The organism is Xanthobacter dioxanivorans, assembly GCF_016807805.1.
Classification (GTDB): Bacteria; Pseudomonadota; Alphaproteobacteria; order Rhizobiales; family Xanthobacteraceae; genus Xanthobacter; species Xanthobacter dioxanivorans.
This window is the reverse complement of record NZ_CP063362.1, coordinates 449,375-562,098: the sequence shown is the minus strand read 5'-3', so window position 1 is coordinate 562,098 and position 112,724 is coordinate 449,375. Positions and strand designations below refer to the sequence as shown.

Genomic DNA, 112,724 nt, shown 5'->3' with positions numbered 1-112,724 from the left:
GGCAGAACGAAGAGCTGTTCGCCTACCTGCCCACGGCATGGGTGGGCGACTTCGTCTTCACGCTCGGCGCGGGCGTCCTGCTGCAGGCCACCATCAACGTCCCCGAGCGGCAGGAAACCGCGCTCCACGATCTGCGCGAAGTCGCTCCCACCTTCTATCTCGCCGCGCCGCGAGCGTGGGACAACATGCTCACCCGCGTGCAGGTGGGCATGGCGGATTCCACCCCGCTGAAGCGCCGGCTGTTCGACTTCTTCATGCCCCGCGCCATCGCCACCGAGCGCAAGCGCATGGCGGGCAAGGCCCTTACCGTGTCTGAGCGCATCGTGGCCGGCGTGGGCGACGTCGTGATCTACGGCCCCATCAAGGACTATCTCGGTCTGTCGCGGGCCGAGCGCGCCTTCACCGGCGGCGAGGCCATGGGCGACGAGACCTTCCTGTTCTTCCGCGCGCTCGGCATCAAGCTGAAGCAGTTCTACGGCCAGACCGAAACCTGCGCGCTCTCGGCGGCGCAGGGCGAGGGCAGCGTGCGCGGCCACACGGTGGGCCGCGCCATGCCGGGCGTCGAGGTCCGGATCGACGACACCGGCGAGATCCTCATCCGCTCCGGCTCCGTCTTCGACGGCTATTTCGACGACCCCGCCGCCACCGAGAAGGCCCTCGCCGACGGCTGGCTGCGCACCGGCGACGCCGGCTATCTGGAGGAGGACGACAGCCTCGTGGTGCTCGGCCGCGTGAGCGAGGTGGTGCGCACCAGCACGGGCGAGCGCTTCATTCCCAACTTCATCGAGAACCGGCTGAAATTCTCCCCCTTCCTGCGCAACGTCGCGATCTTCGGCGCGGGGCGGCCCGAGCTCACCGCCATCGCCTGCATCGACTACGACGCCGTCGGCCATTGGGCGGAGCAGCGCTCCATCTCCTACGCCTCCTATGCGGAGCTGTCGCAGAAGCCGGAGGTCTACGCCCTCGTCGCCGATATCGTCGCCAAGGTGAACGAGAGCCAGCCGGAGCCCCTGTGCATCCGCCGCTTCGTCAACCTGCACAAGGATTTCGACGCCGACGACGGGGAGGTGACGCGCACCCGCAAGCTCCGTCGCAACGTGATCGAGACCAGCTATGCGGCGGTCGCCGACGCGCTCTACGACGGCTCCGAAAGCGTCTCCTTCGACGCGGCCATCACCTATGACGGCGGCGGCCGCGGCAGGCTGCGCCGCGAGCTGCGGATCTGGAAGGTTTAGCCCATGGACCTGTCGCTGATCCTCGAACTTTCGGTCAACGGCGTCTTCGTCGGCCTCATGTATGCGCTGGTCGCCGCCGGCCTCGTGCTCATCTACAAGACCTCCGGCATCGCCAACCTCGCCCAGGGCGCCCTCGCCATGATGGGCGCGTACGTCACCTGGGCCATCTCCGCCCGGCTCGGCACGCCGGTGTGGCTCGCTATCCCGCTCGGCCTCGCGGTGATGTTCGGCGCCGGGGTGCTCACGGAGCGCCTCGCCCTGAGGCGCATGATCGGCCAGCCGGTGATCATGGTCATCATGCTCACCATCGGCATGGAGATCATGCTGCGCGGCGTGCTGCCGGGCGTGTTCGGCGCGGCGGTGAAAAAGCTGGACGTGGGCATTCCCAACGATCCGCTCTTCCTCGGCGACATCCTAGTCAACCGCGCCACCATGATCGGCGGCCTCATCTCGCTGGCGCTGGTCATGCTCGCCATCGTCTTCTTCAACTCGCGCTTCGGCGTGCTCATGCGCGCGGTCTCGGACGACCAGACCGCCTCCTGGTCGGTCGGCATCCGTGTGGAACGCGCAATCGCCGTCGCCTGGGGGCTGTCGGCGGTCATGGCGACCACCGCCGGCATCCTGTGGGGCGCCACCCAAGGCGTGGACTGGTCGCTGTCGCTGCTGCTCATCAAGGCCCTCGCCATCGCCATCCTCGGCGGGCTTGATTCCATCCCCGGCGTGCTGGTGGCCGGCGTGCTCGTGGGCCTCGCCGAAAGCCTCGCCACCGGCTTCCTCGACCCGCTGGTGGGCGGGGGTACCCGCGATGTGGTGGCCTCCGTGATCATCCTGATGACGCTCATGCTGCGCCCCCACGGCCTGTTCGGCCGCGAGCATATCGAGAGGGTGTGATGTTCTATCGCCGAGCCGGTACCCTGCACACCCGCTACCAGGACGAGCGCCAGCTGTGGCCGTTCGCCTTCGACCGTGGCCTCGTGGCCGTGGCATTCGCGGTGCTGCTCGCTGCCCCGTTCGTGTTTGAGCGGCTCTATCTCGTCACCTACATCCTGCCCTGGATCATCTGGTCCACAGCGGCCCTCGGCCTCAATTTGCTGATGGGCGGCGCCGGACAGATCCATCTCGGCTACGGCGCGGTGATCGGGATCGGCGCCTACGCCTCCGTCCACCTCCTGCGCGTCGGCGTCCCGCTGGAAATCGCCATGCTCGCCGGCGGGCTCATGAGCGCTGCCGTCGGCAGCCTGTTCGGCGCGGCGGCCCTGCGCGTGAAGGGGCTCTACCTCGCCATGGCGACGCTCGCCATGCAGTACATCGTCGACTTTCTCATCAGCCATTTCGAGTTCATCAGCGGCGGCACGCAGGCGACGCTGCAGGTGCCGCCGGTGCGGTTCCTCGGGGTGCCTCTGTCGAGCGATGGCGCGGCCTATTACTTCGCGCTCGGCGTGTGCGTCGTCGTCACCCTGTTCATGCTGAACGTGAAGCGTACCAGCTTTGGCCGTGCGCTCGCCGCCGTGCGCGAGAAGGATTACGCCGCGGCGGTGATCGGCGTGGATTCCTTCCGCTTCAAGCTGCTGGCCTTCTGGGTCTCGTCCTTCATCGGCGGGGTGGTCGGGTCGGTGCTGGCGGTGAGCTATTATCGCGCCATCTCGCCCGACCAGTTCCACCTCGATTTGTCCATTCAGCTGGTGGCGATAGTGATCGTGGGCGGGCTCGGCAGCGTCCTCGGCTCCTTCTTCGGCGCGGCGCTCATCCTGTTCGCCCCCATCGTGCTGAACCATCTCGTGGGCGCGGGCGCGGCGCTGCTCGGCCTCTCCATCTCGGCGGAGCTGCGCGCGCACCTGCCGCTGATGCTCTACGGCGCGATGATCATGGGCTTTCTGCTGTGGGAGCCCCTCGGCCTCGCCAAGATCTACAACAATGCCCGCAACTACCTCCTGGTCTGGCCCTTCCGCCACGCCAGATAACGCCGGCCGCACTGCGTGAGGGAGGGCGGCGGGAAAGCCGCCCCGCAAATACAAGGGGAGGAAATCATGTCCGTGACACGCCGCACCCTGCTGACGAGCGCCGCCGCGGCCGCGCTCGCCGCGCAGTTTCGCATCGCGCCCGCTTCGGCGCAGGAGAAGGTCATCCGCTTCTCCATGCCGCAGGACTTCACCAAGATCTATACGTTCGTGACAGCCGAATACAATCAGGGCCAGCGGGACTACATAAGCCTCGTCAATGCCCGCGGCGGCGTCAACGGATACACCATCCTTCCCGACGTCTCCGACCACGGCAACGACCTGCCCCGGGCCATAGAGGCCTACGAGCGCGCCAGGAGCCAGGGCGCGGTGCTGGTGGATCCGCTCTCGACGCCCGTCGCCCGCGCGCTCACCCCCCGCGCGCTGGAAGACAAGATCAACCTCATCACCGCCTTTTCCGGCCGCAGTGACGCGGCGGATGGCACGGTATTCCCCTACGTCTTCCCGCTCTCGCCCAATTACTGGACGCAGATAGCGCTGCTCGTGGACTATTTCCGCCAGCAGTCCGGCGACCTGAAGGGCAAGAAGATCTGCTTCGTGCATATCGACACGCCCTTCGGCAAGGAGCCACTACCGGTACTGAAGCGCCTGCAGGAGAAGCTCGGCTTCGAGCTCTCCACCTTCCCCTACACACCGCCCGGCAACGACCAGTCCGCCATCTGGCCGCAGGTCCGCCGCACGCGGCCGGACTGGATCGTGTTCTGGGGCGCCGGCGTCGGACAGACGGTCGCCCTCACCGAGGCCATCCGCAACGGGCTGCCGCTCTCCAAGGTGTCGTCGAGCGTGTGGCTCTCGGAATCGGACATGGACGTGGTGGGCCGCGAGCAGGCGTCCGGCGTGCTGAAGATCGAGCCGTGCGCCTCCGGCCGCACGCCCAAGCTGATCCAGCAGATCCTCAAGGACGTAGTCGAGCCCGGCAAGGGCGCTGGTCCCGCCGACAAGGTGGGCACCGCCTACTACAATTACGGCGTCATGCTTGCCTCCCTCATGGTGGAAGGCGTGCGCCAGGCCTTCGCCAAGGCACCGCAGGGGCCGATCTCCGGCAGCTGGCTGAACGCCGGCCTCACCTCCATCACCAATTTCGATGCCGAAGGGCTGATCCCGCCCACCACCGTCACGCGGGAGGATCACCAGGGCGGCGGCAAGGCCCGCATCGCCCGCTGGGACGGCGCCAAGTTCGTGCCTGTCACCGACTGGTTCTCGGCCTATTCGGACGTGGTCTGGGCGGTGATCCGCGAGAGCGCCGCCGAGTTCCAGAAGTCCGGCAAGTAGCCGGGCCACACGCCCATCTGATCGACCATGCGACGCGGGGCATCGGAGGCCCCGCGTGGAGGCGCACCCCATGTCCCTGCTCGCGCTGAACAACATCGAGGTGGTCTATGACGGCGTGTTCCTCGCCGTGAAGGGTATCTCCCTCGGGGTGCCGAAGGCCGGCCTCGTGGCGCTCCTCGGCGCGAACGGCGCCGGCAAGAGCACCGTATTGAAGTCCATCAGCGGCCTGCTGAAGGCCGAGCGGGGACAGGTGACACGCGGCCAAGTGACGTTCGACGGCGAAGACATGCTCGCCCTCGACCCGCCCGAACGGGTGCGCCGCGGCCTCGTGCACGTGCTGGAAGGCCGCCGCGTCTTCGAGCACCTGACGCCCGAGGAGAACCTGCTCGCCGCAACCTCCATGCATGCCGACCGGGCCAAGGTGAAGCGGCTGGTGGACGAGATGTTCGCGCGCTTCCCGCGCCTTGCCGAGCGCGCGAAGGCGAAGGCCGGCTACCTTTCCGGCGGCGAGCAGCAGATGCTCGCCATCGCCCGCGCCCTGATGACCGAGCCGAAGCTGATCCTGCTCGACGAGCCGAGCCTCGGGCTCGCGCCGTTCCTCGTCGACGAGATCTTCGACATCGTCCGCCGCATCAATGCCGAGGCCGGCGTCGCCGTGCTGCTCGTGGAGCAGAACGCGGTGGCGGCGCTGGAGCTCGTAAACTCCGCCTATCTCATCGACCAGGGGCGCATCGTGATGAGCGGCACGGCTGAGGTGCTCGCCTCCAATCCCGACATCCAGGACGCCTATCTCGGCGGCGGGGCGAAGCACGTGGACTATCACGCCGTGAAGCACTACCGGCGCCGCAAGCGCTGGCTCGCCTGAACGTAAAAAAGGCCGCGCCAGCCAATGGCGCGGCCGAGGCTTCCCGAGAGAGGGTCACGGGAAGGCGTGTGGAGCGGTCAGACCTTGAAGTAGTCCGGCTTCTCGATGGTCCAGGTCTCACCCCAGAGCTGGCTGCCGCCGGCAACGTTCAACACCTCGCCCGTGACGAAGGCGCCCGCAGGCCCGCCGAGATAGGCGCAGGCCTCCGCCACCTCCCAGGTGGTGCCGTTGCGCATCATCGGGTTGGATTTCGGATAGGCGGCCACCGCCTTCGTATCGTAGACGCGCCACCCCGGCGTCTCGATCACGCCCGGCGCGATGCAGTTGATGCGGATGCCGAGCGGCGCCCATTCCACCGCCAGCGCCTGGCTGAGGCCGATGACGCCCGAGCGGGCGGCGATGGTGTGCGCGACCCCGTGGAGGCCGTGGCTGGTCACCACCACGATGTTGACGATGCTCCCCGGCCGGCCCGCATCGCGCCACGCGCGTGCCGCCTGCTGCATCATGTGCCAGGTGCCGTTGAGGTTGGTGTTGATGACCGTGTTCCAGCCCTTCGCCGAGAAGTCGATGGCGGCTTGGGGAAACTGGCCGCCCGCGCTGTTGATGAGAATGTCGGTGGCGCCCACCTGCGCGCCGATGGCGGAGAAGAGCGCGGCGATGCTCTCGGGATCGCGGATGTCGACCTGCTGGCCGCTCACATCGAGCCCGTGCCGGCGCATCACCGCCACCGCCTTATCGAGTTTTTCCGCACTGCGCCCGGCCAGGACGACGCGCGCGCCGAGCCGGCCCAGCAGCCAGGCGGCCGCGCGGCCGATGCCTCCTGCCCCGCCGGAGATCAGTACCGTCTTCCCGGCGAAGGCGCCGGGCGCATAGACCGTCGGGTGGGTCGCGAGGGCTTCGTCGTCGAGCCCGTATGCCATGTCTGCCGGCTCACCCTGCACTCGCTCATCCATGGCGCTTCAGGTCCTTCAGCAGCTCGCCGGCGATGATGAGCTTGCGCACCTCGGTGGTGCCGGCGCCGATCTCCAGCAGCTTGGTGGAGCGGAACAGGCGGTTGATCTCCGATTCCCAGATGTAGCCGGATCCGCCGTGGATCTGCACCGCCTTGTCGAGCACCTGGTGGCAGGCCTCCGCCGCATACATCACGGACGCCGCGGTGAGCATGTGGATGTCGCCCCGCCCGCCGCCGCCGACCTCCAGGGGTGCCGCAGCCGCGAGGGTGCGGTACGTGAAGCTGCGCATGGTCTCCACCGCCACATACATCTCGGCGAGCATGGACTGCACCATCTGGAACGCGCCGATGGGCTTGCCGAACTGCTGGCGGGTCTTGGCGTAGTCGATGGACAGTTCCAGCGCGCGCTCGGCGACGCCAAGGCAGATGGGGGAGATCATGGCACGCTCCAGGTCGAGCCCGCTCATCACCACCGCGACGCCGGCATTCTCGGCGCCGACAAGGTTCTCCGCGGGGACGCGGCATTCCTCGAACACCAGCTCGGCCGTCTGGCTGCCGCGATAGCCCATCTTGGCGAGCTTCTGCGCCACCTTGAAGCCGGGATAGTCCTTCTCGACGATGAACGCCGAGATGCCGTGGGCCCCGAGCGCCCGGTCGGTCTTGGCGTAGACCAGCAGGATGTCCGCCACCGGGCCATTGGTGATGTAGATCTTCGAGCCATTGAGCACGTAGCTGTCGCCCTCGCGCCGCGCCGTGGTCCGCATGGAGCCGAGCGCGTCGGAACCGGCCCCTGGCTCGGTGAGGCCGAGGCAGCCTATCTTCCGGCCGGAGCACAGGTCCGGTAGGTACTTGCGGCGCTGCGCGTCGTTGCCGTTCCGATAGATGTTGTTGGCACACAGATTGTCGTGCGCCACCCAGCTCAGGGCGAGGGCGTGGTTCCAGCGCGAGAAGCCCTGCAGGACCAGCCCCGCCGCCGTCAGATCGAGGCCGGCGCCGCCAAACTCCTCGGGAATGGTGATGCCGAACAGGCCGGCGTCGCCGATCTTGCGGAAGGCATCCTCGGGCCACCACTCCTCGGCATCCATGCGCTCGCTGAAGCCATAGAGCTCGTTGCGGCCGAAGCGGTCCGCCTGGTCGAGGATGGCGCGCTGCTCCTCGTTCAGGTCGAACATGGGATCGGGTGCGAAATTATCGAGAGCACTGCTGTCCAGCGCGACCATTGATGTCCTCCCTGCGCTTCGGATCGATGCCGTCGCGCCCGTTTCCCGGCTTCCCCGCCGATTACTGAGTGATTTTCATAAAATTGGCAGAGGCGCCCTCCAGCGTCAAGCGCGGCGATGAGCCTCGCTCATATCAACCATTATATGCCAATTTTTCCTTTGTTTACCAATCCTGAACCAGCTTCATCCGCCCGTGCTGCAGAACGGAGTTGACAGGGTTGGTGAATTGAAATCATTTATTCACAACGACGGCAATGACCAACAAGAACCACACAGGGGGAGACGCGTGACGGAACCGGTGCGAAGCGAGCGCTCGGGCGCGGTGGTGACGCTCGTCATCGACCGCGAGACCCGACGCAACGCGCTCAATGCGGACGTGGCCGCCGGCATCTGCGCCGGGCTCGACGCGGCGGAGGCGGACCGCAGCGTGCGCGCGGTGGTGCTCACCGGCGCTGGCGACAAGGCCTTCTGCGCAGGCGGCGACCTCCAGCCCAACGCCGAGGGCACGCCGTTCACCATCGACGCTGCGGACCCGCGCCACTACGTGGCGGGGCTCATCCGCCGCATGGACGCCTGCCGGCTCCCCCTGATCGCGCGGGTGAACGGCCACGCGCTGGCCGGCGGCTTCGGCCTCGCCTGCGGCTGCGATCTCGTGGTGGCGCGGGAGGATGCGCTGCTCGGGGTCACCGAGGTGAAGGTCGGCCTCTTCCCCATGATGATCCTGCCCATGTTGCTCAGGGTCGTGCCCTATCGCGTGCTGATGGACATGTGCCTCACCGGCGAGCCCATCACGGCGATGGATGCCGTTGCCGATCGCATCGTGAACCACGCGGTGCCCGCCGACGCGCTCGACGCCAAGACCGACTGGCTCGTCTCCCGCATCGTGGACAAGTCGCCGACAGGCATCCGCCTCGGCAAGCAGGGGCTCGGCAAGATCCGTGGCATGAGCATGGACAACGCGCTCGAATACGCGCAGTTCATGCTCGCCAACATGGCCCGGACGCAGGATGCGCGCGAGGGCTTCGCCGCCTTCTCCGAGAAGCGCGCGCCCCGCTGGACCGGGGAGTGAGCGCCATGGAAAAAATCGTCAGAATCGGCTGCGGCGCCGGCTTCTGGGGCGATACGCCGGAAGGGCCCGTGCAGCTCGTGCGCTCCGGCGACATCGACTATCTGGTGCTCGACTATCTGGCCGAGATCACCATGTCGATCCTCGCCCGGATGAAGTCGAAAAAGCCGGAGCTCGGCTACGCCACGGACTTCGTGACCTCGGTGATGCGTCCGCTCGCGCGGGAGATCAAGGACAGGTCGATCCGCGTCGTCACCAATGCAGGCGGCGTCAATCTCCCCGCCTGCCGGGCCGCCCTGGAGCAGGCCTTCGCGGCCGAGGGCGTGGACCTGAAGGTGGCCGTGGTGGATGGCGACGACCTCACGCCGCAGATCGCGGGCCTGCATGCGAAAGGCATCACCGAGATGTTCTCCGGCGCCCCCCTGCCGGAGCGGCTGGAGAGCGTGAACGCCTATCTCGGGGCGCTGCCCATCGCGGCCGCGCTCAGGGCCGGCGCGGACGTGGTGCTCACCGGCCGCTGCGTGGATTCTGCCTTGGTGCTCGGCCCGCTGATGCACGAATTCGGCTGGGGGGCGGACGATCTCGACCTGCTCTCCGCCGGCAGCCTCGCCGGGCATGTGCTCGAATGCGGGGCCCAGGTCACCGGAGGCGTCTTCACCGACTGGCGCGACGTGGTTGGCTGGGACCGGATGGGCTTCCCGATCGCCGAATGCCACGCGGACGGCACCTTCACCATCACCAAGCCGGCCGGGACGGGTGGACTGGTGGATGTGCGCACCGTGGCCGAGCAGGTGGTCTACGAGGTGGGCGATCCCACGGCCTACATCCTGCCCGACGTCACGTGCGACTGGTCCGCCATCCGGCTGGAGCAGGCAGGTCCCGACCGGGTGCGGGTGAGCGGCGCGCGTGGCCGGCCCGCCACGCCGAGCTACAAGGTGAGCGCTACCTACCAGGACGGCTTCCGGGCCACCGCGACCATGATGATCGCGGGGCGCGAGGCCGTGGCCAAGGCGGAGGCGGTGGGCGGCGCGATCCTCGCCCGTGCCAGCCGCCTGATGCGCGAGGCCGGCCACGACGCCTTCACCGAGACCTCCCTCGAAGTCCTGGGCGGCGAGTGGAACTATGGCGCCCACAGTCGCGCCCGCGCGGCGCGGGAAGTGATGCTCAAGATCGCGGTACGCCATCCCCGGCGCGAGGCGCTGGCGATCTTCACCCGCGAGATCTACCCGGCCGCGACCGCCATGGCGCAGGGCATCACCGGCTTCGCCGGCGGGCGCCCGGAGCCGCAGCCGGTGGTACGGCTGTTCTCCTTCCTGGTGGACAAGGCCGCCGTTCCCGTCAGCGTCGAAGCGGACGGGGCACGGCACGCAGTGGGGATTCCCATCCCGCCGTCACCGGTGCCTGCCGTCCCCGCCGCGCCTCCGGTCGAGGCCTTCGCCCTGGCCGGGCCTCTCGTCGAGGTTCCGCTGATTGCCCTTGCCCATGGGCGCTCCGGCGACAAGGGGGACATCGCGAACATCGCCGTGCTGGCGCGCCAGACAGCGTTCATCCCGATCCTGCGGCGCTGCCTTTCGCTGGAAGCGGTCGGGGCTTACCTGTCCCATGTCGCGGTGGGCGCCATTGAGATCTTCGAGTGGCCCGGCCTGGACGGCTTCAACATCCTGCTCCACCAGGGCCTCGGGGGCGGCGGCATCGCATCGCTCCGTTACGACCCGCAAGGCAAGGCTCTTGCCCAGATCCTTCTCGACATGCCCGTGGCCGTCCCCACTGCCTGGATCGCGCCGGGCGGTCCCTTGGCCGAATGGGGCGTCGACACAGCCTCCGGAGCCGCCGCATGAGCCATTCTGCCCCGCCACGCGACGCATTTCGCCTCGACGCCGCCCTGGACGTCCCGTCCGAACCACGCACCCGTGCGCCGGTGCCGTTCCGGCGCGTGCTCATCGCCAATCGCGGCGAGATCGCCGTGCGCATCCAGCGCACCCTGCGCCAGATGGGCATCGGCACCGTCGCCGTGTTCCACCGCGTAGACGCCGACGCTCCCCACGTGGCGGGCGCGGACGAGTCCGTCGAGCTCGTGGGGGACAGCGCGGTCGCCGCCCATCTCGACGGGGCGCAGATCGTCGCCTCGGCCGTCGCCTGCGGCGCGGACGCGATCCACCCCGGCTATGGCTTCCTCTCGGAAAACGCCGGCTTCGCGCGGCAGGTGGCGGAGGCCGGCCTCACCTTCATCGGCCCAGACGCGGACACCATCGCCCTCATGGGTGACAAGATTTCCGCGCGGCAGTTCGCGGAGGCCCACGGCGTGCCGGTGGCCCCGTCCGTCATGCCGACGGGAGACCTCGACGCCTTTGCGGCCGAGGCCGAGCGCATCGGCTTTCCCCTCCTCATCAAGGCGGCGGCCGGCGGCGGCGGCAAGGGCATGAGCATCGTGCCCGATGCGGGCGCCCTGCGCGAGGCCGCCCGCATCGCTTCCAGCGAGGCCCAGCGCTATTTCGGCGACGGTCGCGTCTATGCCGAAGTCTATGTGGAGCGCCCCCGCCATATCGAGGTGCAGGTGCTCGGCGACGGGACGGGCGGCGCCATCCATCTCTTTGAGCGGGAATGCTCGGTGCAGCGCCGCTTTCAGAAGATCATCGAGGAGGCCCCGGCCGCGCGCCTTCCGGTCGCCCTGCGCGACGAGATCTGCGCCGCCGCGGTGCGGCTCGCCTCCGCCGCGCGCTACAAGAATGCGGGAACGGTCGAGTTCATCCTCGGTGCCGATGGCCGCTTCTTCTTCCTGGAGATGAACACGCGCCTCCAGGTCGAGCATCCGGTGACCGAGATGATCACGGGCATCGACCTCGTGCGGGCGCAACTGGAGATCGCGGCGGGGCAGGGCCTGCCGGCGCCGCAACAGGAGATCGTCGCGCACGGCCATGCTGTCGAATGCCGCATCTGCGCCGAGGCGCCTGATCGCGGCTTCCTGCCGGCGACCGGCGCCGTGCGCCATCTCGGTGTCCCGCAGGGGGCTGCCATCCGCTTCGAGAACGCGTTAAGGCAAGGCCAGAAGATCACAGCCGACTTCGATCCCATGCTGGCCAAGCTGGTGGTCGCGGGCGCCGATCGCGGCGACGCTATCGACCGCACCCTCTCGGCGCTGGGCGAGCTGGCGATCCTCGGCGTCGAGACCAATGTGGACTATCTCGCGCGGGTGCTGGATCACCCGGCGTTCCGGGCCGGCGACCTGCACACCGCCTTCGTCTCCGAGCACGCCGACAGTCTCGCCCCCCGCCCGCTCGATGCCGCCGCCCGGGATCGCGCCCTGATCGTCGCGGCCCTCGGCCAGCGGATTTTCCAGACCCTTGTGACCGACGTGCCTGAACCGCACGCGAGCATCGGCGCCTGGAGGAATTGAGGTCATGACATTGAAGCTGAAGCTGGAGGACGGTGTCCACGAGGTGGAGATCGTCGCCCGCCGGCCGCACCTCACGGTGCGCATCGACGGCCGCCTCCACACCATCGCCGATCTCGGCCCGGCCGGCGACGGATCCGGCGCCATCACCTTCGACGGCGCGCGCCTCCCGTTCGAGCGCATCGCGAGCACCGGTACCACGCTGGTGCGCATCGACGGGCGCACTGTCGCGGTGGACGTGGTCGATCCCTTCGACGAGGGCGCGGGCCCGGGCAGCGGCCGGGACGAGATCCTCGCGCCCATGCCCGGCGCTGTCGTCCACGTCCACAAGGCGGCGGGCGACCCGGTGATCCGGGGAGAGGCCGTCCTCACCATCGAGAGCATGAAGCTGCAAACGACGCTGGTGGCGCCCCGCGACGGCGAACTCGTCGCCGTGCTGAAGGGCGATGGCGACACCTTCGAGAAGGACGAAGTGGTCGCGCGCCTGGCGCCGGCAGAAGGAGATCAATAGGTCATGCGTGTCATCCGCTCGATGATCGACACCGCGGGCGCCGACTTCCGGCGCAACGCCGCCCATAACCGGGACCTGGTCGCCCGCTTTCGCGAGCGGCAGGACGCCGCGCGTCACGCCCGGCCGCAGCGGGATCTGGAGCGCCTCGCCCGCCAAGGCAAGATGCGCCCACGCGAGCGCATCGAGAAGCTGCTCGATCCGGGGACGCCGTTTCTCGAATTGTCCTCGCTTGCCGCCAACATGGCCTATGAGGGGGATTCTCCTTCCGCCAGCTCCGTCACCGGCATCGGCGTCGTCTCCGGCCGCGAGGTGATGATCCGCTCTGACGATTCCACCGTGAAGGGCGGCGCCTGGTATCCGCTCACGGCCAAGAAGATCGTCCGGGCCCTGGAGATCGCCATGGAGAACCGCCTGCCGGTGGTTCACCTGTGCGATTCCGCGGGCGGCTTCCTCCAGCTCCAGTCGCAGGTGTTCCCCGACAAGCACATGGCGGGACGCATCTTCCGGAACCAGTCCCACCTCTCGCGGCTCGGCGTGAAGCAGCTCGCCCTCGTGTTCGGCCATTGCACGGCCGGAGGCGCCTATATTCCCGCGCTGTCGGACTACAGCGTCATCGTGCGCAGCACCGGCGCCGTCTTCCTGGGTGGTCCGCCGCTGGTGCGTGCCGCCACCGGCGAGGAGGTGAGCGTCGAGGAGCTTGGTGGCGCCGACATGCATACCAGTGTCAGCGGCACCTGCGACTACCCCGCGACGAGCGAGGACGAAGCGATCCATATCGGCCGGGAGATCGTCGCCCAGTGGGACCGTCCGACGAGGTGGAACTGCCAGCAGGAGACGCCGGAGCCGCCGCTCTACGATCCCCAGGAGATCTACGGGATCGTTCCCGACGACATCAAGAAGCAGTTCGACATGCGCGAGATCATCGCCCGCATCGTCGACGGCAGCCGCTTCCACGAGTACCAGCCCGCCTACGGCACGACCCTCATTTGCGGCTTCGCCAACATCTGGGGCTTCAAGGTGGGCATCCTTGCCAACAACGGCGTGCTGTTCAACGATTCCTCGCTGAAGGGTGCCCATTTCATCGAATTGTGCAACCAGAACAATACGCCGCTCGTCTTCCTCCAGAACATCACGGGCTACATGATCGGCCGCGAATACGAGCGGCGCGGCATCACCAAGGACGGCGCCAAGATGATCATGGCGCAGAGCTGCTCGCGGGTGCCAAAATTCACCGTGATGTGCAACGGCTCGTTCGGCGCCGGGAACTACGGCATGTGCGGGCGGGCGTTCGACAGCCGCCTGCTTCTCACCTGGCCGAACCACCAGATCGGCGTCATGGGCGGCGACCAGGCCGCCAATACCCTCGCCGAGGTGAAGGCCAACCAGATGCGCCGCAACGGCGGCGAGGTGGATGCCGAGGTGCTGGAGCGGGTGTGGGAGGATACCCGAGCCGCCTATCAGGACCAGCTCTCGGCCTACTACTCCACCTCCGAGCTCTGGGACGACGGCATGATCGATCCTGCGGACACGCGCAACGCGCTGGGCATCGCCATCTCCGCCTCGCTCAACGCACCGCTCGGCGAGCCCGGCTACGGCGTGTTCCGCTTCTGACCATGGCGGCGCCGATCCGCTTCTATTTCGATTTCGCCTCGCCCTATGCGTGGTTCGCGCTGAACGGCATCGAAGGGCTGGCGCGGGAGCATCGGCGCAGCATCGCGTGGCGACCGGTCCTGCTGTGGGCCGTGCTCAAGGCCCAGGGGATCCCGGCTCCCCTGGATGCACCGGCCCGGCGCGGCTATCTGGTCGCCGACATGGTGCGATCGGCCGCATTCCACGGGGTCCCCTTCGCCTTGCCGGAACGATTGGGCGTTTCGACTCATCTTGCAGGACGTCTGTTCTATGCCCTGACGGAGACACGCCCGGAAATCGCGCCGCACATCGCGCACGCGCTCCTGCATGCGCATCTCGTCGAAGGCCGGTCGCTGGCGGAGGCGGCGGTGGTGCTCGAAACCGCCGCGGCCTTTGGGATGACCGAGGCATCCGCGCGCGCGACATTGGCCGATCCAGGGACCAAGCGGCGCCTCGCGGCCGCAGTGGATGAAGCCGTGGCCGCCGGCGTGTGCGGATCGCCCTATTTCGTGGTGGACGGCGAGGGATTTTTCGGCGCGGACCGTCTGCCGCAGATCGCATGGCGGCTCGCGGGAGGCAATCGGAGGGAGCCCGCATGAGCGACTACGAGGACGTGACCTACGAGAAGACCGGCGCGGTGGCGCGCCTGACGGTCGCCCGGCCAGGGCGCCTCAACGCCTATCGCGACCAGACGGCGGACGAGCTGAAAGCGGCGTTCGCCCGCGCCGAAGCGGATCCGGACGTGCGCTGCGCGGTGCTGACGGGCGAAGGCCGCGCCTTCGGCGCCGGCTACGACCTCTCCTCCATCGCGCCTGACACCCTCCCTGCGCTCGACGCCGTGCTCGAGGATCACTTCAACCCGCTCGTCCGCCAGATGCGCGATTCACGCCTGCCCATCGTGGCGATGGTGAACGGCCCGTGCGCGGGAGCGGCTGTCGGCATCGCATTGGCCACCGACATCGTGGTTGCCGGGCGGTCGGCCTATTTTTACCAGCCTTTCGCCGGCCTTGCGCTGGTGCCGGACGCGGGCAACTCGGCCTTCCTGACCCACCTGTCCGGGCGGGTTCGCGCCGCAGGCATGATGCTGCTCGGCGAGAAGATATCAGCGGAGGAGGCGTTGAGCTTTGGGCTCGTGTGGCAGGTGCATGACGACGCAGCGCTGGCCCAGGAAGCGGAGATGATCGCCACCCGCCTCGCCACCCTCGATCCGGGCGCGGTCGCCGCCACCAAGCGCCTCATTCGCCATGCCTCCGACAGCGTTCTTTCCGCCCAGCTCGATCTCGAGCGGGATCTCCAGGGCGAGCTCGGTCGCCAGCCTCCGGTACACGCCGCCATTGCCGCGTTCTTTGCAACAAAGGGCGGGCGGAGCGGTTCGGCCAGCGCAGCGGCATCCTCCTGACACTTAAGACCGTCCCCTCTCCTCAGCCGAGATATCCCATGAGCCAGATCGTGTTTCTCTCCGGGGCCCGCACACCCATCGGAAGCTTCGGGGGAACGCTGAAGGACGTTCCGCCCACGACGCTCGGCGCCCATGCCGCCAAGGCGGCCATTTCCCGCGCCGGCATCGCTCCCGAGGAGGTGGGCCATGCGGTGTTCGGCAACGTCATTCATACCGAGCCGCGGGACATGTATCTGTCCCGCGTGATCGCCATGGAAGCTGGCGTGCCGAAGGACGCGCCGGCCCTGACGGTCAATCGCCTGTGCGGCTCCGGCCTGCAGGCCATCGTCAGCGCGGCCCAGATCATCCGCCTCGGGGATGCCTCAATCGCCCTTGCAGGCGGCGCCGAGAGCATGAGCCGCGGCGGCTATCTCCTGCCGGCGGCGCGCTGGGGGCAGCGGATGGGTGGCGCCGAGGCGGTGGACATGATGCTCGGCGTGCTCAACGATCCATTCGGCCACGGCCACATGGGGGTGACCGCCGAGAACGTCTCGGAGCGTTACGGCATCAGCCGCGCCCAGCAGGACGAAGCCGCGGTCGAGAGCCACCGGCGGGCCGCGGCGGCGGTGGCGGCCGGCCACTTCGCTAAGCAGATCGCGCCGTTCGGGGTCGTAACCCGCAAGGGAACGGTCTTGTTCGACACCGACGAGCACTTCCGGGCCGACGCAAGCCTCGACGACATGGCGAAGCTGAGGCCAGCGTTCAGGAAGGGCGGGACCGTCACCGCGGGCAACGCCTCCGGCATCAATGACGGAGCAGCCGCCGTGGTGCTGGCGGATGCGGATGTGGCCCGCGCGCGGGGTCTTGAGCCGCTGGCGCGTCTCGTCTCCTATGGCTTCTCGGGCGTCGACCCGTCGGAGATGGGGATGGGCCCGGTGCCTGCGGTCCGGATCGCGCTGGAGAAAGCGGGGCTGAAGGTCGAGGAGCTGGACGTGGTCGAGTCCAACGAGGCCTTTGCGGCGCAGGCCTGCGCGGTGTCCAAGGCGCTTGGCCTCGACCCGGCCAAGGTGAACCCCAATGGCGGGGCGATCGCGCTCGGCCATCCGGTGGGCGCGACCGGCGCGGTTCTCGCCATCAAGGCCATCTACGAGCTGCATCGCACGGCCGGGCGTTATGGGCTCGTCACCTTGTGCATCGGTGGGGGGCAAGGCATTGCCGTCATTGTCGAGCGTTGCTGACGGGTCACTTGCGGCGTGCGGTGAACAAACTGGCAGGCGGCATCATACTGAATTGGAAAGCGCCAACGATACCGGTTGTCCTCGAGGTCGCCCCACAGCGTCTTCTGGATGCCGGTGCGAAGTTGCAGCCGTCTCGCCGGATCGGGCCGGGGAGCGGCAGCGCCATGTCGCGCGCCGAGACCTCCACGGCGGTATGCTCCTGATCAAACAGGGTGGTGGTCTTCAGGGCGCTGCGATAGGGCGCAATATTGATAGGCTGGCCCACGCTCGCCGGCGTGGACAGCGGGTCCGCGCGGCCGCCGGTGAGCGAGCGGACCATGTTGCATCCGATGGCCAAGACCAGATCATTGATCTGGCGGCCAGCTCCGGGGAAGGCGTACAGCCCGTAGCCGAGAAGAGTGTCGTCGCCGATATTCTGCAGATAGACCATTGCACCGCGCGAATAGCTGATCTGAAGACCGACATAGTCGCGAAACGCGTCGCCAAGCGTCGGCGCACTGGCCATCATCTCGCCGATCGGGCCGAGAGCGCGGTGATCGTTGCGCGCGCCGACGAGGAGCCCGAGATGCGGGCAGCGCGCCAGATGGCCGACCGCTCGACGAGGGCGGAGAGGGCGGGATAGGGAAATCTCGGATCCGGCACGAGCTGCGAGGGTTCGATGCCCGAGCCCGCAAAGGCCTCATCAAGGCTGACACCCTGTTTGTTGAGCAGGTCCGGCAAGGCCGCGAGCGGCCCGACGCGCTGGGACGGAACATTGTTCAAATTCGGTCGCCCCTGTCCTCTTAAAGCAAGCGGCAGCAATTTACCTAAGCTATGGCTTACCCCCTCGACAAGGCGGTCGCGACCCGAATCCCCTGAATAAAGGGAAACATTGCTTCACGACTGCATGTCATCAAACGGAAATATGCAGCTGATCTTGACACAAGCTCTTGATGGCCTCCGCGCGCGGCCTGGCGGCGCCACGAGGAGTAGACGTTTCCTTACGCCCGCCCTACCGTCGTGCGGCTCCCGATTCACGTGACCGAATGCCCGGTGGATAATGATGACCGTCTCTGTCGCTGAATGAGCCTCGCGACGTTCCCGCCATGACATTGAGGAAGCATGTGATGATACTCTCGCGCCGCACCCTGCTGCTGGGCGGAACCGCCTTCGCGCTCGCCGCCACCCATCAGGGCGCTCTGGCCTGGGACGGACCGCTGTTCGACCTCGTCGAGGGCACCGAGGATTTCAAGGCCGCCTCGGACGCCTATGTCTACGGCTATCCGCTGGTGACGATGGAATATACCCGCCGCGTCATGACCAATGTCGCAGCGCCGGAGGGCATGCGCGCCCCGATGGGTACCATCATCAAGGCGCGTTCCTATCCCGACGCGGCGTTCCGCGATGTGACGGCGCCGAATGCCGACACGCTCTACACCACCGCTTTCTTCGATGTCGGGGCCGAGCCCTGGGTGATCAGCATCCCGGACATGAAGGGCCGCTATTTCCTGCTGCCGTTCCTCGACGGCTGGACCAATGTGTTCCAGGTGCCCGGCTCCCGCACCACCGGCACCGGTGCGCAGACCTTCCTCGTCACCGGCCCCGGCTGGTCCGGCAAGGTGCCGGACGGCATGGTGCGGCTGAAGTCGCCGACCAGCATGGTGTGGATGCTCGGGCGCATATATTGCTCCGGCACGCCGGAGGATTATGCTGCCGTCCATGCGCTGCAGGACCAGTTCAAGCTGTTCCCGCTGAGTGCGCTCGGCAAAGACTACACCCCGCCGGCCGGCAAGGTCGATCCCGCCATCGACATGAAGACCTCGGTGCGTGATCAGGTGAATGCGCTTACCGCGACCGAGTATTTCACGCTGCTCGCCGAGCTGATGAAGACCAATCCGGCGGCGGCCAAGGATGAGCCGGCGCTGGAGCGCTTCAAGGACATCGGCCTCGTGCCGGGTCAGAGATTTAATGCCAAGGCGATCAACGCCCGCTGGGAGAAGCGCCTGCCGCAGCTCTCCTTCGATCGCATCATGCTGCACTTCAAGTTCAGCGACGGCGATGTGAAGGACGTGAATGGCTGGGGCTACACCATCAAGACCGGCCTCTACGGCACCGATTATCTCCAGCGCGCGCTCATCACCGCCATCGGCCTCGGCGCCAATCGCCCGCAGGACGCGGTCTACCCGACCTCGCTCAAGAACAAGGCCGGCGACGAATATAGCGGCGCGAACAAGTACCAGCTGCGCTTTGCGGCCGGCCAGCTGCCGCCGGTGAAGGGCTTCTGGTCGCTGACCATGTATGACGCGAACATGTTCTTCGTCGCCAACCCCATCAACCGTTACTCGATGAGCGTGCGCACCAATCCGGTGTACGAGCCGGATGGCTCGCTGATCATCTACATACAGAACGAGAGCCCCGGCGCGGGGAAGGAAGCCAATTGGCTTCCCGCGCCGAAGGACCGCTTCAACCTGATGATGCGCCTGTATTGGCCGGACGAGAATAACCCGTCGATCCTCGACGGCTCGTGGGTCATCCCGGCTGTCAGCAAGGTGAGCTGAAGCGAAATGATGCGATCCAGCGCGCTTGCCGGCGTGGCGACGTGTTCGCTGCGCTTGTGACGACGGGCCGCCCCCTTTGTGATGCGCGCCATTCTCAGTCGCGAAGCGCGCCTCGCATCGTTCGCCGCCTTCTCCAAACGGATAAAACCATCCGCGAGTTCGAAGGTCTTGCGCAATACGCCCGGCCTGGGCCGCCGCCCGCCCCATTGGCGCGGGCGGAAACGCACAGGCCGGCTAACGCATGCTCCGAGGCAGCCACAAGGCCAGATCAGGCCATGCGTAGAGCAGGAAGACGAAGCCGATCATCACCAGAACGAACGGCGCCGTGCCCAAGATCACGTCGGCCATAGGCCCGCGTTTCCGCAAGCTCTGAACCACAAAGAGATTGAGCCCGACGGGGGGCGTGATGAGGGCGATCTCCATCAACAGCACGATGATGATACCTGTCCAGACCGGATCGAACCCGGCAGCGGCGAGGATCGGCGCCACGATGGGAACCGTCGCGACCATCATGGACAGCGTCTCCATGAACATGCCGAGCACGAAATAGAAGGCGACCACGAGGCAGAACAACTCGAACGGCGTGAGCGCCATTCCCGTGATCCAGGTGCTGACCGCCGCCGGCAGGCCAGTGGCGCCGAACACGAGGTTCAGGAAATAGGCTCCGATCATCACCGCCATGATCATGGCGGACGTGCGCATGGTGCCCTCGAACGCCGACAGGATGACGCGGAGGGAGAGGCAACCGTAAAGAGCGGCGATTAAGGCCGTGGTGACTACGCCGAGGGCCGCTGCTTCGGTCGCGGTTGCCCAACCCATATAGATCGAGCCGATGACCGCCAGAAAGATAACCAAGGGCGGGAGAAGGTCGGGCAGCGCGTGCAGGCGATCGCTCCAACTGGCGCGGGTCTGCGTTCCGCCCCATTCGGGACGCCACAGGCAGAGAACGACGACCAGGAGGGAGAAGAAGCCCGCCAGCAGGAAACCAGGCAGGATTCCGGCAAGGTAAAGCCGAGGGATCGATGTCTCCGTCAGCACACCGAAGAGGATCAGGTTGACCGAAGGCGGGATGAGGATGCCAAGCGTGCCGCCTGCGGCAATGGTTCCGAGGAAGAGACGCTCGTTATAGGAATTCCTCTTCACTTCCTGGAGCGCCACGGTCCCGATGGTCGCGGCGGTGGCAACGCTGGAGCCCGAGGTGGCCGCGAACATGGCGCAGGCTGCGATATTCGAGTGCATCAGGCCGCCTGGCAGCCAGGGCATCCACAAGACCAGCGCTGAATACATGCGCGAGGCGAGGCCCGAGCGCAGCAGCAGTTCTCCCAGCATCACGAACAAAGGGATGGCGATAAGCAGGAAGTTATTGGTGACGGTCCAGGAGATTTCGGCGATAGCAAAATGCAGCGGAAGCGGCGAATAAAGACCGGACAGGATCAGTCCCGTGATCGCCAGGGTCGCCGCGACGGGGATGCCCATGAAGAGCAGGCTGAGAAGGCTCAAGAGAGAAGCGAAGATCATGCGCCGGTCCTCAGCTGGGGCGTTGCGCCCTCCAGTTCCTCATGGACTTCCTCGTCCGCGCTCTTCATGCTGATGAGGGGGGCCGCCTCGGCGCTTCGGCCGCTGGCGATTAGGCTGAGGGCCGCAATCATCAGCACGATGTCCGTGGCGAGGAACATGGCGAGGCCCACCAGCCAGATGGTCTGGGGAATGACCATGGGAACCTGAAGAGCGGATGTCGAACGCGCCTCGCTGAACCACGACTGCGCAACCATTTCGAGGCCGTAATAGAAGATCAGGGCGAAGACGAGGAAGAAGGCCGATAGCGCCGTCAGATCGAGCAGAAGGCGCACGGCGCCCGGAAAATAGCCATAGGCGGTGTCGACCCTGATATGGGCCCGATCGAGCAGCGCACCGGCCAGCGCCCATGTCGTAGAGACCGCGAGGGCGAAGCGGGCCAACTCGTCCGTCCCGTCGATGGCATGGTTGAAGAGCGCACGCAGCAGGATATCGCAGGAAACAAGCAGCGCGGTCGCGGCGATGACACAGCCGCCGAGCCACAGGCCGCTCCTTGCGACGGCGCGGGTTAAGTCAAGCAGGCGCAACATTGCAAGCCCTCCTTCGCCGTGCAAGACGGCAGGAATTCCGCAGAAGGAAACATAAGAACCGCATACGATCTGCCCCATGCCCGCCGAAGCCGAGCATGGGGCAGAAGGTTAGTTCGCGGACATCTTCACGCCGGCTATAGTCCCGATCCGGTCGTTCCATTCCGCGACACAGGCCGCGCCGCACCGCTTGGCCCAACCGGGCAGCACGGTCTTCGCCACGATCTCGCTGGCCCGCTTCATGTCCGCCTCGGAGGGTTCAACCAGCGTGACCTTGGTCGGCTTGCCGAGCTTGCATCCCGGCTTTCCGGTGCTGCAGATGGCGGCCTGATCAATGCTCTGGGCGAGCGTCTCCCACATCTTGTCTTCGTATGCCGCGAATTCCTTGGTCAGGAACGCCTTGGTCTCGGGCGGCAGCGCGTCCCAGCGCTTCTTGTTGACCGTCACCACGTTGAAGCTCCAGCCCAACGGCAGCATGAAGACGGACTTGGTCACTTCCGGCCAGCCGGCGGTGTTGCCGGACAGCGAGCCCGTTACCGCGCAATCGACCACGCCATTGCTCAGCGCGGGCACCACTTCCGAGAAGGCAATGGATACCGACGTCGCGCCAAGGCCGGTCACGAAATCGCGCAGCGTATTGTTGAAAACGCGGATCTTCTTGCCCTTCAGGTCTTCGATCGACTTAACCTCGTCGCGGCACCAGAGGACCTGGGGCGTGCTGGCGCCGATGGCCAGGAGTTTGGTGTTCCAGCTGGCCTCCATCCGGCGGTCGAGCACGTCGCGATAGGCGGAGCAGGCCGCACGTGCCTTCTTCATATCGGGGAGTGCGCCGGCCAGGTCACACGCCTCGAAACGCGGATCGTCGCCGGCCATCTTGGTGATGTCCATGCCGGCGAAATCCATCACGCCCAGTTTCATCAGTCGCAACAAGGACTGGTCGTCGAGCCCCATCTGCTCGATGGGCGTGAGGTCTGCGGTCAGCTTGCCTTTGGAGTCCGCAGGCAGCGTCGTGGTCCAGAAAGGCTTTTCATCATAGATCGCCACCGGAATGGTCGAGGCTATGCCGACAACTTTGAAGTGATCGGGTTTCAACTCCTGCGCCACGACGGGCGTAGAAAGCAGCGAGGCGAGCAGAACCGAGTGTGCGAGCACGCCGGAAAGCAAACGTTTCATCAAAGGACTCCTCTGTCAGGTTTCAGTTTCTTTTTTAGGCCCGGGTCGGGTCAGAGCCGCCCCGGGCTGGGCGCTGGCGAGAGCCGGGCCAGTCACGCGATCTCAGCGATTGCCTCGATCTCCACCGCCATCCCCGAGGGCAGGGAGTGGGTGCCGGAAGCGATCCGCGCATGGGGGCCAGCGGCCCCCAGCACCTCGCAAAGGAGGTCCGATGCCGCGTTCAGCACCTTGGCCTGATCGCCAAAATCCGCCACGCAGCGGACCAGTCCCGCGACCCGGATCATGCGGACGACACGATCAAGGTCTCCGCCGCAGGCATGCCGAAGCTGTGCGAGAATGTTGAGAGCACAAAGCTGTGCTGCCTTGCGTCCTTCATCGAGCCCGAGATCTCCGCCGAGGACCCCCTGATAGACCAACTGCCCCATGAGGCGTGGACCTTGTCCCGCCACGAAGACCAGATTGCCGCTGCGTTGATAGGGCAGATAGTTGCCCTGGGGTGGATTCACGGGGGGCAATGTGTAGCCGAGTTCCGCCATCCTTCGGCCCACGTTTCCCACGAGCGTCTCCGTCATTTCAGTTGCCTCCAGTCCCCGCCGTCGCCCTTCCAGCCGACGACCCGGCCGGCGAGGCGTTCCAGCGTGTTGCGCAGGGTGGTGACGAGTCCTTCCCATTCGGCGGCGGAGATGCCGTCTACCGCAGGCTCCGGTCCCATGAACATGCCGTCCACGCCGCCGAAGGACACGCACTGCTCGATACAGCGCCGTTCCAGGGCACCGTCATGAAAGACGGAGGGTTTGCCGAGATAGGCCGAGAGGGCCGCGATCAGGCCGGTGGCGCCCCAATTGGAGACGTTGGAGACGATGAGGAGATCGGCCGCCGTTGCCGCGGCGACGCCACCCCGGCCGGGCGTGCCACAATCCTTCGCCTTGGGGGAGAAAGTCTTGAGCTTCTCGGCGACCACGCCCATGCCCAGTTCGTTGCCGCCGTCGCCAATGGCAACGAAGGGCACGCCCTCGGCCTTGGCACGCCGGAAGAACTGGTCGTAATCCGCCACCATGCCATCGAGGGGGCGCCCGCCGAGCCCGTGATACAGCCCGTTGTCATTGGCGCCCGGCCGCTCGATCGCGATGACCAGAGAGGGCTTTGTCACGTCGAGCAGGGCGTCCGTGACGGCCTTGCAGCCGGCCTCGTCCTTGGGCGTGCCGCGGATGTAGACGGGACGGATGAAGGCCAGCGGATGGATGACCCCATCGTCAGGAAAGGGCAGTGGGGCGAGGCCGGCACCGCGGCAGGTTCCCTCCATCATGCCGACCCAATTCTCATCGGTCAGAATGACAGTCTCGATGCCGAGACCCAGGAACAGAGCGCGTGCCAGAAGGGCGGCGCCGACCGGCCCATCGGTTTCGGGCACGCCGGCTCCTTCGGGAAATCCGGTGGCGATGACGACGGGTCCGCCCTGGGCGCGCACCCGCGCGCAGATCAGCTCCGCCGCCCGCATGCAGGCCGGCCCTGGCTGACGCTCCTGAAGGGCCTGGTACAGTCCGGCTATCAGCCCGACGCCGGTGAGGTCCACGGTCATGAAATCCTCGATGACCTGAGCAACCAGTCGGCCTTTGCCACTTTCGTAATCAAGCATTGCCATATGCCTCAAGCCACGTCGGTGATGTACGTGGCGAACTTGTCGGGGTCCGTGTTGGCGCCGCTCAGGACAATGCCGACCGTCTTGCCCTTCATATCGAGCTTGCCTGCGAGTAGCGCTGCCAGAGGAGCGGCGCCGCCAGGCTCCACCACCAGCTTCAGGTCGGTGAAAGCGAAGCGCAGTGCTGCTTTCACCTCCTTATCGGAAACAGACAGACCGCCGGCCAGATGGCGCTGGCACACGGGGAAAGTCAGTTCGCCCGGCACGGGAACCAGAAGAGCATCGCAAATGGAGGCTCCGTCAGCGGGTGCACGGACCCGCTCAGCCGCCGCGAGGGAGCGGGCCATACCGTCGAAACCCTCGGGTTCGACGCTGAAGATCCGCGTGTCCGGCGAGACGCTGTGAACACCGCAGGCGGCGCCTGAGACGAGCCCCCACCCGAGCAGGCGAACAGGGCCACGTCGAGAGGCATGTCCGCGCGTGCGGCCTGTTCGGCGAATTCGGCGCCCAGCGTCGCCTGCCCGGTCATAACATAGGGGTCGTCATAGGGAGGAACGATCACCGCTCCGGTCTCGGCAGCGATCCTGGCGCCGATCTCTTCGCGGATCTCCTTTGTCTTGTCGTAGAGACGAACCGTGGCGCCATTGGCGCGCACGCCCTCGATCTTAGCCTTGGGCGCTTCCTGCGGCATCAGGATGGTCGCCTTGATGCCCAATTCCTTGGCCACGTAGGACAGGGCCAAGCCGTGGTTACCCGACGACCACGCCACTACGCCGCCCGCGCGCTGCTCTTTGCTGAGCTGGAGCACACGGTTGAGGGCGCCGCGAAACTTGAAGGAGCCGGCTCTCTGCAGCGTTTCCGGCTTAATGAGGATCCTCGCTCCGAGAAGACGGTTCAGGGCCGGCGACTCCACCAGAGGCGTGTGCACCGCGTAGGGGGCAATCCGCTCGCGCGCCGCAGCGATCAGGCTCGCATCTGGCTCGAAATAGGCACTCATCGTCATCTCCACATCGCGGGATGCGGACATGTGACGACGGTGTGAAGTTCGAGTAAAATTATATAAATGTATGCTTGCGCATTCAAAAAATGGATACTGCCGCGTTTCCGGCAACCTTTACGGCGATGGCAGAGAGATCCTCCAGCACCTCTGCGCCAACCCCCAGCAGGTAAAAGGCGAAGAAGCGCAGCGGAGGCAGCTCGATGTCGCTGTCCTGCGCTACCAGCGCCTTGCGCTCCAGCGATGGCGAGAAAGCCCCTTGAGCCACAAGGGCGATTCCGATGCGGTCGATGGCCATGCGCTCGATGGTCGAGAGCGAGGCATTGGTGAAGATACGGGGGCGCTGTTCCGTGATCTTGAATAACAGATCCCGCAGATGTGTGTAGGGATAGGCATTGCGGGGGTAGGTGAGGACCGGGAAGCGGCGTAGCTGATCGACCGTCAGCGTATTGTTCGGTATAAGGCCGGGCGCCGCGTAGAAACGGAGCGGATAGTTGATCAGGTGATGGCAGGCCATTCCGTCGATCGTGGCCGGGCCCAGCATGAAGGCCATGTCCAGCTCGCCATCCTGCAGCGCCGCCATCATGGACGAGGTGATGTCCACCGAAATCTCGAAGTCAATATTGGGATAGCGCTGATGGGAGGCCTCCAGAAAGCGCGAGAGCCACGTCTGGACAATGGTTTCCGATACCCCAAGTCGGATCGTCTGCCGGGTTCGATGGGAAGCATCGAAATCCCGGTCGAGGTTGGCGACCTGCCGGAGGATCAGTTCCGCGTGCTGGAGAAGCGCCTGACCGTCGAGGGTCAGCGAGATCGGCTTGGTGGCGCGATTGATGAATTGCCGTCCGTACTGCGCCTCAAGCGCAGAAATACGCTGCGACACGGTCGGTTGCGTGGTGTTCAGCTTATCCGCTGCACGCGAAAAGCTACTAAGCTTCGCCGCCCAGTAGAAAATTTCTATACTTCTGATATTAACCATGAATCTTCATATGCATTTGATCCACTCCAACGCAAATGGAATCGATTTTTGGAAGGGGTGAACGAGAGGCGTCACCTACAATGGTGGTTCGCCATACTGCCCGCCGAAAGGCGGCACTGGCAAGTGAGATGCTCGCGATTTGCGCCAGCCTCTTCTAAGGGCAGGCGCCAGCATGTGCAGTGACCGCCGCGAAAGAGGTCGCTCATCTTTTTGACGCGCGCCGGACTCGGCTGGTGCCACGTCGCTGGCCGATCGGTTCACGCTCGTGCCGACGTGCTGCAGCAAATCATCAGCGCCCGAACGACGACAGCGCTAGCCATTATAGCTCCTCGCACTCCTCGCACTCTAGGAGACCGCTCGGCTCACCCATTTAATATTACTACAGCGAAAAATATAATGATAAGCTCTATCGGGTATGATCCGTCGTCAAATTATCGCGTAGCATAGTGCATGACGTGGATCGCCTTGGCTTCGAGTTCATCGCTATCGATCGCGATGCCGAACCCATTGTTATTCTTTCCATTGAGCATAAATGGCTTGGCCCAGCCTTCGCTCGCACGCAGATAGGTGTGCCCAAGTGCATTGCGGAACACGTGCAGTTCACGAGCATCAGCCGCCGTAACCTGCTTAAGTTGGTCGTCAAACAGTTGCTTCGATAACCAAAACACACCGCGCAGTGGCAGCAGGCGCGCCTTGTTTTCGACCATCCACACGTTTTTGGCGCTAATCCTGTCCGGCACCTTGCCCAAGGCTCAGTCGCGATCGACGAGAAAGGCGACCTTGTCGAGCAGGGAATAGGCAACGTCAATCCGGCGCGGCCATTTCGTAAGCAACGCGGTAGCTTGCTCCTCTTCGTTCGACTTGAGCGAAACCGAGTTCACCAAGATGCATCCCTGCGATCAGAAGTCGTTCCGAACTGGCAAGATCCAGGAGCCTTTTTCGTGTCTCGGCGGCGAGATATGCATCCTGATCGAACGCGATCGACACCTCCGGGCGTGGAACCTGAATCTGGGGGAAATGAACGATGTCGCCCCAGACCAGCAGATTCTGGCCGCCGGATTCGAGCCGGTAGCCGGTGTGTCCGGCGGTATGTCCCGGCAGCGGCATCGCTGTGATGCCGGGCAGCACCTTGCCGCCCTCAAAAGTGCGCAGCCTGTCGCGATAGCCGTCGAACGCCTGCCGCGCCACAAGGAAGTTGCCACGGGCGCGCTCGGGCGCGCGGCTCAGATTGCCGTCATCCTGCCAGAACGCGACTTCCCGATGGTGAGCGACAAGCTCGGCGTTCGGGAAGACGGCCGCTCCTGAAGCGTCCATCAGCCCCCCGACATGATCTGGATGGGCATGGGTCAACAGGATCGCGTCGATCTCGAAAGGCTGGATGCCAGCAAGCAGCAGATTGGTTTTCAATCGACCGCCCCACTGCTTGAAACCACCTGCTCCTGTGTCGATCAGGACCCTGCGACCGCCTCCGCGCACAAGGTAGCAGTTGATATGGATTGAGGTGTGATCCTTTATCCCCGCATTTTCCTGCATGCGAGAGGCGTCGGCCGGGTCGATATTCGCGAGGAAATCGAAACTGGCGTGGAGATAGCCATCGCTGACGGCGGTGATTGTTAAATCGCCGATCTTTTGGGTGGGAAATGTAAGGATAGACATCGTTTTTCTCCTGGCATCAGCTCAATTCCGCGCGTGAATGCTCGACGCTGCATGGCCAAAGCAGCGGATGCGCGCGGTGAGGCCGATATTGCTCTTTATGGTGTCGTCCAGCCCTTCCATGAACCGTTCCATGACCGGCGGCGTCCGAAATGGTTCAAGGCGATATTGAATTTCCGCGAAGGCCGGGTGCCCCCGGCCGTGCCGGACAGCAACATAGACGATATGCACATTCTCCAATGCGGCTCGAAGAATGCCCGTGCAGAGTTCGGTGCATTGCTCCGTGAGGTCTGCGAGGGCTTCATCCGGCGGCATCCTGTCTGCGGGAATGAAGATCGTGACATTCGGCATCGGGATCTACCGTGCCTTCCCAGCAGCAGCGTCACCGTCACTCGTCAATTGCGCCGTCATCGGTGCATAGACATGGACACCTTCCGGTAGATGCTCGATGTCAGGCGTCTTGCTGCGCTCTACCGTGGCGAGCCAGCGATATTCCGGAAATTTCTCCATAGCGACCGCATGCAGCGCATATGGGGTGAGGCCCAGCCGGATCAGAGGCTCGGGGCCTTCCGCACTCAACACCAGATATTCGCCCTCACCAATGGCCGGCGCTCGGTCGACACCGTCATAGAGGTTCCGGTGCCAGTCGGTGATGTGCTGCTGCCAGCGTGCGAAATTGCCGCCGCCCTTCAGGCGGTATTCCTCGCCCGTCAGAATATCGAGGCCGTCTATCGAATGAAGGGCGAGATAGACCGGGCAGCCACCGCTCAGCGCCTTGAAACGCTGCGAAGTGTGGAAGCCGCTCACCGAAATGAGCGCTGGCAGCTTGTCCAGGCTGTAAAAGTCGTTCCATTCCGCTTCGCTGCCCGGATCGGCAAAGCTGCATTCCACCGTATAGATCATCGCATCACCTTCGACCGCAAGCGGGGGGCTTGCGGCCTTGTCTATCGTTGATATTTTATCATGATAGGCCTCCAGTTATCGCCTATATAACGACAGCGGATCATGCTTCAGTGACCAAATATCAAGGTGACGGCGGATCGAATGCCGACCCATCCTGTCAGGAGCCGTCATGCGCCGCAAAATTCCCAGCAATTCCGCACTCATGGCGTTCGAAGCGTCGGCGCGTCATGGAAGCTTTGCTCGCGCTGCCGACGAACTGGCCCTGACCGAAGGGGCGATCAGCCGCCAGATCGGCCGGCTGGAAGCGTTCCTTGGCGTTACGCTGTTCGAGCGGGTCGGCAATCGTGTTCGGCTTTTGCCGAATGGAGAGCGTTATGCCGTTCAGGTTCGCGAGTCCCTGGACCGGCTGGAGCGCGACAGCCAATATCTGATGGGGCAACCCAGCGATGGCGCAAGTATCGACGTCGCCACGATCCCGACCTTCGCGGTGCGCTGGCTCATTCCTCGCCTGGCACGGTTCCGGGAGAAACACCCGAACATCATCGTGCATCTTACTGAGCGGATGGAGCCGTTTGTGCTTGCCGGAAGCGGTTTCGATGCTGCGATCCATTTCGAGCATCCCGCATGGACGGGAATGAGAACGCACCGGCTGTTGCACGAGACGCTGGTCCCGGTTTGCCATCCGGCGCTTCTCGGTAAAGGTGAAGGAACGGTATCCTTGGATGTACTGCCGCTCCTTCATCGACGTCAGAACCCGGACGCCTGGCAACGCTATGCGCAGGAAACCGGGATCATGCTGACCAATCCTGCGGTTGGTGCCCGTTACGATCTCCATGCCATGCAGATCGAAGCCGCGTTGGCTGGCCTCGGCGTTGCGTTGGTGCCGCGCCTGTATATCGAAACCGAGTTAGCAGAAGGTCGCTTGGCCGCGCCTTGGCCTGACGGTGAGTCGATCTCCAAGACCTTCTGCCTCGTCCTGCCGGAGCCGATCCGATTGAGTGACGCTCCAATACAGGTGTTCGCGAACTGGCTTATCAATGAAGCCCGGTCGTCAAACCCAATGTTATGATGCCGGCCGTTACCTCCATTGCAATCCGAGCCCACTCTGCCGCCCTGACTGCCAAGAAACCGATCCAGTCTGCCAACGCCGCTGACCTTACGTCCAAGCTGACGATTAATAACCGGCCGCCACGGGACGAGCGTGAACTCGCGGGACTTTTCGACGACGGCGAACTTGCCGCTCGATAGCTGCACTGTCCCGGTGAGGGTGCCCGCGACGCTTTCGCCATCGGCGGCAGCTTGGAAAGGCTTCGCTCTCTCCTGAGCGAGCGCCGCGCCGGTAGGTGTGGCTTCTGCATGGTGCGGACAATGTCGCCGCGTTCACCCATCCCGCGCATCACCCGATGGGCGGCGTGACCGTTCTCGCCGAGACCGCCTTCGAGACCGCTGCTTCCGGCGGCTGGGCACGTCATTCCCTCGATTGGCGGCGCCATCTTCCGGGAGACAAGCCGATGAGCCGCCCAAACAGCGTGGTGAAATGCGCCTGGCTGCTGAAACCGGCGAGCAGGGCGATTTCCGCCAGGGATCGGTCGCTGTCGCGAAGCATCGTCTGCGCATAGGCGATCCGCCTGTGCAGCACATAAGCGTAGGGCGTCACCCCCGTGGCCTCGCGAAACTGGGCGCCGAAGCGGATGCGGCTGAGCTCGGCGGCGCGGGCCATCTCGTCGAGCGTCAGAACCCGGTCGAGATGCGCCTCGATATAGTCCTTTACCCGCTCCAGCCGCCAGGCGGCGAGCGCCCTGCGAGGGGCCTCCGGTCCGCCGAGCGTGCCGCAGAGCGAGACCAATCGCGTCACCAGGGCGATGCCGACGCTTTCGGCGATGACGGGAGCCAGCTGGTCGTCCCGCCTGTCGATATCCACCAACGAAAGCATCAAGCGTAACAATGAGACGTCATTGATGATGGACGCCGTGCAAAGCGGCGCATCGTCCTCCCTATGTCTCGGGAACAGGCTGTCCCAACATTCGCTAATCAATGCCGGCGGCAGATACACCCGGAGAACATCGGATGCTTCGCGGTAGGAAGCTCGGCATCCATGCTCGCGCGGCCCCGTCACAAGCAGGGTGGAGGCCGGGAGCAGGCCATCGACCACACGGCGTAGGCCCCAATGGAACGTCGCTGCTGTCGACCGCAACGCTATCGAGACGACGTGACAGGCTTCGACCTCCCCGGCAGCAACTTCCAGCGGCGCTTTCCCCACCCAGCGCGACAGCGTGATGTCGCGGGCGGACGTGGTGCCATCGGGATGGGTCGGTCGCCGACGCCAGCGGTGCTCTTGCAATACCAGCGGAGAACGGGAAGGGCGATCGATGATGTCGATTGCGACGGGCGGTGCTGTGGCAGTCGCCAGTGAGCCTTCAACGTGCTTCATGCGCCGATCAAGCCATGCCGGCAGCCCCGCGGTCTTTTCCCGGCTTGCCGCGTTCTTGACCGATCTTGCGCCGGCTCGTCCTCCGCGCTGACAAGTCCCGATGCGGTCCAGCAAGCCCGATAACCATCGTGGAATAGGGACGGACGGCACGGCGCAATACTCCGGCATCGATCTCAAGTAGGCGGCGCGCCTGCGCCACCTACTCCTTTAGCGAGCCTCCCCATGTCGCATCATCTCGATTCACCCCTCGCCCGCCAGGACATCCGCCTCGACATCACCGACCTGTATGTCTTCCGTGGCGAGACCGGCACCGTCCTCGCCATTAATGTCTGCCATTCCATCTTCGGGTCCATCCCGAGCCGGGCTATCACCCCGAGGGCCGGTACGAGTTCAAGGTCGATCTCAACGGCGATGCCGTCGAGGACTTGACTTTCCGTCTCGCGTTCGGCGCGCGCGACGCAACCGGCGGGCAGAGCTGCGTACTCCGCCGGCTTGCGGCCGCCGAGGCGAGCGATCCCCGGGCTGATGGCGAAGTGATCGCGCAGGGCCGCACGGGAAAGACCGTCCCCGGCCCCGACGGCCTACGCTTGTGGGCCGGAAAGGCGGGCGATCCATTCTGGATCGAGCCCGACGTGCTGCACGCCGTCGGCCATGCCTTCCAAGACGGTACGACCGTGAACCTGATGGGTTGGAATCCCAGAAAAGCTCGGAACCTGTTCGCCGGCCACACGGTCTACTCCATCGTATTGGAGGTGCCGGACGCCGAGTTCGCTGCCGCACCCGGAAGCCGGATCGGCGTCTGGGCGGTCGCCAGCCTCGCCACCGATGCCGGTGGCTGGCACGCGGTCAATCGCGTCGGCCTGCCGATGATCCATCCCCTGTTCACCCAATATGACGAGGATCTCGGCAACCGGCTGAACGCTGGCGTCCCCACCGAGGATTTTGCCGCCCATGGTGCTCGGGTTGCCAAGGCTGTTGCCGATGTCGTCGCCGCCTACGGCACCTCGGTGGATCCTGTGGGCTATGGCGTGGCACTCGCCCATCGCTTCTTCCCCAAACTCCTGCCCTATGTGGTTGGCACCCCAGCGACCTTCGGCTTCGATGGCTGGAACGGTCGTTCGCTGATCGATAACGCGCCGGACGTCATGTTCAGCCTGGCGGCAAACACGCCGATCGCACTCGGCATCGGCCGTGAATCGGTCTCGCCGAAACCGATTGACCGTTTCCCCTACATGCCGCCTGTGGCCTGAGGCCCCCCACGATGAAGATGCTGAGGCCGCGCATGTATCGCCTCCCAACCACTAGAGCCACCGCGCCGATCGGCGCGGTGGCCACCATCGTTCTGCTGCACGTCGCTGGCTGGGGGCTGCTATTTGCCATCATCGGCACCACTCCCATCCACACAGCGACTTCAGGTCCGGGCGGACTCGCATTCAGTGTCGGGCTCGGTCTGACAGCCTATCTGCTTGGCGTTCGTCACGCCTTCGACGCCGACCACATCGCCGCTATCGACAACACCACGCGCAAGCTGCTGCAGGAGGGGCGGCAGCCAGAGACGGTCGGCTTCTGGTTCGCCAGCGGCCATTCTACCGTGGTTCTCCTGCTGACTTTGCTGCTCGCCTTCGGCGTCAGGGCACTTGCCGCACCGGTCCTCGATGACGGCTCGACGTTGCACCGCGTGACCAGCCTCATCGGCACGCTGGTGTCCGGTGGCTTCCTCTATGCCATTGCCATACTTAATCTTGTTGTATTGGTCGAGCTGTGGCGCGCCGGACAGGGCCTGAGCAGCGGCGCACCGGACGAGGCGGAGATTGAGCGCCGGCTCACCCGCCGTGGCCTTTTTTCCCGGCTGATCGGCCGTGTCGCCGGCGTGGTGCACCGTCCCCGGCATATGTATGCCGTCGGTCTACTCTTCGGCCTCGGATTCGACACCGCGACGGAGGTTGCCCTGCTGGTGCTGGCGACCTCCGGGGCCGCCGGCGGCTTGCCCTGGTACGCAATCCTGTGCCTGCCGATCCTGTTTGCTGCCGGTATGTCGCTGTTCGACACCGCGCAGGGTGTGTTCATGACTGCAGCCTATGGCTGGGCGTCAGCGCATCCGCTACGTCGCCTGCACTACAATCTCGCCATTACCGGTCTGTCGGTCATTGTTGCCCTGCTCATCGGCTCCGTCGAGATTACCGGCCTTGTCGGCGAGCGGTTCGCGCTGCATGGCGGTGCCTGGGACGTCGTTGAGGCGCTCGACATGAACGCCGTAGGCTTTGGCATCGCCGGCTTGTTCGTTACCTTCTGGCTCGTCGCAGCCTTGATGTGGGCCTCCGGGACGAGCAGAACACATCGGTGGCGGAATGCTTCCCGCCCAAGCAATGTCGAGGCAGAATAAGTTCTCCGCAGCCGCTCTGGGCGACGGCCTTTTCGCATTCGCCCGGTGACGTGAGCTCCGCACCTAAGGCCATGACTCCCACGCCGCTCGGCACAGGAGTAAGATGCTCGCTGTTTCAGCTGAGTGTCGCAGGGATGTACTCACACGGACAGGCAAAATATCCGACGTCGCGGTTGATTAGATCGTCCGAGGGGCGTGGCTGGTCGGAGGCGAGTGCGGAATTGCGCGCGCACGCCGGCACCGAGGGGCCGGGCTACAATGGCGAGCAGATTGAGATCGTCTTCCTATTGGAAGGGGTTCGCGACGGGCGCGCCACCTGCAAGTTCGGAAGTCGCGAACACCCGGTCCCAACTCACACCGGCACGGCCTGGGTCTGCCCCGCCGAGGTGCGTGCCGACGAAATTCGCACCACGCGCTCGCCGCTCATGGCCGGCCACATCTACATTCCGCAATCCAGCCTCGACGCGGTCGCCTCCGACGAAGCGGTTGCCTGCCGCAAGCCGGTGCTGCGCAGCGCCGCCACGCCCCGCGACACGATGATCGACTATTTCGGCCGTACCGTTCTTGCCGAAATGGAGCGTGAGACTTCTGCCGGACGCCTGCTGGCGGATGCGGCCGTTACGATGCTGTCGGCCCATCTCCTGCAAAACTACGCCGAGTTCACCCCAGCCTCCATCGCGCGCGACCAAAGAAGACCTCTCGATCCGTCAAGACTCTCACGTGTCGTTGCCCATATCGAGCATCATCTGGACGACGACATATCGCTGGCGTCGCTGGCCAGAGTCGCCTGCATGAGCGCATTCCATTTCAGCCGCTCCTTCGCGGCGGCGATTGGCGTGCCCCCACACCGATATGTGAGCCAACTGCGCCTGGAGCGCGCCAAGAGCGAGATTGTCGCCGGAAAAGTGCCGCTGGCGGAGATCGCACTGCGGTCGGGGTTCTCGTCACAAAGCGCCTTCACGCGGGCCTTCCGACGGAGAGTCGGGCTGTCGCCCGGAGAGTATCGCCGCTCCCTACGTGGATGATGGGCCCATGGCCAGGCCCGCGCTGGCCCCGCGCCATCCGTGCGGAACCCGAAAGGCGCATCTGAATCTGGAATACGTCTAGCCTCGAAACGGCAAATCTGACCGCGACGTTACGTCTCCGTACGGCGCCCTGTGCGGGACACCTTCAACGGAACGGAGCAGAAGATGGTCCGTGGGAACGAAAACGCCGAAGCGGCAAACATAAAATCTCGTCAATGTATCGTCCGCACAGCCATAAACGGCCAGCTGCATGATCTGGCCGTCGACCCGCGGACGTCGCTGCTCGACCTTCTGCGCGAGCGTCTCGGGTTTACCGGTGCCAAGAAGGGTTGCGACCACGGCCAGTGCGGCGCCTGCACGGTGCATGTGGACGGTCGACGCGTGGCATCCTGCCTGACCCCGGCCGTCCAAGTGCATGGGCGGCAGGTGCTCACCATCGAGGGGCTGTCGCCGGCCGGCACGCCCCTGCATCCGATGCAGCAGGCCTTCATCGACCACGACGCGCTGCAATGCGGCTATTGCACGCCAGGCCAGATCATGGCGGCGGTGGCCTGCGTCGCCGAGGGCCATGCCTCCTCACCCGAGCAGATCCGCGAATATATGAGCGGCAATCTGTGCCGCTGCGGCGCCTATGTCGGCATTGCCGCCGCCATCGAGGACGCCGCCGCCCGCATGGCCGCCGAGTCGCAGGAGGTCGGCGATGCAACCCTTTGACTATGTGCGGGCGACCAGCGTCGCTGACGCGATGCGGGCGGTCGAGGCGGCCGGGCCCGGCACCCGCCTGCTCGCCGGTGGCACCACGCTCTATGACCTGATGAAGCTCGGCGTCGAGACCCCCGACCATGTCGTCGACATAAACGGCCTGCGCGTGTTGGAGACCATCGACACGTCGCAGCCGGGCGAGCTGGCGTTTGGCGCCCTCGCCCGCATGAGCGACGTTGCCGCCGATCCGGTGATCATGCGCGATTATCCCGCCCTGTCGGAATCGCTGTGGCGCGCCGCCTCACAGCAATTGCGCAACATGGCGAGCGTCGGCGGCAACCTGCTCCAACGCACCCGCTGCGCCTACTTCCGAAACGGTCCGCCCTTCGCCTGTAACAAGCGCGCATCCGGCAGCGGCTGCGCGGCGAAGGAGGGCATTGACCGCGGCCACGCGCTGTTCGGCGGCAGTGAAGCCTGCATCGCCGTCTATCCCGGCGACTGGGCGGTCGCGCTCGTCGCCTTCGACGCGCAGCTGGACGTCGAGGGCCCCCGCGGCCCGCGCAGCCTCCCTGTCGAGGCGCTGCATATCCCGCCCGGCGCCACGCCGGATGTCGAGACCACGCTCGCCCCCGGCGAGATCATCGTGCGCATCCGCGTGCCGAAGACCGCGCTTGGGCGCGCCTCGACCTATCACAAGATCCGCGACCGCGAATCCTATGCCTTCGCGCTGGTCTCGGTGGCTGCAGCGCTGCGGATGGAGGGTGACACGGTGGCCGAGGCGCGCCTTGCCCTCGGCGGCGTCGCCACTCGGCCCTGGCGGGCGCGCGAGGCCGAGGCGACGCTCGTCGGTCGCCCGTTCACGCCGGACACCGCCCGCGAAGCCGGCGAGGCGGCATTCGCCGGCGCCCGGCCCGGCCGGATGAACGGCTTCAAGGTCGAGCTCGGCATCCGGGCCGTCGCCGACGCCCTGTCCATCGCCCGGGAGAGGAACTGATCCCATGAGCTTGCCCTTCGCCGACCTCGCCCGCGTCGACGCCCATGACAAGGTGCGCGGCGCCATCGCCTTCGCCGCCGACGACGCCCGGCCGGACCTCGCCTATGGCGTCTTCGCCATCGCCACCATCGGCAAGGGACGGCTGACCTCGCTTGACACCGCCGCCGCCGAGGAGGCCGAGGGAGTGCGCCTAGTGCTGACCCACGCCAGCCTCGGCGCGATCAGGTCCGCCGGCTTCATCATGGGCGGCGGCTATGGCTTCCAGAGCTACCAGCCGCTGCTCTCGCCGGAGATCGCCTATCGCGGCGAACCGATCGCCCTCGTCGTGGCGGACAGCCCGGAGGCCGCCACCCATGCCGCCACGCTCGTCCGCGCCACCTACGAGACCGTCCCCTTTGCGGTGGAGCTCGATGCGCCCGGCATCGAGGTGATCGATCAGGCGCAAACCCCGATCGCGCATTTCATCCCGCCCATAGCGGCGGGTGACGCCGACGCCGCCTATGCGCGGGCGCCGGTGCAGATCGACGCGCATTTCGCCAGCGCGCCGCAGCACCAGAACCCGATCGAGCTGATCGCCTGCGTCGCCGAATGGCGGGACGGGCGCCTCGTCGTCCATGAAGGCACCCAGAACGCCGAGGCAGTACGCCACGGACTCGCGAGCGCGCTCGGCCTCGACGCCGGACGGATCGACGTAATCTCCCCATTCGTCGGCGGCGGCTTCGGGCAAAAGAACTCGATGCAGGGCCACACCGTGCTCGCCGCCGAGGCAGCGCGCCGGCTCGGCTGCCCGGTGAAGATCGTGGTGCCGCGCGCCCAGCTCTACCATCTCGCCAGCTTCCGGCCGGCCAATCGCCATCATGTCCGGCTCGGTGCCGACCGCTCGGGGCGCATGCTGGCGGCGATCCACGAGGCACAGGCGCAGACCTCGCGGCACGACCTGTTCCCTGGGGAATACGCCACCACCTCGTCGCGCCTCTACGGCATCGCCGACTTCCGCGGCAAGGACGAGTTGGTGCGCACTGACGCGCAGACCCCTGGCTACATGCGCGCCCCCTTCGAGCACATCGCCTGCTTCGCCTTCGAATCCTGTGTCGACGAGCTCGCCTATAAGCTGGACATGGATCCCGTGGCCCTGCGGCTTGCCAACGACACCACGGTCGACGCCGTCACCGGCCGCCCGCTGTCCTCGCGCCATGTCGGGCGCTGCCTGGAGCGCGGGGCGCAGATGTTCGGCTGGGGACGCCGCTCGATGGCGCCGCAATCGATGCGGGCGGAGGACGGCGGCCTTATCGGCTGGGGCGTCGCCATCGGAACCTATGCCGGGCTGAGGGCGCCGGCGGTAGCCAGGCTGACGCTCGCCGCCGACGGCCGCGTCACCGTCGCCGTCGGCGTACACGAGATGGGCCAGGGCGTTCGCACCGCGCTCGCCGCGGCGCTTGCCCGCAAGCTCGCCGTCGCGCCGGAGAACATCGTGGCGGTCATCGGCGACACCCGCGCGGCGCCGCAGCACCTTACTGCTGGCTCCTGGGGTACCGCCACTGCCATTCCTGTGGTCGAGGCGGCGGCGGAAGCGCTGCTGGCGCAGTTGATGGCGCTGTCCTCCGGCGGCGGGTCGAACCGCGAGCCGGCGCGGATCCTGCGAGAGGCCGGGCTGCCGGAACTGACGGTGGAGGTCGCGGGCAAGGCCCCCGGCCAGCCGGACGCCATTTATGACCGGCTCAAGGCCGGCCTGCCCTCCATGGCCGGCCCGGTCTACCCGGATTTCGTCACCTACAGCTACATCGCGCATTTCGTCGAGGTGCGGGTCGAGGCGACGACGCGGCGGATACGGGTCCCGCGCGTGGTCAGCGTCGCCGATTGTGGCCGGGTGATTTCCCCGCGCACCGCCGCCAGCCAGGTGCGCGGCGGCGTGGTGTGGGGCATCGGCGCAGCGCTGCGCGAGGCCAGCGAGGTCGATCCGCGCTATGGTGGCTTCCTCAATGCCGACCTCGCCGAATACGCCCTGCCGGTGAACGCCGATATCGGCGCCATCGACGTCGCCTTCATCGACGTGCCCGACACCTGCTTCAACAGCGCAGGAGTGAAGGGGCTCGGCGAGGTGTCGATGGTCGGGGTGGCGCCAGCAATCGCCAACGCCATCCATCACGCCACCGGCAAGCGGCTGCGCGACTTGCCGATCCGCATTGAGGATCTGTTGTAGAGGCACCCGTGACAACGCACCTCTTGCTCGCCACGATCAGGCGACCTCCCTGCGACGCTGAGGATGTGTCCGCCAAGGAAGCCATACCCCCTTAACGTGTTTTGCATGGGGCGTGGGGTTGATGGCTCTCGTCGTGATCATTGTCGCAGGCGAGCGGTTGAGGCCATCTCGCGGCAACGCGAATTTCATCGACGGCAATTCGCGGCTCTATCCGGAGCTGGAAAATTCCGGGGTTAAAGCTCATGCCGGCGGGGGTGTCTGAGAGCCATTCGTGAGCGCGATCGGCGGCTTGTTGCCAATCGCGCTGTTCAGCTCATAAACCAATGCGTGTTCTGGCCTTCTGCCCGGTTCTTGCCGTTGAAGGGCTCGATAAAGCCGTTGTCCGTCATTGCGCACCGCAGTCGTGCGCGATGTTGCGCCGCATTTGGCGGAAAATGGCGCAGGGGATATATTACGGGTTTGAAACCACGCTCGTGACCTGAGATGAATACCGACGACGAACTGCAAAAGGTTCTTCTGCCGCTTGTGCTCGTGGCGGCGCTGTTCGCGGCTATGGCGTCTCACGTAGGCGCGCAACCGCTCTCCTTGTCCGTCGCCTCGACGACACTCGCCCATTGGCGGGAGGCCTATGCGGCTTCCGCTCCGATGCTCCAGCTGGGCAATTGACCCTTTCTCCTTAGCCTGCGCGCGGCTCGCCGAGGCTGCGGGCCGATCGTGAGTTCTGCCAGACGCTGTTGTCCTTTCCAGGCATGGGTTCAGGGATCGTCCGGGCAGCTTGGGCGCATGTGAGCGCGATCATGTGGAAGACGTCGTCCTGCGAACAGCCGCGCGACAGATCGTTGGCGGGCTTGGCGAGGCCCTGCAGCACGGGGCCGATGGCCTTCGCCCCGCCGATCCGCTGGGCGATCTTGTAGCCGATGTTGGCGGCATCCAGGTTGGGGAAGACGAAGACGTTGGCATCGCCCCGGATCATGGATCCGGGCGCCGTCTTGGCAGCGCCCACCGCCGCGACGAAGGCGGCGTCGAACTGCAATTCTCCCTCGATCACCAGATCCGGCTCCGCCTGCCGCACCCGCCTCACCGCCTCCACTACCTTGTCCACCCGCTGGTGCCGGGCGCTGCCGTTGGTCGAGAACGATAGCATCGCCACCTTCGGCATCAGCCCGGTCATGGCGGTGTAGGAATGCGCCGCCGCACGGGCGATGTCGGCGAGCTCGGCAGCGTCCGGATCAATCACCAGGCCGCAGTCGGAGAACACATAGGCCCCCTTCTGCACATGGTAATCCTCGCACAGGATCATGAGGAAGAAGCTGGAGACGATCTTCGCCCCCGGTGCGAGGCCGATGATCTGGAGGGCCGCGCGCACGGTTTCGGCCGTCGTTGCGACGGCGCCCCCGATGGTGCCGTCGGCATCCCCCTGCCGCACCATCATGGCAGCGAAGGCGAGCGGCTCGCGGATGCGCCGGTAGGCGGCGGCGAGGTCCATGCCCTTGGCGTGGCGCAGCAGGTGCAGCTCTTCCGCATAGGCCTGGACACGCGGCGAGGTCGCGGGATCCTCGATGGCAATGCCCCGCGCATCACCATCGAGGGCCGCCAGCACCTCCCCGGGGGAGCCGAGGAGGATGGGATGGGCGATGCCTTCGCGCACGGCGCGGCGGGCGCCTGCGGCGATGCGCGGGTCGGCGCCCTCGGGCAGGACGATGCTGCGGGGGGTGGCACGCGCGGCGTCGATGATCCGGTCGAGGGCGAGCATGGCCTGCATCTCGGGAATGGGGCAGGAACGGCCGGGCGGAGCGCGGAGGAGCGCCCCGCCCGGATCGAAGTCAGCGCGCGATCTGCTCACGCATATCGGAGCGCGCGATGCCGGCCACTTGCACGGGCTTCTTCATGGCGTCCCGGCGGAACGGCTCGCCGAGCTCCTGGTTCAGCACCACCTCGATGAAGGTGGTGATGCCCTGCTTCTGCTCCTCGGCCGCGGTGTGGATGGCCTCCTTGAGGCTTTCCGGCGTATCCACGCGCACCCCCTTGAATCCGCAGCCCTCGGCGATCTTCGCGTAGGAGAGCTTGGGGTCGAGCTCGGTGCCGACGAAATTGTTGTCGTACCAGAGCGTCGTGTTGCGCTTCTCGGCGCCCCACTGGAAATTGCGGAACACCACCATGGTCACCGGCGGCCATTCCTCGCGGCCGATGGAGGTCATCTCGTTGATGGAGATGCCGAAGGCGCCGTCGCCGGCAAATCCGAAGACCGGCACGTCGGGGCGGCCGATCTTGGCGCCGATGATGGCCGGGAAGGCATAGCCGCAGGGGCCGAACATGCCGGGGGCGAGATATTTGCGCCCCATCTCGAAGCTCGGATAGGCATTGCCGATGGCGCAGTTGTTGCCGATGTCCGTGGACATGATGACATCCTTCGGCAACGCCGACTGGATGGCTCGCCACGCCTGCCGGGGCGACATGCGGCCCTTGTCGCGGGCGCGGGCCTCCTCGTTCCAGCGGGTGCCGGGATCGTCGTCCTCATGGTCCATGGAGGCGAGCTGCTGGAGCCAGCGCGAGCGGGTCTGGTGGATCAGCGCGCGGCGCTCCGCCCGGCCGGCATCGCCGGCGCCGGGGGCGAGCCGGTCGAGCAGCTGGCCGGCCACTTCCTTGGCATCGCCGCAGATGCCCACCGTGATCTTCTTGGTGAGGCCGATGCGGTCCGGGTTGATGTCCACCTGGATGATCTTGGCCTGCTTCGGCCAGTAGTCGATGCCGTAGCCGGGCAAGGTGGAGAAGGGGTTGAGGCGGGTGCCGAGCGCCAGCACCACGTCGGCCTGCGCGATCAGCTCCATCGCGGCCTTGGAGCCGTTGTAGCCCAGCGGGCCGACGGCGAGCGGATGGCTGCCGGGCGCGGCATCGTTGTGCTGGTAGCCGGCGCACACCGGCGCATCGAGCCGCTCGGCGAGCGCCATGGCCTCGCCGATGGCGTTGCCGATGACGACGCCCGCGCCGTTCAGCACCACGGGGAACTTCGCCTCGGAGAGGATCTGCGCCGCCTCGGCGATGGCGTTGCGGCCGCCGGCGGGCCGCTCGAGGCGCACGATCTGCGGCAGCTCGATGTCGACCACCTGGGTCCAGAAATCGCGGGGCACGTTGATCTGCGCCGGGGCGCAGGCGCGCCAGGCCTTCTCGATCACGCGGTTGAGCACTTCGGCGACGCGGGAGGGGTCGCGCACCTCCTCCTGGTAGCAGACCATGTCCTGGAACATGGCCATCTGCGAGACTTCCTGGAACCCGCCCTGCCCGATGGTCTTGTTGGCCGCCTGGGGCGTCACCAGCAGCATGGGGGTGTGGTTCCAGTAGGCGGTCTTCATGGCGGTGACGAAGCCCGTCACGCCCGGCCCGTTCTGGGCGATGGCCATGGCCATGCGGCCGGTGGCGCGGGTGTAGCCGTCGCAGATCAGGCCCGCATTGGTCTCGTGGGCGCAATCCCAGAAGCGGATGCCGGCCTTGGGGAAGAGGTCGGAAACGGGCATCATGGCCGAGCCGATGATGCCGAAGGCCTCGTTGATCCCGTGCGCCTGCAAAACTTTGATGAACGCCTCTTCGGTGGTCATCTTCATGACGGAAAAATCCTCTTGGAACCTGGGAGAGAGGGAGGCGGCGGCCGCGCGCCGCCTCCGGGTCGGGGACAGGTCAGCGCGCAGGCTGCCGCGCCGCTTCGGCGGCGGAGCGCCGGGCGTTCGATAACTGGGTGCCGGGGGCCGGCACCTTGATCGCCAGCGCGGAGAGCATGGACACCAGCGCCGCGAACACCACGTAGGCGCACACCTGCCATGGCTGTCCGTCGCCGCGGGCGAGCAGATAGGTGGCGATGATCGGGGTGATGCCGCTCGCGAAGATTCCCGAGAACTGGTAGACGAACGAGATGCCGGTGTAGCGCACCCGGGCGTCGAACAGGTCCGAGAACAGGGCCGCCTCCGGCCCGTAGCACATGGCGTAGAGCACCCCGAACGGCACGACGATGCCGAGCGCGATCAGCGGCAGGGAGCCGGTGGAGAACAGCCAGAAGGCCGGGAACGCCACCAGCGCCAGCAGCGCGGAGCCGATCGCATAGGTCCGCGGGCGGCCCCACTTGTCGGACAGCTTGCCGAACATGGGGATGGTGAACACCATCACAAAGGCGGCGAGCGTCACCAGCCACAGGGCCGTCGTGCGGGGCACCTTCACGTAGTTCGACAGATAGACGATGGAGAACACCGCGAACACGTTGAAGAACACGCCGTCGATGTAGCGCACGCCCATGCCCAGGAGCACGTTGCGCGGATACTCCCGCAGCATGGTGACGAAGGGGATGGCCGCTGCCTTGTTGGCGGCCTTCACTTGCTCGAACTCCGGCGTCTCGTGCACCTTCAGCCGGATGTACATGCCCACGATGATGAGCACGATGGAGCCGATGAAGCCCAAGCGCCAGCCCCAGGCCATGAACTGCTCGTCCGGCAGCATGGAGACGATGGCGGTGACGCCCGAGGCGAGGCACAGGCCGAGCGCGAGGCCGATCTGCGGGATGGAGGCGAAGAAGCCGCGCTTGTCCTCCGGCGCGTATTCATACGCCATCAACACCGCGCCGCCCCATTCGCCGCCGATGCCGATGCCCTGGGCGATGCGCAGGATCAACAGCAGGATGGGCGCGGCGATGCCGATCTGCGCATAGGTGGGCAGGAGGCCGATGGCCACCGTCGCCACGCCCATGATCATCAGCGTGATGATGAGCATGCTCTTGCGACCCAGCTTGTCGCCGAAATGGCCGAAGATGAGCCCGCCCACCGGCCGCGCCACGAAGCCCACCGCGAAGGTGGTGTAGGCGAGCAGGATGGAGACGACCGGATCGTCGGCCGGGAAGTAAAGCTTGTTGAAGACGATGCCGGCGACGATGCCGTACAGGAAGAAGTCATACCATTCGATGGTCGCGCCGATGACGCTGGCGCCGACCACGCGCCTCAGCTCGCGACTTGAAGCTCCCGCTTGCCCAGCCATTGTTGTGTCCTCCCGTCATTGATTTGATTTGGGGCGTTGTCTCGCCCATTCCTGTTGTTCAGTGCGTCCTCGCGGATCATGTCGGCGGCTTTTTCTCCGATCATGATCGCGGGAATATTGGTGTTGCCGGACACGAGGGTCGGCATCACGGAGCAATCCACCACCCACAGGCCATCGACGCCACGGACCCGTAGGCGCGGGTCCACCACCGCATCGCAGTCGTCGTCGGGGCCGATCCGGCAAGTGCCGGCGGGGTGGAAGATGGTCGCCCCATATTCACGGGCGAAGGCGAGGAGGCCCTCGTCGTCGGTGACGCCCGGGCCGGGCAGCTTCTCCTCCGCCACATAGCTCTTCAGCGGATCGGTGGCGGCGAGCTTGCGGGCGAACTTCATGGCGCCGAGCGCGCAGCGCCGGTCGGTCTCGGTGGCGAGATAATTGGCGGTGATCTTTGGCGCCTCGAGTGGCTCGCCGGAGCCGAGCCGCACCCATCCCGTGCTTTCGGGCCGGAGCTGGCAGACCGAGAGGGTGAAGCCGGAATAGTCATGCACCTTGCCGCCGGCCATGTCGGCGGAGAGCGTGCCGATGTGGAACTGGATGTCCGGTGTCTTCGATTCCGGCAGCACCCGCGTGAACAGCCCGCCCTGGTTGATGCCGATGGCCAGCGGCCCGCCGCGGAACAGCAGGTATTCGAGGCCCATCTTGAGGCGGCCGAACACGGAGTTCAGCGCATCGTTGGTGGTGATGGGCTTGGTGCAGCGGTAGAGCAGGCGCAGCTGCAGATGGTCCTGCAGATTGCCGCCCACGCCGGGGCTGTCCACATGGACGCCGATGCCGTTGGCCTTGAGGTGCGCCGCCGGCCCGATGCCCGAGAGCATGAGCAGGTGGGGCGACTGCACCGCGCCGGCGGACAGGATCACCCCTCGGCGCGCCTTGATGACCTTGACGTGGCCCCCGGCGCTCACCTCCACGCCGACGGCGCGGCCGTTCGCGAACAGCACGCGGCGGGCCTGGGTGTCGGTGAGGATGGTGAGGTTCGGGCGGCCCTTGGCGGGGGCGAGGTAGGCCTTGGCCGCGCTCATGCGGAAGCCCTTGCGGGTGGTGAGCTGGTAATAGCCCACGCCCTCCTGCCGGGCGCCGTTGAAGTCCGCCGTCTCCGGCACGCCGAGGGTTCGGCCGGTTTCCTTGATGACTTCAATGAGCTCGTGCTTGCGCGGAATGGAACTGACCGTCACCGGCCCGTCGGTGCCGTGCAGCGGATCGCCGGCGAAGCTGGGATTGTCCTCCAGCTTGCGGAAATAGGGCAGCACGTCGGCAAATCCCCAGCCGGTGGCGCCGCGGGCCGCCCAGCCGTCGTAATCCTCCTGCTGGCCGCGGATGACGATGAGGCCGTTGATGGAGGAGCAGCCCCCCAGCACGCGGCCGCGTGGCCAGTAGATGCGCCGGTCGCCCATGGTGGGCTCAGGTTCTGTGTGGAAACGCCAGTTGAGCCGGTCGTTCCACATGGTCTTCCCATAGCCGATGGGTACGTGAATCCAGGGATTAGTGTCCTTTGGACCAGCCTCGACGAGAGCAACGCGGCTTTTACCGTCTTCGCTCAGGCGATTGGCCAGAACACACCCCGACGACCCGGCGCCGATGACGACGAAGTCGAAGTTTTCCTCGCCTTGCATGGCAGTTTCCTCTCTGCGGACCTGACGATGCGACGAAGGGATGAGATGAGTCAATCCATTTTTTGAACTAAAACGTCTCATTTAATGAGATTTAAGTTGTGCGGCGCGAAGGGTTTCGTGTGCACCTGCGTTCCGTTTGACACACCGTCGCCAGCCGCTAAGGGTGCTGCGGCGGAAGGGCGTGGCGATTCAGATGGCCAGGGCGAAGCAGCAGGCGGAAAAGCCGGAGAAACCGGAGGAGCGTGACAACGCCTCCGCCATGCTCCGGGCGCTTGATCTCCTGGGCGAGATCGCCAGGTCCGAGACGCCCCTGGGCGTGCCGGAACTCTGTGTGCGCCTGTCTTTGCCCAAGCCCACGGTCCACCGTTTGTGCCAGAAGCTGGAGGCCGAATCTTATCTCCTGCGCGAGCCGGACGGGCGGCGCTTCGCCGTGGGGCCGCGCTTCCTGCGCATGGGCTTCGACATGCTGCGCAATTCGGTGAGCACCGAGCGGCGCGGCATCCTGGAGGCGCTCGTGGAAGTGGCGGGCGAGACCTGCAATTTCGTCACCCGCGTGGGCAGCGAGGCGATCTATCTCGATCGTGTGGAGGCCGCCTGGCCCCTGCGCATGCATCTGGAGGTGGGTTCGCGCGTACCCATGCATTGCACGGCCTCCGGCAAGCTGTTCCTCTCCGCCATGCGCCCCGTCCAGCGCCGGCGCATCCTGGAAACGCTGCACCTGAAGGCCCAGACGCCGAACACCATCACCACCGTGCAGGAACTGGACGCGGAGCTGGAGCGCATCGCGAGGAGTGGCTACAGCACGGATGATCAGGAGTTCCTGGAAGGGCTGGTCGCCATCGCCGTCCCGGTGAAGGACCGGCGCGGCACGGTGGTGGCGGCGGTGGCCTGCCACGGCCCCCTGCCGCGGTTCTCGCTGGAGAAGGCGAAAGCCCTGGTGCCCAACCTGCTGGAAGCGGCGGAACGGCTAGCAGCCACCCTTCCCGATTCCGGCGACGACGACGCGGACAGCTGATGCGCAGCGGCCCGGCGGGAAGCGGCGGGGGCGAATTCCGCGCTGGCTGGAACCTTCGGCGCAACGCCATCGAGCGTACGTTCTGCCGCTCGAGGGCTTCCGGCGCATCGCATCCCGATACGACAGCTGGCCCCGAACGATCTGGCTTCCCTGTGCCTCGCAGCCCTCGTCGCATGCTGGTGGGGCGCGCCACCAAGGCCGGTCACCAGCATCAGCGACGGGCCGGAGCCGGCCACGTCATAAGAGGCGAGGGTTCCACCGGCACGATCGAGACGGGGCGTTCGAGAACCTCATGAACGGCATGCCTGACGGGACGCCGGATTTCAGTTTTCAACTGGCATCGAGGGCGGCGGCCACCGCATCCACCGTCGCGGTCCAGCCGAGGAAACTTTCCACGTTGAACACGCTGCCGTCATGGATGGCCCGCGGCCCGGCCTGAAGCGTTGCTTCCGGTACCATCACGGCGAAGAACTCGCGATGGTAGGCGTCGCGCAAGGTGGATTCCACGCACACATTGCTGTTCACCCCCACCAGCAGCAGGGTGGTGATGCCGCGCGCCCGCAGCAACTGCTCCAGATTGGTGCCGGCGAACCCGCTGTAGCGCGCCTTCGGCACAACGGCTTCCCCGGGCAGCGGGGTCAGTTCGTCGACAATGGCGTGGTCCCATGTGCCATGGGTGATCAGCGTGCCGCGCTGCTCCGGGTTCGCGCGCATGTATTTGAGCGCATTCGACTTGTACCAGACCGGCGAAGTCGGCCCGCCGGCCTCGGCCTGGTCCGCCGAGAAGCCGTTTTGCAGATGGGCGACGAACAGGCCCGCATCGCGCGCCGCCTTCAGCACCCGTGCCGCCGCCGCGATCACCGGCGGGCTGGTGGAGACATCGAACCCCACCCGGTCCAGATAGCCGCCCTTGGAGAGATAGGCGTTCTGCATGTCCACCACCACCAGAGCGGTGGTGGCGATGGAGAGCGCCACGGGCTCGGGCCGTGCGGCGATGACGATGTTGGCGCCGGGCGCGGTGGGGACGGCGAGGGCGCCGGAGGCATAGGCCTGTGAAACGGGGGCGGTGGACATGCTTAGGCTCCGTAGCGTTTGAGCGCGAACGCCTCCGCCACCACCACTAGGGCATAGAGGGCGAGGCCGATGACGCAGAGAAGGACGATGGAGGCGAAGATGAGCGCCATTTCCGCCTGCGAGGCGGCGAATAGGATCATGTAGCCGAGCCCCGCCTGGGCGGTGATGAACTCGCCCACGATCACCCCGATCATGGCGAAGGTAATGGCGATCTTCAGCCCGGAGAAAATGTGCGGCACCGCCGCCGGAAAGCGCACCTGGGTATAGACCTTCCACCCCCGTGCGCCCACCGCCCGGCACAGCCGCAGCAGGTCCCGATCCACCGAGGTCAGGCCGGTCAGCGTCGCCACCACCACGGGGAAGAAGGAGATGAACACCGAAAAGGTAACCCGCGAAGGCGAGCCGATGCCAAGCCACACGATGAAGAGCGGCGCCAGCGCGATCTTTGGGATGAGTTGGAAGAACACGATGTTCGGATAAAGCGCCTCGCGGGCGAAGCGCGAGGCGGTCACCAGCACGGCCAGCGAAATGCCGAGCACGGTGGAGATGGCGAACCCCGCCACGGTTTCCAGCGTCGTGGGCACCGCCTGCTGCAGTAGAAAGGGCAGCGTCTCCCACAACCGCGCAGCGACCGCCGAGGGAGCCGGCAGCAGCACCTCGGGAATGTGGCGCACCCGCACCACAACTTCCCAGGCGGCAATGATCAGTGCGGCGGTGAGAATGGGCAGCGCGAACGGGCGGATGCGGGCGCGCGCACCCGCCAAGCCGCGCGCCGCCAGGCCGGGCGGCGGCGGGGCGGCGGGGCTCGACGGGGTGGTGAGATCGGGCATGAGATGGGTCGCCGTCATCGGGAAGGAGCCAGGGTCGCAAAGATGATCGAAGGAGAAATCATGGACGGAGCCCTCGTTACCTTGCGCCGCTACTGGAGCGGCGGCGCGCGGTGGATGGAGGCTTTCAGGTGGAGATAGAGCTCGTTGAAGGCGGGATCGGCCTCGATCTCCGGGGCGCGCGGCCGCGCGAAGGGCACCCGGATGTCCTCCACGATGGTGGAGGGCCGGCGCCCCATCACCAGGATCCGGTCCGAGAGGAAGATGGCCTCGCGGATGGAATGGGTGATGAAGATGGCGGTCTTGCGTGTGGTGTCCCAGATGCGCGCCAGCGCCAGACCCATCTCGTCGCGGGTGATGGCGTCGAGCGCGGAGAAGGGCTCGTCCATCAACAGGATGCGCGGATCGTTGATGAGCGCGCGGGCGAGCGCCACCCTCTGGCGCATGCCGCCGGACAGTTCACGCGGGCGCCTCTCGCGGAAGTGCCACAGATCCACCATGCGCAGCAATTGTTCCGCCCGCGCCCGGTCGTCCGGCATCACCGGCCGGCACATGGAGACCGGGAACAGCACATTCTCCAGCACCGAGCGCCAGGGCAGCAGCGTCGGGTCCTGGAACATCATGCCGGCCGAGGTCCGCGGGCCGTTCACGGGCAGGCCGTCCAGGGTGATTGCGCCGGAAGTGGCGGGCTCCAGGCCCGCCACCATGAGCATGAGGGTGCTCTTGCCGCAGCCCGACGGGCCGAGGATGGAGACGAAATCGCCGCGCGCGATCGAAAAGCTCGCCTCCGCCACCGCCTCGACGGCGCCGGAGGGGGTGGCGTAGACCTTGCGCACGGCGCGCGCCGTGATGGCGTTGAACGGCTCCGCCGGGGAGGAAGCCGACGCCGTAGCCAGAGTCGTGCTCATCCCAGGATCGCCGCGTATTCGGCCACGTTCGCCTTCACCTTTGCCCACTGGTCGGGCGTGAGCTTGCCCACGTCGCCGACGAAGTCATTGGTGAAGAGTGTCGCCGGATCGGGCCGCTTGGCATCCTTGGGCGCGCCATACTCCATGACCAGGTCCACCATGCCTGCGACCTTGGTCATGTCGGTAAAGCCGATGGCACGCTGCTCGGCCTCGGGGGAGAGCACGGTGTAGTGCATCAGGCCCTGGGAGATGGTGGCGTTTTCCTTGCCGCCCTTGGTCACGCCCACTTCCGGCACTTCCTTCAGGAAGATATCGACGCCGGCCTCCGGGTCCTTCAGGGCGAACACGAGACCTTCCACCAGCGCGTCGGTCACCGCCTGGCACAGGGCCTTGTCCTTGGCCAGCGTCTCGGCCCGGGTCACCACCTGGCCGGCATAGAGGGAGACGCCGGCCTTGCTCCACAGCATGAAGCGGGAGGGCTGCTTCAGCGCCATCATTACCGGCACGGAGGAGGTGCCGATGGCGGTGATGGCATCCACCTGATTGTTGATCAGGCTCTGCTCCAGCACCCGATTGTCCATCTGCACCATGGAGATGCCCGAGGTGTCGATGCCCGCCTTGCGGGCGAATGCCGGCCAGTAGGGCGCCTCGGCGGAGGTGGGCACGATGCCGATCTTCTTGCCCTCGAGATCCTTGGCCGTCTTGATGGGGCTGTCGGCGCGCACCAGGATGCCCATCGTGGCGTCGTAGCCGAGCGTGCCCATGGCCACCAGCGGCAGGCCGCGTGCGGCGCCCAGGATAATGCCGCCGGCGAACACGAAGCCGAAATCGAACTCGCCCGCACCCACCGTCTGCGCCGCCGCCACCGAGCCGAAGCCACGGGAGATGGTGACCTCCAGCCCGCGCTTTTTGAAGAAGCCCTGGTTCTTGGCGACGTAGGTGAACAGCGTGGAGCCGTTCGCGAGCCAGGGCAGCGTCAGCTTGATCGCGCGGGTCTGCGCGATCGCCGGCGTGGGGAGGCGCAGGCCGGCGGTGGCGCAGAGGGCGAGCGCCCCGCCCGCCTTGAGGAGGCTGCGGCGGGAGGGAGTGAAGCTGTCTTGCGGCATCGGTCTGGAAGTCCTCGTTCGGGTTTTATGCAGAAGACACTTACTTGCGGTCGCGCTGCTCAAGCCAGAATCGTGCCAGAAATCCGGCGCGGGCAGGGCGGGAGCGGGCGGGGTCAGGACACCTCGAAGATGCCATCCACCTCAACGCTGGCGCCGGCCGGCAGTGTGGCGACGCCCACCGCCGTGCGGGCATGGCGGCCGGCCTCGCCGAACAGGGCGAACATGAGGTCGGAGGCCCCATTCACCACTTTCGGCACATCGGGATAGCCGGGCGTGGCGAAGACGAAGCCGCCGAGCCGATGGCAGGCCACCACCCGATCGAGATCGCCATCGAGGGCCAGCGAGAGCGAGGCCAACAGGTTGAGCGCGCACAATTGCGCGGCCTTCTGGCCGGCCGCCAGATCATGCAGGGCGCCGATGGGGCCGGCGAGGCGTACCTCGCCGTTCCACTCGCAGATCTGGCCGGCGAGATAGATGACATTGCCCATGCGCGAATAGGGCTTGAACGCCCCGCGCGGCGGCGGAACGGGCGGCAAGGAAAGCCCGAGGGTGGCAAGGCGCCCGGCGACAATGCCGCTCATCGTCCGCCTTCCACGCGCCGCCACACGCCCGCTTGCGTGGCCCACTTTTGCGCATTTGTACGCAGAACATGCTTACTTGATGCCCAGGAAATGGGCGGCATCCGAAGCCTCAACATGATCATCAATAGCTCGATTTTGTTGATTTTTGCGATGTACCCGCGGATCTGGCCGGCGTTTTTCCGTCGCGGTCTAATGGTATTTAAAAACCGTATTGCACGATCAGAATGCGCCGACCCGCCCGTTCCGGACACCCACTAGGCAAAGCGACCTTCCGGCAGCCGCCCCCGGCGGGGTCAGTGGCTGGCCAGCAGCACGCCCCGGCCGGGGATCTGATCCGCAATGCCGGCATGGCGGAGCGCGCGCCAATAGGTGGCGGCATTGATCGCGATCACCGGGAGGCCCAGCCAGCGCTCCGCCTCGTCCGCGATGTCGGTCACGGCAAGGTCCGTGCCCGCCTGCACGATGGCGTCGACGCCCGACGCGGCAAGGGTTTTCAGCCCCTCGCGGATATCGGTTTCCGTGGCGTGGGCGATCTGCACCTCGCTGGGCCGCATCAGGCTCACCACCTTGCTCACCTCATAGCCGTGGTCGGCGAAATAGCGGGCCACATGGGCATCGCCCACCGGCTGATACGGGGTGAGAATGCCGATGCGCCTGACATGCGCAAACCGTCGCAGCGCCTCGACGCAGGCGGCCGACCCCATGCTCACCGGCACGCCCGCGCGGGCCTCCAGCCGGGCCAACAGCTCGTCCCCGCCGGCCTTGCCGCCCCAGAAGGTGGGAATGGACATGGCCATCACCAGATGGTCTGGCTTGCAGGTCATCACCCGGTCCACGGCGCCGAACAGGTCCGGCCCGATGGCCTCCACCATGGCCTCGAACTCGGTGTCGTTGGTCAGCGGAAGATCAGGAATATGAATGCGCCCGATATGGTTGGTGACGCCGGCCGGACGCATGGCGTCGGTCTCCGGCTGCACCGTCGTATTGGTTGAAGGAATGATGATGCCGATCTTCAGGCGATAGCCGAGCCGGTCTGTCATGGCCGCATCCTCAAGTGGTTTCGCTGGGTGCCCGCCGCACGGCGGCCGAACATCCGACGGGGCGGAATGACCCCGCTGGTGCAAGTTGGATGCCGCGCACGCGAAAGGCCCCGAAGGGTGCCCCTCGCGAACCGCACGGAACGGATGCTATGCGGCGCTGAAATCCACGCGCAGCTGCGTCTCGCCCGGTGGCGGGACGGTGAGGGAAAGCTGCCAGCTCGGCCGGGCCTTGACCCGCTCCAGCCACGCGCCGGCGGCCGGATAGCGCACCGCGAAGTCGTCCACGCCGATCACGGGGAACTGGTCGAGCCGGGGGGCCACCGCGATATCGGCGAGCGTGAAATCGGCGCCGCACAACCAGGTCCGCCCGTCGGAAAGCGCACGCTCGAGCCCTGCCATCTTCTCGAAGATGAGCAGGAGCTTTTCCGCGATCACCGCTTCGTTCGTGGGCGTCTCCAGCAGGGAGAGCACGAGGCTGGAATAGAATGGATTGCTTGTTTTGGAGGTGATGATCTCCATGAGCTGCGCCTTGTCGAGGCCCGCATTCTTGACCCGCGCCTTGCCCATGGTCTCGTAGGAGGCATCCCGGAAAGGCCGGGCAAAATCGGCCTCGAACGCAAACCACATGCGCATCCGGGCACGGTCGAGCGGGTTCTCCGGCACCAGGGGCGGTTCCGGGAAGCAGTCGTTCAGATACTCGTTGATGACATTGGAATCATAGACGATCTGCCCCTTGTGGACGAGCGTCGGCACCATTCCCGTGGGGTTGATGTCCAGATATTCCTGCCGCTTCTGGTCCATCATGCCGATGTTCAGGAAGCGGCTGGTGAAAGCGAGGCGCTTCTCGGCCATGCACATCTTCACGCGGCGAGGGCTCGGCACCCCGACCGCATCATAGAGAACGATATCGCTGTCGGCTTCGGCCATGTTCAGTTCCCGCAATCGGATGACATGAGGAGGTCGTCCACGATCGTGTCATAGCCGTCCCAGTCGGCGATCGTGTAGTTGTAGGCACGCACCGCGAAGGGCCCGCCCGAATAGAATTTCTCGTAGGACTGGTGGCGGCCTGCGAATTCCGTCCCGATCACATCCCAGGCCAGCCTGAAGAGCTGCGCCCGGGCCTCCGCATCCACATGCGCGGTGCGGAAGTAGGTGCGGAAATCGGCGGCAAGCTCTGGATCATCGAGCACGGAGAGGTTCGCCGGCATCTGGAACATGCCGCCGCCGCACAGCTCCCGCAGCGTGTCGATGATCTGGGAATGGTTCTCCGTGCACCAGTTGAGGGCCGCATAGACCATACGCCGGTTAACCCCCACGTAGCCCTCGCCCCAGGCCTCCGGCGCGGCGATCTGGCCTTCGATGACCCCACCCAGCAGGGCCTCCAGCGACGCGAGCCGCCCAAGCGCTTCCTTCACTGCCGGGATCTGCCCCGCCTCCGTGCAGGCAACCACCTTGTGCGCGAGGCCGGCAATCATCTTCAGCTTTTCGTGGAACCGGATGTTCGACTGATGATTTCCCAGTGAATGCGCCGGCGTCTCGAAGAAGATGCGCCGCGTCTGGGCCGGCTCCCTGTAGGTGAACACGTTCTCCCACGGCACCTTGACGTCCTTGCACAGGACCATGGCGTCGGTTTCGTCATAGCGCGCGCTCAGCGGGGCGCGCGCGGGATCGGACGGGCCTCCGTCATAGGGCTTGCGCATCCACAGGCTGACCCCTTCTGCGGCCAGGGGCACCACGCAGGTCACCGCCTCCGCCGTTTGCCCGGGCGCGAGCGGCGTGATGTTGCCGATGAAGAGATAGTTCGAGAATACGCCCGCGGTGGCCAGCATCTTGAGCCCCGACAGGACGATGCCGTCATCCGTCTCGGCGACCACCCGCAGGCTCGGATTGTCGAACCCTGTGCCGTCGAAGCCGGCGGGGTTGCGCGTGCCCTGCGGCGGGTTGATGGCGTAGCTGACATAGGCATCTTCCTTCCGGGCCTTGTCGTAGAAGGCCTGGATGTTGGCGCCGAAGTCGTTGTCACCGACCTCGAAGAGCCCGGGCCGCATCGCCATTCCTGTCAGGAAGGAGGCGACATGGTCCATGGACCGCCCCCACATGCCAAAGGTCTTCCCGGCGATCAGCCGATGGGTCGCGGCCCGCTTCCTCAAGTCGTCTTGCGTCCTCGGCTTGAGGAAATAGGAGGAATAGGGATCTGCGTCCTCATCCGTGCTGACAGCGAACGCCGCATGGACAGGATCCTTTTTCAGGTCATAGAGCCCGGCCACCGTCTCGCACGCACCGATAAACGCGGGATGGCGGGTGACATCCCCGACTCGTTCCGACCCGATCAGTACTCTGCGCCCATCCCGGATGGACTCCAGCTGTTCGACCCCAGACCTCAACATCACCTTCTCCTCGTCCGGATTGCCTTGCGCGCCTCCGGCCGGTCGGGCCGCCGCCCGAACGGATGGGCCTGGACAGCCAAGGATCTCTCCGTTTATTACGCATAACATGCTTACTTATGGGGCCGTCAAGGCGGTTTCATCAGGGGCGCGTGGATTTGGCAAATCGAGATGGGAAAGCGCCGTGTCCGAAGTACCCCCTGGGGGCATTTCGGCCCGAGTGCCGGCGAGGTGCCGGATGATCTGGCGAGGCGCGCGGGGCCGCTGCCGGGAGAGGGGCGCCGGTCCGCGCCGCCGACGGCGTTTATGGACATCTTCAAGGCTGCAGCACTGAATGGCAGGATCGTGTATGGGAAAGCAAAGTCCGGTGGGGAGCGCGCGGAGCATCGGGTCCAGAGGCAGGCACCGAGGCCGCTGATCGCACCCGAATGACTGACGCAAGACATGGCCGGACCGAGGGGAATTCCATGCGAGCAGAACAACAGCGCGCGAAAGGCGCGCGGAAAGGACAATCGGTGACGCCTGCCTCCCTCCGCAAGAAGCCCAAGTCCGCGGCTGCACCGGCGACGACGCACGATGCAGCCCGGCGGCCGCCGCCGGACGCGGTCCCTGCCCTGGCGGAGGAAGCGGGCCTGGAGCCGGCCAGCCGCCGCCGTCCGCGCGATGCCGCCGCCACCCAGGAGCGCATTCTTCACGCCGCCATCGAGGAATTTGCCGAGCACGGCTACAACGGCGCGCGCATCGATGCCATCGCCCGCCGGGCCGATGCCAACATGCGCATGCTCTATCATTATTTCGGAGGCAAGAAGGCGCTCTACCTGAAGGTTCTCGAAACGGTGTTCGAGGACATACGTGTCCAGGAGCGGCGGCTCAACCTGCGCGACCTCGCCCCCGTGCCGGCCATGATGAAGCTGTTCGACTTCACCTATGCCCATTTCGCGGCGAATCCGCTGTTCATCCGCCTGCTGGCCAGCGAGAATTTGCTGGGCGGTCGGTACCTGAAGACATCGCCCCGCGTCTCCGCCATTTCCTCCCCGCTGATGGACGCCATCCACGACGTGCTGGCACGCGGGGAAGCGGAAGGGGTGTTCCGCACCGGTGTCGACCCGCTCCAGCTCTACGTGACCATGGTGGCGCTGAGCTATTTCCACATCTCCAATGCCCCGACCCTCTCGCACCTGTTCAGCGCGACCCTGACCAGCGCCCGCTGGCGCGCGGACCGGCGGCGGCATGCCAGCGAGATGCTGCTGGCCTATCTGCGCGAGGTGCCGGCGGGCTGATCCCGTCGGTGCCGATCACGGCGGCGGGATGCGGAAGGCGATGCTTCGGGGGCCAGGTGCCGTGCCCCACCACGGGCAGCGCCACCAGCAGGCCGATGAGCCGCGGCAATGGCGTCAGCACGGACACCTCCCGGCAACGGAGAGGGGAGCGCCATAGCCCGGGTTGATGGCCGAGAACCTACTCCGCAGCAAGTTGGCCGTTCGGCCTGCCGCTTTCCTAGAGAATTTCCCGTTTCAGGAGCTGCTCCAGCCAATCGGCAAAGGCCTGAAGCCTGCGAGACAGATGCTGACGGTGCGGATAGAGCAGCGTCATCGGCATGGCCGCAGCCCGGTGCCCGGGCATGACCTCGACGAGTTCGCCTGCGGCGAGGTGGCGTTTGACGTCATAAGCTGGGATCTGGATGAGGCCGAGATCGGCAAGACAACAGGCGATATAAGCTTCGGCGCTGTTGACGGTAACGCGGGCGCGCATCGGCAGCATCCGGACCTCGCTGTCCTCCACCCATTCCCAATCCTCGACGCGACCCGTGGAAGGCGAGGCATAATTGACGGCCAGATGCCCACCGAGATCGCCCGGCGTGCCCGGTGTGCCATGTCGGGCGAGATAGCCGGGGCTGGCGACATTGATCAGCGGGAGGTCGCCGATCTTGCGGGCGATGAGACCTGAATCGCTCAGCGGTCCGACCCGCAGCACGCAATCGACGCTCTCCTCCACGAGGTTCACCGCCCGATCGGTGACACGCAGCTCGATGTCGAGTTGGGGATGGCGGGCGAGGAATTCCGGCAGCGCCGGCGCGATGATCAGTCTCCCGATCCGGCCCGGCACGTCGATGCGCAGGCTACCGCTCGGTCCGACCGACGTCTGCCGGAACAACCCCTCGGTCTCCTCCACATCGGCGATCAGGCGCAAGCAGCGCTCATAGAAGGCGGCGCCGTCCTGGGTCGGGGAGACCTTCCGGGTGGTGCGGTGAAGCAGGCGGGCTCCGACCCGTGCTTCGAGATCGATCACAGCGGCCGATACGGACGAACGCGGCAGCCCGAGGGTGTCGGCGGCGCGGGTAAAGCTCGCGCATTCGACAACGCGGGTGAAGGTGCGGAAAAGGTCGATACGGTCCACGGGCGCCAGCTCGGTTGATTGTCCGTCATTTCTGACAGGTGATGTCAAAATGAGCGGATTTATGAGAAATCTATAGACGATATGGTGTGCCGCATGAAGCGGTCCCGTGGGTGGCCGCCGGGCAAGGAGGCCAACGCCGATGACCGATCACAGCATCAGGGGAAAAACCGTTCTCATCGCCGGCGGCGCGAAGAACCTCGGCGGGCTGATCGCGCGCGATCTCGCCGCGCAGGGCGCGAAGGCGATTGCCGTCCACTACAACACCGGCGTCACAAAGCCGGCCGCCGACGAGACCGTGGCGGCGATCAAGGCGGCGGGGGCGGACGCCTTCGCCTTCCAGGCCGACCTCACCACAGCCGGAGCGACCGAAAAACTGTTCACTGACGCCAAGGCGGCGTTGGGTGGCATCGATATCGCCATCAACACGGTCGGCAAAGTGCTGAAGAAGCCGATGGTCGAGATCTCGGAAGCTGAATATGACGAGATGACGGCGGTGAACTCGAAGAGTGCTTTCTTCTTCATCAAGGAATCCGGAAAGCACCTCAACGACAAGGGCAAGATCTGCAGCGTCGTGACGTCGCTGCTTGGCGCGTTCACGCCCTTCTACGCTGCCTATGCCGGCACCAAGGCCCCGGTCGAACATTTCACCCGCGCGGCGTCGAAGGAGTTCGGCGCGCGCGGCATCTCGGTGACGGCGATCGGCCCCGGCCCGATGGATACCCCCTTTTTCTACCCCGCCGAGGGCGCCGATGCAGTCGCCTATCACAAGACCGCGGCGGCGCTGTCGAACTTCTCCAAGACCGGCCTGACCGACATCGAGGACATCGTCCCCTTCATCCGCTTCCTCGTCTCGGAGGGCTGGTGGATGACCGGCCAGACCATTCTCGTCAACGGCGGCTACACGACGAAGTAACCCGGGAAGCGGCCGGGGCCGGGCCCCGGCCGCTTCTGTTTTTCAGACGTTGTTTCGATGGAGCCAACGTCGCGTCGCCGCACCGGGAGTTTCGTCATGACCAACCGATTCCAGGCTCTGTTCGACGTGCAGCGGGAGCATTTCCTGAGCGACGCGACCAAAAGCCATGACTGGCGGATCGACCAGCTCGACCGCATGGAGCGGATGCTCGCCGACAACAAGGATGCGTTCTGCGCCGCACTCTACCGGGACTTCGGGAAGCCGCCCTTCGAGCAGCTCTTCGAGATCACCGTGCCAACCGGCGTGATCAAATATTATCGCGAGAACCTGAAGGCGCTGATGGCGCCGCAGCCCGTCGACCTCCCCAGGGGGTTGGAGGAAACCGGCAATAGGGGCGTTATCTACAAGGAGCCCTATGGCGTGATGCTGGTGATCGGCCCGTTCAACGCGCCGATCCTGCTGCTGCTCGACCCTGCCATCGCGGCGCTGGCCGCCGGCAACCCGGTGATCCTCAAGCCCGCCAACACGACGCCCGCAACGGCAGCGCTGTTTGCCACGTTGATCCCGCAATATTTCGCGCCGGAGAACGTTGCCGTCGTCACCGGCGGGCGCGAGGAGATCGGCGAGCTCCTGGCATTGCCCTTCGACTTCATCTTCTTCACCGGCTCGTCGGCCGTCGGCAAGGTGGTGATGCGCGCCGCGGCCGAGAATTTGACGCCCGTCATCCTTGAACTCGGCGGGCAGAACCCGACCATTGTCGATGCGACCGCCAACCTCGACATCGCCGCCGACCGCATCGCTTGGGGCCATAATGCCATCTCGGGCCAATGGTGCATCGCGCCGGGCTATGTCTACGTCCATGAAAGTGTCGCGGATGGCTTCATCGCGAAGCTCAAGGCATCGCTCGTCAAGATGTATGGCGAGGACCCGAGCCAGAGCCCGGACTTTGCGCGGATGATCAGCGAGCACGACGCCGAGCGGGTCGCCTCCTATATCCTGCCGGAAAAAGTCGTCCATGGCGGGCGCTATGACGTCAAGGCACGTTACATCGAGCCGACGCTGCTCTATCCCTCGACCTGGGACGATCCGGCGCTGCAGCAGGAGGTGTTCGGCCCGGTGCTGCCGGTCATGCCGTATGGCGACCTCAAGGAGATGGTGACAGTCATCAAGCGCAAGCCGAAGCCGCTCGCCGCCTACATCTTCAGCAAGGATTCGGCGATGATCGACTTCGTGCTGGGATCGCTCTCCTTTGGCGGCGGCTGTATCAACCAGACCAACCTGCACTGCTGGATCGACAGCCTGCCTTTCGGCGGCGTCGGCAACAGCGGCATGGGCAAATATTACGGCAAGGCTGGATTCGACGCGCTCAGCAACACCAAGGCCATGCTGATCGGCAATCCCGATCTCGAGCTCGATGTTTTCCCGCCCTATGCCGGCAAGGACATCGCCAAGAACCTGAGCGTGTTTTCATAAGGGGGCGTCATGCACATGCTGATGGTCATCGCGGGGGGCATCGTCCTGCTCTGCGTCTTCGTGCTGTTCGGCCAGCTCTGGGGCGGCACGACGCCGGCTCTCGCCACGGCCGCCAAGGTCTTCATCCCTGTCTGGCTCATCGTGTCGGTCGCCAACCTCTGGGTCGGCGTCAACAGGGCCGGCTACACCGTGGCGCAAGAACTGCCCATCCTGCTGGTGGTCTTCGCCGTGCCGGCTGCGGTCGCGGCCATCGCCATCTGGCAATTCGCCCGCTCCTGACACGCTGGAACGCCCATGACCGACAGCTCCGCGGCCGACACGATCTCAGGCCATCACCCGCTGCTTCGTCGCCGCGACGGACATCATGCACGCGTCACCTTCGAGGAGCTGTTCTTCGACCTCGTCTATGTCTTCGCGGTGACGCAGCTCAGCCATGAACTGCTGACCAACCTCAATCTGACGGGCGTCATCGAGACGCTGATCCTCTGGTTCGCGGTTTGGCTCGGCTGGCAATATACCTGCTGGGTCACCAACTGGTTCGATCCCGAGACGCCGCGCATCCGCGGCATGATCTTCGCCGTAATGCTGGCGGGCCTCGTCATGGCCTCGGCGATCCCCGGCGCCTTCGGCGAGCGCGGGCTGGTTTTCGCCCTCGCCTATGCCGCGATCCAGGTGGGGCGCACCGCCTACATTGTCTGGGAGCTGGGTTCGGATCATCCGCTTGCTGCCAACTACCGGCGCATGCTCGGCTGGGTTTCCATCGCCGCCGCTTTCTGGATCGCTGGGGCCTTCGTCGAGCATGAAGTCCGCATGGCCCTGTGGGCGGTCGCGATCGCTTGCGAATATGTCTCGCCGATGTTTGGCTTTCCCCTGCCGGGGCTCGGCCGCTCGAAAACCAGCGACTGGACGATCGAGGGCGGGCATCTGGCCGAACGCTGCCAGCTCTTCGTGATCGTCGCCCTTGGCGAGACCCTGCTGGCGACCGGCGCCACCATGGCGCGGGCGGGGAGCTGGGATGTTCCGATCCTCTCGGCGCTGCTCGCGACGTTCCTGGGCACGCTCGCCATGTGGTGGCTCTATTTCGGCACATCGAGCAAGGATGCCACCGACGCCATTACCCATTCCGACGATCCCGGCCGGATGGGGGCGTATTTCCACTACATCCACGCCATTCTGGTCGCTGGGATCATCGCCACGGCCGTCGGCAACGATCTGGTGCTGGCGCATCCGCATGATCCGCTGAAGACGCCTTATGCCCTAGTCCTATCGATCGGGCCGGCGATCTATCTGCTCGGAAGCGCCGTCTACAAGAAGGCCGTCTACGGCGTGCTGCCGGCATCCCATATGGCGGGCGTGGCGGCGCTGCTGCTCCTGATCCCTGTCGCATCCGCCGTCGACCTGCTCGCCATGGGCTGGCTGACGACGCTCATCATGCTCGCCGTCGGCTTCTGGGAGGGCCGGATGCTGCGCAAGCGGCGGCTCTCGGCCGTCCGGCCGACGGCGCACTGAGAAGCCGACGGCATGAACCGGCAACGGGCCTGCATCCTTTCGCAGCCCGCGCGCGTCAAACCGGCGGGCAGCCGGTCGGGGGATGTTGTCGCCTTCTGGCGCGGCGCGTCGGCAAAATGGTTCGTCAAGGACGCGCGCTTCGACGTTGCCTTTCGCGACCGATTTATCGATCTTCACATGGAGGTCGCCGCACGTCGGCATGACGACTGGATGGCAACGCCGGACGGCGCGCTCGCGCTCCTGATCCTGGCCGATCAATTCCCCCGCAACGCTTTCCGCGGCACGGGCCACATGTATGCGACCGATCCGCTCGCCCGGCACTACGCGCGGCAGGCAGAAGAAGCCGGACACATGCCGCACGTCGAGGCCGATCTGCGTCTGTTCTTCTGCTTGCCCTTTGCCCATTCGGAGCATCTGGCCGACCAGGATTTCTCCGTGGCGCTGAACGCGCGGCTGGGCCAGCCGTGGCTGTCCCACGCCGAAGGCCATCGCGACATCATCCGCCGCTTCGGCCGCTTCCCGCACCGCAATCTGATGCTCGGTCGCTTCACAACTCCGGAGGAAGACGATTACCTCAAGGCCGGTGGCTTCCAGGGCTAGAACGGCGTCAGCGCCGCGGCCGGGCTGCTCCTGCGTCCACATCCGCAGCTTGAATCCCCTCGAAACCCCGCACGCAATGCCTCTACCCGTTCCAGAACGGCTCTCGGCGATGCGGTTGCGCCTGATCGCGGCGCGGGGAAATTCTCACGCGGCGGCGTCCAAACGGGATCAGCCCGGAGGGACATGCGAATCAATAGTCAGCGGCGGCGCCGTCGTCTATGGTGCCGCGCTTTTTCCAGCCTGATCGTCTCGAAGTGACCCCCGCCGCCCGTCTGCAAGCCACTCTCGATCTGATGCATGACGTCGATCGTGTCGCACGTCCCGCCGATGCAGTCGTCTCGGCGTGGTTTCGGTCCCGCCGCCATATCGGCGACAAGGATCGGGGCCAAATCTCCAATTTGCTCTATGCGCTGCTGCGACATCACGCCCGGCTGGGCTGGTGGTTGGCGAAGCACGGCCGGCCCGACGTGCCGCGCAACCGGCTCCTGGCATGGCTCGCGCTCGATGGGGGCAAGACGCCGGATCAGGTCCATGGCCTGTTCAACGGTGGAAAATTCGCGCCTGCGGTGTTGAGGGATCACGAGCGTGCGCTGCTGGTCAAATTGCAGGGCTGCCCCATGGACCATCCAGCCATGCCCGATGAGGTGCGCTTTGAATGTCCATCCTGGGCGGTCGAGCCATTGCGGCGCCGTTTCCATGACGCGTTCGGGCGCGAGATGGCTGCGCTTCTGACCGCGGCCCCGCTCGATCTGCGTGTCAATCCGCTCAAGTCCACGCGCGAGGTCATGCTGCGCGGGCTGCGCGATCTCGGCCTTCCGGCCGAGGCGGCGCCCATGGCGCCTTACGGCATTCGGGTGAAGGAGCGTCCCTCCTTGGCCAGCCTGCCCATGCTGAAAAGCGGCGAGGTCGAGATTCAGGACGAGGGCTCGCAGCTTGTCGCCATGCTGGTGGACGCGCGGCCGGGCGAACGCGTGGTCGATTTCTGCGCCGGAGCGGGCGGCAAGACGCTGGCCATTGCCGCGCAGATGGCCAACAAGGGCCACGTCATGGCCTGCGACGTCCTGGAGGGCCGCCTGAAGCGGGCCGCCGAGCGTTTCCGGCGTGCGGGCCTCCACAATATCGAGACCAGGCCCCTGGCCGGCGAAACGGATCGCTGGGTGAAACGTCACAAGGGCAGTTTCGATCGCGTGCTGGTCGATGCACCCTGCAGCGGCACCGGAACGTGGCGGCGCAATCCGGATGCGCGCTGGCGCCCGCTGGGCGCCGGGCTTGATCATCTCCTGCCGCTGCAGGCCCGTATTCTTGCGAGCGCGGCGCGGCTCGTGAAGCCCGGCGGACGGCTCGTCTACGCCACATGCTCCATGCTGCCCGAGGAAAACGAGGAGCAGGCGGCCGCCTTCCTCGCGGCGCATCCCGCCTTTCAGGTCGTGCCGCTGCGCGAGGCTGCGCCGCAGCTGACCTTTTCGGCCCATCCGGACTACCTGTCGCTGACGCCCGCGCGCCACGACACCGATGGATTTTTCGCCGCTGTCATGCAGCGCGAGGCCATGCCATCCGCCGAGTAAGTGTTGGTGCGGGGCAGGGCGGGGCACGCCGCCTGCCGGCGCCGACCGTTCACTTCCTTTGCAGGGGGACGCCCTTGGTGGTGAAGCGCTGCGTCCCACTGGAGCCGCGCACGGGTCGTCGCGTGCCGGCGGCCTTGCCTGTGCCGGGCGGCTGGTGCGCCGGCACGAGCTGGTCGGGGCGCGGGCCGATCAGGTCGGCGCGACCCATCTGCTTCAGCGCCTCGCGCAGCAGCGGCCAGTTGTCGGGATCATGGTAGCGCAGGAACGCCTTGTGCAGCCGGCGCTGCCGCAGCCCGGTGACCGTCACCACCTTGTCGCTCGCCCCGTGCCGCACGGCACGCAGCGGATTGACGCCGGTGTGGTACATGGCCGTGGCCGTGGCCATCGGCGACGGCAGGAACGTCTGCACCTGATCGGCGCGGTAGCGGTTCTTCTTGAGCCAGAGCGCGAGGTTCATCATGTCCTCGTCGGTCGTGCCCGGATGCGCCGCGATGAAATACGGGATGAGGTAATATTTCTTGCCGGCCTGCTTCACCGCGGCGTCGAACATCTCCTTGAAGCGATCGTAGGTGCCGATCCCCGGCTTCATCATCTTGTCGAGCGGGCCGCGCTCGGTGTGTTCGGGCGCGATCTTCAGATAGCCGCCGACGTGATGGGTCACCAGCTCCTTGATGTATTCGGGGCTCTTCACCGCGAGGTCATAGCGCACGCCGGACGCGACCATCACCCTCTTGAGGCCCTCCACCTCGCGCACCTTGCGATAGAGCCGGATCAGATCGTCGTGCGAGGTGTTGAGGTTCGGGCAGATGTCGGGGAAGACGCAGGAGGGCAGCCGGCACGCCGCCTCGATCTTGGGATCCTTGCAGGCCATCCGGTACATGTTGGCGGTCGGTCCGCCGATGTCCGAGATCACCCCCGTGAAGCCGGGCGTCCGGTCCCGGATCTGCTCGATCTCGCGCAGGATCGAGCCCTCAGAGCGGTTCTGGATGATGCGACCCTCGTGCTCGGTGATGGAGCAGAACGTGCAGCCGCCGAAGCAGCCGCGCATGATGGTCACCGAGAACTTGATCATGTCCCAGGCCGGGATCTTGGCATCGCCGTAGGACGGATGCGGCGCGCGGGCATAGGGCAGATCGTAGACCGCGTCCATCTCGGCGGAGGTCAGCGGGATGGGCGGCGGATTGAGCCACAGATCGCGGTCGCCGTGGCGCTGGACCAGCGGGCGCGCATTGCCGGGATTGCTCTCCCGGTGCAGCACGCGCGAGGCGCGGGCATAGGCTTCCTTGTCCTGCTCCACCTGCTCGTAGGCCGGAAGGCGGATCACCACGTCGCCGGGCCGGCGGGCGGCCCCCTCGTCGGCGGAATCGAGATCGTCGGCGTGGAGTTCCGCATAGTGCTCAGGCACACGGCGGAACAGCGCGACGCCGCGGATGGAATCAAGATCGCGCGGCGGCTCACCGGCGGCAAGGCGGTTCGCCACCTCGACGATGGCGCGCTCGGCGTTGCCGTAGACCAGCAGATCCGCCTTGGCGTCCGCCAGGATCGAGCGGCGCACCTTGTCCGACCAGTAGTCGAAATGCGCGATGCGGCGCAGCGACGCCTCGATGCCGCCGAGCACGATCGGCACGTCCTTGAACGCCTCGCGGCAGCGTTGCGTGTAGACGATGGTTGAGCGGTCCGGCCGCCGGCCGCCTTCCCCGCCGGGGGTGTAGGCGTCGTCGTGGCGCAGCCGGCGGTCCGCCGTGTAGCGGTTGACCATCGAGTCCATGTTGCCGCCGGTGACGCCGAAGAACAGTTTCGGCTTGCCCAGCGCCTTGAACGGCTCCGCCGACTGCCAGTCGGGCTGCGCGATGATGCCGACCCGGAAGCCCTGGGCTTCGAGCAGCCGGCCGATGATGGCCATGCCGAAGCTCGGATGATCCACATAGGCGTCGCCCGTCACCAGCACGATGTCGCAGGCGTCCCAACCGAGCGCCGTCATCTCGGCGCGGCTCATCGGCAGGAACGGCGCCGCCTTGGCGGACGTCGGCCGGTGGCAGGGCAGCGAATTCAAGGGTTTTTCGGCGTCGGCTCGGGTGTCCATGACGTCCACGCATAAGGCTCCACCGCAGCGAATTCAACTCACGGGGGGCGGGCCCTGGACCAATACCCGCGTCCAAGGCCAAACGGCGGCGACGCGCGGACCCTCGAGGGTCTTCAGCCTGCGGCCGAAATTGCAGGCGATGATGATGACCGGTAGCGCCGCGCACCCCCGAAGAGCCGCGGCTCGGGGGATGCTTCGGTCCGGAGGCCGTTGCAACCGGTCGCAACGCTCATTGCGCGGCGCCGGCTCTCGACGGCCGAGATGTCAATCATCAGCGGCACGACAGCGGGGTGGTCACCGTGGCGGGATCGACGCCCTTGCAATTGCGGTTGAACAGTGAGCGCGGCGCATGTGGCAGGCCGCCGCTCTCATCGTCCGCCGGCGACGTCGATGCAGGTGCCGTGGACATAGGAGGCGCCCTCCGACACGGCCCACAGGGCGACCTCCGCCACCTCCTGCGCCGTGCCCGACCGTCCGAGGGGCACGGACTGCCGCGCCAGCGCGCGCATCTGGTCGAGGCCGCCATGCACGGAATGGATCTCTGTCTCGATCAGGCCCGGCCGCAGCGCGTTCACGCGGATGCCTTCGCCGCCCACCTCCTTGGCCAGCGCCAGCGTTAAGGAATCGATCGCGCCCTTCGAGCCGGCATAGGCGGTGCCGCCGCCGAGCCCGCCCAGCCGCGATGCCACGGACGACATGTTGAGGATGGCGCCCCCCGGCCCGCCGTGCCGGGTGGACATGCGCCGGATCGCTTCCCGCGCGCAATAATAGGCGCTGAAGACGTTGGCCCTGAACACCTCTTCCAGCTGCCCCGGCGCCGCATCGGCAAGGCGGAAGCTCGCCAGCACGCCGGCGTTGTTGATGAGGGCGCCGACCCGGCCGAACGCCTGGTCGAGCTCGGCAAACATGCGCTCGACCTCCTCCGGGCGGCTCACATTGGCGGCCAGCGCCACCGCCCGCCCGCCGTCCGCGCCGATCTCGCGCACCAGTTCCAGCGCGGCGTCGGCACTGCGGTGGTAGTTCACGCCGACGCTCCAGCCCTGCCGCGCGGCGAGCAGCGCGATCTGCGCCCCGATGCCCCGGCTGGCGCCGGTCACCAGCATCACCTTGCTCATGGTTTTTCTCTTTCCGGGGCGCCCCTCACTGGGGCTCGATATTGGCTTCCTTGACAAGGCGCCGCCACGTGACGATCTCGTCGGCGATGAAGGCCTTGAGCTGCACCGGCCCCATGGCCTGCGGCACGAGGCCGATGGCGCCGAACTTCTCCGTCATTTCGGGGGCGGCCAGCACCCGGCTGATGTCGGCGTGGATCTTGTTCACCACGTCCGCCGGCACGCCGGCGGGGCCGACCACGGCGAACCAGGCGGTGATGTCGTAGCCCGGCAGGGTGGTGGCGACGGGCGGCCAGCTCGGCTCCAGCGCGTTCGGCGCCAGCGACGTCACCGCGAGCCCGCGGAGCGCGCCGCGCTTGGCCTGGGCTATGGCATTGCCGATGTCGACGAAGGTGAAGTCGATGGACCCGCCCAGAAGGTCGTTCACCGCCTGGGTGATGCCCTTGTAGGGCACGCTGACCACGTCGAGGCCGGCCATGCGCGCCAGCATGGAGATGGAGACCTGCGAGCTGGAGGAGCCGTAGCCGGCCGTCAGCTTGCCGGGATGGGCCTTGGCATGGGCGATGAAGCCGGCGAGGTCCTTGGCCGGGAAGTCCCCCTTCACCATCAGCACCAGCGCGTTCAAGCCCACCCCGGCGATGGGGGTGAAATCCCGGTTCGGGTCGTAGGGCAGGCTCTTGAACAGGGCGACGTTGGAAGAGATGGCCGAGTTCGAGGAGAACAGCAGCGTGTAGCCGTCGGGCGCGGCACGCACCACCTCCATCACCGCGATGGAGCCGCCGGCACCGGGCCGGTTGTCGATCACGAACGGCTGGCCGAGCTTCACCTGCAGCTCCTGTCCCACGGTGCGGGCGGCAAGGTCGGTGGCGGTGCCGGCCGGGAACGGCACCACGAACCGCACCGTTCGCATCGGCCAGGTCTCGGCGAGGGCCGCCGACGCGGCGCAGGCGAGGGCCGCGCAGACGGCGAGCCCCTTCAGCAGTCTCAGGGCCTTCATGGCATTTCCTCCGGTTGTTTTTTGACTTTGGGCGGCGTTACGCGATGGGCAGGGTGAGCAGGTGGAAGGACAGGGCCTTGCCGTGCATGTCCAGGTCGAGGGAATCGTTCACCCCGCCATCCAGCACGTCCTCCAGCACGAAGTTCATGGCGGCGAGGCGGGGCAGCAGGTAGCGGGTGACGCTGCTCGGCCGGCGGTAGGCGAAATGGGCGGCGACGCGCGCCTCGCTCGCCTGCGCTACCAGCAGGTCCCAGTCCTCGCGCCGGTAGGCGATGAGGCTGATGTTGGAATGGTTGCCCTTGTCGCCGGTGCGGGCGTGGGCGATGTCGTAGAGCGTGCGCCGGTCCATGGGCCTCTCCGGATCAGGCGGCGAAGGTGAAGGAGGCGGGCAGCGCCTCCCGTGGCACGAGGCACGAGCGCATGGTGAGCCGCCGTCGCTTGGCGGTGCGTACCCCACCCCCGCCCGCCGGCCCGCCGGTCCACAGGGCGGTGACCTCGCGATGCAGGCGATCGATGAGCGCCTCGTCGTCGGTGCGCGCCGCCACCCGCAGCCGCACGTCCGTGGCTCCGCCGGGGGCACCGCGGCCAGCATGGCGCCGGCATCGTCGCCGAGCACGCTGAGGACGCCGATCAGGTCGAAGCGCAGGGTCAGCACGTCGCCGAGGCGCCGGCGCATCACCTCCATGGCGAGGCGGGCGCGGGCCTCGGCGTTGGGGCCAGCATAGGAGATCTCGGCGTCGCCGAACCAGCCGCCGTCGAAGAAAGCATTGGCCTTCAGGGTCGGCGTGCGGGGGTGGCCGCGCACGCCCGACAGGCGCACCGCCCCAGGCCGCAGCTCCTCCACGTCCGCCGCGGTGATGTCGGCCACCACGTCGGGGGTGATGTAGGCGGCCGGGTCGTGCAGCTCATAGAGCAGTTGCTCCTTCACCGTCATGGCGCTGACGAGGCCGCCGGTACCGTCCGCCTTGGTGATGACGGTGCTGCCGTCCGGCGCGATCTCAGCGATGGGGAAGCCCACGTCTTCCAGGCCCGGCACTTCCTTGCGGCCGGGATCGGCGAAATAGCCGCCGGACACCTGCGCCCCGCATTCCAGCAGGTGGCCCGCCATGGTCGCCCCGGCGAGCTGGTCCCAGTCCGTGCGGCCCCACCCATAGTGGGCGATGGCCGGGCCGAGGGTGAGGGAGGGATCGGCGACGCGGCCGGTGACCACCACCTGGGCCCCGGCGCGGATAGCGTCGGCGATCTCGAATGCGCCCTGATAGGCGTTGGCGCAGACGAAGCGGTCGGCGTCGAAGGCGTTGCCGAGGCTCGCGGCGACGCGGGCGCGGCCCTCGCCCTCGGACAGGTCGTCGCCTCCCAGCACCGCGATGCGCGGGCGCCCGAGGCCGAGTTCCTGCGCCAGCTCCGCGACGGCGCGGGCGGCGCCCCCGGGATTGGCCGCGCCGAAATTGCCGACGATGGTGATGCCGTGCGCGAGGCAGTCCGCGAGCACCGGGCGCAGGGTCATCTCCAGCAGCGGCTCGTAGCCCTTGTCCGGGTTCGCGCGCCGGGCGAGCTGTGCCGCCGCGAGGGTGCGCTCGGCGAGGGTCTCGAAAATGAGCGCGGCCGGACCGCCGCGCGCGATGAGGGTGCGCACCACCGGCGCCGCCGCATCCACGCGGTCGCCCGAAAAGCCCGCGCCGCAGCCGATGGCCAATGTCTCCATGCCCAAATGTCCTCCGCGGCGGAGATTGCCGCGGCGCGCGCCACAAGTTAAATGGAATTATCCAAACAATTATGCGGCTTTGCTTCATGAACCTGTCCGGCCGGTTGATTGACGCGTTCCTGGCGCTGGAGGAGGCGCGGCGCTTCTCGGTGGCGGCGGAGCGCTGCCACATGTCGCCCTCCGCGTTCAGCCAGGCCATCGCCAGGCTGGAGCAGGTGGTGGGCGTGCGCCTGTTCGACCGCGACACCCGCACGGTGACCCTGACCGCGGAGGGCGAAGTGTTCGCCGCCGGCGCCCGGCGCATCGCCGGCGAGATGCAGACGGCGGTGGATGAGCTGAAGCGGCGGGCGAGCCTCAGGGTCGGACGCGTTGCCATCGCGGCGCCGCCGTCCATGGCCTCCGCGTGGCTGCCCGCACTGCTGGCCGTGTTCCGGCGCGAGCATCCCGCCATCGCGCTCAGCCTGCACGATGTGGTGGCCGATCGCTGCCTCGACCTGGTGCTGCAGGGACAGGTGGATTTCGGCCTCAACGCCCAGCAGGGCAACGACCTGGAGTTCGCGTCCCACCTCCTGTTCCATGAGCATTTCCTCGTGCTGTGCCGCGCCGGCGACCCGCTGGCGAAGCGCGCCAAGGTGAGCCTCAGGGACCTTAAGGGCCGGGACATGATCCACACGGTGCGCACCGGCAGCGTCTGGCAGCACCTGAAGCCTCTCCTCATCGACGCGCAGGTGCGCGACAGCGGCTTCGAGGTGGCGCAGTTCGGCACGGTGGCGGGGCTGGTGGCGGCGGGCTTCGGCATCAGCCTGGTGCCGGAATCGGCCCTGCCCCTGTGCCTGCGCGAGGATCTGGTTGCGGTGCCGCTCTCGAACCGCGGCGCGGTGCGCCCGCTGTTCATGATCCGTCGGCGCGACCGCGCGCTCTCCATCGCCGCGGAAAACCTGTGGGATCGGATCGTGCGCGATCGGGAGGAGGGCCAGCCGCCGCGCATCGCGCCGTGACCATGCACCGGGCTGGCACTCGGCTCCTGAGTTCTCGCCATCCCTCGTCGGCCTGATGATCTCGGCCGGAAATCACTGTTTCCATCGGATCCGAGGCAGCCGGGAGCGCGTGATCAACCTGCCGGCCACGGCGCTCACCGACACGGTGGGCGGCATCGGCGGGCAGCCGTGCGTCTCATGACGTGTGGATCTGAGCCCGCGCGGCGTTGCCCGCCGATGGGGCGTGCGCCGACCCGAGGCCATGCCAGCCGAGCCAGCCGGTATAAAGGCCGACCATCAGGATCAGGACGGCGGAGGCATAGGGGCGCGCGCCGGGCGAGCACGCCGGCCGACACCAGCGTGAGTGCAAGGCCGATGCTGAAGCACAGGACCAGGACGAAGCCGAGGCTGAAGGCCTTCAGCTGCATTCAGATCAGCAGCACGGTGATCGCCGCCGGGCAGGGGATCCGCCCGCCCGTCAATCCGAAGACGATGATCTGCCAGGTCGTCACCGGGCGGCCGGCAAAGCGATCGCCGATATCGGCAGCGTGGGCGCGCGCGTGGGCGTCGTCCTCGTCGCCCAGATTCATATGGGCATGGTCATGCTCCTCGAACGCGAGGGCGTGGATCTCCTCCGCTCCATCAGCGCGGCGCAGGCGCAGCTCCACTGAAAAGGCATGGGTCTCGGGAATAGCGTGGGCATTCTCGATGAACTCGCCCCACATGCGCCTGGGAAAGATCTTGGCGGCGGCATCAAGCCAGCGTGTTCGAGCTGTCCGTCGAAACCCTGGCTTCCGTGAGCGCGGCCACCCGTGCAGAACCTAGCCCGTCGCGCATCTTTCCATTCCTGCGCACCATTAAATTCTGCAGACCATCAAAATTCTGGATTAAATACCTATGCGCCATGCTGGGACACACCACGAGTGCATTGTATAAGCGATGACTACGGTGACGGGACGATGATCGCCCATTTTTGTCAATCGGCAGGGAAAACTCTTACCGCTGCGTGCAGCTGAGCTATGAATGCAGCTATCGACGGATTGCGCGTCTCGCCGCGTCGATATGCAATTGAAAGCTGCCGTACCATACGGGGTCTGGTCGCCTTCAGAACCAGACCGCCATCGCAATCGTGTGCCCGAAGCTTCGGCGTGATCGAGATTGAGCAACCCGAGCGCACGAGGGCGCGGACCACCTCGAAGCTGTTGCAGCGCGCATTCACGCGCGGTTCGAAGCCAGCCGTCCGGCAGGCGTCGATCATCACGTTGGCATAAGTGCTGGCGGCGGAGTCGAGGGCCCAGTTCTCCTTGCTCGGGTCGCCAAGCACGATGTGGGGTCGGAAGGCCACGTTGCGCGCGCTCATCGCGTGGCTGCTGCCGTCCGCGCGGGGACCTTCTGGATCAATGGCTACAAGACCATCAGCGTCATGTCGCCGTTCGGTGGCTTCGGCGGCAGTGGCTACGGTCGCTCGTCCGGCAGGGAGGCGCTGATGGCCTATGCCCAGACCAAGAGCGTTTGGGTCGAGACCTCCGCGAACTCTCCGGTGAGCTTCGGTTACGCACCTGAGTGATCGTCGAGCGATCGTTCGACGCACCAGGGGGCTGGCTGCGCATGGCGTCGCCGGCCCCCTCTTCATATGCGCCATCACCTGCACGCGCAGGGCGCCCCTCTCTCAAGTGGCGGTCCCGTATCATGTTCACGACCCGACCTGAGACCGCCGGCACGTTCGGCATGGCATGCAGCACCCATTGGCTCGCCAGCCAAGTGGCCATAGCGGTGCTCGAGCGGGGAGGCAATGCCTCGACGCCGCCGTCGCGGCGGGGTTCATGCTCCAGGTTGCCGAGCCCCATCTCAACGGACCAGGAGGCGAGATCCCGATTATCCTCCACCACGCCGCAACCGGTCGGCAGCACGTGATCTGCGGCCAGGGACCGGCCCCGCGCGGGCTCTCGATCGAAACCTTCGCTGCTCGACGCCATTACCAATGGCGATGCCGACATCGGAGCTGCTATAACCCGGTGATAGACACGCGCATCAGGTCGGCGGCGATAGCACGGCAGTCGCTTTACCTCGTCACGCCCAAAGGACACCCGCTTGGAGAGCGCGACGAGATTTCTCTGCGCGAGTGCGTCGATTTTCCATGCGGCCTGCTGGCAAAGGGACACGGTGTTCGGCAATTGGTTGGGCGGGTGGCGGCGGATAGCGGCGTCGCTCTGATTCCCCTTCTTGAAGCGAGCTCGATTGAAGTCCTGCGCCGTTTCGTGACATCCGGTCTCGGCGTGACCTTCCTGCCCAAGTTCTCCGTCGTGACGGAGCTGGAGCGAGGTGAAGTGCGTACCCCTGACCGATAGCCTCCTCGTTCAGGCCAGTGCACATCTGATCGTTCGCGCTCAACGAAGGCTGCCGACGTCGGTCGACCGGTTGGTGGGCTTCCTCTCCCAAGAGATGACCGCATTCAGGAAAGCGACATGACCCGCAGTGACGCCATCGCCCTGGCGGACGCCTCCTTCGCCTCAGGCCGCTTCGAAGACCGGCTTGCACAGCTCGTGGCGATTCCAAGTTGTTCCCAAGACCCGGCCCTCGAGCCGGAGCTCGAACGCTACCTCATCGGCGGCATCATCCCCTGGCTGTCAGGGATGGGATTCCGCTCCGAAGTTCACCCCAATGCGCGGGGCGGCGGCACAATCCTTCTGTTGGAGCGGATCGAGAGCCCGGAACTGCCGACGGTCATCACCTACGGCCATGGCGACGGGGTGCTCGGCATGGACGGGGAGTGGAGCCAGGGGCTGGTCCCGTGGGCGCTCCAGAGGCGTCACGACCGCTGGTACGGTCGTGGAACGGCTGACAACAAGGGCCAGCATGTCATCAACCTCTTCGCTCTGGAGGCCGTGCTTCAGGCCCGAGACGGACGTTTGGGCTTCAACGTGACGCTGGTGCTGGAGATGGCAGAAGAGCGCGGCTCCATCGGCCTGCGAGAGTTCGTTCAGGTCAATGCCCAGCGGCTTGCGGCCGATGTATTCATCGCCAGCGATGGGCCACGCGGTTCCCCGGGAATGCCCACGATCGCCGCGGGCTCGCGCGGCAACTATCATTTCGACCTGATCGTCGCGCCACGCAAGGGCGGCGTGCACTCCGGCCATTGGGGCGGCCTCACGGACGACCCGGCTATCGTGCTGTCACACGCGCTGGCAGCGATTTGCGATCGAAATGGACGCATCCTGGTGCGCGACTGGCTGCCCGAAGGCGGGGCGCCCTTGCCGGATCGTATTCGCTCCATGCTGGAGGGCTGCCCGCTCGACCCCGGAACGGACGCGGCCAGGATAGAACCGGACTGGGGCGAGCCCGCTCTGTCGCCGGCGGAGAAATTGTACGCCTGGAACAGCTTCATCGTCCTGTCGATGTTATCGGGAAAATCCGAGCAGCCCATGAACGCGGTGGCACCCGATGCCATTGCTCATTGCCAGATCCGTTACGTTCCCGGCACCGACCCTGAGATCATCGTTCCTGCGCTACGCCGGCATCTCGACGCTGCCGGCTTCCAAGACGTGCGCATTGAGAATGGTCGGATCGGGATGCCCGCGAGCGCCAAGCCACTTCCGAACGAGTGGGTTGAGTTCGTAGCGCGCAGCTTCACCGAATCGTTGGGCATTCCGAGCCAAGTCATTCCGCAGGTGTCCGGCGGCATGCCGGGGGATGTCTTCCAGGACGTCCTGTCGGTTCCCTTAGTTTGGATCCCGCATGGCCACAACGGCTGCAAACAGCACGGTGCCGACGAGCACCTGCTGATCGAAGTTGCTCGGCAGGGTGTTCGGGGCTTCGCAGGCTTGTGGTGGGACCTGGGTGAGCGATCTGGCCGTGTCGGGCTCTCCGCAGGCGCCCGCCGTTTTGCGCGGCCTGCGAGCGGCTAGCTGGCGGCGTCAGGCGAAACCACTCTGCGAATGCGATTGGAGAAGGCAGGTGCCGGAGCCGATTGGCCCGGCCCTGATCGAGTCCCTCGATCAACGCGGTCTTCGCCATCTCCTGGCTGTCGTACGGGAGGGATCGGTTCGGGGCAGATCTTCTCCATGTCACACCCCGGCCGTCAGCCGGCAGATCACCCGGCTGGAAGCTGCATGCGGTCGAGCCTCATTCAGAATCGGGTCGATAGCGAAGTGTAGACCTTCTGGTGTCGGTGGAGCTTTGCGACCTGAAGTGGGCGATAGAAGTCTCCCAATACAGTTGCGATTCTGGTGACGACTGGCGACGCAGCATCGAGATCCCGCGACGGACACCTTGCGTATCTCACTGTTCCCGGGCAGCAGCCATCCGGCTGCGGCGGCCTTCGGATGGCGGCGCCTTGCGGGTGGGGCGGCGCGCCACCTTCGGCGCGCTCGCGCCCTCGGCGTTGCCGCTCGCGGCCTCGAGCAGAATGCGTGTCGTTTCACGGAGATGGGCGACGATCAATTTGGCGGCGGTGTTGGGGTCGCGGGCCATGGCGGCTTCGAACAGGGCGCGGTGCTCCATGGCGACATTGCGGGTGAAGCGGTCGATCGGGCCGGAAAGCCGGCGATAGCGCTCCGCATGCTCCGACAACTGCCTTCTGATGCGCAGGAGCCATTGGGAATCGCAAGCCGATGCCACCGCCTCATGGAATTCTTGGTGGAGCCGTTCCCACTCATCGCTGACCCGCTGCCCATCAGGGGCCAGCAGGGGGGTGCGATCGAGCTGGTGGAAGGCGGCCGCGAGCTCGCCTTCCCATTGCAGCGAGCCAAGGGTGACGGAGCGGCGCACGCATTCCTCTTCCACATGCAGCCGCGCCTTGGTGAGGTCGATAAGATCGTCCGCCGACACGGGCGCCACCCGGAACCCCTTCTGCGGCTCGGACGTGACAAGCCCTTCGGCGCTCAGGCGCGACAGCGCCTCGCGCACGGCCGCAAGGCCGGTGGAGAAATGCTCGGCAAATTCGGAGATCTTCAGCTTCATGCCGGGCGATAGCCGGCAGGACAGGATGTCCGCACGCATCGTCGCATAGACCTCTTCGGCAAGGCTGGTTGAGCCCTGCTGCGCCGGTTGCGTCATCATCTTCCCCTTCACCACTCGCACGGTGCGCATCATAATCAATTTTATTAAAATAAATCAATAATATGTTTGTGGGCCGGCGATTGTTTGGTGGGCCGCGACAGCCTCTTGGACGGCGTGCAGGCGGCCCGCGCCCGCTTCCGCCCGCGTCGACGCGGCAAGGTTATAAAATTGATTTTTTATTGACTCATTTATTTTTGTCATCAATATCAATCCGCCGCCATGGCGAAGCGGATGGTCGGGGCGGGTGGGACGTTGGGCGCAACGCCATCGGCGTCGGCGCTCACCGCTTCATCGGGCGGCATAAAAAGACACAAATACGGGGAGGAAGACCATGGCCAAAGTGCAGCCAGGCCAGGGCTATGAGTGGAAGGCGGTCGCCCTGCTTTCCATGGGCTTTGGAATCGTCGGCATCGACCGTTTCATGATCATGCCGATGTTTCCGGCCATAATGAAAGATCTCAATCTCAACTATCAGGATCTTGGTCATATCGCCGGAAGCCTCGCCATCGCCTGGGGCATCGCCGCGCTGTTCATGGGCAACCTCGCCGATCGCATCGGCCGCCGGAAGGTCATCATCGGCTCGCTCATCGTGTTTTCGGCGCTGGCCGGCGCCAGTGGCCTTGCGAGCGGGGTTGGCGGGCTCATCGTGTTCCGGGCGCTCATGGGCTTCTCGGAGGGGGCCTTCACTCCGGCCAGCATCACCGCCACCCTGGAAGCATCCCATCCGACGCGCCATGGGCTCAATCTCGGCATCCAGCAGGCCACCTTGCCGCTGCTGGGCCTCGGCCTGACGCCCGTTCTCGTCACCCAGCTGCTGCAGATCGTCGACTGGCGCTGGATCTTCCTGCTCGTCGCCGCACCCGGCTTCCTGGTGGCGTTCCTCGCCTACCGGGTGCTGCGCGATGTGCCGCCGAAGGTCGCCGCCATCCACACCGCCACCCACGATGCCTCCGCCCACCGCTGGAGCGATGTGTTCAAGTATCGCAACGTGCCGCTGAACATGCTGGCCATGCCGTGCTGGCTCACCTGCCTCATTGTCACCAGCGCCCTGATGCCCAGTTACCTCACCGACCACATCGGGCTCGACGTCCCGTCCATGGGGTTCGTGGTATCGGGCATCGGCTTCGGCGCCGCGCTCGGCACCATCCTCATGCCGTGGCTGTCCGATCGTCTCGGCCGCAAGCCGATCATGATCGCCTCCGCCCTCGGAACCCTCGCTTTCCTGGTGCTGCTGATGAATGCCGGCGCCGAGCCGGGCTGGCTCTTCTTCGCACTGTTCGGCACCAGCTTTTTCAACTTCGCGCTCATCTGCCTCACCGTGGGGCCATTGAGCGTGGAGGCGGTGCCAGCGACCCTGATGACGACCGCATCGGGCATCGTGGTCGGCACCGGCGAGATCTTCGGCGGCGGCATCGCGCCCATCATCGCCGGCACGGTCGCGCACCACTTCGGCATCGCGTCCATTCTCTATCTGGCGGCCGGAGCGGTGTTTGCCGGCTTCCTGGTGTGCCTCGCCCTGAAGGAAACGGCGCCGCGGCTCGTCACCCGCGGGGCGCCGGAGGGCATGCCGAAACCGGCCGCCTGACTGCTCCTCAGAATCCAATCAAAACAACAAATTTCAGGGAGATCGCCATCCATGTCGAGGAGGCTTCTTGGCGCCTGCGCCACCGTCGCCGCACTGGTCGCAGCCGCGACGTCGCACGCCACAGAGAACGGGGCCATCGCCTATCCCATCGGGGTCAATACCATCATGGCGGGCGCCATGCCGGGACCGGGCGAGACCTGGTACCAGAATTACGCCGTCTATTACACCGCCGACGCCTTCACCAACAGCCAGGGGACCAGCTCGGTTCCCGGCTTCAGCGCCAATGTGGCCGTCAATGCCGGGCGCCTGTTCCACACGTGGGATGTGGACCTCGGGCCGTTCCGGCTGGCGTCGGGCATCGTCGTGCCGGTGATGAATGCGGATGTGGGCACGGTGTTCGGTTCCCAGGGCAACTTCGGATTCGGCGACATCACCCTGCAACCTGTCGATATCGGCTGGTCGAACGCCGATCGAACCTTCTTCGGCTACGCCGCGTTTGATGTTTTTGTACCCACCGGGGGACCCACCTCGAACAATTTCTACACCTTCAATCCCCACACGACCTTCACTTGGCTGCCGATGCCGACCCTCGACATTTCGGGCGCCATCGGTGTCGAGTTTCACAGTAAGAACCAAGACACCGGCTACAGCTCGGGCTCCCTGTTCTTTCTCGATTGGGGCGCCAACTGGCATGCCTTCGACAAGATCCCGGGGCTCGCCATCGGGCTGGGCGGCTATATCATCAAGCAGTTCAGCGACGATCAGCTGGACGGGGTCGTCTATCTCGACGGCTTCCGCCAGCAAGGCTTCGCGGTGGGCCCGCAGATTTCCTACGGCGGTCCCAGCGGCGCCATCGGCCTCAAATGGCAGCATGAGTTCGGCACCGGAAACCGGCCCGAAGGTGACCGCTTCTGGCTCCAATTCATGCTGCCCGTGAAGGTTCCTTAGCGCGCCGGGCATGCCGCGGCGACGGACGTCGCAAGCAAGAGCGAGCTGCACAGGAGAAATCGTGAACAAGGTCATCATTACCTGCGCCATCGCCGGCCCCATCCATGCGCCATCGATGTCGCCCCATCGGCTCGGGAGATCTGGGAGGTGCAGATGGTGAAAAACCGGCAGTGGCGGCTCATATCGTTTCCCAGCGGCCGTCCCGAAGCCTCGAACTGGGAGCTGGTGGAGACCGAGGCGCCGGAGGTGGCGCCCGGGCATCTGCTGGTCAAAGCCCTCTACCTCGATGTCGCGCCCTACATGCGCGGGCGCATTTCACCGCAACCCAACTATGCGGCCGGCGTCGGCCTCGGCGAGGTGATGGTGGGTGGGGCCGTCGGCCGGGTGCTGGAGTCGCGATCGCCGGGCTTTGCCGCCGGCGACCTGGTGGTGGCCGACTTCGCCTTCGGCTGGCAGGAATATGCCGTGCTCTCGCCGGGCGACGTCCGTCGGATCGATCCGGCGCTGGCGCCGCTGCCCTACTGGCTCGATCTGTTCGGCCTCAATGGTCTCACCGCCTATTTCGCCCTGTTCGACGCCGGCGCGATGAAGGCCGGCGACACCGTGCTCATCTCCGCCGCCGCCGGATCGGTGGGGCAGATCGCCGGGCAACTGGCGAAGCTCGCCGGATGCCGCGCCGTGGCGGTGACGAGTTCCGCCGAGAAGGCCGCGTGGTGCCGGGAGGCGGGCTATGATGCGGTGATCGACTATCGCGCCGCCGCCGATCTGCCCGCCGCCGTGGCCGAGGCCTGCCCGCAGGGCGTGGACCTCTTCCTCGACAACACCGCCGGTCCCATCCACGACGCCGCCATGCAGAATCTGGCGCTCGATGCGCGGGTGGTGGTGGTCGGGACCGCCAGCCTCGCCGATACCTTCGGCGCGCCGGACACGGGGCCACGCTTCCTGCGGCAGATCCTGGTGGCGCGCGCCACCGTGTGCGGCTTCCTGTTCTCCGATTACGCCGCCCGGCACGAAGCCGGTCGGGCGCGGCTGCGACGCTGGTACGAGGCCGGCCGCATCCACTCCAAATTCGATATCGCCGAAGGCATCGCAAGCATGCCGGATGCTTTCCTGCGGCTGCTGACCAGCCGGAACCTCGGCAAGCAGCTCGTGCGGCTGGAAGGCGACTGACGGGGCGCCTGCGCGCCACATGGTGAACGCCACACCCATCAAGGAACAGGAGAGGAAACGAACATGACGGAATTGGAAACGGCGGATGTCGCCATCGTCGGGTACGGGCCGACAGGGCAACTCCTGGCGCTGTTGCTGGCGCGCCAGGGGCATCGGGTGTTGGTGTGCGACCGCTGGCCCAATCTCTACCCTCTGCCACGCGCCGTGCATTTCGACGACGAGGTCGGCCGCATCCTCCAGAGCGCCGGCGTGATGGCCGACGTCAACCGCATCATCCACCGTCCCAACGACTATGAATGGCGGAACGCCGACCACCAGTTGCTGTTGAAATTCGACTGGAGCGGCCATGGCCTGAGCGGTTGGCCCGCCGCCAACTTCTTCGCCCAGCCGGAGCTCGAGCAGGTGCTGGACCGCCATGTGAAGGCCCAGCCCTCTGTGGTCGTGAGGCAGGGCTGGTCGGCCACCGGCCTGTCGCAGGACGGGGAAGGCGTGCTGGTCGACCTGGAGCAGGGCGTCGTGCGCGACGGGCAATGGGTGGCCAGCGGTGCGCGCAGCCGCGTGCGGGCGCGCTACCTCGTCGGGGCGGACGGCGCCAATTCGTTCGTGCGCCGCTGGCTGGGCATCGAGATGGAGGACCTCGGCTTCGCCTTCAACTGGCTGGTGGTGGATGCGCTTCCCCAGACGCAGCGGCTGTGGGAGCCGGAATGCTGGCAATTGTGCGATCCGCGCCGGCCCACCACCGTGGTCCCAGGCGGACCGGGCCGTCGGCGCTGGGAATTCATGCTGCTGCCCGGTGAGGAGCCGTGGGAGATGAATCGCGCCGAGGTCGCCTGGCGGCTCCTCGCGCCCTGGGACATCACCCCGGAGAACGCGGTGCTGGAGCGCCACGCAGTCTATACGTTCCGTGGCCAGTGGGCCAGGTCCTGGAACGCCGGCAACGTGATGCTCGCCGGAGACGCCGCCCATCTGATGCCGCCGTTCGCCGGCCAGGGCATGTGCAGCGGCATGCGCGATGCGCTGGGGCTGGCCTGGCGGCTCGACCTCATCCTGCGCGGCGCAGGCGGCGAAGGGCTCCTGGAGAGCTACGGGCCCGAACGTGGCGGCCACGTTCAGGAATTGATCCGTTTCTCCGTTCAACTCGGCAAGGTCATCTGCATCTCCGACCCCATGGAGGCGCAAGCGCGCGACCGGGAGATGACGGCTGGATGCGCCGATCCCGAATACCGCGCGCCGCCGCCGCCCAAGCCCCAGCTGGGCCTTGGCGTCTGGGATGCGGAGGCCCCGGGTGCCGGCCTGCTGGTCCCCCAGGGGGTGGTGAAGTTGGGCGGCCGCAGCGGTTTGTTCGACGATGTGGTGGGCTCGGGCTTCGTCCTGCTGGCGAAGGACGCCGGCGTGCTGGTCCAGCTCTCGGCGGAAAACCGCGCGGCCCTCGCAGCCAGGGGCGGCGTCATCGCCCATTTCGGAGCGGATTCCGACCTCCGGGATGTGGAAGGGGTCTATGGCCGCTATTTCGACGAGCTGGGCTGCGTGGCGGTGCTCATGCGGCCGGACTATTATTCCTATGGCGGGGCGGCGACACTCTCGGCCCTGAACCCGCTTCTTGACGGCTGGCGCGCGCGCCTCGACACCCCGGCGATGATCGGCACCGGGCCGCTTCATGACATGAGCCACGCCGGCATGCCCCCGCACTGACCCCGATCTTCGGCGATCCACCGTGCCGAGAGGGCTCCGCCAGCAATGCGGGGCCCTTTTCTATGGCGCCTCGGTATCGCCGGCGAGCGGCCCGGACGGAGTTGCGGACCGCCAACGAAAACGGGCGCCACCGGGGCGCCCGCTGCGGACCATCAAAGGACGAACATGCGATGCTGAGAGCGCGATCTGATCCGGTCGGATCAATCTGATCGGCGTTTGCTCTAGCCACGCGCCAGATCGAAGGCGAACTCCGTGTGCCAGGCCGAGAGATTGGACAGGGACCAGACCTTCGGCTTCTGAGGCTGATCCTCGTGGAAGGCGCGGGGTTCGAAAATGCCGAGCTCGGGAACATAGACGTCCATGTCCGAATAGAGCTCGATGAGGGAGCCTTCCGGCGCGCGATGGTAAGAGGCGATGTTGTGTCCCGCGGTATGGCGCGACGGGCCCCACAGCAGCGGAATCTTCTCCATGGTCAAGCGGTCGGCGGCATCGAAATGGTGGCGTGCGTCCACCAGTTGGAAGGCCACGTGATGCAGCCCGTTGAACGGCGCGTCGAGCACGTTGAACACGTGGTGGTCGCGATTGCAGGTAAGGAAGGTGGCGCGGTCGTCGAACCAGTCGGTCGTCCAGCAGCCGAGGCCCTCGTGGAGGAACTCCACCAGGCGCTTGGCCTCCGTGGACAGAAGGGCCACGTGGCCGAGCCGGCTCGGGGAGAAGCCCACATTGTCGGTGCGCGGACCCACTTCCGCCATGTGCTCGTAGAGCTCGAAGACCGGCGCGCCGGGGAAAGTGGCGGCGAGAAGGCGGGGCATGCCCGGCCGGCTGTCGCTGCGGGTGTCCACCGCAATCCCCATGTCGGAGAGGCGTTTGGCGACCTCATCGAGGGTGACCGGCGGGCGCAGCTGAAGGCCGACCGCACCGAGCCCGGGCTGCTGCGACGGCTTGATCACCAGGCAATGGTGATCGTTGCCGACGCTGAGGTGGGCGGTACCGTCCGACGAGGTCTCGGTCAGCTCGGCACCCATGACGCCGTTGTAGTAACCGAGGCTCTCCGGGACCGCTTTGACGCCGATCTCGAGATATCCGAGCTTCATGACGAGTGGCATGCTTTCCTCCTTGGTATCTGTTTTATCTTGACCCGCGTGGCGGCGGATGCGCCGCCCCGACCGACGGCGCGTCGGCGAACGACGGAAACGAAGGCGGGGTGCCTCAGGCGGCGTTGGACGCACGCCGCGCCGCCGGGGCGGCCTCCGGCACCATGCGGCATTCGATGGCACCCAGCTCGGCGATCTCGCACCGCACTCGATCGCCGCTCTTGAGCACCTGCTGCGGCTGCATGGCCCAGCCCACGCCGCCTGGCGTACCGGTGAAGAGCAGGTCGCCGGGCTCCAGGGTCATGGCCTCGCTCAAATGCGCGATCTGCTGCCACACATCGAACACCAGGTGCCGGGTGTTGGAGTCCTGCCGCAGCTCACCGTTCACGAGGCAGCGGATGTCGAGGCGATGAGGATCGCCGATCTCGTCGGCCGTGGTGATCCAGGGGCCGATGGGGCCATGGCCGTCGAACGACTTGCCCAGCACCCACTGGGGCGTCTGGATCTGCCAGTCGCGCACGGAAACGTCGTTGCCCACGCAATAGCCGAACACGTGCTGCGGCGCCGCCGCGGCGGCAATATGGCGACCCGGCCGGCCGATCACCGCGACCAGCTCCACCTCATAGTCCACCTTGTCGGAAGCAAGGGGAATCTGCACGTCGTCATAGGGACCGTTCACGGTGTTGGGCAGCTTGGCGAACCAGAGCTGGTGCTCCGGCGTCGGCAGTCCACTCTCGGCGACATGGTCGGCATAGTTGAGGCCGATGGCCAGGATCTTGCGCGGGTGCGGCACGGGCGCGAGGAGGCGCGCTTCGGACAGGTCGAGGTGGGTCTCGCCGGCAGCATCGAGCCGCCGCACCTCTGCCTCGAGGGCATCCCAGCCGGCGATCAGCGCCATCATGTCCGGCGCCAGCTGCGGCGCCGCGCGGGTGAGCGAGAGGAGCCTGTCGCCTCTTACGAGGCCGATTTCCGCCGTCTGGCCGGTGGTGAACGTTGCCAGTTTCATGCGTCTCTCCCTGCCCATATTGATCCGGGTAATCGCTCGGCCGCGCGCGCGGCGTGCGCCGCGGGGCATGCCTCACGATTGCTCCAGTAGGACATAAAATTGATTTTTTCAAGATAGATAAATTTTTTAGGTTGAGGATCTCCGTTGCCGCCAGGTCGCTCACAGCCTGTGAGCACAGCGGATGTCCCGATCCGGCAGGGCAACCCTCGACCAGCTGATGGCCTTCGCGATCATGGAGGACCATGCGCGGCAGGAGCCGCCGCCGCCGGAGGGTCTTCGTCCCCTGAGTATTCGTTTCAACCTGCTCGTAGTCACGGGGGCGGATCGAACGGGTGTTGGATGCCTCCGCCCGCCGCAACCCCAACCCTTTCACAACACATGGTCTGCCCGGATTCCCAGGGCGGGAGTCCGGCCCCCCATTCTGGCGAAATGGATGCGCTCCTGGCTGCGTCAGCCCACCACGGCCTGACCGTCGCGGCGCGGGTCGCTCGCGGCGGCGTAGCCTTCCAGCGACGGATCGCCCATGCGCCAGATGAACTGGCCGGCGCCGAAGTCCATGTAGCTGTCGGTCAGCGGCGCCACGTCGTGCCCGAGGGCGGACAGGCCATCGACGAGGGACGGGTCGGCGCCAGCCTCCACATTGATGGTCAGGCCCTGCTCGAAGCGCCAGCGCGGGGCATCGCATGCGGCCTGCGGATTCTGGCCGAAGTCCAGCATGCGCACGAGGGTCTGCACATGCCCCTGCGGCTGCATGTTGCCGCCCATCACGCCAAAGCTCATGACGGGCGCACCGTCGCGGGTGAGGAAGCCGGGAATGATGGTGTGGAATGGCCGCTTGCCGGGCGCCACGCCATTGGGCGCTTGCGCGTCGAGGCTGAAGCCGAAGCCCCGGTTCTGCAGGGAGATGCCATAATCCGGCAGCACCACGCCGGAGCCGAAGCCCATGTAATTGCTCTGGATGAAGCTCACCATCATGCCCGAGGCGTCCGCGGCCGTGAGGTAGATGGTGCCGCCCTTCACCGGATTTCCGGGCGCGAAGGGGGTGGCGCGGGCGGGGTCGATCAGTCTGGCACGGGTGGCAAGATAGCCATCGTCCAGCATGTCGGCGGGCGAAAGCTCCATGGCCGCAGGGTCCGCCACATAGCGATACACGTCGGCGAAGGCGAGTTTCATGGCCTCGATCTGGAGGTGCTGCGCCGCGACGCTGTCGGCGCCGAGGCCGGCAAGGTCGAAGTGCGAGAGTATGCCCAGCGCGATGAGCGCGGCGATGCCCTGCCCGTTGGGCGGGATCTCGTGGACGGTGGAGCCGCGATAGTCCTTCGCCACCGGCTCGACCCATTGCGCACTGTAGCCGGCGAGGTCCGAAACCGTCAGCGCGCCGCCATGGGCGCGGGCGTGCGCGTCCAGCGCCTGCGCGATCTCGCCCTCGTAGAAGGCGCGGCCCTTGGTCTCCGCGATAAGACGCAAGGCGCGCGCGGCGGCTGCGAGGCGGAAATGCTCGCCCACATGGGGCGCGCGCCCCTTTGGCAGGAACGTCTCGGCAAAGCCCGGCTGACGCGCGAGCTGGGGCAGGTTCGCAGCGGCGGTCCATTTGTGCTGCACGTTGGTGGAGACGAGATAGCCGCGCTCCGCCACTTCGATGGCGGGTTCCAGCAGGTCGGCGAACGGCAGGCGGCCGAACCGCTCCGAGAGCGCCACCCAGCTCGCCACCGCGCCGGGAATGGTCACGCTGTCCCAGCCGCGCATGGGGGGCGTGCGGGCATCGGCGCCGTACTTCGCGCGGAAATAATCGGCCGTCCAGGCCCGCGGGGCACAGCCGGAGGCATTGAGGCCATGCAGTTGCCCGCCGTCCCACAGGATGCAGAAGGCGTCCGATCCGAGGCCGTTGGAGCAGGGCTCCACAATGGTCATGGCAGCGGCGGCGGCGACGGCGGCATCCACCGCATTGCCGCCCTTCCAGAGCATCTTCAGGCCTGCCTGCGCCGCAAGGGGATGGGAGGTCGACACCACATTGTTGCCGAACACCGGCAGGCGGCGGGAGGGATAGCCGATGTCCCAGTCGAAGGCGGACGGCATGATCTGTGCCCCGATCCGGCGGCTCATGGGCGCGATCCAAAGACCGCGTCGAGCCGCGCACTGTGTTGAGAAAGGTCGAAGCCCTGCGTGGCGAGCCACGCGTCGTCATAGAGCGTGGAGCGGTAGCGTTCTCCGGAATCGCAGAGCAGCGTGACGATGGAGCCATCCTGCCCGCGCGCCGTCATCTCGCCGATGAGGGCGAGGCAGGCGATGATGTTTGTGCCGGTGGACCCGCCGCAGGACCGTCCGATGAGGGCGCTCACCTTGCGCGCGGCGGCGATGCTGGCGGCGTCGGGCACCACCACCGTCCGGTCCACCAGGTCGGGGATGAAGGACGGTTCCACCTGCGTGCGGCCGATGCCCTCGATCACGCTCGTGCAGGCCGCCACCTGCCGCACCGAGCGGTCGGCGTGATGGCGGTGGAACACCGACGCCACGGGGTCCGCGAGGCAGATGCGGGTGGCAAACTTGCGGTAGCGCACGAACCGGCCGAGGGTCGCCGCCGTGCCGCCGGTTCCGGCGCCGCAGACGATCCAGCGCGGCACCGGATGGGGCTCGCGCGCCATCTGGTCGAAGATGGATTCTGCGATGTTGTTGTTGCCGCGCCAGTCGGTTGCCCGCTCGGCGAAGGTGAACTGGTCCATGTAATGACCGCCCAGCGTGGCGGCGAGCCGGCGCGCCTCGCCGGACGTGTCCCAGCCATCGATGAGATGGGGCTCGCCGCCCTCGAAGGCGATGGCGGCCACCTTTTCGGGCGACGTGCTGCGGGGCATCACTGCAATGAAACGAAGGCCCAGCAGGCGCGCGAAATAGGCTTCCGAGATGGCCGTGGAGCCCGAGGATGACTCGATGATGGTGGTGCTCGGACCGATCCATCCGTTGCACAGCGCATAGAGGAAGAGCGAGCGGGCCAGACGGTGCTTCAAGCTGCCCGTGGGATGGCTCGATTCATCCTTCAGATAAAGCGTGATGCCGGGGGCGCCCGGCAGGGGCAGGCGGATGAGATGGGTGTCGGCCGAGCGGTTGATATCCGCCTCTATGCGCCGCACCGCCTCATCCACCCAGGCGCGGTCCTCAATGGCCTTCGGGCGGGCCTCCATGGTCGGCAGGGCGTTCATGATGCGGTCACCGGCTTGAATTCGGCCTCTGCACGCTGGCGCAGGGCGGCGCGATCGATCTTGTTGGTGGAGGCCAGCAGCATCTGGTCCAGGAACCACACCCGGCGCGGATGCTGGTAGGCCGGGGCGTTGGCCAGCACATAGCTCTTGAGCGCCGCCTCATCGAGGCTTGCTCCCGGCCGGCGCACCACGAAGGCCACCGGCTTCTGTCCCTTGATCTCGTCCGCCACCGGCACCACGCAGGCCTGAAGCACATCCGGATGGCTCTCCAGCACCGTCTCCACCTCGCCGGGGAAGATGTTCTCGCCGCCGCTCACGAACATGTCGTCGGCGCGGCCGACGAAGAAATGGAAGCCGTCCGCGTCCCGCCGGAAAACGTCGCCGGTGCTGTAATAGCCGTCGGGCGTGATGGGGGAGCTTACGTCGGGCCGGTTGTGATAGCCGAGCATGATGGCGGGGCTCTTCATTTCCAGCACGCCGGTGTCCGGCGTCTCGCCGTGCACCAGCCGCACCGCCACCTGCGGGTGCGGATAGCCGACCGAGCCCATGGGGGCCGGGCGCCCATCGGGATGGCCGCCGAACACGATGGGGCCGCCCTCCGTGGTGCCGTAGGCGTTGATGATGCGCGCGTTGGGCAGCAGCGTGCGGATCTGCCCGGCGAGGGACTCGTTCACCGGCGCCGAGCCCATGCGCACCATGCGCACCCCGGACAAGTCGGCCCGCGCCAGTGTCTCCTTCTCCCGCAGCATCATGGCGATCATTGGCGGAACGGCGGTCAGGAAGGTGCAGCCATGGGTGCTGATGGCCTCGATATAAGGCACTGCCCTGAACTGCGGCAGCATGACCGCCGTCGCCCCGCTGGCACAGACGAGGATGGCGAGGGCCAGCGCATTCATGTGGTAGAGCGGCGCGGCGATGAGAACGCGCTCGCCGGAGAGGTCGGTCTCCTCCATGCGGGTCTTCGCCACCCAGAGGTGCGAGTCATGGGAGAGGAGCACGCCTTTCGGCCGCCCCGTGGAGCCGGACGTGTAGAGGCTGAGGGCGGTCTCTCCTGGCTCCGGCGTCCGCGGCACGAACGGGCCGGGATCGAGCCAGGCAGCCAGGCTTGCCTCGCCCTCGCCGTCGAACGAAACCCGAGCCACGCCCGGCGCCCGGCCGGCCAGGGCCGCGAGGCGCTCCGCGTCATGCAGCACGAGCCGCGCGCCGCAATCCTCGATCACCTGCGCGATGGTGGTGGCGGGGAACTTGAAATTGACCGGTACGGGCACGATGCCCGCGCGCATGGCGCCCATGAACACGGCCACATACTCCGGCCGGTTGGCGGCGAGGATGGCGATGCGTTCGCCGCGCCGGATGCCGCGCTTCAGCAGGCCGCGCGCGAAGGCGTCAGCCAAGGCGTCGAACGCGCCACGGCTCATCACGCGGGCGGAACCGTCGAATTCGAGGCCGATGATGAGGGGGCGCTCGGCCGCCCCTGTCCGGCTGACGAAATCGCCGAGATTGCGGGGAATGCTCATCGTCTGCTCCGACAGATCAAGTTGACATTCAGGCGGGGGATGGAGAGGCGCCCCTCCGCAGGACCCTGCTGGTCCCAGGTGGCTTCGGCGTGAGCGCCGGCGCGCCGCGCAATCTCGTCGAGGTCCGAGAACAGGAGCCGCGCCGTGGCGAAGCGCGCCGCAGACCCCGGCGCAACGTGGATCTCCGCCGCGGTGAGCGGTACCCGCCAGTCCGCACCGTTGCGCTCCGCGGGCGCGCCGAAGGCGCGGGCGAACAGCGCGGCCTGCGCCTCGGGCTCCGGGCTCTCGATCCGGAACAGATCGATGCCGCAGAAGCCATTGGGATGGAGCAGCCATTCCGGCCGCCACACCAGGTCCGGTGTCAGGTGCTGGCAGAAATAGACCCGCCCGCCGGGGAAGGTGCCAGGGGGAAGCCGCACGGTGCGGAAGCGTGCTTCCTCCTGTCGCCCGTCGAGGGCGACGGGGCGGGAGAAGGCCACCGGCCCCTGCGGCGCGAAGCCTGCCGTGGCGAGGGCTGCGGCGGTTGCGTCCGCGTCCCCGGTCTTCAGCACGAGGCCGTTGAGGCCGGTCGGGCTGTCCAGAACTTCCTGCCGCTGGAGCCCGGTTTCGGGCACGCCCACCAGTTCCAGATAGGCGCCTTCGGTCATCATCAGATGGTTGATGGAGCCGAGCGAATGGTGGCCTCGCGGCGTGAGCAGGAAGCCCAGCGCCGCGAAGAGGTCCGCGGCCGCGTCCATCTCCGTGAGGGTGTTGATCACCACATGGTCAAGTTCGGCCACGGATTTTCCCCTCAGGCCTTGGGTGGGATCATGTAGACCCCGCGCCCACTGGCGAGCAGCCGGCCTTCCTCGTCCTGCACCTGGGCTTCGGAGACGCAGAGCTGGCCACCGAACTTGATGACCTTGCCCACGCAGATGAGGTCGTGCTGCATGGCGGCGCGGTGATAGTCCACCCGCAGGTCCACGGTGGGGACGCCCCGCCCGGTCTTCGACACGAGGGCCCAGTCGGCGGTGAGGTCCACGAGAGTCGCGAGGATGCCGCCATGGGCATAGCCGCGCTCCGCGTTCACCACCCATTCCGGCCGCCATTTGGCGCGGATGCGGATGGTGCCTTCGCCCACCTCCTCAACGCAGAGGCCGAGCCATTGGTGGAACGGGCCCTTCAGGAGCAGAGCTTCCACCTGTTCCTTGGTCATGGGAACTTCAGACATGGCGGCCTCTCAGGGGGTGACGACGATCTTGCCCATGACCTCGCGGTCACGGATCATGCGCAGGCCTTCGGCGGCCTCTTCCAGCGGCAGCACCTTGTCCACCACGGGCTTGAGGCGTCCCTCCTGGATCATGTCCATGAGGGCGGACAGGTTTTCGTGGTAGAAGCTGTTGGAGCCGATGACCTTCAGCTCGAAGCTCCAGATGTAGCGGAGATCTTCCTTGGGATCGTGGCCGGCGGTCGCGCCGCACACGAGGATGGAGCCGCCGCGCTTGACGCACTTGAGCGAGGGCGCCCAGGTGTCGCCGCCGGTGAAGTTGATGACCACGTCCACACCACCCTCATGGGTGCGGCGCTGGGGCTTGCCGTACTTCTCGACGGCCCATTTGGAGAAATCCGTGGTGCGGTAGTTCACCACGTGATCGGCGCCCAGTTCCTTCAGGCGCGCCATCTTGTCTTCGGAGCCGGCGCACGCGATCACTTCGCAGCCCATTTCCTTGGCAAGCATCACGCAGCCCGTGCCGACACCGCCCGAGGCGCCGAGGATGAGCACCGTGTCGCCAGGCTTCACCGTCTTGTGGGTCACCAGCATGCGGTGCGCCGTGCCGTACGCCACCGGGAGCGCCGCCGCATCCACGAAGCTCACGTCGCCGGGCATCTTGATGAGCTGGCCGGCGGAGACCGCGCAATATTCCGCCATGCCGCCGTCGAGCATCTCGCCCATCAGCCCCTTGGCGGGATTGAGCGGGTTCACGAGAACCCGGTCGCCGACGCTCCAGCCGGCGACGCCCTCGCCCAGTTCGACGATCTCGCCGGCCATGTCGAGGCCGATGATGACGGGCAGCGGCACCTTGATGCCGGGCATGCCCTTCACGGTGAATACGTCGTGATAGTTGAACGAGGAGGCACCGACGCGGATCAGCACTTCTCCGGGCTTGGGGGCGGGAACGGGATAATCGTTCACCACCTCGAGATCACTCACATCGCCGTGCTGCCGCAGCAGCAGGGCTTTCATGGTCTTGGGCATTCCAGATCTCTCTTGCTGGGTTGTGCGGGCCGCCTGGGGTGGCCCGAGGGTTTGGTGACCGTCGCGAGCGGTCACTTGATGGCCTTGGAGGCCTCGTAGGGAGCAGCGTTCAGGGCGGAGTCGGGCAGGGTCCCCTTCACGGCGCCCACGCTCTTGAACACCTCGAACTCGGCCTTGAGGGAGGCGATGTCGGCGGGCTCCATGGAAACGGTGTAGATGCCGTCCCACAGCGCCGCATAAGCCTTGGCGTCGGCCTCCGGGATGTTGCCGGCCGCCATGAGGGCCTTGGCGACCCCGTCCTTGTCGGCCTTGCCCGCCTCGAAGGCGCTGCGCATGCCGGCGATCACCTTGGCCGGGGCGCCGGGATTGTCCTTCATCCAGGCATCGCGCATGAGGCCAACCCCGAGCACCGGCGGGGCATCCTTGCCGGTGATCTTCTTCCACTCCTCGCGGAACGTGCCGATCTTCCTCATCTTCAGTTCGGGCAGGAGCGCGATGGTGACGGTGCGCAGCGCCGCTGCATCGATCTCCTTCTGGGCGAGGAACTGGGCGAGGCGGGAATCGTTGCCCGGCACCGCCTGGAAGTCGGAGGCGGCCATGCCGTAATTCTTGATGAGGATCGCGGAGGTGATCGCCGCCGTGGCGCTGCCGGCAGGCGACATCCCGATCTTCTTGCCCTTCAGGTCCTCCATCTTCGTCACCGGCGACTCCGCCAGCACCACGAAGTCCAGATCCGCCACCTGGGTCGCGAGCACGATGCTCATGGGCAGGCCGTCGGAGGCGACGGAAAGCGCGCTGCCGGCGCTGGCGCCGATGGCAAAGTCGATGGCCCCGGCAGCCATGGCCTTGGTGGGGGCGTTCACGTCCGGGAACTTGACGTATTCGACCTCAAGTCCCTGCTTTTCCATGAACTTTCCGGCCTCCAGGAAGGAGCCGAAACCGAGGCTCACGCCGGAGCTCCAGTAGCCGATGCGCACCTTCGCGGCTTCCGCCGACCCGATGGACAACGTAAAAGCGAGCGCGGTTGCGAGGATATTAAATTTCTTCATAGATCAGGCTCCAGTTGTAACGCCAGCGTTGCTTGAAGAATGTAGAACTCAGGCGGATTGGCGCTCCCTCCAGGAGAACAGGTGCCTTTCGATGGGCTTTAACACGATGGATTCAAGCGCGATCATCAGAGTTACGAGGGTCAAGGTCCAGGCAAAGACCTGATCGGTCTGGACCAGATCCGCCGCCTGCCGCAGCCGGTAACCGATGCCGCTGGACGCTCCCAGGGTCTCCGCCACGATCGACACGCGGGCTCCGAAGCCGAAGGCGAGCCGCGCACCGGCGAAGAACAGGGGCAGGATGGTGGGCAGGTAAATCTTGGTCAGCACCTTCGCCTTCGACATGCGAAAGGTCTGGGCCAGTTCCACGTATTCGCGGTTCACCGTGCGCGTACCCTGCCAGACATTGGTCAGGATCAGGGGCATGGCGGTCATGAACACCACGAAGATGGTGGTCCAGTTGGACAGGCCGAACCAGATCAGGGCGAAGATGGCCCAGATGGAGGACGAGACCGTGTTGATGATGACCAGAACGGGCTCGAACAACTCCCCGAGCAGCCGGCTCGCGCCAAGCACGATGCCGAGCACCGCCCCCACCACGGCTGCGATGGAGAAGCCGACGGTGATGCGCCAGAAGGTGATGCCGAAATCGTTCCAAAAGCTCGGCGTTTCCACCAGTGTGGTCCAGGCGTGCCACACCCGTGCCGGACTCGGCAGGATGAAGGCGGGCGTGCCAAGGGAGGCCAGCTGCCACAGCAGCAAGAACGCTGCGACGAGGATGAACCGCAGGAGGATCAGCCGCAGCCGGCGCTCCTGACGGGCCTGCTGGGCGGTGCGCCGGGCGGCGGAGAGGGCAAGGGTCATGAGGCGCGCTCCGTTCAAAGGCTGAGCCGCAGGAGCCGCACGTCTTCCGCCACTTCCGGAGACAGCGGATTGCGCGGATAGGGCAAGGCGACGGTGCGGGTCTCCCGGACGCGGCCGGGGCGGGGGTGCAGGACCACGATCTTGTCGGCGAGCACCACCGCTTCCTCCACATCATGGGTGACGAAGATCACGGTCATGCCCTTGAGGGCGGCGATCCGCAGGACTTCGTCGTGCATCTGGGAGCGGATGGAGGGGTCGAGCTTGGAGAAGGGCTCGTCCATGAGCAGGATGGCCGGCGCGGTGACAAGGCTGCGGCCCAGCGCGGCGCGCGAGCGCATGCCGCCGGACAGTTCGTGGGGAAAGGCATCCGCGAACTTTTCCAGCCCCACCAGTTCCAGCACCTTGCGCACCCGCTCGCGCCGCTCCGCACGGGGCACGCCGAAAGCTTCAAGGCCGAGCCCAACATTCTGCGCGGTGGTGCGCCAGGGGAAGAGGCGGTCTTCCTGGAACATGTAGGCCATGGTCCGCCAGTCGCGGAAGTCCCGCGAGGGCACGTCGTTGAGCAGCACCTTGCCCTGGTCCGGCTGGACCAGGCCGGCAATGATGTTGAGCAGGGTGCTCTTGCCGCAGCCGGAGGCGCCCACGAGGGCGACGATGGAGCGCTCGGGGACTTCCAGGTCGATGTTGCGCAGCACTTCAAGCTGCTCCCCATCGCGCCGCATGAAGCTCTTGCCGATGCTTTCGAGCCTGACGACGCTCACCGCTCCCCCCTGCGGCCGGCACGAGCAGGCCCGTTGCCTGCCCCACGGGCAGCAGCGCCGCGGAATCCCGCAGGCTCGCCACCACCTTCTCCATGGTCATGTCGCGGAAGGTTTCCACATGGCGCCGAGCCACTTCCGCCGCGGCGTCGGCATGGCCGGCAACCAGATGCTCGATCAGAAGGTTGTGGTCGCTGTCGATGTTGGGCCGGATGCCCTGCACCCCGAAGCCGAGCGCCACGAGGCGGGTCATCTCGTCCAGGAGGCCGGAGAGCGTGCGGCACAGGCGCTGGTTGCCCGCCGCCTCGGCGATGGCCATGTGGAAGGAGCGGTTGGCTTCCAGGAAGAAGTCGATCTGGTTTCCCACATCGGTGGTCAGCTTCACCCGGCAGGCCTGCTCCAGCCGCTCCAGATGGGCGCGGTTGACCCGGCCCGCCGCGCCGCGCGCCGCCACCGGCTCCAGCACGAGGCGAAGCGCGAACACCTCCTCCACGTCCTTCACGGTGATGGGCGTGACCCGGTAGCCGTGGCGCGGCATGGAGGCGACGACGCCGTCCTGGATGAGGCGCTGGAGGGCGATGCGGCAGCTCGCCTTGCCGATTTCGAGGCGCTCCATCAGCTCGGCCTCGGTGAAGCGCGTGCCGGGCAGAATGCGGCAGGAGACGATCTCCCGGCGAAGACTCTCGTAGGCTTGGTTCCCCTTCAGCGTGGAACTGGGAACTTCCAGCACCGAAGAGGTGCTGGAGGCCTGGGCGGGTGCACGTTCTTCGGTCACCTGACCTCTCCTCACGTCGACTGTGAGAAGCCTAGTGATCCATTGTAGGCCACTCAAGGCGAAAGAAGTAGCATGGCGATGAATATAAATACATTGAATATCAATATATTAGGCGATGGCGCGCTGGCGTCACAGGTGGATTGGTGAGCATCTCACCGCAATGTGCCAACGGAAGCGGCACGCTCTAGGCGACCATCTGATGCCGGTGCAGTCCATCCCGCTGCCCGCGAGGCGGCCCCGGCTCGGCTGCAGAGCGGAAGCCTTCGTCGGCAGCCGGCGGCCTTCGAATTCCGAACCGGCGCAGGCTTCCGGGAATCCGGTCGCAATCGGTCAGATTGCTGTCCGCCAGCTCGAGGGGAGCGCAATCGGTTCATGCCGCATGGAGGCGCAGCCGCCTCGGCGAGGGGATGGTGGCGAGGCGGAAATTCTCAAGGCACGGCCCTCCGGGGCGACGCCGGGGCCGACATCGCGCCGAGCGTGCGGTCGATCCTCGATCAGGTTGAGGGCGTCCGGCTCGGCGGGTGCGCGTTCGATCCCGGCGAGAGCACGCGGCAATTCGTGATCGGTCTCCCTCATCACCGGCAACTTCCCGCCGCCACGATATTCCTTCATTCCGAGTGGTGCAGACTTGGCATGCGCGACACGATGCAGATCCAGGGTATCAATGGCTACGACGGGTGCTCAGTGGAGTCGGCCAATGGGTCTGATCAATCCAAAGGCGGTTCGCGCTGCCGACCCCACGCGCATATGTACCGGTGCGTGCGGTCGACCCTGCCGATCAGCGGGCCACGTTCCATTCAATTGCTGCTTGATGGGTTTTTGACCTCGTCTTCAGCCCTCTTGATCGTACGCCTACGGTCTAAACCGCCTTTCGAACTGACCGGCGCGGTAAGAGACTGCGCGTATGGACGTCCATAAGCACAGTGCCTTCGAGCGTTTGGAGATCGTGGAGACGGGTCGTCGTCGCCGTTGGAGCGAAGACGAGAAGCTCCGGATCGTGATGGAGAGCCAGTCGGCACCGCGTCTGGTGTCGGCGACGGCGCGGCGTCACGGGATTTCGCGCTCCCAGTTGGGGACGTGGCTGCGCAGCTTTCGCACCGAGCAGCCTGCCACAAAGCCGGAGCCGGCCTTCGTTCCGGTTCTGATGGCCCCTGGGGCTATGTCCGACCCCTTTGCGGCCGCCGATGACACGGCGATCGTAGTGGACCTGCCGGGTGGCAGTCGGCTGCGGATTGCCGCCTCGACGCCGCCGGCGCTGGCGGCTGCGGTCCTGAGGGCGCTGCGATGATCCCGTCGCGGGCGCGGGTCTGGATCGCGATGGGTCACACCGACATGAGGCGGGGCATGCAGGGTCTGTCGCTCCTCGTCCAGGAGGGGTTGAAGCGCGATCCGAACGGTGGCGATCTCTTCGTCTTTCGGGGCCGCAGCGGATCGCTGGTGAAGATCCTCTGGCATGACGGGGTTGGGCTGTCGCTTTACGCCAAGAGGCTGGAGCGCGGACGCTTCGTCTGGCCCTCGGCCAAGGACGGCGTCGTGGCTCTGACCCACACGGATCTCGCCTGCCTGCTCGACGGGATCGACTGGAGGAACCCGCAGAGGACGTGGCGTCCGGAAGCGGTGGGATAGCGCACAAAAGTCTTTGCATTGCAGGGCTTGCGTGACAGAATCTGTCTGTCGCGAACGAGACTTTCGAGCGCTGTGCATGGCCGATCTGCCGGAAGACATCACCGCCCTGAAGGCCGCGCTGGCGGCATCGGAACGGCGTGCCGACTTGGCCGAGATCGAGCGGGACGAGGCTCTCGCGGATGCGGCCAATGCGAAGGCGAAGGCCTCCGGCATCGAAGCCCTCGTCGCCCATCTGACGCTGCGGATCGAGAAGCTGAAGCGCGAGCTCTACGGCACGCGCTCCGAGCGCACGGCCCGACTTCTCGATCAGTTGGAGATGCAGCTTGAGGACGCCGAGGCGGCTCTGAGCGAAGACGAACTCGCCGCAGAGCATGCCGCGGTGAAGACGACGACGGTGGCCTCCTTCGAGCGCCGTCGCCGCGGCGGCCGCAAGCCGTTCCCCGAGCATCTGCCGCGCGAGCGCGTCGTGGTACCCGGTCCCTCCGCATGCTCCTGCTGCGGCTCGGATCGCCTGCGCAAGCTTGGCGAGGACGTCACTGAGACGCTGGAGGCGATCCCCCGCCGGTGGAAGGTGATCCAGACGGTACGCGAGAAGTTCACCTGCCGGGACTGCGAACGGATCAGCCAGGCGCCGGCACCGTTCCACCCGACCCCGCGAGGGTTCCTCGGCCCCAACCTCCTGGCGATGATCCTGTTCGACAAGTTCGGACAACACCAGCCGCTGAACCGGCAGTCGGAGCGCTATGCCCGTGAGGGGATCGAGCTGTCGCTGTCGACGCTGGCCGACCAGGTAGGCGCCTGCGCTCATGTCCTTCAGCCGCTGCACGACCTCATTGCCGCCCACGTCCTCGCCGCCGAGCGCCTGCATGGCGACGATACGACGGTGCCGATCCTGGCCAAGGGGAAGACCGTGACGGGCCGGATCTGGACCTATGTGCGCGACGATCGTCCCTTCGACGGCCAGGGCCCGCCGGCGGCCCTATACTATGCCTCCCCGGACCGCACGGCCGAGCAACCCCAAGAGCATCTGGCGGGATGGACTGGCATTCTCCAGGCCGATGCCTACTCGGGCTATGGTCGCCTCTATGCTGAGGATCGAAGTCCCAGACCGCTCATCCAGGCGCTTTGCTGGAGCCATGCCAAACGGAAGTTCTTCGAGCTCGCCGACATCGCGAAGAATGCCCGGCGCGGAAAGAACGCGGCGTCGATCTCGCCGATGGCGCTGGAGGCGGTCAAGCGCATCGATGCACTGTTCGCAATCGAGCGCGAGGCGAACGGTCTGCATGCCGCCGAGCGTCTGGCGATCCGCCGCGAACGCTCCCTGCCGCTCCTCGCCGACTTCGAGAACTGGATGCGCACCGAACGGGCGCGCCTGTCGCGCCACGCCGACGTCGCCAAGGCGATGGACTACATGCTGACCAAGTGGGACGCCTTTGCCCGCTTCACGACCGACGGGCGCATCTGCCTGTCGAACAACGCTGCGGAGCGAGCCCTGCGCGGCATCGCCCTTGGCCGCCGCTCGTGGACCTTCGCCGGTTCGAAGCGCGGCGCCGATCGCTGTGCCTTCATGCTGACGATGATCGCCACCGCCAAGCTCAATGATGTCGATCCGCAGGCCTGGCTCGCCGACGTCCTCGCCCGCATTGCCGACATGCCCCAAAGCCGGCTGCCTGAACTCCTGCCATGGAATTGGGCCGCGGCACCCCATCAGGATCAAGCCGTAGCTGCCTGACTGCGGCCTACGCCGGATGCGTACTCTTGATCACGTAGGATCGAATTTTCTCCACTTCGTCTTGGCTTAATTGAGTTGCGAATGGCGCCATGCCGTTGAAGGCAAGAGCTCCGCCAAGGACAATCTGCCCCCAAAGGGCGGGGTCGCCTATGGCGGCGCTGCGCCGGAGATCCGGCAGCACCGGGCCGCCCACCGCACTCTCACCATGACAGCGGAAGCAATTCTCCTGAAAGAGAATCCTTCCCGTTTCGACAGCGGATGAATTGGCTATTGCCGGAGGTGGAGCCAGTGGGGAAGAGGCTTTTTCGGCGACCGGCAAGTGCGCCGAGCCCCCCAGCTTGAACGTCAGGACGCGATTGGTGCCGTTGGAGGGTGCATCGGCGACAATGCCCGGAAAGACAATCGGCACCGCCCCGCCCCATCCGGCGAGGACCGTGACATACTGCTCACCGTCCACCTCGTAGGTGACAGGGGCCGCGACGATGCCGGTTCCGGCCGCAAACTCCCACAATTTTTCGCCGGTGTCGGCCCTGTAGGCGACGAAGAGGCCCTGCGCGTTGCCCGCAAACACAAGGTTGCCGGCAGTGGATACCACACCGCCATTCCAGATCATGGGCATCTCGACGGCCCACCTTTCCACCTGCCGGACGGGGTCCCATGCGATGAGCCGTCCCTTGACACCCTTGGCGGCCTGGATGCGTTCCTTGGCGTCCTCGGGCAAGGTGAGCGCCGTCATGTCCAGACCGAAGCGCCAAGCACCAGGGCGAAGACTGTAGTTGTCAGGTGCCGCGGGAGCATAGACGGCACCGGCGTCTCGTGTGGGGATATAAACGAGGCCGGTCTGGGGATTGAAGCTCATGGGATGCCAATTGTGGCCTCCGAGCGGTCCGGGAACGACGAGCGTCGGCTTGCCGGTATCCTCATAGCGCTGTTGCGGGTCGACGATCGGGCGGCCCGCCGGGTCCAGCCCTTTCGCCCACGTCAGTGCGATGTAGGGCTTTCCGGAAATGAACGCTCCGGTCTCGCGGTCAAGCACGTAGAAAAAGCCGTTCTTCGGCGCCTGCATCAGAACCTTTCGAGGACGCCCCTCAATCACCAAATCCGCAAGTATCATGTGCTGGGTGGCGGTATAGTCCCAGGACTCTCCCGGCGTGGTCTGAAAGTGCCAAACGTATTCGCCTGTGTCCGGCCGCAATGCCACGATCGAAGACAGGAACAGGTTGTCACCCGTTCCTTGGCTGCGAATCTTCCGGTTCCAGGTCGAACCGTTGCCGACGCCGATATAGAGCAGGTCGAGATCGGGGTCGTAGGCCATGGAATCCCATACCGTGCCGCCGCCTCCGTATTTCCACCATTCCCCGGCCCAAGTTTTCGCGGCTATTTCGAGAATGGGACTTTCGAAGCCGTCCTCAGGATTGCCGGGAACGGTGTAGAAGCGCCACGCCATCGCGCCGGTCTCGGCGTCGTAGGCGGAAACATATCCGCGCACCCCGAATTCTGCGCCGCCATTGCCAATGATCACCTTTCCCTTCACCACTCGCGGGGCGCCGGTGATGGTGTAGTCCTTGCTGCGATCTACGGTCAGCGTCTCCCAGACTTTCTTGCCGGTTGTCGCATCGAGGGCGATCAGGCGCCCGTCGATTGCGCCAATGAACACCTTGCCCTTCCAGACCGCTACCCCCCGATTCACCACGTCGCAGCACGCCCGGGCCGCATAGGTCCCGTCGACCTCTGGATCGAACTCCCACAGCTTTGCGCCGGTGCGGGCATCGAGCGCCAGCACATGACTCCACGCGGTCGACGTGTAGAGCACGCCGTCCACGACGATAGGCGTCGCCTCCAGCCCTCGGGCGGTGCGGGTGTAGATGTCGTGATGCCAAGCGAGGCCCAGTTTCGCGACATTCGCCTCGGTGATCCGCTTGAGCGGACTGAAGCGCTGCTCCGAATAGGTTCGCCCGTGGGACATCCAGTTGCCGGGCTCGGAATCGGCGGCGATGATGCGCCGCCCATCCACATCGGCAACCGGCGCGGCGGTGGCCGGTGTGCCGCCTGCATGTACGACGGCGGCGATGCCCATAGCCAACAATGCGAAGGTAAGAGTTTTCGAACCCGCAGTGCAGCAGCTCATTGTCGTGTCCTGCAAATGGATCAGCCCTTCGGCTGGCGCGGTTGAACGGGATGGACCGGCAGGCGCAGGGCGCCGAACGGTGGATCGGCGGCGTGCGTTCGTGGCATACCTTCGCTAGAGGCCCCGCCGTGCGGATGCTCGCACCCGCCGGAGGCCTTCATTTCGCGATGCTTATGACGTGCGTCTGACCGAATTCCGCGAGGCCGACCTCGGAAAACTCCACGCCGTAGCCCGATTGCTTGGCACCGGCGAAGGGAATGTGGGGCCCGAAATGGAGGTGGTGGTTGATCCACACGGTGCCGCTCTCGATCCGCTGCGCCAGTTCATAGGCGCGATCGACGTCGCCGGACCAGACGGACCCTCCCAGACCATAGGGCGAGGCGTTGGCACGGCGCACGACGTCGTCGATGTCATCGAACCGCACGATGGGAAGGATCGGCGCGAACTGCTCTTCGTCGACCAACTCGCTGCCATCGGCAATGTCGCGCACGATGGTCGGTCGAACGAAGTAGCCGCCGTTGCGTGCCTCAATGCCGCCTACGACGATCGTTCCGTCGTTCGCCGCCACGTCGAGAAGATGTTGCGCCTTGGCATACTGCGCGGCGTTCTGCAACGGTCCCATCGAGGTGCCGGCGTCGAGGCCGTTCCCCAAGACCGCGGTTTCGGCCTGCGCCGCCAGTGCGCCGCAGAGAGCGTCATAGACGCGATCGTGGACGTAGAGCCGCTTGATGGCGATGCAGACCTGCCCGGCATTGAGGAAGGCGCCGGCGAATATCTTCGGCGCCACGGCAGCGACGTCCACGTCGTCGAGGACGATGGCGGCATCATTCCCGCCGAGCTCAAGCGTGATCCGCTTCAAGGTCGACGCGGCGCTCGCCATCACCTTGCGCCCGGTGGGCGTTGAGCCGGTGAAGGAGATCTTCGCCACGCCCGGATGGGTCGTGAGCAATGCGCCGAGGTCGTTGGCATCCGTGACGACGTTGACTACGCCCGGAGGGAAGATATCGCGCGCCAGCGCGCCGAGCATCAACGAGGTCACAGGTGTGGTCGGAGCTGGCTTGAGGATGAAGCTGTTCCCGAGCATCAACGAGGGGCCGAGCTTGTAGGCAGCGATGAGCACGGGAAAGTTCCAGGGCGTGATCCCGGCAACCACGCCCAGCGGACGATGATGAACTTCGACCCGAAGTGCCTCGTCGTCCTGCACGATTTCGACAGGCAGATCCGCCGTGGCGAAATGGCGGAGAAAGAACTCCGCATAGCTGATCTCGGCGTGGGCCTGGTCCAGGGGCTTGCCCTGCTCCATCACCAGGGTGCGGGCGAGTTCGTCGGCATTCTGCGCCACGGCGTCGGCGAAGCGTGCCAGACGCTCACGACGCGTGAACAAGGGGGTCGCACCCCAGGCGAGCTGGGCGGCCCTCGCTGCAGCGATCGCCGCTTCCATCTGTGCCTGCGACGCGCGCGGGACTTCGACGAACGGCTCGCCGGTCGAGGGGTCGACGACGCTCAGCAGCCCGCAGCCGTCAAGAAGTTGTCCATTGATGAGGAGTTTGGTTGGAAGTGCCATTGGGTAACTTTCTTTGAGTAAGCGTAACAAGCCGGAAAACGGCTGATCGCCGCGTCGCCGGCCCGTGCCGGCCCCTGCAAAGCCCCGCGCTTCCACGGAAGAAGTGTTCTCAAGTCTCGGCTGCCGCACGGCGCCTGTAGTGCCGGGGCCGGGGTGTGCGGGCGTACGGCATCCGAAGCCACAAAAGATGTGACCAGGAACATTGCGGTGCCTGAAGGATCGCGGCTGCGAGCAGCAGGTCGGCCAGCCCCTGCGTTGGGCTGGCCGACCTTGTTTTCAGGTGGGTCGCTTGGCGATCTCCTCGCCGGCGATGCGGATCGCCTGCTGCACCACCGGGTAGCCGAAATAGGGCACGAGGTTGAGGAGCGCCTCGTTGATCTCCTCGCGGCTCGCGCCGGCGGTGAGCGCGGCGTTCACATGGACGCGAAGCGGCGTTTCCATTGTCTTGCTGCCAACGGCCGCCAGCGCGGCACAGGCGGTCAGCTCGCGCGTCTTCGAGGAGATCTGGTTGCGGGCGAAGACGTCGCCATAGGCATTCTCGACGATCATCGTGCCGATGTCCGGAGCAATGTCGGCAAAGCTGCGCACCACCGCCTCGCCCGCCGCGGCCGATGTCCTGGACAGCACTTCCGATCCGCGCTTGCGGCGGGCCTCGCGGCTCTCCGATTGCGCCACGGCGGCAGGCGCCGGCCCGGCAGCGACTGCGCCGTTCCAGTCCTTGAACGTCGCGTTGGCCACCGCGAAGGCATTGAGCGCCGCGGGAAATCCCGCATAGATGCTCAGCTGGGTGATGGCCTCGATCAACTGTTCCTTGGTGAGGCCGTGGCGCAGTGCGGCTTCGATATGGAATCTGAGCGCATCGGCGCGGTTTCCCGCGGAGGTGAGCATCGACACAATCGCGAGGTCTCGCGTCTGGTGGCTGAGGCCCTCTCTCGACAACAGGTCGCCATAAGCGACCTCCACCACCCACTGGGCGAGTTCCGGGGACACCTTCTGAAGCGGTCCGGTCACCGCGTCAGGCCCCTTCTGCGACCAGGCCATGAGGGTTGCCATGCCGCGTTCGTACCGGCGTGTGCCGTCGTCGGCGACGGGGGGGATCGCCTCGAAGGCGATGTTGCGTTCTTTGAAAATCTCGCGGAGCAGGCCGACGCCGTTTATCGCCGAAGTATAGCCGCAGATGGCGATGGCCACGAACATCAGCTCGGCGAGTTCCCGCGGCTTTCCCCCGACGTTCAGGAAGCCGTTCATATGATACTTGAGCTGTGGCTGGGCGCTGCCATTGGCGATCAGGGCCGAAACCGTGCAGATCTGGCGGCTCGTCAGGTCGAGGCCGGGGCGGCACAGGACGTCGCCGTAAGGATACTCGACGGTAAAGCGCGCGAGATCCGGGGCCACCTCCGCGAGGCGTTTGACGGGAATGTCGTAGCCCTCGCCGCCGATGCGCTTGAGCATCTGCATCCCGCGTTCATAGCGCGCGTCCGCCGTTTCATTCGTGGTGGCGGCACGGGCAGTCCCCGCCCCCATCACACCGACGCTTCCGATCGCGCAGACGGCATTGGCAAGAAGGGCTCGGCGTGAAGGGATGGACGATATTGCCGCAATAGGCTCCTCCGAATCGAGAGGTTTGGCATCGAACTTTGCGGCTCGACAGGTCTTGCGCATGGGGTTTCCTCCGGTTGTCCGAAGCGCGGGTCACCCAGCCTGTTTCATCTAAATACCTACGATAAATATATAATCGTAGAAGCACTCGATGTGCCTGCTGACCGTTGGCGTCATCTCAGCGGGCAATGCGGCCAGGAGGACTCGATCTATTTATGGTCGGACTATCGGTCTATAGCGGGTCGCAAATCCGCTGTCCAGAAGGCGCTTTAGGAGACGATATGCCAGGAAAAATTCGGAATGATTCTCATAAGTTTTTGTAAAATAATGATAAAATTCTGGTATCGGTAGATTTGATCGATTTAGGTTGGCGCCTGAGGGCAGCGTCACTATGGTGCGGAGTGGTGTAAATAGACCGACTGTCGGCAATTTGAGTGTGGACATGAGCATCATGGGGCAGGCCCGGAACGACGCTTTCGCCTTGGAGCGGGTCGAGGCGCAGCCCACCTATCAGCTCGTCGCGTCGTCCATCGAGAAGCGCATCCTCGGCGGCGTCTTCAAGACAGGCCAGCAACTGCCGTCGGAGTTGCAGCTGGCAAAGCAGCTCGGAGTCAACCGCTCGACCGTGCGCGAGGCGATCCGCGTCCTCGAGCAGAGCGGTCTCGTCTTCCGCAAGAGCGCACGTCGCCTGGTCATCAGCGTCCCCCAGGAAAAGGACCTGGCGCACCAAATGACCCGTGCGATGATCCTGCACGAGATCACCTTCCTTGAACTGTGGGAAATCATGCTGCCGCTCGAGGTCCGCGCCGCAGAACTTGCCGCCGAGCGCGCCAGCGCTGAAGAAATAGCCCTGCTCGAGACGAATCTCACAGCGACCAGCCGCTGCCTCGAACATGAAGCCGAGCTCGTGGCGCTGGATATCGAGTTCCACTACATCATCGCCAAGGCATCACGAAACCGCGCGCTCTTGCTGGCGCGCGAGCCGATCGGGCAATTCTTCTATCCGGCCTTCTATCGCGTGATGTCCCGCCTCAATGCGAAGGATCGCATGCTCGCCGCCCACACCGAGATATTCGAGGGCATCCGCAGGCACGATCCACGGCACGCCACCTTGTGGATGGAAAAGCACATCATGGACTTCCGCCGCGGCTATGAGCTGGCCAATTTCGACATCAACCAGCCCGTCGACGGCGATTCCGCGCACCGGTCGAACTGACCATGCGCGGTAAACCTGCTTCCGCGCACCGCCCGTCACATCGGGCTATGTCCGGAACATCGGCTCCGGCTTCAATCTGCATATTGTTTCATAAGAGCAGATGTCACCGGGCTTGCATCCTCAATCCGGCATCGAGGCGGAATACCGAGCCGTTCGCCATGGGATTGGCGATGATGCTGAGGACCATCCGGGCGAACTCGTCGGGTCGGCCGGGGCGCTTCGGAAATGGAATGACGTCAAAGACGCGATCCTGCACCTCCTGTGTCATCGCCTCCACCATGGGAGTGGCGAACAGGCCGGGAGCGATGGCTGCGACGCGGATGCCGTGGCGCGCCAGTTCGCGTGCCGCCGGAAGCGTCAGCGACGCGACACCGCCCTTCGAGGCGGCGTAGGCCGCCTGACCGATCTGCCCTTCATAGGCGGCGATGGAGGCTGTGTTGATGATGACGCCACGCTGGCCTTCGGCGTCCGGCACGTTGCCTGTCATGGCGGCCGCAGCGAGGCGCAGCCAGTTGTAGGTGCCGATCAGGTTGATGCGCACGATGCGCTCAAATTCCACGAGAGAGCCAGGCCCGCCGCGATCAACGATGCGCGCGCCCGGCGCGATCCCAGCGCAATTGACCAACATCCGCGGAACGCCGCAAACCGCAAGGATGCGGGCGAATGCCGCTTCCGAAGCCGATGCGTCGGCGACATCGCAAGAAATGGAAAGCCCTCCGCTCTCCTGGGAGAGGTTTGCCATGCCTTCTTCCCGAAGGTCGATCAAGGCAAGCCGGGCGCCCCTTTCTGCCAGCAGGCGGGCGGTGGCGTTGCCGAGGCCGGAAGCGGCGCCGGTGACGATGGCGAGCGTGCCGGTGAGATCCATGTGGGACATGTCCTGTTTGGGGTTGCGACGTGCGCCATCCTTCGCGCAGCCGGGGCTGCGCGCGCGACGGAGGCGCGAGGTAGGGTCGGGCCGCGGGCCCGTCGGTCAGGCGAGCGCGTCGACGAAGCGCACGAAGCCCTCCAGCGGCTCGCGCTCGGTGTCGAAGCGGTTCTCCGGCGCGGCGGCGTCCGCATATCCGAGCGCCATGCCGCACACGATCATCCGTGTCTCGGGAATGGCAAGACGCTTGGCGATCACCGCCCCATAGGCATTGAAGGCGGCCTGCGGGCAGGTGTCGAGGCCGAAGCCGCGGGCGGCGATCATGATGTTCTGAAGGAACATGCCATAGTCGAGCCAGGAGCCGCGCTCCATGTCCCGGTCCATGGTGAAGATCAGGCCCACGGGCGCGTCGAAGAACAGGAAGTTGCGGGCATGCTGGCGGCGCATGCGCTCGGTGTCGCCCTTGGCGATGCCGAGCGATCCGTAGAGGTCCCAGCCCACCTTGCGGCGCCGGGATAGATAGGGCTCGCGCCACCGGCGCGGATAATAGGCGAACTCCTCCGTTCCCGGATCACCGGCGAGGGACAGGGCGTGGAGCTCCCGCGTCAAGACGGCGAGCGGCTCGCCCCGAAGCACCTGCACCCGCCAGGGCTGGATATTGGTGCCGGAGGGGGCGCGGGCCGCCAGCTCCAGGATGCGCGCGATGGTCGCGTCCTCGACCGGCGTCGGCAGGAAGGCGCGCACCGAGCGGCGGGAGCGGATGGCCTCCTCGGCGGTGGTCGCGGCGCGGTCCGCGGCGGCGGGTGGGGAAAGGGGGGCATTCATTTTTCGGGCATGTCCACGGGGGTTGCCATGTCGAGGTTGGCGAGCTCGTAGCCCCGCTTGAAATCGAGGATGTGCTTCTCCATCCACTCCCGCGCGCGTTTCTCGTCATGGTCGCGGATGGCGGAGTGGATGGCCTCGTGGGCCACCAGCAGGCGCTCGCCGGCATTGAGGCGGGACATCACCTTCAGGAAGGGCGGGTAGAACAGCTCGGAGATCGGCATGCGCGCCATCTGGATGGCGCGGTTGCGGGTGGCGCGGGCGACGAGATCGTGAAACTCGATGTCCAGCTCGGTCAGGCTGGTGGAATCTTTCAGCGCCTTGCGCGTGGCTTCGAGGTTCCGCTCCAGATCCTGGACATCCTCCGCATCGCTGCGGTGGGCGGCGGAGGCGGCCGCCGCCGGCTCAAGGGCATACATGGCCTCCCACAATTCCTCGAACGTCACCTGGTGCAGCACCATGGCGGCGGTGAGGCGCTTCGAGATGTCGCCGGAATGGGGGATGGAGGCGTAGAGCTTCTTGCGCCCCGCCTCACGCTTCACGAAGCCGTTCTGCTCCAGCACGCGGATCGCCTCGCGGATGGTGGAGCGGTTGACGCCCAGCTTCTCCGCGAGCCCCGCCTCGGAGGGCAGCAGGTCCCCCGGCGCGATCTCGCCCGACAGGATCTTGTCCTCGATGGTGCGGGCCACGAGGCGGAAGGCGGGCTCCACCAGCACCGGGTCAAGCGCGAGCGACATCTGGGACCGTCCTCTCGGCCGCGCGGGCCTTCTCCAGGTCGCGCAGCACCTTGCGTTGCACCTTCCCGGTCATGGTCTTCGGCAGCTCGCCGAGGAATTCTATGGCGCGGGGATATTTGTAGGGAGCGGTGACACGCTTCACGTGATCCTGCAAGGCGGCCACCAAAGCGGCGTCCCCGATGAAGCCGGCGCGCAGCACCACGAAGGCTTTCACGATCTCGCCCCGCTCGTCGTGGGGGGCCGCGACCGCCGCGCATTCCTGCACCGCCGGATGGTCGAGCAGCGCATTCTCCACCTCGGACGGGCCGATGCGGTAGCCTGCGGAATTGATCACATCGTCATTGCGGCCGCGATGGTAGAAATAGCCGTCCGCATCCACCATGCCGAGGTCGCCGGTGACGAACCAGCGCCCCTCCGGCCCCTCCACATACGCGGCGGCGGTCCGTTCGGGCTCGTCCAGATAGCCGAGCATCATCTGCGGGTTCGGGGTGAGGAGGGCGATGTCGCCCTCCGTCCCTGGCGGCAGGCGGCGGCCCGTGTCGTCGATGATGGCGAGGTCGAGCCCCGGCAGCGGCTTGCCCATGGAGCCCTCCCGCGTCGGCACACAGGGATAGTTGAGCAGCGTCATCAGCGTCTCGGTCTGGCCGTAGGCTTCGAGGATGGGGATGCCGGTGGCCTTCTGCCAGCGCGCCGCCACTGCCGGGTTGAGCGTCTCGCCGGAGGAGACGGTGTGGCGCAGGCGCGAGAGGTCGTGCTCGTGAACGCCGGCATCCACCACGCGGAACAGCTCGGTGCCCGGCGCGCAATAGACGGTCACACCATATTTTTCCAGCAGCCGCAGGCGCTGCTTCGGGTCGAATGGCCCGTCATAGAAGAAGCTCGCGGCGCCGCAGCTCCACGGCCCGAACAGGATGGAGGTGCCGGCCTTGCTCCAGCCGGTATCGGCGGTGCACCAGATGGTGTCGCCCTGCCTGAGGTCCAGCCAATGGATGGCCGAGCCGCGCCACGCATAGAGGCTTCTGGCGGCATGGAGCACGCCCTTCGGCTGCCCGGTGGAGCCGGAGGTGTAATAGAGGACGGCTGGGTCGTCCGTCGCCACGTCCACCGGCGCGAAGGCCTTGTCGCCCGCCGCCAGCGCCTCCGCCAGGGGCTCGAAGCCCGGCGCGTCGCCAAGGGCAAGGCGCACCGGCACGTCGCCCATCACGTCCGCGAACTTCTCCGCATGCTCGGCACGGGCGATGATAGCGCGCACCCCCGCATGGCGCACGCGATAGGCGATGTCCTTGGCGGTGAGCATCTCAATGGAGGGGATAGGCACCGCTCCGAGCTTCAGGCAGCCCACCATGGCCACCTGCCATTCGGGAATGCGCGGCAGCATCACCAGCACCCGGTCACCTTTGCGGACCCCGCGGGCCGCCAGCGCCGAGGCGAATCGATTGGTGAGGCGGGACATGTCGGAGAAGGAAAAGCGCCGCTCCTCCCCCGCCGCATTGGCCCAGATGAGGGCCGGGGCGTCCGCCGTGCGGGCGAAATGATCCACCACGTCGGCGCCGAAATTGAACGTCTCCGGCACGTTCCAGCGGAAGGTGCGGACCGTCTCGGCATAATCGGTCATGTTGGGGGCCATGGTTTCCTCCCGGAGCATTGCGCTCTCTTGCTTTCAGATCGCTTGCTTAGATCACCTTGCCAGCCTTCAGTGCGGTGATCTCGTCTTCCGAATAGCCGATGCCTGCCAGTACCTCGCCATTGTGCTCGCCGAGCAGTGGGGGGGGCGTGCGCAGGGTGCAGGGCGTGCCGGAATATTTCACCGGGAAGCCGAGCTGGGGAATGGTGCCCTCCACCGGATGTTCCATGGACAGCAGCATCTGGCGGTGGCGGGCATGGGGGTCATCGAACGCCTCCGCCATGGAGAAGACCGGGCCGAAGGGGATGTCGGCGGCTTCGAGCTGCGTCACCCATTCATCACGCGACTTCCGGGTGAAAAGCTCGGCGAGAGTCGCCTTCTGCGCCGTCTCCCGATCGCCCCGCGGCCATTGCTCGTCCTTCAGCTCGGGAAGGCCGACGGCGTCGCAGAAGCGATGCCAGAAGTGCTCCTCGATGAGGCCGAGGGCGACGTACTTCCCGTCGGCGCAGGCATAGACGTTGTAGCAGGGCGCCTGCCCGATGAAGGGACGTTCGCCGCCCTTCGGCTCGATCCCCGCGAAGAGGTGGTCGGCCCCGTGCAGGGACAGCCACGACATGGCGCCGTCGTGCATGGAGACGTCCACGAACTGGCCGCGCCCTGTGGTCGCCCGCGCCAGCAGCGCGGCGAGGATGCCTGTGGACGCCATCAGCGAGCCACCGCCCACGTCGGCGATGGACAGGCCCGGCACGATGGGGCCCTCGCCCGCCTTGCCGAACAATTGCAGCGCGCCCGCCTCGGCCAGATAGTTGAGATCGTGGCCGGGCTTGAGCCGGCTCGGCCCATCCTGCCCGTATCCGGAGATGGCGCAATAGACGAGGCGCGGGTTGACCTCAGCCAGCGTCTCGTAGCCGAGGCCGAGGCGGTCCATGACGCCGGGGCGGAAGCCCTCCAGCAACACGTCCGCTTCCGCCACCAGCTTGAGCAGGATCGCCCGGCCGTCTTCCGATTTGAGGTTCAGCGTCAGGCTCTTCTTGTTGCGGTTGAGCAGCAGGAAGGAGCCGGATTCCGCGCGGTTCAGCGGCGGAAAGGTGCGGTTGTAGTCACCGCCCTCGGGCTGCTCGATCTTGAGGACGTCGGCGCCGAGGTCGGCCAGCATCAGCGAGCAGAATGCGCCCGGCAGCAGGCGGGTGAGGTCCAGCACCTTGAGGCCGGCAAGGGCCAAGGGGGGGCGAGCGGGGCCCCGGTGGGGGTGAGCGCGTTCATATATCTGGTCTTTCGGATCAGGCGGCGGTCCAGCCGCCGTCCACCGCCAGCGAGGCGCCGGTGATGTAGGAGGCGGCGGGCGAGGCGAGGAACAGGCAGGCGCCGACCAGCTCCTGCGGATGACCGAAGCGGCCCATGGGCGTGCGGCCGGTGACGCGCTCGGCGAGCTTCGGGTTCTGGCGCATGCCTTCGGTCAGCTCGGTTTCGAAATAGCCGGGGCCGACCGCATTCACCCGCACGCCCTTCTTCGCCCATTCGAGGGCGAGCTGGCGGGTCATCAGCTCCACCCCGCCCTTGGCGGCGCAATAGGCGGTGGTCCGCGCCAGCCCCACCCGGCCGGCGACGGAAGTGATGTTGACGATGGCGCCTTCGCCCTGGGCCAGCATCACTCGGCCTGCCGCGCGGGCGGCGAGGAACACGCCGGTGAGGTTGGTCTCCACCACCTGCCGCCACTCGTCGAGGCTCGTATCCTCGGCGGTCTTGTACCAGGGATTGATGCCGGCATTGTTGACGAGCACGTCGATGCGGCCATGGCGCTCCACCACCGCGCGGGCCAGCGCCTCGACGTCCGCCTCGCTGGCCACGTCGGCGGCGATGCCCTCGGCCGATCCGCCGTGGGTGGCGATCGCGGCGGCGGCCTCGGCCAGCGTCCCGGCGCTGCGGCCGGTGAGCACCACATGGGCGCCGGCGGCGGCAAAGCCCTCCGCTACGGCGCGGCCGAGGCCCCGACCGCCCCCGGTGACGATGACGATCTTGCCGGCAAGACCGGGCATGGACGCGGGAAGGGGCAGGGGAAGGGCGAGGCCCATCACGCGGCTCTCCCTTCCGGCATGGCCTTCACGGCCGCGCCACGGGCGAGCCGGCGGGCGATGTTCCAGCGGTGGACCTCGGACGGGCCGTCGTAGATGCGGAATCCGCGCACGTCGCGGAAGATGCGCTCCACCTCCGTATCGCGCGTCATGCCGAGGCCGCCCAGCACCTGGAGCGAGCGGTCCACGATGCGGAAGATGGCTTCGGAGGCGAACACCTTGACCATGGAGCTTTCCACGTTCGCCTTCTGGCCCTGGTCCAGCAGCCATGCGGCGTGGCGGATGGCGAGGCGGGTGGTGTGCAGGTCGATCTCGTTGTCGGCCAGCATGAAGCCGAGGCCCTCGTGGGACAGCAGCGTGCCGCCGAACGCCTCGCGCCGCGACGCATAGTCGGTGGCGATGTCATGGGCACGCCGCGCCGCGCCCAGCCAGCGCATGCAGTGGGTGAGCCGCGCCGGCACCAGCCGCGCCTGGGCATAGCGGAAGCCCTCGCCCACGGCGCCGAGCACGTCGGACGCGGGAACGCGCAAATTCTCCAGCGCCACTTCCGCGTGGCCGCCGGTGAAGGAGCTGTCCAGCGTGTCGAGCGCGCGGGCGATGCGGAAGCCTGCCGCCGGCAGATCGGTGAGGAACATGGTGGCGCCCACGTCCCGCCCGTCCACGACGGTCCGTGCCATGACGATGGCGAAGGCAGCGCCCTCGGCGCCGGTGATGAGCCATTTCACGCCGTTGACGACGAAGTGGTCGCCCTCCCTCACCGCTGTGGTCTTCATGAGGGAGGGGTCGGCGCCGGCGCCCGGATGGGGCTCGGTCATCAGGAAGCAGGAGCGGGTCTCGCCCACCGCCATGGGCGCGAGGAAACGCGCGTTCTGCGCCGGGCTCGCCACCTCGGCGAGGAGGTGCATGTTGCCCTCGTCCGGCGCGGCGATGTTGAGCGCCACCGGGCCGAGCATGGAATAGCCCGCCGCCTCGAACACCACCGCTTTGCCGAGGTGGGAGAGGCCGAGCCCGCCCCATTCCCGCGCCACATGGGGGCTCAGCAGGCCGGCGGCGCGCGCCTTGGCCACCAGCTCGCGGCGCAGGTCGTCGGTGGGGCCATGGGCGGTGCGGCGGGGGTCGGTCTCGAAGGGCAGGATCTCCTCTCGCACGAAGGCCGATGTGCGGGCCTCCAGCGCAGCGAGCTCTTGGGGAAGCGCAAAGTCCATGGGGCGTCGCCTCAGAATGTCTTGTCGTTGACGATATCGAGGGTGAAGTCGAACAGCGCTTCGGCGAGCTGGCCGAAGCCGGCATAGCGCGGGTCCGCCGTCTCGCCGGCGAGGTGCCGGGCGTGGAGCTGGTGGAACACCACGCCGAGCTTCAGCATGGTGAGCACCCGGTAGGGCTTGAGCTGCCTGAGGTCCCGCTCGGTGGCGCGGGCGTAGGCCTGCGCCGCCTCCGCGCGGGTCAGGAAGCCGGGATGGGCCGTGGGCATCTGCGCCAGCTGGTGCATGCAGGCGGGATCACCCGGCTCGGTCCAGTAGCTGAGCAGGGTTGCGAGGTCGAACAGCGGGTCGCCGCGGGTGCCCATGTCCCAGTCCACCACGGCGACGGGCGCGAGGGTCGCGGGATCAAGCAGCACGTTGTCGAGCTTGAAGTCGTTGTGCAGCAATGTCGGCGCCGTTGCATCCGCCACCTCGGCAGCGGCGAGCCATGCGGCTACGGCGCTGGCGGCAGGTGAGAGCGCCCCCTTCGCCACCCGTTCGGCCCGGCCGATCCAACCCGCGGCGGTGCGGGCGAAAAAGCCGGCGGGCCGGCCGAGGGTGTCGAGGCCCACCCGTTTGGGGTCCACCGCATGGATGGCCGCAAGCGTCTCCACCAGCAGGCGCGAGACGGCGGCGCCCGTCTGCGCCGTGGCCGGGAGGGGGGCGAGGCTGTCGCCGCGCAGGGCGATGCCGTTGCGGAATTCGAGGAGCTGGAACGGCGCGCCGGCGACCCCGGCATCGACGCACAGATGCAGGCTGCGGGGCGCCAGCGGCAGTTCCCGCCAGAGGGTCGAGAGGATGCGATGCTCGCGCGCCATGTCGTGAGCGCCGGGGGGCAGAGGACCGTCCGGAGGACGGCGCAGCACTGCCCAGCCGCCGTCCACTCGGGCCAGGAAGTTGAGGTTGGCGAGCCCGCCCGCGAACTGGCGCGGCGCGAAGGCGCGATCCAGCGCGATGCCGTGGTCCGCAAGATGGATGGCCACCGCGTCCCAGTCGAGCACCCGGCCCTCCGCGCGGCTGCGCAGGGCAACGCCCGGCGGCGGCGCCAAGGGCTGCCGCCCCAGGACCACGGCCGACGCAGCGCCCCCGTCTGGAGACGGCGACGGCAGACCAGGGGGCGTGGGTTCGGCTTCGACCATGAGGCACCGGGGTTGGGACATTTTGTCGGACCAAAATTGTCCGACTGAAATTATTTGGTCAAGTGGAAATTCGTCGCCGCAGTGCAGCGAATACAGCGTTATATCGCATCTTAATATAGATATTATAACGCTTTTTCCCGCATTTCGTGGCCTGCCGCAAATCTATTGACGATCAATCGCTCTTCGATTTATGGTCCGATCATCATATCAAAAATGCCGGACCAAACCCCGGCCTCGGGAGGAAGCGCCAATGTCTCGAAGCCCTGGTACGCGTCGCGTGCCGACTCTTGCGTTCGCCTGTGCCCTCGGCGTCGCGGCCTTTGCCGCCGCTGCATCTCTGCCCGCCGCGGCCCAGTCGCCGGCCCCCGGCGCGGGCAAGGCGATGGAGCAGTTCGTGCCCATCGCCATCTACCGCACCGGCCCCTACGCGCCGGGCGGCTCGGGCATCTATGGCGCCTATGCGGACTATCTGGCGCTGGTGAACGCCCGCGACGGCGGCGTGAACGGGGTGAAGCTCGTCTATGAGGAGTGCGAGACCGGCTATCAGCCCGACCGCATGATCGAGTGCTACGAGCGGCAGAAGGCCAAGGGTCCCACCGGCGCCGCGGCTTTCACGCCTTCCGGGACGGGCGGCGTCTACGCCCTCATCGACCGCATGACGGCGGACAAGATCCCCTCGGTCACCATCGGCTACGGGCGCACGGATTCCTCCGACGGGCGGGTGTTCCCGTATTTCTTCCCGCTGATCTCCAATTACTGGAGCGAGAACACCGCCACCATCCGCTACATCGCCGAGCGCGAGGGCGGCCTTGAGAAGCTGAAGGGCAAGCGCATCGCCAACGTGGTGATGGATTTCGCTGCTGGCCGGGAGACCCAGGCCATCCTCGACGCCCAGGCCAAGCGCTACGGCTTCGAGGTGACCACCTTCCCCATCACGCCGCCCGGCCTCGACCAGCGCGCCGTGTGGCTGCAGGTGCGCCAGTATCGTCCGGACTGGGTGCTGTTCCGCGGCTGGGGTGCCGCCACCCCCACCGGCATCAAGGAAGCCGCCCGCGCCGGCATTGCCCGCGACCGCATCATCGGGTGGTGGTGGTCGGGCTCGGAGGAGGACGTGACGCCTGCGGGCGATGCGGCCAAGGGCTTCATCACCGCCCAGTTCCACGCCACCGGGCCGAACTATCCGGTGTTCGAGGACATCAAGAAATACGTCTATGCCAAGGGCGCCGGCAATGTGGAGGAGAACCGCATCGGCTCGGTCTACTATGTGCGCGGCGTGCTCCACGGCGTAGCGGTGACGGAAGCCATGCGCACCGCCATGAAGAAGTTCGGCAACCGTCCGCTCACCGGAGACGAGGTGCGCTGGGGCCTCGAGCATCTGGTGATGACCAGCGAGCGCATCAAGGAATTGGGCCTTGAAGGTCTGATGCCGGAGATCAAGGTCACCTGCGCCGACCACGAGGGCGACGGCGCCATCCGCTTCCAGCAGTGGGACGGCGCCAAATGGACGATGATCTCCGACTGGATCAAGTCGGACCAGTCCATGGTGCGCCCGCTGATCGAGGCGTCGGCGGCCCAGTTCGCCAAGGAAAAGGGCATCACGGCGCGGGACTGCGCCGGTGAGACCAACTGAGCCCGCCCGCTCGATCCGCGACACCGCCACACGAACCGCAGCGCGCCGGAGCGCGGGCTTCGCCCGCCCCGGTGCCGGAACCATCCCAGGGAGAGGCACGCCATGAGCGAGCAAGGCCCCTTGCTGTCCATCGCCGGCATCGAGGTGATGTATGCGCGTCTGGCGCTTGTCCTGCGCGGCCTCACGCTCAGAGTGCCGAGGGGCGGCATCGTCGCGCTGCTCGGCGCCAACGGGGCGGGCAAGACCACCACCATGAAGGCGGTGGCGAACCTCCTGCGGTCGGAGCGGGGCGAGGTGACGCGCGGCGCCATCCATTACGACGGCGCGCGCATCGACGGGCTCGA

103 protein-coding genes and 6 pseudogenes (2 of these 109 running past the window's edge) are annotated in these 112,724 nt (G+C 66.3%); 47 read left to right on the top strand and 62 right to left on the bottom strand.

Annotated features, from left to right (window positions below; genetic code table 11):
* From EZH22_RS02690 to EZH22_RS02670, 5 genes are all read left to right on the top strand, one after another.
* Positions 1-1,235, top strand: the 3' portion of a protein-coding gene (locus EZH22_RS02690; RefSeq protein WP_203194259.1) for an AMP-binding protein. Its footprint begins 706 nt before the window's first position; 1,235 of the gene's 1,941 nt are visible here — the last part of the coding sequence; the start codon falls outside the window, past its left edge; the stop codon is at positions 1,233-1,235.
* Between the two features lie 3 nt (positions 1,236-1,238).
* On the top strand, positions 1,239-2,126 hold the full coding sequence (locus EZH22_RS02685) for a branched-chain amino acid ABC transporter permease (protein WP_231711272.1): 888 nt from the start codon (positions 1,239-1,241) through the stop codon (positions 2,124-2,126).
* Positions 2,126-3,196: a branched-chain amino acid ABC transporter permease gene (locus EZH22_RS02680; RefSeq protein ID WP_203194258.1), complete on the top strand. Its 1,071-nt coding sequence runs from the start codon at positions 2,126-2,128 to the stop codon at positions 3,194-3,196. The genes EZH22_RS02685 and EZH22_RS02680 overlap by 1 nt, the downstream gene beginning before the upstream one ends.
* A gap of 66 nt (positions 3,197-3,262) precedes the next feature.
* The gene (locus EZH22_RS02675; protein WP_203194257.1) at positions 3,263-4,525 is read left to right on the top strand and encodes an ABC transporter substrate-binding protein; all 1,263 of its coding nucleotides are present in this window, start codon (positions 3,263-3,265) and stop codon (positions 4,523-4,525) included.
* A gap of 70 nt (positions 4,526-4,595) precedes the next feature.
* Positions 4,596-5,390, top strand: a complete 795-nt coding sequence (locus EZH22_RS02670; RefSeq protein WP_203194256.1) for an ABC transporter ATP-binding protein — start codon at positions 4,596-4,598, stop codon at positions 5,388-5,390.
* Between the two features lie 77 nt (positions 5,391-5,467).
* Here the strand turns inward: EZH22_RS02670 and EZH22_RS02665 are convergent, their stop codons facing one another.
* Positions 5,468-6,343, bottom strand: a complete 876-nt coding sequence (locus EZH22_RS02665; protein ID WP_203194255.1) for an SDR family oxidoreductase — start codon at positions 6,341-6,343, stop codon at positions 5,468-5,470.
* Positions 6,336-7,562: an acyl-CoA dehydrogenase family protein gene (locus EZH22_RS02660; RefSeq protein ID WP_203194254.1), complete on the bottom strand. Its 1,227-nt coding sequence runs from the start codon at positions 7,560-7,562 to the stop codon at positions 6,336-6,338. The genes EZH22_RS02665 and EZH22_RS02660 overlap by 8 nt, the downstream gene beginning before the upstream one ends.
* A gap of 286 nt (positions 7,563-7,848) precedes the next feature.
* On the opposite strand from EZH22_RS02660, the gene EZH22_RS02655 reads away from it, so the two are divergent.
* From EZH22_RS02655 to bktB, 8 genes are read left to right on the top strand one after another with little or no spacing between them, the layout of a single operon-like run.
* The gene (locus EZH22_RS02655) at positions 7,849-8,631 is read left to right on the top strand and encodes an enoyl-CoA hydratase-related protein (RefSeq protein WP_203194253.1); all 783 of its coding nucleotides are present in this window, start codon (positions 7,849-7,851) and stop codon (positions 8,629-8,631) included.
* A 5-nt stretch (positions 8,632-8,636) separates the two neighbouring features.
* Positions 8,637-10,466, top strand: a complete 1,830-nt coding sequence (locus EZH22_RS02650; protein ID WP_203194252.1) for an acyclic terpene utilization AtuA family protein — start codon at positions 8,637-8,639, stop codon at positions 10,464-10,466.
* Positions 10,463-12,022, top strand: coding sequence for an acetyl-CoA carboxylase biotin carboxylase subunit (locus tag EZH22_RS02645; protein WP_203194251.1), 1,560 nt, complete (start codon positions 10,463-10,465; stop codon positions 12,020-12,022). The genes EZH22_RS02650 and EZH22_RS02645 overlap by 4 nt, the downstream gene beginning before the upstream one ends.
* Positions 12,023-12,026: 4 nt before the next feature.
* On the top strand, positions 12,027-12,530 hold the full coding sequence (locus tag EZH22_RS02640) for an acetyl-CoA carboxylase biotin carboxyl carrier protein subunit (RefSeq protein ID WP_203194250.1): 504 nt from the start codon (positions 12,027-12,029) through the stop codon (positions 12,528-12,530).
* A gap of 3 nt (positions 12,531-12,533) precedes the next feature.
* Positions 12,534-14,141: an acyl-CoA carboxylase subunit beta gene (locus EZH22_RS02635; protein ID WP_203194249.1), complete on the top strand. Its 1,608-nt coding sequence runs from the start codon at positions 12,534-12,536 to the stop codon at positions 14,139-14,141.
* Positions 14,142-14,143: 2 nt separating this feature from the next.
* Entirely contained in the window at positions 14,144-14,758 is a 615-nt protein-coding gene (locus EZH22_RS02630) for a 2-hydroxychromene-2-carboxylate isomerase (RefSeq protein WP_203194248.1), read from the top strand.
* On the top strand, positions 14,755-15,558 hold the full coding sequence (locus EZH22_RS02625) for an enoyl-CoA hydratase-related protein (RefSeq protein WP_203194247.1): 804 nt from the start codon (positions 14,755-14,757) through the stop codon (positions 15,556-15,558). The genes EZH22_RS02630 and EZH22_RS02625 overlap by 4 nt, the downstream gene beginning before the upstream one ends.
* Positions 15,559-15,596: 38 nt before the next feature.
* On the top strand, positions 15,597-16,775 hold the full coding sequence (gene bktB / locus EZH22_RS02620; RefSeq protein ID WP_203194246.1) for a beta-ketothiolase BktB: 1,179 nt from the start codon (positions 15,597-15,599) through the stop codon (positions 16,773-16,775).
* A gap of 4 nt (positions 16,776-16,779) precedes the next feature.
* Here bktB and EZH22_RS02615 read toward each other — a convergent pair whose 3' ends face one another.
* On the bottom strand, positions 16,780-17,358 hold the full coding sequence (locus EZH22_RS02615; RefSeq protein WP_231711606.1) for an AraC family transcriptional regulator ligand-binding domain-containing protein: 579 nt from the start codon (positions 17,356-17,358) through the stop codon (positions 16,780-16,782).
* Positions 17,280-17,537, bottom strand: a complete 258-nt coding sequence (locus EZH22_RS31595) for a hypothetical protein (protein WP_231711271.1) — start codon at positions 17,535-17,537, stop codon at positions 17,280-17,282. The genes EZH22_RS02615 and EZH22_RS31595 overlap by 79 nt, the downstream gene beginning before the upstream one ends.
* 344 nt (positions 17,538-17,881) lie before the next feature.
* On the opposite strand from EZH22_RS31595, the gene EZH22_RS02610 reads away from it, so the two are divergent.
* The gene (locus EZH22_RS02610; RefSeq protein ID WP_203194245.1) at positions 17,882-19,312 is read left to right on the top strand and encodes a DUF1254 domain-containing protein; all 1,431 of its coding nucleotides are present in this window, start codon (positions 17,882-17,884) and stop codon (positions 19,310-19,312) included.
* Positions 19,313-19,546: 234 nt separating this feature from the next.
* On the opposite strand, the gene EZH22_RS02605 is transcribed toward EZH22_RS02610, so the two are convergent.
* The 11 genes and pseudogenes from EZH22_RS02605 to EZH22_RS02555 all read right to left on the bottom strand — a co-directional run bounded on the left by EZH22_RS02605 (position 19,547) and on the right by EZH22_RS02555 (position 28,758).
* The gene (locus EZH22_RS02605; protein WP_203194244.1) at positions 19,547-20,830 is read right to left on the bottom strand and encodes a TRAP transporter large permease; all 1,284 of its coding nucleotides are present in this window, start codon (positions 20,828-20,830) and stop codon (positions 19,547-19,549) included.
* Positions 20,827-21,417 (bottom strand): TRAP transporter small permease subunit, encoded by a 591-nt coding sequence (locus tag EZH22_RS02600; RefSeq protein WP_203194243.1) that lies wholly within the window; start codon positions 21,415-21,417, stop codon positions 20,827-20,829. Before EZH22_RS02600 ends, EZH22_RS02605 begins: the two co-directional genes overlap by 4 nt.
* A gap of 108 nt (positions 21,418-21,525) precedes the next feature.
* Positions 21,526-22,587 (bottom strand): TRAP transporter substrate-binding protein, encoded by a 1,062-nt coding sequence (locus EZH22_RS02595; RefSeq protein WP_203194242.1) that lies wholly within the window; start codon positions 22,585-22,587, stop codon positions 21,526-21,528.
* A gap of 92 nt (positions 22,588-22,679) precedes the next feature.
* Positions 22,680-23,159, bottom strand: coding sequence for a RidA family protein (locus tag EZH22_RS02590; protein ID WP_231711270.1), 480 nt, complete (start codon positions 23,157-23,159; stop codon positions 22,680-22,682).
* Positions 23,156-24,223 carry a glutamate cyclase domain-containing protein gene (locus EZH22_RS02585; protein ID WP_203194241.1) on the bottom strand — a complete coding sequence of 356 codons (1,068 nt, stop codon included), beginning with the start codon at positions 24,221-24,223 and terminating at the stop codon, positions 23,156-23,158. Before EZH22_RS02585 ends, EZH22_RS02590 begins: the two co-directional genes overlap by 4 nt.
* Positions 24,224-24,234: 11 nt before the next feature.
* Positions 24,235-25,223, bottom strand: a pseudogene (locus tag EZH22_RS02580) (threonine/serine dehydratase).
* A gap of 82 nt (positions 25,224-25,305) precedes the next feature.
* Complete coding sequence (locus tag EZH22_RS02575; protein ID WP_203194240.1) at positions 25,306-26,202, bottom strand: LysR family transcriptional regulator; 897 nt, start codon at positions 26,200-26,202, stop codon at positions 25,306-25,308.
* Between the two features lie 431 nt (positions 26,203-26,633).
* The gene (locus EZH22_RS02570) at positions 26,634-26,909 is read right to left on the bottom strand and encodes an LA2681 family HEPN domain-containing protein (RefSeq protein WP_231711269.1); all 276 of its coding nucleotides are present in this window, start codon (positions 26,907-26,909) and stop codon (positions 26,634-26,636) included.
* Positions 26,910-27,006: 97 nt separating this feature from the next.
* Positions 27,007-27,858, bottom strand: coding sequence for an MBL fold metallo-hydrolase (locus EZH22_RS02565; RefSeq protein ID WP_203194238.1), 852 nt, complete (start codon positions 27,856-27,858; stop codon positions 27,007-27,009).
* A gap of 21 nt (positions 27,859-27,879) precedes the next feature.
* Complete coding sequence (locus EZH22_RS02560; protein ID WP_203194237.1) at positions 27,880-28,206, bottom strand: hypothetical protein; 327 nt, start codon at positions 28,204-28,206, stop codon at positions 27,880-27,882.
* A 6-nt stretch (positions 28,207-28,212) separates the two neighbouring features.
* Positions 28,213-28,758 carry a sugar ABC transporter gene (locus tag EZH22_RS02555; RefSeq protein ID WP_203194236.1) on the bottom strand — a complete coding sequence of 182 codons (546 nt, stop codon included), beginning with the start codon at positions 28,756-28,758 and terminating at the stop codon, positions 28,213-28,215.
* 169 nt (positions 28,759-28,927) lie between these two features.
* Between EZH22_RS02555 and EZH22_RS02550 the strand changes: the two genes are divergently transcribed.
* Positions 28,928-29,827 carry a LysR substrate-binding domain-containing protein gene (locus tag EZH22_RS02550; RefSeq protein WP_203194235.1) on the top strand — a complete coding sequence of 300 codons (900 nt, stop codon included), beginning with the start codon at positions 28,928-28,930 and terminating at the stop codon, positions 29,825-29,827.
* Between the two features lie 9 nt (positions 29,828-29,836).
* On the opposite strand, the pseudogene EZH22_RS02545 reads toward EZH22_RS02550, so the two are convergent.
* A pseudogene (locus tag EZH22_RS02545) lies at positions 29,837-30,075 on the bottom strand (DUF3363 domain-containing protein); the annotation flags it as partial.
* A gap of 151 nt (positions 30,076-30,226) precedes the next feature.
* Positions 30,227-31,189, bottom strand: coding sequence for an AraC family transcriptional regulator (locus tag EZH22_RS02540; RefSeq protein WP_203194234.1), 963 nt, complete (start codon positions 31,187-31,189; stop codon positions 30,227-30,229).
* 222 nt (positions 31,190-31,411) lie between these two features.
* Here EZH22_RS02540 and EZH22_RS02535 point away from each other — a divergent pair, with 222 nt between their 5' ends.
* The 9 genes from EZH22_RS02535 to EZH22_RS02495 all read left to right on the top strand — a co-directional run bounded on the left by EZH22_RS02535 (position 31,412) and on the right by EZH22_RS02495 (position 39,159).
* A complete protein-coding gene (locus tag EZH22_RS02535) occupies positions 31,412-31,618 on the top strand; it encodes a hypothetical protein (RefSeq protein WP_203194233.1) in 207 nt (68 codons plus the stop codon).
* Entirely contained in the window at positions 31,615-32,439 is an 825-nt protein-coding gene (locus EZH22_RS02530) for a DUF4331 family protein (RefSeq protein WP_203194232.1), read from the top strand. Before EZH22_RS02535 ends, EZH22_RS02530 begins: the two co-directional genes overlap by 4 nt.
* An 11-nt stretch (positions 32,440-32,450) precedes the next feature.
* Positions 32,451-33,572 carry a Nickel transporter NicT gene (gene nicT, locus EZH22_RS02525; RefSeq protein ID WP_203194231.1) on the top strand — a complete coding sequence of 374 codons (1,122 nt, stop codon included), beginning with the start codon at positions 32,451-32,453 and terminating at the stop codon, positions 33,570-33,572.
* A 221-nt stretch (positions 33,573-33,793) separates the two neighbouring features.
* On the top strand, positions 33,794-34,597 hold the full coding sequence (locus EZH22_RS02520) for a helix-turn-helix domain-containing protein (RefSeq protein ID WP_203194230.1): 804 nt from the start codon (positions 33,794-33,796) through the stop codon (positions 34,595-34,597).
* 165 nt (positions 34,598-34,762) lie between these two features.
* A complete protein-coding gene (locus tag EZH22_RS02515; protein ID WP_203194229.1) occupies positions 34,763-35,311 on the top strand; it encodes a (2Fe-2S)-binding protein in 549 nt (182 codons plus the stop codon).
* Positions 35,298-36,293: an FAD binding domain-containing protein gene (locus EZH22_RS02510; RefSeq protein WP_203194228.1), complete on the top strand. Its 996-nt coding sequence runs from the start codon at positions 35,298-35,300 to the stop codon at positions 36,291-36,293. The genes EZH22_RS02515 and EZH22_RS02510 overlap by 14 nt, the downstream gene beginning before the upstream one ends.
* A 4-nt stretch (positions 36,294-36,297) precedes the next feature.
* Complete coding sequence (locus EZH22_RS02505) at positions 36,298-38,493, top strand: xanthine dehydrogenase family protein molybdopterin-binding subunit (protein WP_203194227.1); 2,196 nt, start codon at positions 36,298-36,300, stop codon at positions 38,491-38,493.
* A gap of 121 nt (positions 38,494-38,614) precedes the next feature.
* A complete protein-coding gene (locus EZH22_RS02500) occupies positions 38,615-38,755 on the top strand; it encodes a hypothetical protein (RefSeq protein ID WP_203194226.1) in 141 nt (46 codons plus the stop codon).
* A 221-nt stretch (positions 38,756-38,976) separates the two neighbouring features.
* Positions 38,977-39,159: a hypothetical protein gene (locus EZH22_RS02495; protein ID WP_203194225.1), complete on the top strand. Its 183-nt coding sequence runs from the start codon at positions 38,977-38,979 to the stop codon at positions 39,157-39,159.
* A gap of 10 nt (positions 39,160-39,169) precedes the next feature.
* Here EZH22_RS02495 and pta read toward each other — a convergent pair whose 3' ends face one another.
* From pta to EZH22_RS02475, 4 genes are all read right to left on the bottom strand, one after another.
* A complete protein-coding gene (pta, locus tag EZH22_RS02490; protein WP_203194224.1) occupies positions 39,170-40,246 on the bottom strand; it encodes a phosphate acetyltransferase in 1,077 nt (358 codons plus the stop codon).
* 70 nt (positions 40,247-40,316) lie between these two features.
* Positions 40,317-42,092, bottom strand: coding sequence for a sulfoacetaldehyde acetyltransferase (gene xsc, locus EZH22_RS02485; protein WP_203194223.1), 1,776 nt, complete (start codon positions 42,090-42,092; stop codon positions 40,317-40,319).
* Between the two features lie 73 nt (positions 42,093-42,165).
* Positions 42,166-43,506 (bottom strand): MFS transporter, encoded by a 1,341-nt coding sequence (locus EZH22_RS02480; protein WP_203194222.1) that lies wholly within the window; start codon positions 43,504-43,506, stop codon positions 42,166-42,168.
* Positions 43,470-45,176, bottom strand: a complete 1,707-nt coding sequence (locus EZH22_RS02475; protein ID WP_203194221.1) for a GMC family oxidoreductase — start codon at positions 45,174-45,176, stop codon at positions 43,470-43,472. Before EZH22_RS02475 ends, EZH22_RS02480 begins: the two co-directional genes overlap by 37 nt.
* Before the next feature lie 193 nt (positions 45,177-45,369).
* Here EZH22_RS02475 and EZH22_RS02470 point away from each other — a divergent pair, with 193 nt between their 5' ends.
* Entirely contained in the window at positions 45,370-46,191 is an 822-nt protein-coding gene (locus EZH22_RS02470; protein ID WP_203194220.1) for an IclR family transcriptional regulator, read from the top strand.
* Between the two features lie 330 nt (positions 46,192-46,521).
* Here the strand turns inward: EZH22_RS02470 and EZH22_RS02465 are convergent, their stop codons facing one another.
* The 8 genes from EZH22_RS02465 to EZH22_RS02430 form a co-directional block, all read right to left on the bottom strand.
* Positions 46,522-47,265: a cysteine hydrolase family protein gene (locus tag EZH22_RS02465; protein ID WP_203194219.1), complete on the bottom strand. Its 744-nt coding sequence runs from the start codon at positions 47,263-47,265 to the stop codon at positions 46,522-46,524.
* A 2-nt stretch (positions 47,266-47,267) separates the two neighbouring features.
* Complete coding sequence (locus tag EZH22_RS02460) at positions 47,268-48,095, bottom strand: ABC transporter permease (protein ID WP_203194218.1); 828 nt, start codon at positions 48,093-48,095, stop codon at positions 47,268-47,270.
* A gap of 89 nt (positions 48,096-48,184) precedes the next feature.
* Positions 48,185-49,000, bottom strand: a complete 816-nt coding sequence (locus tag EZH22_RS02455; RefSeq protein WP_203194217.1) for an ABC transporter ATP-binding protein — start codon at positions 48,998-49,000, stop codon at positions 48,185-48,187.
* Positions 48,997-50,106: an ABC transporter substrate-binding protein gene (locus EZH22_RS02450; protein WP_203194216.1), complete on the bottom strand. Its 1,110-nt coding sequence runs from the start codon at positions 50,104-50,106 to the stop codon at positions 48,997-48,999. The genes EZH22_RS02455 and EZH22_RS02450 overlap by 4 nt, the downstream gene beginning before the upstream one ends.
* Positions 50,107-50,219: 113 nt before the next feature.
* The gene (locus EZH22_RS02445; protein WP_203194215.1) at positions 50,220-50,687 is read right to left on the bottom strand and encodes a RidA family protein; all 468 of its coding nucleotides are present in this window, start codon (positions 50,685-50,687) and stop codon (positions 50,220-50,222) included.
* A gap of 293 nt (positions 50,688-50,980) precedes the next feature.
* Positions 50,981-51,727: a maleate cis-trans isomerase family protein gene (locus tag EZH22_RS02440; RefSeq protein WP_203194214.1), complete on the bottom strand. Its 747-nt coding sequence runs from the start codon at positions 51,725-51,727 to the stop codon at positions 50,981-50,983.
* A gap of 147 nt (positions 51,728-51,874) precedes the next feature.
* On the bottom strand, positions 51,875-52,654 hold the full coding sequence (locus EZH22_RS02435) for a glutathione S-transferase family protein (RefSeq protein WP_203194213.1): 780 nt from the start codon (positions 52,652-52,654) through the stop codon (positions 51,875-51,877).
* A gap of 2 nt (positions 52,655-52,656) precedes the next feature.
* Positions 52,657-54,114: a 4-hydroxyphenylacetate 3-hydroxylase family protein gene (locus EZH22_RS02430; protein WP_203194212.1), complete on the bottom strand. Its 1,458-nt coding sequence runs from the start codon at positions 54,112-54,114 to the stop codon at positions 52,657-52,659.
* 512 nt (positions 54,115-54,626) lie between these two features.
* Between EZH22_RS02430 and EZH22_RS02425 the strand changes: the two genes are divergently transcribed.
* The gene (locus EZH22_RS02425; RefSeq protein ID WP_203194211.1) at positions 54,627-55,391 is read left to right on the top strand and encodes a TetR/AcrR family transcriptional regulator; all 765 of its coding nucleotides are present in this window, start codon (positions 54,627-54,629) and stop codon (positions 55,389-55,391) included.
* A 217-nt stretch (positions 55,392-55,608) separates the two neighbouring features.
* On the opposite strand, the gene EZH22_RS02420 is transcribed toward EZH22_RS02425, so the two are convergent.
* Complete coding sequence (locus EZH22_RS02420; protein ID WP_203194210.1) at positions 55,609-56,508, bottom strand: LysR family transcriptional regulator; 900 nt, start codon at positions 56,506-56,508, stop codon at positions 55,609-55,611.
* A gap of 139 nt (positions 56,509-56,647) precedes the next feature.
* Here EZH22_RS02420 and EZH22_RS02415 point away from each other — a divergent pair, with 139 nt between their 5' ends.
* The 6 genes from EZH22_RS02415 (at position 56,648) to EZH22_RS02390 (ending at position 62,568) form a co-directional block, all read left to right on the top strand.
* Positions 56,648-57,421, top strand: coding sequence for an SDR family oxidoreductase (locus EZH22_RS02415; protein ID WP_203196343.1), 774 nt, complete (start codon positions 56,648-56,650; stop codon positions 57,419-57,421).
* A gap of 96 nt (positions 57,422-57,517) precedes the next feature.
* A complete protein-coding gene (locus EZH22_RS02410) occupies positions 57,518-58,894 on the top strand; it encodes an aldehyde dehydrogenase family protein (protein ID WP_203194209.1) in 1,377 nt (458 codons plus the stop codon).
* Positions 58,895-58,903: 9 nt separating this feature from the next.
* Positions 58,904-59,173 carry a hypothetical protein gene (locus tag EZH22_RS02405; protein WP_203194208.1) on the top strand — a complete coding sequence of 90 codons (270 nt, stop codon included), beginning with the start codon at positions 58,904-58,906 and terminating at the stop codon, positions 59,171-59,173.
* A gap of 15 nt (positions 59,174-59,188) precedes the next feature.
* A complete protein-coding gene (locus EZH22_RS02400; protein WP_203194207.1) occupies positions 59,189-60,403 on the top strand; it encodes a low temperature requirement protein A in 1,215 nt (404 codons plus the stop codon).
* 12 nt (positions 60,404-60,415) lie between these two features.
* A complete protein-coding gene (locus EZH22_RS02395) occupies positions 60,416-61,003 on the top strand; it encodes a DUF924 family protein (RefSeq protein WP_203194206.1) in 588 nt (195 codons plus the stop codon).
* A gap of 218 nt (positions 61,004-61,221) precedes the next feature.
* Positions 61,222-62,568 (top strand): RsmB/NOP family class I SAM-dependent RNA methyltransferase, encoded by a 1,347-nt coding sequence (locus EZH22_RS02390; protein WP_203194205.1) that lies wholly within the window; start codon positions 61,222-61,224, stop codon positions 62,566-62,568.
* Between the two features lie 49 nt (positions 62,569-62,617).
* On the opposite strand, the gene EZH22_RS02385 is transcribed toward EZH22_RS02390, so the two are convergent.
* The 6 genes and pseudogenes from EZH22_RS02385 to EZH22_RS33130 form a co-directional block, all read right to left on the bottom strand.
* Entirely contained in the window at positions 62,618-64,651 is a 2,034-nt protein-coding gene (locus EZH22_RS02385; RefSeq protein WP_203196342.1) for a YgiQ family radical SAM protein, read from the bottom strand.
* Between the two features lie 368 nt (positions 64,652-65,019).
* The gene (locus EZH22_RS02380; RefSeq protein ID WP_203194204.1) at positions 65,020-65,766 is read right to left on the bottom strand and encodes an SDR family oxidoreductase; all 747 of its coding nucleotides are present in this window, start codon (positions 65,764-65,766) and stop codon (positions 65,020-65,022) included.
* Positions 65,767-65,791: 25 nt separating this feature from the next.
* Positions 65,792-66,760: a Bug family tripartite tricarboxylate transporter substrate binding protein gene (locus tag EZH22_RS02375; RefSeq protein WP_203194203.1), complete on the bottom strand. Its 969-nt coding sequence runs from the start codon at positions 66,758-66,760 to the stop codon at positions 65,792-65,794.
* A 37-nt stretch (positions 66,761-66,797) separates the two neighbouring features.
* Positions 66,798-67,109: an AtuA-related protein gene (locus EZH22_RS33140; RefSeq protein ID WP_203194202.1), complete on the bottom strand. Its 312-nt coding sequence runs from the start codon at positions 67,107-67,109 to the stop codon at positions 66,798-66,800.
* 13 nt (positions 67,110-67,122) lie between these two features.
* Positions 67,123-67,305 carry a hypothetical protein gene (locus EZH22_RS33135; RefSeq protein ID WP_456300863.1) on the bottom strand — a complete coding sequence of 61 codons (183 nt, stop codon included), beginning with the start codon at positions 67,303-67,305 and terminating at the stop codon, positions 67,123-67,125.
* 128 nt (positions 67,306-67,433) lie between these two features.
* Positions 67,434-68,465, bottom strand: a pseudogene (locus EZH22_RS33130) (acyclic terpene utilization AtuA family protein); the annotation flags it as partial.
* An 86-nt stretch (positions 68,466-68,551) separates the two neighbouring features.
* On the opposite strand from EZH22_RS33130, the gene EZH22_RS02360 reads away from it, so the two are divergent.
* Positions 68,552-69,463, top strand: a complete 912-nt coding sequence (locus EZH22_RS02360) for a LysR family transcriptional regulator (protein WP_203194201.1) — start codon at positions 68,552-68,554, stop codon at positions 69,461-69,463.
* Positions 69,464-69,638: 175 nt separating this feature from the next.
* On the opposite strand, the pseudogene EZH22_RS02355 reads toward EZH22_RS02360, so the two are convergent.
* Positions 69,639-70,197: pseudogene (locus EZH22_RS02355) on the bottom strand (HoxN/HupN/NixA family nickel/cobalt transporter); the annotation flags it as partial.
* A gap of 221 nt (positions 70,198-70,418) precedes the next feature.
* Positions 70,419-70,802, bottom strand: a complete 384-nt coding sequence (locus tag EZH22_RS02350) for a LysR substrate-binding domain-containing protein (RefSeq protein ID WP_210352034.1) — start codon at positions 70,800-70,802, stop codon at positions 70,419-70,421.
* On the opposite strand from EZH22_RS02350, the pseudogene EZH22_RS02345 reads away from it, so the two are divergent.
* The 4 genes and pseudogenes from EZH22_RS02345 to EZH22_RS02335 all read left to right on the top strand — a co-directional run.
* A pseudogene (locus tag EZH22_RS02345) lies at positions 70,785-71,009 on the top strand (aldehyde dehydrogenase family protein); the annotation flags it as partial. The gene EZH22_RS02350 and the pseudogene EZH22_RS02345 sit on opposite strands and share 18 nt — an antisense overlap.
* A 122-nt stretch (positions 71,010-71,131) precedes the next feature.
* Positions 71,132-71,394 (top strand): annotated as a pseudogene (locus tag EZH22_RS02340) (gamma-glutamyltransferase); the annotation flags it as partial.
* A gap of 63 nt (positions 71,395-71,457) precedes the next feature.
* A complete protein-coding gene (locus tag EZH22_RS31585) occupies positions 71,458-71,790 on the top strand; it encodes a LysR substrate-binding domain-containing protein (protein WP_231711605.1) in 333 nt (110 codons plus the stop codon).
* 117 nt (positions 71,791-71,907) lie between these two features.
* The gene (locus EZH22_RS02335; RefSeq protein ID WP_203194199.1) at positions 71,908-73,347 is read left to right on the top strand and encodes a M20/M25/M40 family metallo-hydrolase; all 1,440 of its coding nucleotides are present in this window, start codon (positions 71,908-71,910) and stop codon (positions 73,345-73,347) included.
* 373 nt (positions 73,348-73,720) lie between these two features.
* Here EZH22_RS02335 and EZH22_RS02330 read toward each other — a convergent pair whose 3' ends face one another.
* A complete protein-coding gene (locus EZH22_RS02330; protein ID WP_203194198.1) occupies positions 73,721-74,500 on the bottom strand; it encodes a GntR family transcriptional regulator in 780 nt (259 codons plus the stop codon).
* A gap of 331 nt (positions 74,501-74,831) precedes the next feature.
* On the opposite strand from EZH22_RS02330, the gene EZH22_RS02325 reads away from it, so the two are divergent.
* The 4 genes from EZH22_RS02325 (at position 74,832) to mhpA (ending at position 79,895) form a co-directional block, all read left to right on the top strand.
* The gene (locus EZH22_RS02325) at positions 74,832-76,085 is read left to right on the top strand and encodes an MFS transporter (protein WP_203194197.1); all 1,254 of its coding nucleotides are present in this window, start codon (positions 74,832-74,834) and stop codon (positions 76,083-76,085) included.
* Positions 76,086-76,136: 51 nt separating this feature from the next.
* A complete protein-coding gene (locus tag EZH22_RS02320) occupies positions 76,137-77,033 on the top strand; it encodes a SphA family protein (RefSeq protein WP_203194196.1) in 897 nt (298 codons plus the stop codon).
* A gap of 153 nt (positions 77,034-77,186) precedes the next feature.
* Entirely contained in the window at positions 77,187-78,203 is a 1,017-nt protein-coding gene (locus EZH22_RS02315; RefSeq protein WP_203194195.1) for an NADP-dependent oxidoreductase, read from the top strand.
* Between the two features lie 63 nt (positions 78,204-78,266).
* The gene (gene mhpA, locus EZH22_RS02310; protein WP_203194194.1) at positions 78,267-79,895 is read left to right on the top strand and encodes a bifunctional 3-(3-hydroxy-phenyl)propionate/3-hydroxycinnamic acid hydroxylase MhpA; all 1,629 of its coding nucleotides are present in this window, start codon (positions 78,267-78,269) and stop codon (positions 79,893-79,895) included.
* Between the two features lie 221 nt (positions 79,896-80,116).
* Here mhpA and EZH22_RS02305 read toward each other — a convergent pair whose 3' ends face one another.
* The 12 genes from EZH22_RS02305 to EZH22_RS02250 form a co-directional block, all read right to left on the bottom strand.
* Complete coding sequence (locus tag EZH22_RS02305; RefSeq protein ID WP_203194193.1) at positions 80,117-81,001, bottom strand: VOC family protein; 885 nt, start codon at positions 80,999-81,001, stop codon at positions 80,117-80,119.
* Positions 81,002-81,104: 103 nt separating this feature from the next.
* Positions 81,105-81,995, bottom strand: coding sequence for a fumarylacetoacetate hydrolase family protein (locus EZH22_RS02300; protein WP_203194192.1), 891 nt, complete (start codon positions 81,993-81,995; stop codon positions 81,105-81,107).
* A gap of 450 nt (positions 81,996-82,445) precedes the next feature.
* Positions 82,446-84,098 carry a gamma-glutamyltransferase family protein gene (locus EZH22_RS02295; RefSeq protein ID WP_269902904.1) on the bottom strand — a complete coding sequence of 551 codons (1,653 nt, stop codon included), beginning with the start codon at positions 84,096-84,098 and terminating at the stop codon, positions 82,446-82,448.
* Entirely contained in the window at positions 84,095-85,189 is a 1,095-nt protein-coding gene (locus EZH22_RS02290) for a PLP-dependent cysteine synthase family protein (RefSeq protein WP_203194191.1), read from the bottom strand. The genes EZH22_RS02295 and EZH22_RS02290 overlap by 4 nt, the downstream gene beginning before the upstream one ends.
* Positions 85,186-86,706, bottom strand: a complete 1,521-nt coding sequence (locus tag EZH22_RS02285; protein ID WP_203194190.1) for a class I adenylate-forming enzyme family protein — start codon at positions 86,704-86,706, stop codon at positions 85,186-85,188. The genes EZH22_RS02290 and EZH22_RS02285 overlap by 4 nt, the downstream gene beginning before the upstream one ends.
* A complete protein-coding gene (locus EZH22_RS02280; protein WP_231711268.1) occupies positions 86,703-87,485 on the bottom strand; it encodes a VOC family protein in 783 nt (260 codons plus the stop codon). The genes EZH22_RS02285 and EZH22_RS02280 overlap by 4 nt, the downstream gene beginning before the upstream one ends.
* Before the next feature lie 11 nt (positions 87,486-87,496).
* Positions 87,497-87,916: a PaaI family thioesterase gene (locus EZH22_RS02275; RefSeq protein WP_203194189.1), complete on the bottom strand. Its 420-nt coding sequence runs from the start codon at positions 87,914-87,916 to the stop codon at positions 87,497-87,499.
* A 9-nt stretch (positions 87,917-87,925) separates the two neighbouring features.
* Positions 87,926-88,942, bottom strand: a complete 1,017-nt coding sequence (locus tag EZH22_RS02270) for an SDR family NAD(P)-dependent oxidoreductase (protein ID WP_231711267.1) — start codon at positions 88,940-88,942, stop codon at positions 87,926-87,928.
* Positions 88,943-89,013: 71 nt separating this feature from the next.
* Entirely contained in the window at positions 89,014-89,991 is a 978-nt protein-coding gene (locus EZH22_RS02265) for an ABC transporter substrate-binding protein (protein WP_203194188.1), read from the bottom strand.
* A gap of 48 nt (positions 89,992-90,039) precedes the next feature.
* Positions 90,040-90,852: an ABC transporter permease gene (locus EZH22_RS02260; protein ID WP_203194187.1), complete on the bottom strand. Its 813-nt coding sequence runs from the start codon at positions 90,850-90,852 to the stop codon at positions 90,040-90,042.
* Positions 90,853-90,866: 14 nt separating this feature from the next.
* Positions 90,867-91,613, bottom strand: a complete 747-nt coding sequence (locus tag EZH22_RS02255; protein WP_203194186.1) for an ABC transporter ATP-binding protein — start codon at positions 91,611-91,613, stop codon at positions 90,867-90,869.
* Positions 91,549-92,385, bottom strand: a complete 837-nt coding sequence (locus tag EZH22_RS02250) for a GntR family transcriptional regulator (RefSeq protein WP_231711266.1) — start codon at positions 92,383-92,385, stop codon at positions 91,549-91,551. Before EZH22_RS02250 ends, EZH22_RS02255 begins: the two co-directional genes overlap by 65 nt.
* Positions 92,386-93,289: 904 nt before the next feature.
* On the opposite strand from EZH22_RS02250, the gene tnpA reads away from it, so the two are divergent.
* From tnpA to tnpC, 3 genes are all read left to right on the top strand, one after another.
* A complete protein-coding gene (gene tnpA / locus EZH22_RS02245) occupies positions 93,290-93,673 on the top strand; it encodes an IS66-like element accessory protein TnpA (RefSeq protein WP_132036247.1) in 384 nt (127 codons plus the stop codon).
* Between the two features lie 56 nt (positions 93,674-93,729).
* Positions 93,730-94,011 carry an IS66 family insertion sequence element accessory protein TnpB gene (tnpB, locus tag EZH22_RS02240; RefSeq protein ID WP_408647643.1) on the top strand — a complete coding sequence of 94 codons (282 nt, stop codon included), beginning with the start codon at positions 93,730-93,732 and terminating at the stop codon, positions 94,009-94,011.
* 76 nt (positions 94,012-94,087) lie between these two features.
* Positions 94,088-95,743, top strand: a complete 1,656-nt coding sequence (gene tnpC, locus EZH22_RS02235; protein ID WP_203192850.1) for an IS66 family transposase — start codon at positions 94,088-94,090, stop codon at positions 95,741-95,743.
* 7 nt (positions 95,744-95,750) lie between these two features.
* Here the strand turns inward: tnpC and EZH22_RS02230 are convergent, their stop codons facing one another.
* From EZH22_RS02230 to EZH22_RS02220, 3 genes are all read right to left on the bottom strand, one after another.
* The gene (locus EZH22_RS02230) at positions 95,751-97,820 is read right to left on the bottom strand and encodes a PQQ-dependent dehydrogenase, methanol/ethanol family (RefSeq protein ID WP_231711265.1); all 2,070 of its coding nucleotides are present in this window, start codon (positions 97,818-97,820) and stop codon (positions 95,751-95,753) included.
* 208 nt (positions 97,821-98,028) lie between these two features.
* Positions 98,029-99,435, bottom strand: coding sequence for an aldehyde dehydrogenase family protein (locus EZH22_RS02225; RefSeq protein ID WP_203194184.1), 1,407 nt, complete (start codon positions 99,433-99,435; stop codon positions 98,029-98,031).
* A gap of 276 nt (positions 99,436-99,711) precedes the next feature.
* Positions 99,712-100,893: a carboxymuconolactone decarboxylase family protein gene (locus EZH22_RS02220; RefSeq protein ID WP_203194183.1), complete on the bottom strand. Its 1,182-nt coding sequence runs from the start codon at positions 100,891-100,893 to the stop codon at positions 99,712-99,714.
* A gap of 583 nt (positions 100,894-101,476) precedes the next feature.
* Here EZH22_RS02220 and EZH22_RS02215 point away from each other — a divergent pair.
* Positions 101,477-102,250, top strand: a complete 774-nt coding sequence (locus tag EZH22_RS02215) for a FadR/GntR family transcriptional regulator (RefSeq protein ID WP_203194182.1) — start codon at positions 101,477-101,479, stop codon at positions 102,248-102,250.
* Positions 102,251-102,353: 103 nt separating this feature from the next.
* On the opposite strand, the gene EZH22_RS02210 is transcribed toward EZH22_RS02215, so the two are convergent.
* From EZH22_RS02210 to EZH22_RS02175, 8 genes are all read right to left on the bottom strand, one after another.
* Positions 102,354-103,115, bottom strand: a complete 762-nt coding sequence (locus EZH22_RS02210; RefSeq protein ID WP_203196337.1) for an SDR family NAD(P)-dependent oxidoreductase — start codon at positions 103,113-103,115, stop codon at positions 102,354-102,356.
* A 105-nt stretch (positions 103,116-103,220) separates the two neighbouring features.
* The gene (locus tag EZH22_RS02205; RefSeq protein WP_203194181.1) at positions 103,221-103,940 is read right to left on the bottom strand and encodes a nitroreductase; all 720 of its coding nucleotides are present in this window, start codon (positions 103,938-103,940) and stop codon (positions 103,221-103,223) included.
* Entirely contained in the window at positions 103,937-104,674 is a 738-nt protein-coding gene (locus EZH22_RS02200) for a FadR/GntR family transcriptional regulator (protein ID WP_203194180.1), read from the bottom strand. The genes EZH22_RS02205 and EZH22_RS02200 overlap by 4 nt, the downstream gene beginning before the upstream one ends.
* The gene (locus EZH22_RS02195; protein ID WP_231711264.1) at positions 104,658-106,301 is read right to left on the bottom strand and encodes an acyl-CoA synthetase; all 1,644 of its coding nucleotides are present in this window, start codon (positions 106,299-106,301) and stop codon (positions 104,658-104,660) included. The genes EZH22_RS02200 and EZH22_RS02195 overlap by 17 nt, the downstream gene beginning before the upstream one ends.
* Positions 106,302-106,347: 46 nt before the next feature.
* Positions 106,348-107,520 (bottom strand): CaiB/BaiF CoA transferase family protein, encoded by a 1,173-nt coding sequence (locus tag EZH22_RS02190; RefSeq protein WP_203194179.1) that lies wholly within the window; start codon positions 107,518-107,520, stop codon positions 106,348-106,350.
* Positions 107,521-107,578: 58 nt separating this feature from the next.
* Entirely contained in the window at positions 107,579-108,370 is a 792-nt protein-coding gene (locus tag EZH22_RS02185) for an SDR family NAD(P)-dependent oxidoreductase (RefSeq protein ID WP_203194178.1), read from the bottom strand.
* A complete protein-coding gene (locus EZH22_RS02180) occupies positions 108,370-109,575 on the bottom strand; it encodes an acyl-CoA dehydrogenase family protein (protein ID WP_203194177.1) in 1,206 nt (401 codons plus the stop codon). The genes EZH22_RS02185 and EZH22_RS02180 overlap by 1 nt, the downstream gene beginning before the upstream one ends.
* Before the next feature lie 11 nt (positions 109,576-109,586).
* Positions 109,587-110,660, bottom strand: a complete 1,074-nt coding sequence (locus EZH22_RS02175; protein WP_203194176.1) for a phosphotransferase family protein — start codon at positions 110,658-110,660, stop codon at positions 109,587-109,589.
* Positions 110,661-111,027: 367 nt separating this feature from the next.
* On the opposite strand from EZH22_RS02175, the gene EZH22_RS02170 reads away from it, so the two are divergent.
* Both EZH22_RS02170 and EZH22_RS02165 read left to right on the top strand, forming a co-directional pair.
* Positions 111,028-112,380 carry an ABC transporter substrate-binding protein gene (locus EZH22_RS02170; RefSeq protein ID WP_231711263.1) on the top strand — a complete coding sequence of 451 codons (1,353 nt, stop codon included), beginning with the start codon at positions 111,028-111,030 and terminating at the stop codon, positions 112,378-112,380.
* Positions 112,381-112,482: 102 nt separating this feature from the next.
* Positions 112,483-112,724, top strand: the 5' end (the start) of a protein-coding gene (locus EZH22_RS02165; protein WP_203194174.1) for an ABC transporter ATP-binding protein. The gene runs 562 nt beyond the window's last position; only the first 242 of its 804 coding nucleotides appear in the window; its start codon is at positions 112,483-112,485; the stop codon falls past the right edge of the window.

What these genes read in the sequence shown, in the direction of transcription:
- EZH22_RS02515 (WP_203194229.1), top strand. Translation starts at nt 34,763, where the DNA reads ATGGTCCGTGGGAACGAAAACGCCGAAGCGGCAAACATAAAATCTCGT.
- EZH22_RS02185 (WP_203194178.1), bottom strand. Translation starts at nt 108,370, where the DNA reads ATGGGCCTCGCCCTTCCCCTGCCCCTTCCCGCGTCCATGCCCGGTCTT.
- EZH22_RS02600 (WP_203194243.1), bottom strand. Translation starts at nt 21,417, where the DNA reads ATGTTGCGCCTGCTTGACTTAACCCGCGCCGTCGCAAGGAGCGGCCTG.
- EZH22_RS02195 (WP_231711264.1), bottom strand. Translation starts at nt 106,301, where the DNA reads ATGGCCCCCAACATGACCGATTATGCCGAGACGGTCCGCACCTTCCGC.
- EZH22_RS02415 (WP_203196343.1), top strand. Translation starts at nt 56,648, where the DNA reads ATGACCGATCACAGCATCAGGGGAAAAACCGTTCTCATCGCCGGCGGC.
- EZH22_RS02315 (WP_203194195.1), top strand. Translation starts at nt 77,187, where the DNA reads ATGGTGAAAAACCGGCAGTGGCGGCTCATATCGTTTCCCAGCGGCCGT.
- EZH22_RS02595 (WP_203194242.1), bottom strand. Translation starts at nt 22,587, where the DNA reads ATGAAACGTTTGCTTTCCGGCGTGCTCGCACACTCGGTTCTGCTCGCC.
- nicT (WP_203194231.1), top strand. Translation starts at nt 32,451, where the DNA reads ATGAAGATGCTGAGGCCGCGCATGTATCGCCTCCCAACCACTAGAGCC.
- EZH22_RS02275 (WP_203194189.1), bottom strand. Translation starts at nt 87,916, where the DNA reads ATGTCTGAAGTTCCCATGACCAAGGAACAGGTGGAAGCTCTGCTCCTG.
- tnpA (WP_132036247.1), top strand. Translation starts at nt 93,290, where the DNA reads ATGGACGTCCATAAGCACAGTGCCTTCGAGCGTTTGGAGATCGTGGAG.
- EZH22_RS02495 (WP_203194225.1), top strand. Translation starts at nt 38,977, where the DNA reads ATGAATACCGACGACGAACTGCAAAAGGTTCTTCTGCCGCTTGTGCTC.
- EZH22_RS02585 (WP_203194241.1), bottom strand. Translation starts at nt 24,223, where the DNA reads ATGCTTGATTACGAAAGTGGCAAAGGCCGACTGGTTGCTCAGGTCATC.
- EZH22_RS02455 (WP_203194217.1), bottom strand. Translation starts at nt 49,000, where the DNA reads ATGAGCACGACTCTGGCTACGGCGTCGGCTTCCTCCCCGGCGGAGCCG.
- EZH22_RS02360 (WP_203194201.1), top strand. Translation starts at nt 68,552, where the DNA reads ATGAACCTGTCCGGCCGGTTGATTGACGCGTTCCTGGCGCTGGAGGAG.
- EZH22_RS02635 (WP_203194249.1), top strand. Translation starts at nt 12,534, where the DNA reads ATGCGTGTCATCCGCTCGATGATCGACACCGCGGGCGCCGACTTCCGG.
- EZH22_RS02560 (WP_203194237.1), bottom strand. Translation starts at nt 28,206, where the DNA reads ATGCCGAATGTCACGATCTTCATTCCCGCAGACAGGATGCCGCCGGAT.
- EZH22_RS02215 (WP_203194182.1), top strand. Translation starts at nt 101,477, where the DNA reads ATGAGCATCATGGGGCAGGCCCGGAACGACGCTTTCGCCTTGGAGCGG.
- EZH22_RS02675 (WP_203194257.1), top strand. Translation starts at nt 3,263, where the DNA reads ATGTCCGTGACACGCCGCACCCTGCTGACGAGCGCCGCCGCGGCCGCG.
- EZH22_RS02650 (WP_203194252.1), top strand. Translation starts at nt 8,637, where the DNA reads ATGGAAAAAATCGTCAGAATCGGCTGCGGCGCCGGCTTCTGGGGCGAT.
- EZH22_RS02660 (WP_203194254.1), bottom strand. Translation starts at nt 7,562, where the DNA reads ATGGTCGCGCTGGACAGCAGTGCTCTCGATAATTTCGCACCCGATCCC.
- EZH22_RS02305 (WP_203194193.1), bottom strand. Translation starts at nt 81,001, where the DNA reads ATGCCACTCGTCATGAAGCTCGGATATCTCGAGATCGGCGTCAAAGCG.
- EZH22_RS02385 (WP_203196342.1), bottom strand. Translation starts at nt 64,651, where the DNA reads ATGGACACCCGAGCCGACGCCGAAAAACCCTTGAATTCGCTGCCCTGC.
- EZH22_RS02220 (WP_203194183.1), bottom strand. Translation starts at nt 100,893, where the DNA reads ATGCAGATGCTCAAGCGCATCGGCGGCGAGGGCTACGACATTCCCGTC.
- EZH22_RS02555 (WP_203194236.1), bottom strand. Translation starts at nt 28,758, where the DNA reads ATGATCTATACGGTGGAATGCAGCTTTGCCGATCCGGGCAGCGAAGCG.
- EZH22_RS02270 (WP_231711267.1), bottom strand. Translation starts at nt 88,942, where the DNA reads ATGCCCAAGACCATGAAAGCCCTGCTGCTGCGGCAGCACGGCGATGTG.
- EZH22_RS02410 (WP_203194209.1), top strand. Translation starts at nt 57,518, where the DNA reads ATGACCAACCGATTCCAGGCTCTGTTCGACGTGCAGCGGGAGCATTTC.
- EZH22_RS02510 (WP_203194228.1), top strand. Translation starts at nt 35,298, where the DNA reads ATGCAACCCTTTGACTATGTGCGGGCGACCAGCGTCGCTGACGCGATG.
- EZH22_RS02200 (WP_203194180.1), bottom strand. Translation starts at nt 104,674, where the DNA reads ATGTCGCTCGCGCTTGACCCGGTGCTGGTGGAGCCCGCCTTCCGCCTC.
- EZH22_RS02380 (WP_203194204.1), bottom strand. Translation starts at nt 65,766, where the DNA reads ATGAGCAAGGTGATGCTGGTGACCGGCGCCAGCCGGGGCATCGGGGCG.
- EZH22_RS02460 (WP_203194218.1), bottom strand. Translation starts at nt 48,095, where the DNA reads ATGCCCGATCTCACCACCCCGTCGAGCCCCGCCGCCCCGCCGCCGCCC.
- EZH22_RS02465 (WP_203194219.1), bottom strand. Translation starts at nt 47,265, where the DNA reads ATGTCCACCGCCCCCGTTTCACAGGCCTATGCCTCCGGCGCCCTCGCC.
- EZH22_RS02625 (WP_203194247.1), top strand. Translation starts at nt 14,755, where the DNA reads ATGAGCGACTACGAGGACGTGACCTACGAGAAGACCGGCGCGGTGGCG.
- EZH22_RS02295 (WP_269902904.1), bottom strand. Translation starts at nt 84,098, where the DNA reads ATGAGCCGCCGGATCGGGGCACAGATCATGCCGTCCGCCTTCGACTGG.
- EZH22_RS02210 (WP_203196337.1), bottom strand. Translation starts at nt 103,115, where the DNA reads ATGGATCTCACCGGCACGCTCGCCATCGTCACCGGCGCCGCTTCCGGC.
- EZH22_RS02290 (WP_203194191.1), bottom strand. Translation starts at nt 85,189, where the DNA reads ATGAACGCCCTGCCGACCATGGAGGCCCGCCCGAAGGCCATTGAGGAC.
- EZH22_RS02575 (WP_203194240.1), bottom strand. Translation starts at nt 26,202, where the DNA reads ATGGTTAATATCAGAAGTATAGAAATTTTCTACTGGGCGGCGAAGCTT.
- EZH22_RS02350 (WP_210352034.1), bottom strand. Translation starts at nt 70,802, where the DNA reads ATGAGCGCGCGCAACGTGGCCTTCCGACCCCACATCGTGCTTGGCGAC.
- EZH22_RS02645 (WP_203194251.1), top strand. Translation starts at nt 10,463, where the DNA reads ATGAGCCATTCTGCCCCGCCACGCGACGCATTTCGCCTCGACGCCGCC.
- EZH22_RS02225 (WP_203194184.1), bottom strand. Translation starts at nt 99,435, where the DNA reads ATGGCACTTCCAACCAAACTCCTCATCAATGGACAACTTCTTGACGGC.
- EZH22_RS02680 (WP_203194258.1), top strand. Translation starts at nt 2,126, where the DNA reads ATGTTCTATCGCCGAGCCGGTACCCTGCACACCCGCTACCAGGACGAG.
- EZH22_RS02665 (WP_203194255.1), bottom strand. Translation starts at nt 6,343, where the DNA reads ATGGATGAGCGAGTGCAGGGTGAGCCGGCAGACATGGCATACGGGCTC.
- EZH22_RS02505 (WP_203194227.1), top strand. Translation starts at nt 36,298, where the DNA reads ATGAGCTTGCCCTTCGCCGACCTCGCCCGCGTCGACGCCCATGACAAG.
- EZH22_RS02260 (WP_203194187.1), bottom strand. Translation starts at nt 90,852, where the DNA reads ATGACCCTTGCCCTCTCCGCCGCCCGGCGCACCGCCCAGCAGGCCCGT.
- EZH22_RS02685 (WP_231711272.1), top strand. Translation starts at nt 1,239, where the DNA reads ATGGACCTGTCGCTGATCCTCGAACTTTCGGTCAACGGCGTCTTCGTC.
- EZH22_RS02605 (WP_203194244.1), bottom strand. Translation starts at nt 20,830, where the DNA reads ATGATCTTCGCTTCTCTCTTGAGCCTTCTCAGCCTGCTCTTCATGGGC.
- EZH22_RS02400 (WP_203194207.1), top strand. Translation starts at nt 59,189, where the DNA reads ATGACCGACAGCTCCGCGGCCGACACGATCTCAGGCCATCACCCGCTG.
- EZH22_RS02320 (WP_203194196.1), top strand. Translation starts at nt 76,137, where the DNA reads ATGTCGAGGAGGCTTCTTGGCGCCTGCGCCACCGTCGCCGCACTGGTC.
- tnpB (WP_408647643.1), top strand. Translation starts at nt 93,730, where the DNA reads ATGCAGGGTCTGTCGCTCCTCGTCCAGGAGGGGTTGAAGCGCGATCCG.
- EZH22_RS02475 (WP_203194221.1), bottom strand. Translation starts at nt 45,176, where the DNA reads ATGCAAGGCGAGGAAAACTTCGACTTCGTCGTCATCGGCGCCGGGTCG.
- EZH22_RS02540 (WP_203194234.1), bottom strand. Translation starts at nt 31,189, where the DNA reads ATGAAGCACGTTGAAGGCTCACTGGCGACTGCCACAGCACCGCCCGTC.
- EZH22_RS02390 (WP_203194205.1), top strand. Translation starts at nt 61,222, where the DNA reads ATGGTGCCGCGCTTTTTCCAGCCTGATCGTCTCGAAGTGACCCCCGCC.
- EZH22_RS02630 (WP_203194248.1), top strand. Translation starts at nt 14,144, where the DNA reads ATGGCGGCGCCGATCCGCTTCTATTTCGATTTCGCCTCGCCCTATGCG.
- EZH22_RS02180 (WP_203194177.1), bottom strand. Translation starts at nt 109,575, where the DNA reads ATGGACTTTGCGCTTCCCCAAGAGCTCGCTGCGCTGGAGGCCCGCACA.
- EZH22_RS02470 (WP_203194220.1), top strand. Translation starts at nt 45,370, where the DNA reads ATGGCCAGGGCGAAGCAGCAGGCGGAAAAGCCGGAGAAACCGGAGGAG.
- EZH22_RS02590 (WP_231711270.1), bottom strand. Translation starts at nt 23,159, where the DNA reads ATGACGGAGACGCTCGTGGGAAACGTGGGCCGAAGGATGGCGGAACTC.
- EZH22_RS02640 (WP_203194250.1), top strand. Translation starts at nt 12,027, where the DNA reads ATGACATTGAAGCTGAAGCTGGAGGACGGTGTCCACGAGGTGGAGATC.
- pta (WP_203194224.1), bottom strand. Translation starts at nt 40,246, where the DNA reads ATGCTCGCCCTCGACCGGATCATCGACGCCGCGCGTGCCACCCCCCGC.
- bktB (WP_203194246.1), top strand. Translation starts at nt 15,597, where the DNA reads ATGAGCCAGATCGTGTTTCTCTCCGGGGCCCGCACACCCATCGGAAGC.
- EZH22_RS02445 (WP_203194215.1), bottom strand. Translation starts at nt 50,687, where the DNA reads ATGAGCGGCATTGTCGCCGGGCGCCTTGCCACCCTCGGGCTTTCCTTG.
- EZH22_RS02610 (WP_203194245.1), top strand. Translation starts at nt 17,882, where the DNA reads ATGATACTCTCGCGCCGCACCCTGCTGCTGGGCGGAACCGCCTTCGCG.
- EZH22_RS02450 (WP_203194216.1), bottom strand. Translation starts at nt 50,106, where the DNA reads ATGCCGCAAGACAGCTTCACTCCCTCCCGCCGCAGCCTCCTCAAGGCG.
- EZH22_RS02375 (WP_203194203.1), bottom strand. Translation starts at nt 66,760, where the DNA reads ATGAAGGCCCTGAGACTGCTGAAGGGGCTCGCCGTCTGCGCGGCCCTC.
- EZH22_RS02440 (WP_203194214.1), bottom strand. Translation starts at nt 51,727, where the DNA reads ATGACAGACCGGCTCGGCTATCGCCTGAAGATCGGCATCATCATTCCT.
- EZH22_RS02570 (WP_231711269.1), bottom strand. Translation starts at nt 26,909, where the DNA reads ATGGTCGAAAACAAGGCGCGCCTGCTGCCACTGCGCGGTGTGTTTTGG.
- EZH22_RS02230 (WP_231711265.1), bottom strand. Translation starts at nt 97,820, where the DNA reads ATGGGCATCGCCGCCGTCGTACATGCAGGCGGCACACCGGCCACCGCC.
- xsc (WP_203194223.1), bottom strand. Translation starts at nt 42,092, where the DNA reads ATGAAGATGACCACCGAAGAGGCGTTCATCAAAGTTTTGCAGGCGCAC.
- EZH22_RS02550 (WP_203194235.1), top strand. Translation starts at nt 28,928, where the DNA reads ATGCGCCGCAAAATTCCCAGCAATTCCGCACTCATGGCGTTCGAAGCG.
- EZH22_RS02535 (WP_203194233.1), top strand. Translation starts at nt 31,412, where the DNA reads ATGTCGCATCATCTCGATTCACCCCTCGCCCGCCAGGACATCCGCCTC.
- EZH22_RS02300 (WP_203194192.1), bottom strand. Translation starts at nt 81,995, where the DNA reads ATGAAACTGGCAACGTTCACCACCGGCCAGACGGCGGAAATCGGCCTC.
- EZH22_RS33140 (WP_203194202.1), bottom strand. Translation starts at nt 67,109, where the DNA reads ATGGACCGGCGCACGCTCTACGACATCGCCCACGCCCGCACCGGCGAC.
- EZH22_RS02265 (WP_203194188.1), bottom strand. Translation starts at nt 89,991, where the DNA reads ATGAAGAAATTTAATATCCTCGCAACCGCGCTCGCTTTTACGTTGTCC.
- EZH22_RS02325 (WP_203194197.1), top strand. Translation starts at nt 74,832, where the DNA reads ATGGCCAAAGTGCAGCCAGGCCAGGGCTATGAGTGGAAGGCGGTCGCC.
- EZH22_RS02395 (WP_203194206.1), top strand. Translation starts at nt 60,416, where the DNA reads ATGAACCGGCAACGGGCCTGCATCCTTTCGCAGCCCGCGCGCGTCAAA.
- mhpA (WP_203194194.1), top strand. Translation starts at nt 78,267, where the DNA reads ATGACGGAATTGGAAACGGCGGATGTCGCCATCGTCGGGTACGGGCCG.
- EZH22_RS02435 (WP_203194213.1), bottom strand. Translation starts at nt 52,654, where the DNA reads ATGGCCGAAGCCGACAGCGATATCGTTCTCTATGATGCGGTCGGGGTG.
- EZH22_RS02205 (WP_203194181.1), bottom strand. Translation starts at nt 103,940, where the DNA reads ATGAATGCCCCCCTTTCCCCACCCGCCGCCGCGGACCGCGCCGCGACC.
- EZH22_RS02335 (WP_203194199.1), top strand. Translation starts at nt 71,908, where the DNA reads ATGACCCGCAGTGACGCCATCGCCCTGGCGGACGCCTCCTTCGCCTCA.
- EZH22_RS02330 (WP_203194198.1), bottom strand. Translation starts at nt 74,500, where the DNA reads ATGATGACGCAACCGGCGCAGCAGGGCTCAACCAGCCTTGCCGAAGAG.
- EZH22_RS02500 (WP_203194226.1), top strand. Translation starts at nt 38,615, where the DNA reads ATGGCTCTCGTCGTGATCATTGTCGCAGGCGAGCGGTTGAGGCCATCT.
- EZH22_RS02430 (WP_203194212.1), bottom strand. Translation starts at nt 54,114, where the DNA reads ATGTTGAGGTCTGGGGTCGAACAGCTGGAGTCCATCCGGGATGGGCGC.
- EZH22_RS02285 (WP_203194190.1), bottom strand. Translation starts at nt 86,706, where the DNA reads ATGAGCATTCCCCGCAATCTCGGCGATTTCGTCAGCCGGACAGGGGCG.
- EZH22_RS02480 (WP_203194222.1), bottom strand. Translation starts at nt 43,506, where the DNA reads ATGGCTGGGCAAGCGGGAGCTTCAAGTCGCGAGCTGAGGCGCGTGGTC.
- tnpC (WP_203192850.1), top strand. Translation starts at nt 94,088, where the DNA reads ATGGCCGATCTGCCGGAAGACATCACCGCCCTGAAGGCCGCGCTGGCG.
- EZH22_RS02405 (WP_203194208.1), top strand. Translation starts at nt 58,904, where the DNA reads ATGCACATGCTGATGGTCATCGCGGGGGGCATCGTCCTGCTCTGCGTC.
- EZH22_RS02670 (WP_203194256.1), top strand. Translation starts at nt 4,596, where the DNA reads ATGTCCCTGCTCGCGCTGAACAACATCGAGGTGGTCTATGACGGCGTG.
- EZH22_RS02565 (WP_203194238.1), bottom strand. Translation starts at nt 27,858, where the DNA reads ATGTCTATCCTTACATTTCCCACCCAAAAGATCGGCGATTTAACAATC.